The organism is Agrobacterium sp. MCAB5 (assembly GCF_052114365.1).
Lineage (GTDB): Bacteria > Pseudomonadota > Alphaproteobacteria > Rhizobiales > Rhizobiaceae > Agrobacterium > Agrobacterium tumefaciens.
Genome location: NZ_JBFREP010000004.1, coordinates 394,685 through 489,581 on the forward strand (window position 1 = coordinate 394,685; position 94,897 = coordinate 489,581).

Annotated in this window: 91 protein-coding genes and 2 tRNA genes (1 of these 93 only partly in view); 55 read left to right on the top strand and 38 right to left on the bottom strand. The window is 58.3% G+C overall.

The features are described 5' to 3' along the window. A protein-coding gene (cysE, locus tag AB4Z23_RS12705; protein ID WP_441360240.1) for a serine O-acetyltransferase crosses the window boundary here: on the top strand, positions 1–163 show its 3' end. 662 nt of this gene lie to the left of the window's left edge; 163 of the gene's 825 nt are visible here — the last part of the coding sequence; the start codon falls outside the window, past its left edge; its stop codon occupies positions 161–163. 151 nt (positions 164–314) lie between these two features. Next, positions 315–518: a DUF3126 family protein gene (locus AB4Z23_RS12710; RefSeq protein WP_003515356.1), complete on the top strand. Its 204-nt coding sequence runs from the start codon at positions 315–317 to the stop codon at positions 516–518. A gap of 54 nt (positions 519–572) precedes the next feature. Here AB4Z23_RS12710 and AB4Z23_RS12715 read toward each other — a convergent pair whose 3' ends face one another. Next, entirely contained in the window at positions 573–1,967 is a 1,395-nt protein-coding gene (locus AB4Z23_RS12715) for a cytochrome P450 (RefSeq protein ID WP_441360241.1), read from the bottom strand. A gap of 111 nt (positions 1,968–2,078) precedes the next feature. On the opposite strand from AB4Z23_RS12715, the gene AB4Z23_RS12720 reads away from it, so the two are divergent. Further along, a complete protein-coding gene (locus AB4Z23_RS12720; protein WP_075807472.1) occupies positions 2,079–2,744 on the top strand; it encodes a TetR/AcrR family transcriptional regulator in 666 nt (221 codons plus the stop codon). A 93-nt stretch (positions 2,745–2,837) separates the two neighbouring features. Here the strand turns inward: AB4Z23_RS12720 and fdhA are convergent, their stop codons facing one another. Both fdhA and AB4Z23_RS12730 read right to left on the bottom strand, forming a co-directional pair. Next, a complete protein-coding gene (gene fdhA / locus AB4Z23_RS12725; protein WP_025593503.1) occupies positions 2,838–4,028 on the bottom strand; it encodes a formaldehyde dehydrogenase, glutathione-independent in 1,191 nt (396 codons plus the stop codon). Positions 4,029–4,332: 304 nt separating this feature from the next. After that, on the bottom strand, positions 4,333–5,205 hold the full coding sequence (locus AB4Z23_RS12730; RefSeq protein WP_013636188.1) for an ATP-binding protein: 873 nt from the start codon (positions 5,203–5,205) through the stop codon (positions 4,333–4,335). Between the two features lie 207 nt (positions 5,206–5,412). On the opposite strand from AB4Z23_RS12730, the gene yajC reads away from it, so the two are divergent. The 5 genes from yajC to AB4Z23_RS12755 all read left to right on the top strand — a co-directional run bounded on the left by yajC (position 5,413) and on the right by AB4Z23_RS12755 (position 10,284). After that, positions 5,413–5,760 carry a preprotein translocase subunit YajC gene (gene yajC / locus AB4Z23_RS12735; RefSeq protein ID WP_003515350.1) on the top strand — a complete coding sequence of 116 codons (348 nt, stop codon included), beginning with the start codon at positions 5,413–5,415 and terminating at the stop codon, positions 5,758–5,760. Positions 5,761–5,839: 79 nt separating this feature from the next. Then, a complete protein-coding gene (secDF, locus tag AB4Z23_RS12740; RefSeq protein ID WP_003515348.1) occupies positions 5,840–8,404 on the top strand; it encodes a protein translocase subunit SecDF in 2,565 nt (854 codons plus the stop codon). Then, positions 8,404–8,796, top strand: coding sequence for an Mth938-like domain-containing protein (locus AB4Z23_RS12745; RefSeq protein ID WP_441360242.1), 393 nt, complete (start codon positions 8,404–8,406; stop codon positions 8,794–8,796). Before secDF ends, AB4Z23_RS12745 begins: the two co-directional genes overlap by 1 nt. Positions 8,797–8,819: 23 nt before the next feature. Beyond that, the gene (locus AB4Z23_RS12750; RefSeq protein WP_421476695.1) at positions 8,820–9,665 is read left to right on the top strand and encodes a phytoene/squalene synthase family protein; all 846 of its coding nucleotides are present in this window, start codon (positions 8,820–8,822) and stop codon (positions 9,663–9,665) included. Positions 9,666–9,825: 160 nt separating this feature from the next. Beyond that, positions 9,826–10,284, top strand: coding sequence for a hypothetical protein (locus AB4Z23_RS12755; protein WP_003515343.1), 459 nt, complete (start codon positions 9,826–9,828; stop codon positions 10,282–10,284). Positions 10,285–10,298: 14 nt separating this feature from the next. On the opposite strand, the gene AB4Z23_RS12760 is transcribed toward AB4Z23_RS12755, so the two are convergent. The 3 genes from AB4Z23_RS12760 to lipB form a co-directional block, all read right to left on the bottom strand. Next, positions 10,299–11,234, bottom strand: a complete 936-nt coding sequence (locus AB4Z23_RS12760) for a DMT family transporter (RefSeq protein WP_038491061.1) — start codon at positions 11,232–11,234, stop codon at positions 10,299–10,301. A 75-nt stretch (positions 11,235–11,309) separates the two neighbouring features. After that, the gene (locus tag AB4Z23_RS12765) at positions 11,310–12,377 is read right to left on the bottom strand and encodes an NAD(P)-dependent alcohol dehydrogenase (protein WP_003515339.1); all 1,068 of its coding nucleotides are present in this window, start codon (positions 12,375–12,377) and stop codon (positions 11,310–11,312) included. Positions 12,378–12,446: 69 nt separating this feature from the next. Then, a complete protein-coding gene (gene lipB / locus AB4Z23_RS12770) occupies positions 12,447–13,178 on the bottom strand; it encodes a lipoyl(octanoyl) transferase LipB (protein WP_003515336.1) in 732 nt (243 codons plus the stop codon). A 189-nt stretch (positions 13,179–13,367) separates the two neighbouring features. Between lipB and AB4Z23_RS12775 the strand changes: the two genes are divergently transcribed. Together AB4Z23_RS12775 and AB4Z23_RS12780 are read left to right on the top strand one after the other, a co-directional pair. Continuing rightward, a tRNA-Leu gene (locus AB4Z23_RS12775) sits at positions 13,368–13,452 on the top strand. 559 nt (positions 13,453–14,011) lie between these two features. Then, positions 14,012–14,437 carry a PAS domain-containing protein gene (locus AB4Z23_RS12780; protein ID WP_003515332.1) on the top strand — a complete coding sequence of 142 codons (426 nt, stop codon included), beginning with the start codon at positions 14,012–14,014 and terminating at the stop codon, positions 14,435–14,437. Between the two features lie 78 nt (positions 14,438–14,515). Here the strand turns inward: AB4Z23_RS12780 and AB4Z23_RS12785 are convergent, their stop codons facing one another. Continuing rightward, positions 14,516–14,683, bottom strand: coding sequence for a Thivi_2564 family membrane protein (locus AB4Z23_RS12785; protein WP_003502827.1), 168 nt, complete (start codon positions 14,681–14,683; stop codon positions 14,516–14,518). A gap of 121 nt (positions 14,684–14,804) precedes the next feature. On the opposite strand from AB4Z23_RS12785, the gene AB4Z23_RS12790 reads away from it, so the two are divergent. Further along, entirely contained in the window at positions 14,805–15,233 is a 429-nt protein-coding gene (locus tag AB4Z23_RS12790) for an OsmC family protein (RefSeq protein WP_441360243.1), read from the top strand. A gap of 3 nt (positions 15,234–15,236) precedes the next feature. Here the strand turns inward: AB4Z23_RS12790 and AB4Z23_RS12795 are convergent, their stop codons facing one another. The 3 genes from AB4Z23_RS12795 to AB4Z23_RS12805 are packed head-to-tail and all read right to left on the bottom strand — an operon-like array spanning position 15,237 to position 18,368. Next, complete coding sequence (locus tag AB4Z23_RS12795; protein ID WP_111790250.1) at positions 15,237–15,731, bottom strand: peptide deformylase; 495 nt, start codon at positions 15,729–15,731, stop codon at positions 15,237–15,239. 17 nt (positions 15,732–15,748) lie between these two features. Then, on the bottom strand, positions 15,749–16,051 hold the full coding sequence (locus tag AB4Z23_RS12800; protein WP_441360244.1) for a hypothetical protein: 303 nt from the start codon (positions 16,049–16,051) through the stop codon (positions 15,749–15,751). 13 nt (positions 16,052–16,064) lie between these two features. After that, on the bottom strand, positions 16,065–18,368 hold the full coding sequence (locus tag AB4Z23_RS12805) for an FdhF/YdeP family oxidoreductase (protein ID WP_065661550.1): 2,304 nt from the start codon (positions 18,366–18,368) through the stop codon (positions 16,065–16,067). Positions 18,369–18,738: 370 nt separating this feature from the next. Between AB4Z23_RS12805 and mgtE the strand changes: the two genes are divergently transcribed. Together mgtE and AB4Z23_RS12815 are read left to right on the top strand one after the other, a co-directional pair. Next, a complete protein-coding gene (gene mgtE, locus AB4Z23_RS12810) occupies positions 18,739–20,166 on the top strand; it encodes a magnesium transporter (RefSeq protein WP_013636179.1) in 1,428 nt (475 codons plus the stop codon). Positions 20,167–20,250: 84 nt separating this feature from the next. Continuing rightward, complete coding sequence (locus AB4Z23_RS12815) at positions 20,251–20,637, top strand: MerR family transcriptional regulator (protein WP_003515319.1); 387 nt, start codon at positions 20,251–20,253, stop codon at positions 20,635–20,637. A gap of 158 nt (positions 20,638–20,795) precedes the next feature. Here AB4Z23_RS12815 and AB4Z23_RS12820 read toward each other — a convergent pair whose 3' ends face one another. Together AB4Z23_RS12820 and AB4Z23_RS12825 are read right to left on the bottom strand one after the other, a co-directional pair. Continuing rightward, positions 20,796–21,761: a heparan-alpha-glucosaminide N-acetyltransferase gene (locus AB4Z23_RS12820; RefSeq protein ID WP_421476700.1), complete on the bottom strand. Its 966-nt coding sequence runs from the start codon at positions 21,759–21,761 to the stop codon at positions 20,796–20,798. Positions 21,762–21,830: 69 nt separating this feature from the next. Beyond that, positions 21,831–22,523, bottom strand: a complete 693-nt coding sequence (locus AB4Z23_RS12825) for a DUF599 domain-containing protein (protein ID WP_013636176.1) — start codon at positions 22,521–22,523, stop codon at positions 21,831–21,833. Positions 22,524–23,028: 505 nt separating this feature from the next. Here AB4Z23_RS12825 and cobU point away from each other — a divergent pair. The 5 genes from cobU (at position 23,029) to ccoP (ending at position 27,190) form a co-directional block, all read left to right on the top strand. Then, a complete protein-coding gene (gene cobU / locus AB4Z23_RS12830; RefSeq protein WP_421476702.1) occupies positions 23,029–23,550 on the top strand; it encodes a bifunctional adenosylcobinamide kinase/adenosylcobinamide-phosphate guanylyltransferase in 522 nt (173 codons plus the stop codon). Positions 23,551–23,793: 243 nt separating this feature from the next. Beyond that, entirely contained in the window at positions 23,794–25,416 is a 1,623-nt protein-coding gene (ccoN, locus tag AB4Z23_RS12835) for a cytochrome-c oxidase, cbb3-type subunit I (RefSeq protein ID WP_441360245.1), read from the top strand. 10 nt (positions 25,417–25,426) lie between these two features. Beyond that, the gene (ccoO, locus tag AB4Z23_RS12840) at positions 25,427–26,158 is read left to right on the top strand and encodes a cytochrome-c oxidase, cbb3-type subunit II (RefSeq protein WP_441360246.1); all 732 of its coding nucleotides are present in this window, start codon (positions 25,427–25,429) and stop codon (positions 26,156–26,158) included. A 12-nt stretch (positions 26,159–26,170) separates the two neighbouring features. Then, positions 26,171–26,323, top strand: a complete 153-nt coding sequence (locus tag AB4Z23_RS12845) for a CcoQ/FixQ family Cbb3-type cytochrome c oxidase assembly chaperone (protein WP_003502810.1) — start codon at positions 26,171–26,173, stop codon at positions 26,321–26,323. Positions 26,324–26,326: 3 nt separating this feature from the next. Continuing rightward, complete coding sequence (gene ccoP, locus AB4Z23_RS12850; protein ID WP_003515305.1) at positions 26,327–27,190, top strand: cytochrome-c oxidase, cbb3-type subunit III; 864 nt, start codon at positions 26,327–26,329, stop codon at positions 27,188–27,190. Positions 27,191–27,238: 48 nt separating this feature from the next. On the opposite strand, the gene AB4Z23_RS12855 is transcribed toward ccoP, so the two are convergent. Both AB4Z23_RS12855 and AB4Z23_RS12860 read right to left on the bottom strand, forming a co-directional pair. Next, the gene (locus AB4Z23_RS12855) at positions 27,239–27,595 is read right to left on the bottom strand and encodes a VOC family protein (RefSeq protein ID WP_441360247.1); all 357 of its coding nucleotides are present in this window, start codon (positions 27,593–27,595) and stop codon (positions 27,239–27,241) included. An 11-nt stretch (positions 27,596–27,606) separates the two neighbouring features. Beyond that, entirely contained in the window at positions 27,607–28,011 is a 405-nt protein-coding gene (locus AB4Z23_RS12860; RefSeq protein ID WP_441360248.1) for an SRPBCC family protein, read from the bottom strand. A 120-nt stretch (positions 28,012–28,131) separates the two neighbouring features. On the opposite strand from AB4Z23_RS12860, the gene ccoG reads away from it, so the two are divergent. From ccoG to gndA, 5 genes are all read left to right on the top strand, one after another. Continuing rightward, the gene (gene ccoG, locus AB4Z23_RS12865) at positions 28,132–29,715 is read left to right on the top strand and encodes a cytochrome c oxidase accessory protein CcoG (RefSeq protein WP_065660932.1); all 1,584 of its coding nucleotides are present in this window, start codon (positions 28,132–28,134) and stop codon (positions 29,713–29,715) included. Continuing rightward, complete coding sequence (locus AB4Z23_RS12870; RefSeq protein WP_019566252.1) at positions 29,712–30,212, top strand: FixH family protein; 501 nt, start codon at positions 29,712–29,714, stop codon at positions 30,210–30,212. Before ccoG ends, AB4Z23_RS12870 begins: the two co-directional genes overlap by 4 nt. Next, positions 30,209–32,500, top strand: a complete 2,292-nt coding sequence (locus AB4Z23_RS12875; RefSeq protein WP_441360249.1) for a cation-translocating P-type ATPase — start codon at positions 30,209–30,211, stop codon at positions 32,498–32,500. The genes AB4Z23_RS12870 and AB4Z23_RS12875 overlap by 4 nt, the downstream gene beginning before the upstream one ends. Then, complete coding sequence (ccoS, locus tag AB4Z23_RS12880; protein WP_003515291.1) at positions 32,497–32,655, top strand: cbb3-type cytochrome oxidase assembly protein CcoS; 159 nt, start codon at positions 32,497–32,499, stop codon at positions 32,653–32,655. The genes AB4Z23_RS12875 and ccoS overlap by 4 nt, the downstream gene beginning before the upstream one ends. 158 nt (positions 32,656–32,813) lie before the next feature. After that, a complete protein-coding gene (gene gndA, locus AB4Z23_RS12885) occupies positions 32,814–34,244 on the top strand; it encodes an NADP-dependent phosphogluconate dehydrogenase (protein WP_003515289.1) in 1,431 nt (476 codons plus the stop codon). Between the two features lie 68 nt (positions 34,245–34,312). Here gndA and AB4Z23_RS12890 read toward each other — a convergent pair whose 3' ends face one another. From AB4Z23_RS12890 to AB4Z23_RS12900, 3 genes are all read right to left on the bottom strand, one after another. Continuing rightward, positions 34,313–34,639, bottom strand: coding sequence for an RcnB family protein (locus tag AB4Z23_RS12890; protein ID WP_003515287.1), 327 nt, complete (start codon positions 34,637–34,639; stop codon positions 34,313–34,315). 192 nt (positions 34,640–34,831) lie between these two features. Beyond that, positions 34,832–35,863 carry an L-glyceraldehyde 3-phosphate reductase gene (mgrA, locus tag AB4Z23_RS12895; protein WP_441360250.1) on the bottom strand — a complete coding sequence of 344 codons (1,032 nt, stop codon included), beginning with the start codon at positions 35,861–35,863 and terminating at the stop codon, positions 34,832–34,834. A gap of 123 nt (positions 35,864–35,986) precedes the next feature. After that, complete coding sequence (locus tag AB4Z23_RS12900; RefSeq protein WP_441360251.1) at positions 35,987–38,452, bottom strand: beta-mannosidase; 2,466 nt, start codon at positions 38,450–38,452, stop codon at positions 35,987–35,989. A 499-nt stretch (positions 38,453–38,951) separates the two neighbouring features. Between AB4Z23_RS12900 and AB4Z23_RS12905 the strand changes: the two genes are divergently transcribed. Next, positions 38,952–40,004, top strand: a complete 1,053-nt coding sequence (locus tag AB4Z23_RS12905) for a LacI family transcriptional regulator (RefSeq protein ID WP_421476710.1) — start codon at positions 38,952–38,954, stop codon at positions 40,002–40,004. A gap of 21 nt (positions 40,005–40,025) precedes the next feature. Here AB4Z23_RS12905 and znuA read toward each other — a convergent pair whose 3' ends face one another. Next, positions 40,026–41,012 carry a zinc ABC transporter substrate-binding protein ZnuA gene (gene znuA, locus AB4Z23_RS12910; RefSeq protein ID WP_013636163.1) on the bottom strand — a complete coding sequence of 329 codons (987 nt, stop codon included), beginning with the start codon at positions 41,010–41,012 and terminating at the stop codon, positions 40,026–40,028. A 104-nt stretch (positions 41,013–41,116) separates the two neighbouring features. On the opposite strand from znuA, the gene znuC reads away from it, so the two are divergent. From znuC to zur, 3 genes are read left to right on the top strand one after another with little or no spacing between them, the layout of a single operon-like run. Further along, entirely contained in the window at positions 41,117–42,034 is a 918-nt protein-coding gene (gene znuC, locus AB4Z23_RS12915) for a zinc ABC transporter ATP-binding protein ZnuC (protein WP_065687360.1), read from the top strand. After that, positions 42,027–42,845: a zinc ABC transporter permease subunit ZnuB gene (znuB, locus tag AB4Z23_RS12920; protein ID WP_441360253.1), complete on the top strand. Its 819-nt coding sequence runs from the start codon at positions 42,027–42,029 to the stop codon at positions 42,843–42,845. The genes znuC and znuB overlap by 8 nt, the downstream gene beginning before the upstream one ends. After that, positions 42,842–43,246, top strand: coding sequence for a zinc uptake transcriptional repressor Zur (gene zur, locus AB4Z23_RS12925; RefSeq protein ID WP_441360254.1), 405 nt, complete (start codon positions 42,842–42,844; stop codon positions 43,244–43,246). The genes znuB and zur overlap by 4 nt, the downstream gene beginning before the upstream one ends. Positions 43,247–43,285: 39 nt before the next feature. Here the strand turns inward: zur and AB4Z23_RS12930 are convergent, their stop codons facing one another. Further along, a complete protein-coding gene (locus AB4Z23_RS12930) occupies positions 43,286–43,819 on the bottom strand; it encodes a gamma carbonic anhydrase family protein (protein ID WP_421476711.1) in 534 nt (177 codons plus the stop codon). Positions 43,820–43,856: 37 nt separating this feature from the next. Beyond that, positions 43,857–44,546, bottom strand: a complete 690-nt coding sequence (locus AB4Z23_RS12935; protein ID WP_441360255.1) for a fumarylacetoacetate hydrolase family protein — start codon at positions 44,544–44,546, stop codon at positions 43,857–43,859. Positions 44,547–44,684: 138 nt separating this feature from the next. Here AB4Z23_RS12935 and dusA point away from each other — a divergent pair, with 138 nt between their 5' ends. Continuing rightward, positions 44,685–45,695 (top strand): tRNA dihydrouridine(20/20a) synthase DusA, encoded by a 1,011-nt coding sequence (dusA, locus tag AB4Z23_RS12940; protein WP_145166289.1) that lies wholly within the window; start codon positions 44,685–44,687, stop codon positions 45,693–45,695. A 5-nt stretch (positions 45,696–45,700) separates the two neighbouring features. On the opposite strand, the gene AB4Z23_RS12945 is transcribed toward dusA, so the two are convergent. Beyond that, positions 45,701–46,501 (bottom strand): DUF72 domain-containing protein, encoded by an 801-nt coding sequence (locus tag AB4Z23_RS12945; protein ID WP_080798523.1) that lies wholly within the window; start codon positions 46,499–46,501, stop codon positions 45,701–45,703. Between the two features lie 56 nt (positions 46,502–46,557). After that, positions 46,558–49,479: an excinuclease ABC subunit UvrA gene (gene uvrA, locus AB4Z23_RS12950; protein ID WP_441360256.1), complete on the bottom strand. Its 2,922-nt coding sequence runs from the start codon at positions 49,477–49,479 to the stop codon at positions 46,558–46,560. 265 nt (positions 49,480–49,744) lie between these two features. On the opposite strand from uvrA, the gene AB4Z23_RS12955 reads away from it, so the two are divergent. Beyond that, positions 49,745–50,320 carry a single-stranded DNA-binding protein gene (locus AB4Z23_RS12955; protein WP_441360257.1) on the top strand — a complete coding sequence of 192 codons (576 nt, stop codon included), beginning with the start codon at positions 49,745–49,747 and terminating at the stop codon, positions 50,318–50,320. Between the two features lie 66 nt (positions 50,321–50,386). Here AB4Z23_RS12955 and AB4Z23_RS12960 read toward each other — a convergent pair whose 3' ends face one another. After that, positions 50,387–51,535, bottom strand: coding sequence for an HPP family protein (locus tag AB4Z23_RS12960; RefSeq protein WP_112682344.1), 1,149 nt, complete (start codon positions 51,533–51,535; stop codon positions 50,387–50,389). Positions 51,536–51,658: 123 nt separating this feature from the next. Further along, entirely contained in the window at positions 51,659–52,288 is a 630-nt protein-coding gene (locus AB4Z23_RS12965; RefSeq protein WP_003515260.1) for a MarC family protein, read from the bottom strand. A 217-nt stretch (positions 52,289–52,505) separates the two neighbouring features. Between AB4Z23_RS12965 and gyrA the strand changes: the two genes are divergently transcribed. Further along, positions 52,506–55,298: a DNA gyrase subunit A gene (gyrA, locus tag AB4Z23_RS12970; RefSeq protein WP_441360258.1), complete on the top strand. Its 2,793-nt coding sequence runs from the start codon at positions 52,506–52,508 to the stop codon at positions 55,296–55,298. A gap of 94 nt (positions 55,299–55,392) precedes the next feature. On the opposite strand, the gene AB4Z23_RS12975 is transcribed toward gyrA, so the two are convergent. The 3 genes from AB4Z23_RS12975 to AB4Z23_RS12985 all read right to left on the bottom strand — a co-directional run bounded on the left by AB4Z23_RS12975 (position 55,393) and on the right by AB4Z23_RS12985 (position 58,111). After that, the gene (locus AB4Z23_RS12975) at positions 55,393–55,653 is read right to left on the bottom strand and encodes a hypothetical protein (protein WP_003515258.1); all 261 of its coding nucleotides are present in this window, start codon (positions 55,651–55,653) and stop codon (positions 55,393–55,395) included. An 84-nt stretch (positions 55,654–55,737) separates the two neighbouring features. Next, on the bottom strand, positions 55,738–57,252 hold the full coding sequence (locus AB4Z23_RS12980) for an SPOR domain-containing protein (RefSeq protein WP_441360259.1): 1,515 nt from the start codon (positions 57,250–57,252) through the stop codon (positions 55,738–55,740). Positions 57,253–57,400: 148 nt separating this feature from the next. Beyond that, a complete protein-coding gene (locus AB4Z23_RS12985; RefSeq protein ID WP_065658526.1) occupies positions 57,401–58,111 on the bottom strand; it encodes a hypothetical protein in 711 nt (236 codons plus the stop codon). A 137-nt stretch (positions 58,112–58,248) separates the two neighbouring features. Between AB4Z23_RS12985 and AB4Z23_RS12990 the strand changes: the two genes are divergently transcribed. The 3 genes from AB4Z23_RS12990 (at position 58,249) to AB4Z23_RS13000 (ending at position 59,429) form a co-directional block, all read left to right on the top strand. Beyond that, positions 58,249–58,512, top strand: coding sequence for a hypothetical protein (locus tag AB4Z23_RS12990; RefSeq protein ID WP_065658525.1), 264 nt, complete (start codon positions 58,249–58,251; stop codon positions 58,510–58,512). Between the two features lie 15 nt (positions 58,513–58,527). After that, positions 58,528–58,755, top strand: a complete 228-nt coding sequence (locus AB4Z23_RS12995) for a hypothetical protein (protein WP_441360260.1) — start codon at positions 58,528–58,530, stop codon at positions 58,753–58,755. A gap of 584 nt (positions 58,756–59,339) precedes the next feature. Beyond that, positions 59,340–59,429 (top strand) — tRNA-Ser (locus AB4Z23_RS13000). A 133-nt stretch (positions 59,430–59,562) separates the two neighbouring features. On the opposite strand, the gene AB4Z23_RS13005 is transcribed toward AB4Z23_RS13000, so the two are convergent. Continuing rightward, entirely contained in the window at positions 59,563–59,901 is a 339-nt protein-coding gene (locus AB4Z23_RS13005) for a hypothetical protein (RefSeq protein ID WP_065658523.1), read from the bottom strand. Between the two features lie 319 nt (positions 59,902–60,220). Here AB4Z23_RS13005 and AB4Z23_RS13010 point away from each other — a divergent pair, with 319 nt between their 5' ends. From AB4Z23_RS13010 to AB4Z23_RS13050, 9 genes are all read left to right on the top strand, one after another. Then, positions 60,221–61,309 carry a septal ring lytic transglycosylase RlpA family protein gene (locus tag AB4Z23_RS13010; RefSeq protein ID WP_025593441.1) on the top strand — a complete coding sequence of 363 codons (1,089 nt, stop codon included), beginning with the start codon at positions 60,221–60,223 and terminating at the stop codon, positions 61,307–61,309. A gap of 76 nt (positions 61,310–61,385) precedes the next feature. Then, on the top strand, positions 61,386–62,558 hold the full coding sequence (locus AB4Z23_RS13015; RefSeq protein ID WP_441360261.1) for a D-alanyl-D-alanine carboxypeptidase family protein: 1,173 nt from the start codon (positions 61,386–61,388) through the stop codon (positions 62,556–62,558). Between the two features lie 137 nt (positions 62,559–62,695). After that, entirely contained in the window at positions 62,696–63,370 is a 675-nt protein-coding gene (gene tmk, locus AB4Z23_RS13020) for a dTMP kinase (RefSeq protein WP_441360262.1), read from the top strand. Beyond that, complete coding sequence (locus AB4Z23_RS13025) at positions 63,363–64,388, top strand: DNA polymerase III subunit delta' (protein ID WP_441360263.1); 1,026 nt, start codon at positions 63,363–63,365, stop codon at positions 64,386–64,388. The genes tmk and AB4Z23_RS13025 overlap by 8 nt, the downstream gene beginning before the upstream one ends. Before the next feature lie 104 nt (positions 64,389–64,492). Continuing rightward, complete coding sequence (metG, locus tag AB4Z23_RS13030) at positions 64,493–66,043, top strand: methionine--tRNA ligase (RefSeq protein ID WP_441360264.1); 1,551 nt, start codon at positions 64,493–64,495, stop codon at positions 66,041–66,043. 11 nt (positions 66,044–66,054) lie between these two features. Next, positions 66,055–66,837: a TatD family hydrolase gene (locus AB4Z23_RS13035; RefSeq protein WP_113157770.1), complete on the top strand. Its 783-nt coding sequence runs from the start codon at positions 66,055–66,057 to the stop codon at positions 66,835–66,837. A gap of 2 nt (positions 66,838–66,839) precedes the next feature. Then, the gene (locus AB4Z23_RS13040) at positions 66,840–67,670 is read left to right on the top strand and encodes an MBL fold metallo-hydrolase (protein ID WP_065658521.1); all 831 of its coding nucleotides are present in this window, start codon (positions 66,840–66,842) and stop codon (positions 67,668–67,670) included. Between the two features lie 21 nt (positions 67,671–67,691). Then, positions 67,692–69,473 carry a chloride channel protein gene (locus AB4Z23_RS13045; protein WP_113473201.1) on the top strand — a complete coding sequence of 594 codons (1,782 nt, stop codon included), beginning with the start codon at positions 67,692–67,694 and terminating at the stop codon, positions 69,471–69,473. 178 nt (positions 69,474–69,651) lie between these two features. Further along, on the top strand, positions 69,652–70,425 hold the full coding sequence (locus tag AB4Z23_RS13050; RefSeq protein ID WP_441360265.1) for a class I SAM-dependent methyltransferase: 774 nt from the start codon (positions 69,652–69,654) through the stop codon (positions 70,423–70,425). Positions 70,426–70,490: 65 nt separating this feature from the next. Here AB4Z23_RS13050 and AB4Z23_RS13055 read toward each other — a convergent pair whose 3' ends face one another. Then, entirely contained in the window at positions 70,491–70,871 is a 381-nt protein-coding gene (locus AB4Z23_RS13055) for an RDD family protein (protein WP_013636091.1), read from the bottom strand. A 118-nt stretch (positions 70,872–70,989) separates the two neighbouring features. Here AB4Z23_RS13055 and AB4Z23_RS13060 point away from each other — a divergent pair, with 118 nt between their 5' ends. The 12 genes from AB4Z23_RS13060 (at position 70,990) to AB4Z23_RS13115 (ending at position 83,422) form a co-directional block, all read left to right on the top strand. Beyond that, a complete protein-coding gene (locus tag AB4Z23_RS13060) occupies positions 70,990–71,463 on the top strand; it encodes a ribonuclease H family protein (protein WP_421476791.1) in 474 nt (157 codons plus the stop codon). Positions 71,464–71,739: 276 nt separating this feature from the next. Continuing rightward, positions 71,740–72,762, top strand: a complete 1,023-nt coding sequence (locus tag AB4Z23_RS13065) for a substrate-binding domain-containing protein (protein ID WP_003515239.1) — start codon at positions 71,740–71,742, stop codon at positions 72,760–72,762. A 119-nt stretch (positions 72,763–72,881) separates the two neighbouring features. Further along, on the top strand, positions 72,882–74,375 hold the full coding sequence (locus AB4Z23_RS13070) for a sugar ABC transporter ATP-binding protein (RefSeq protein ID WP_013636088.1): 1,494 nt from the start codon (positions 72,882–72,884) through the stop codon (positions 74,373–74,375). Continuing rightward, a complete protein-coding gene (locus tag AB4Z23_RS13075; protein WP_013636087.1) occupies positions 74,372–75,316 on the top strand; it encodes an ABC transporter permease in 945 nt (314 codons plus the stop codon). The genes AB4Z23_RS13070 and AB4Z23_RS13075 overlap by 4 nt, the downstream gene beginning before the upstream one ends. Position 75,317: 1 nt before the next feature. After that, complete coding sequence (locus AB4Z23_RS13080; RefSeq protein WP_441360266.1) at positions 75,318–76,286, top strand: ABC transporter permease; 969 nt, start codon at positions 75,318–75,320, stop codon at positions 76,284–76,286. Between the two features lie 3 nt (positions 76,287–76,289). Next, the gene (locus AB4Z23_RS13085) at positions 76,290–77,312 is read left to right on the top strand and encodes a LacI family DNA-binding transcriptional regulator (RefSeq protein WP_441360267.1); all 1,023 of its coding nucleotides are present in this window, start codon (positions 76,290–76,292) and stop codon (positions 77,310–77,312) included. A 33-nt stretch (positions 77,313–77,345) separates the two neighbouring features. Further along, positions 77,346–78,395 (top strand): sugar phosphate isomerase/epimerase family protein, encoded by a 1,050-nt coding sequence (locus AB4Z23_RS13090; protein ID WP_421476794.1) that lies wholly within the window; start codon positions 77,346–77,348, stop codon positions 78,393–78,395. Positions 78,396–78,406: 11 nt separating this feature from the next. Beyond that, positions 78,407–79,576 (top strand): Gfo/Idh/MocA family protein, encoded by a 1,170-nt coding sequence (locus AB4Z23_RS13095; protein WP_421476796.1) that lies wholly within the window; start codon positions 78,407–78,409, stop codon positions 79,574–79,576. A gap of 128 nt (positions 79,577–79,704) precedes the next feature. Next, entirely contained in the window at positions 79,705–80,559 is an 855-nt protein-coding gene (locus AB4Z23_RS13100) for a sugar phosphate isomerase/epimerase family protein (protein WP_025593424.1), read from the top strand. Between the two features lie 153 nt (positions 80,560–80,712). Then, on the top strand, positions 80,713–82,398 hold the full coding sequence (locus tag AB4Z23_RS13105; protein ID WP_003515231.1) for a GMC oxidoreductase: 1,686 nt from the start codon (positions 80,713–80,715) through the stop codon (positions 82,396–82,398). Next, on the top strand, positions 82,398–82,958 hold the full coding sequence (locus tag AB4Z23_RS13110; RefSeq protein WP_038490967.1) for a gluconate 2-dehydrogenase subunit 3 family protein: 561 nt from the start codon (positions 82,398–82,400) through the stop codon (positions 82,956–82,958). The genes AB4Z23_RS13105 and AB4Z23_RS13110 overlap by 1 nt, the downstream gene beginning before the upstream one ends. A gap of 68 nt (positions 82,959–83,026) precedes the next feature. Then, positions 83,027–83,422 (top strand): c-type cytochrome, encoded by a 396-nt coding sequence (locus AB4Z23_RS13115; protein WP_003515228.1) that lies wholly within the window; start codon positions 83,027–83,029, stop codon positions 83,420–83,422. Positions 83,423–83,582: 160 nt separating this feature from the next. On the opposite strand, the gene AB4Z23_RS13120 is transcribed toward AB4Z23_RS13115, so the two are convergent. The 9 genes from AB4Z23_RS13120 to AB4Z23_RS13160 form a co-directional block, all read right to left on the bottom strand. Then, entirely contained in the window at positions 83,583–84,743 is a 1,161-nt protein-coding gene (locus AB4Z23_RS13120) for a glucoamylase family protein (protein ID WP_421476492.1), read from the bottom strand. Between the two features lie 224 nt (positions 84,744–84,967). Next, a complete protein-coding gene (locus AB4Z23_RS13125) occupies positions 84,968–85,351 on the bottom strand; it encodes a response regulator (RefSeq protein WP_441360268.1) in 384 nt (127 codons plus the stop codon). Then, on the bottom strand, positions 85,348–87,660 hold the full coding sequence (locus AB4Z23_RS13130; protein WP_441360269.1) for a GAF domain-containing protein: 2,313 nt from the start codon (positions 87,658–87,660) through the stop codon (positions 85,348–85,350). Before AB4Z23_RS13130 ends, AB4Z23_RS13125 begins: the two co-directional genes overlap by 4 nt. Before the next feature lie 33 nt (positions 87,661–87,693). After that, entirely contained in the window at positions 87,694–88,119 is a 426-nt protein-coding gene (locus AB4Z23_RS13135) for a response regulator (protein ID WP_003515224.1), read from the bottom strand. Between the two features lie 11 nt (positions 88,120–88,130). Beyond that, entirely contained in the window at positions 88,131–89,240 is a 1,110-nt protein-coding gene (locus AB4Z23_RS13140) for a PAS domain-containing protein (protein WP_441360270.1), read from the bottom strand. A 232-nt stretch (positions 89,241–89,472) separates the two neighbouring features. After that, complete coding sequence (locus AB4Z23_RS13145) at positions 89,473–90,249, bottom strand: ABC transporter permease (RefSeq protein WP_421476322.1); 777 nt, start codon at positions 90,247–90,249, stop codon at positions 89,473–89,475. Beyond that, the gene (locus AB4Z23_RS13150) at positions 90,236–91,003 is read right to left on the bottom strand and encodes an ABC transporter ATP-binding protein (protein ID WP_034502326.1); all 768 of its coding nucleotides are present in this window, start codon (positions 91,001–91,003) and stop codon (positions 90,236–90,238) included. Before AB4Z23_RS13150 ends, AB4Z23_RS13145 begins: the two co-directional genes overlap by 14 nt. Positions 91,004–91,066: 63 nt before the next feature. Further along, the gene (locus AB4Z23_RS13155; RefSeq protein ID WP_003515219.1) at positions 91,067–92,068 is read right to left on the bottom strand and encodes an ABC transporter substrate-binding protein; all 1,002 of its coding nucleotides are present in this window, start codon (positions 92,066–92,068) and stop codon (positions 91,067–91,069) included. A 48-nt stretch (positions 92,069–92,116) separates the two neighbouring features. After that, complete coding sequence (locus tag AB4Z23_RS13160) at positions 92,117–93,199, bottom strand: 4-oxalomesaconate tautomerase (protein ID WP_441360271.1); 1,083 nt, start codon at positions 93,197–93,199, stop codon at positions 92,117–92,119. 105 nt (positions 93,200–93,304) lie between these two features. On the opposite strand from AB4Z23_RS13160, the gene AB4Z23_RS13165 reads away from it, so the two are divergent. Continuing rightward, positions 93,305–94,201 (top strand): LysR family transcriptional regulator, encoded by an 897-nt coding sequence (locus AB4Z23_RS13165; RefSeq protein ID WP_421476326.1) that lies wholly within the window; start codon positions 93,305–93,307, stop codon positions 94,199–94,201. Positions 94,202–94,897: the final 696 nt, after the last annotated feature.

Genomic DNA, 94,897 nt, shown 5'->3' on the forward strand with positions numbered 1-94,897 from the left:
TATCGAGATCGGCAGCTGCTCGCGCATCGCCGCCGGTTCTGTGGTGCTGAAGCCGGTCCCGCCGAAGACCACCGTTGCCGGTGTGCCGGCGCGGGTGGTGGGAGAGGCAGGGTGTTCCGAACCCTCGCGCCTGATGGATCAGGTCATCGGAGCCGATATCTGACGGGTCCGATATTTTCTCAATTGTCCGTGTGGAAGGCTCCGCGTGAAAGACATGGCCTGTGAAAGACATTGGCGATGTGCCGCTTTCACTTTACTTTCGCCTTTGTCCCATGCCAAAAGCGGCGCAACCCGAACCGCACAGGAGAATAGTGGTGAAAGCCGACGAAATCAAAAAACTCGACGCCTATTTCAAGCGCACCTTCAATGAAAAGATGGTTGTGAAGGCGCGTCCCCGTAAGGACGATTCCGCCGAAGTGTATCTTGGCGAAGAGTTCCTTGGCGTTGTCTACATCGATGACGAGGACGGCGACCGCTCGTACAACTTCTCCATGGCAATCCTCGACGTCGATCTTTGATCGTCACTGCCCGGTGACGGGTGTTTTCCCGGATTAATAGTCGCCCGCGGTGGTTCACGCCGCGGGCGATTTGTTTTTGCGGTCGGTGATACGCATCATCAGGCGGCTTTGCGGCCGCAACGTCACCCTCATCAGTGGCTCTGCCGGACTTGCCGATCTGTTTTCGAGATGGACGTTCTGCAACAGCACCGCCAGGATCGACACGGCCTCCATCATCGCAAATGCGTTGCCGATGCAGACACGCGGACCTGCACCGAAGGGCATATAGGCGTAACGGTGACGCGCCTTGGTCTTTTCCGGCTCGAAGCGGGAAGGGTCGAAACGTTCCGGTTCGTCCCACAGCGCCGTGTGCCGGTGGACAGCGTAGATCGGCACATAAAGAACGGTTCCGGCAGGAATATCATGGTCGCCGAGCTTGAAATCCTGCAACGCCGTGCGGGTRACSACCGGGGCAGGTGGGTAAAGCCGCATCGCCTCGGAAAATACCTGTCTGGTATAGGTCAGTTGGGCGATGTGCTCTGCGGCGACGGGATTTGCACCCGTGACGGCTGCGATTTCCTCAACGACTTTCCGCTCCACGTCGCTGTGTTGCGACAGCAGATTGAACGTCCATGCCAGACCGAGCGCAGTCGTTTCGTGACCGGCGGTGATGAAGGTGAGCAGATTGTCGATGATTTCCTTGTCGCTCATCGTGCGTCCCGTCTCCGGGTCCTTCGCCTGAAGTAGCATGGACACCAGATCGTGTCTCTCGACGGGGTTCCGCCGCCGGTCCGCAATCACAGTCGACAGGCTGGAGCGCAGATAACGGACAGCGGCCCGGGCCTTGCGCCGACCGGGGTGGGGGAGCCATTCCGGTGCGCCCAGCATGGCGAGCGCGAAGGTCCAGCCTGTCGGTTTCAGATAGTCGGTGATGCTTTGCTCCACGCGCCCGATATCGATCCCGTGGCCGCCGGACATCATGGTCTCAACGATGATGTCGAAGGTGGTCCGCATCATTTCATGGCCGATATCGATGTCACCGAAAGGAGATGCGCGCCAGCGCCTGCCGGTTCGCTCCGCCGCCTCGATCATGACGGGCAGCAGTTCCAGCAGCTTTTCGTGCCGAAAGGCGGCGGCAACCGATTGCCGTTGCCATTTCCAGTGATCGCCATCGGCGGTCAGAAGGCCCTGTCCGAGAGCGGGGCCAAGCGCGCGGCGCACGTCCTCACCCTTGCCGAGCAGATGGGCGTTCTTGACGAGGGCCTCATGAATAAGKRCAGGATCGGCAAGATGGACGCGCATCGTACCGCCGACACGGATAAACACCGCCGGTTCGTTGAAAATCTCCGGTGGCAATGCGTTCAGCGGATTGCGGATGAGTGAGAGGGCCAAACGTGCTGTGGCGAATTTCGATACGGGTGCCGCAGCGGATGTATCCGGGAGCGGGGTGCGAAGGTCGGTTCCGGGCATGGACAGGTCCTTTATTCGCGTTGAACACTCAAATTTATTTGTTAAGGTGTGTACCTTATTATATTCATTTAAGGTGTGCACCTTAGGTTTCAATAGCGGGGTCCGATATCAATGAAGAAAAGCGAGGGCGGACGATCGACGGGGCGTCCTTCCCCCACACGACAGAGAATAATCGCTGCCGCACTCCAACTATTTAACGAGAGGGGGCCTGATCACGTAACCACAGCCGAGATCGCAAGGGCAGTGAATATCAACGAGGGTAATCTTTATTATCATTTCCGCACCAAGGAGGCATTGGTGCTGGCGCTGTTTGCCCTGTTCGAGACCGACGCACTGGCGGTTGTCGCAAAGATCGACGAAGAGGACGAAGTTGCCGCATCGACATATGCTGGCTTTCTGCGGCTCTGGTTTTCGCTGGTGTGGAACTACCGCTTCCTGTTTCGTGATTTTGTCGGCCTTCTTTCCTCCGCGCCTGCGCTGGTGGAGCCGGTTCGCGGCATAAGCGCGGCAATGCGACTTGCCGTTGATGATATCGTCAGCCGGATGGAGAGGGCAGGGCTTGCAGAGATTCCAGAAACCGAGCGGGCGGCCCTTCTTACCAATCTATGGATCGTCTCGACCTATTGGGCGGCTTATCTCAACCTTCAGGAAGGGGTCACCGAATTCGGGCCGCAGCAACTGGACTGGGGACTTCGGCAGGTGTCCAGCCTGTTTCGACCCTATCTCTCACCATTGGCCACCTCCGAGCTGGAGGCGATGCTTGAAGTTGATGCATGATTTCACCTGATGGTGACAATGTTGCAGGCAAAAACGCCCGCGACAATATCTGTCGCGGGCGTTTCCCATCTCGCGGGTCTTAAGCCGCCGTTATCAGGCCGACTTCAGCAGATCGCCGTGCGGATCGAGCACGAACTTGGTTGCGGCACCCTGGTCGAAGCTTTCATATCCCTGTACGGCGTCGTCGAGTGCGATGATCTTGGCGTTGACGATGTCGGCAATGGGCAGGCGGTCATGCAGGATCGACTGCATGAGCTGGCGATTGTATTTCAGCACCGGCGTCTGGCCGGTATGGAAAGATTGTGCCTTGGCCCAACCGAGGCCGAAGCGAAGCGACAGGCTGCCCTGTTTTGCTGCGGCATCGACCGCACCTGGATCTTCGGTGACGTAAAGGCCGGGAATGCCGATCGAGCCGGCGGCACGGGTAATTTCCATCATCTGGTTGAGAACGATGGCCGGCTGTTCGCCGCCCGAATGGCCACGCGCTTCGAAACCGACGGCATCGATGGCGCTGTCGACCTCGTTTGTGCCGACGATCTCGGCAATCATGTCGCCCAACCGGTCACCCTTGGAAAGATCGACGGGCTCGAAGCCGACCTTGGCGGCGTGCGCAAGGCGATCCTTGTTGAAGTCACCGATCATGACGACGGCGGCACCGAGAATACGGGCAGACGCGGCAGCCGCCAGACCGACCGGACCGGCGCCCGCGACATAGACCGTGGAGCCGACACCGACGCCGGCCTTGACCGCGCCATGAAAGCCGGTCGGCAGGATGTCCGAGAGCATGGTRAGGTCGCGGATCTTGGACATTGCCCTGTCGCGGTCGGGAAATTTCAGAAGGTTGAAGTCGGCATAGGGAATGGTCACGTATCTGGCCTGTCCGCCGATCCAGCCTCCCATATCGACATAACCGTAGGCGCCGCCGGCACGGGCGGGGTTCACCGTCAGGCACACACCGGTATCCTGCGACTTGCAGCAGCGGCAGCGACCGCAGGCGACGTTGAACGGCACCGAGACGATATCGCCGATATCAAGCATCTCGACGTCGACGCCTTTTTCAATGACTTCGCCGGTGATCTCATGGCCAAGGACGAGGCCGGGCATCGCCGAGGTGCGGCCGCGCACCATATGCTGGTCCGAACCGCAGATATTCGTGGAAATAACCTTGAGAATGACACCGTGCTCGATACGGCGGCCATCCGGCGCCTCCAGCTTCGGGTCATCGATGTCGCGGACCTCGACCTGGCCGGGGCGCAAATAGACGACGCCTCTGTTTTTGCTCATATCCATCTCCTCCTTGGGTTGAACACCAATACCGGCCCGCTCCTCCGCAGACAGGATATCGTCAAAACTCATGCGCGGACCCGTATGCGGCTCGCGTGGAATCTCAATCGGCGAAGGGATGGAAAGAAGAACAATCGGCGCGTCTGGACAAACGTCGCCTGCCTCTTGATCACCGCCCGCCGCAGATACCCGGCATTACGCCGAATATGTGCAGCAAACCATTTGGCGGGCGATGTGGCGGTCGGGAATACGACAACGCCTATAGCCGCAACGACACCGGCTCTCGCCAGATGTCACGGTGGCGTTATCTGTCGATCGATTTTCTCAGGCGCCCGGCGGCATCCTGAATATATTGCCAGGCGACGCGACCGGAGCGGCCGCCGCGCGTGGTCGCCCATTCCAGCGCCTCGTGATGCAGGGTTTCGCGATCAAGGCCGAGGTCGAAATGTTCGGCATAGCTGTCAATCATTGTCAGATAGTCTTCCTGGCCGCATTTGTGGAAGCCGAGCCACAGGCCGAAGCGGTCCGAGAGCGAGACCTTTTCCTCAACAGCTTCCGAAGGRTTGATGGCGGTCGATTGCTCGTTCTCCATCATGTGGCGCGGCAGAAGATGACGRCGGTTGGACGTGGCATAGAACAGCACATTGTCCGGACGCCCCTCTATGCCGCCATCGAGTGCTGCCTTCAGCGACTTGTAGGCCGTGTCGTCGTGATCGAAGGAGAGGTCGTCGCAGAAGACGATGACGCGTTCGCCGGAAGCTTTCAATATATCCAGCAAGGCGGGCAGGGTGTGGATATCTTCGCGATGCACCTCGACCAGCTTCAACGGAACGCCGCTTGCGGCGCGCACATCTTCGTGAACGGCCTTCACCAGCGAGGATTTGCCCATGCCGCGTGCGCCCCAGAGCAGCACGTTGTTGGCGGGAAAACCATCGGCAAAACGCAGCGTGTTCTCGTGCAGGATATCGCGCACATGATCGACGCCGCGAATGAGTTTCAGCGCAATGCGGTTCGGACGCGAGACCGGCTGCAGAAAGGAATTGACCGGCGTCCAGACAAAGCAATCCGCCGCATTCCAGTCGTTCACGGCAGGTGCCGGGCCTGCCAACCGTTCCATGGCGACGTTAAGCCGGCGCAGTTCGGCAAGAAGCAGGGTGGCCGTCTCTTCTCGAATCATGGTGTTTCTTCCGCTTATCCGATGTTCATAACGATGTTTTCAACCCGGCCTAGCATGGCGTTTCAGGCCCATAAAGGTTAAGAGGTCCGGAATCGGTACGGCGTGGCTTCTGCATCTGTTGCATTCCCGGCGTTCCCCACTATATTCCGGCGGCTTGAAAGCTGGGGCGGCATACGAGGTCGTGCTGTAATCGTTGAGGAGTTTTATATGTTCATTAGTCAAGCTTTTGCCCAGGACACGGCGGGCGGCGCGTCTGCATTCGGTTCCGGCCTTGAGATGCTTTTCCTGTTTGCACCGCTTATGGTGGTCTGGTACTTTTTCCTCATTCGCCCGCAGCGCGCGCAGATGAAGAAGCGTCAGGAAACGTTGACCAATATTCGCCGTGGCGATCAGGTCGTTCTTGGTGGCGGCATCGTTGGCAAGGTGACCAAGGTCATCGACGACAATGAACTCGAAGTCGAAATCGCCGAAGGCGTGAAAATCCGTGCCGCTCGTGCTTACATTGCCGAAGTGCGCGTGAAGGGCGAAGTGGTCAAGACGGAAGCCGCTTCCTGATCCTGCTGGATAATTGAACGTCCGCTTCCGAATTTGACGGGTTGCGCGTCGCGCAACCCCAACCCTGACCGAGATCGAAATGCTTCATTTTTCCCGTTGGAAAACAGTCTTTATCTGGTTGCTTGTGCTGGCAAGCGTCTTCATCGCATCTCCCAACCTGTTTTCGGACAAACAGCTGGAGGGCATGCCTGCCTGGTACAAGGACAACAAGGTAACGCTCGGTCTCGACCTTCAGGGCGGCTCCCACATCATGCTCAAGATCGAGCGTTCCGACATCGTCAAGGAACGGCTTGAAACGATCGTGGGTGACGTGCGCACGCAGCTTCGCGACGCCAACATCCGCTATTCGGGGCTTACGGGCAACGGCCAGCAGATCCAGGTTCGCATCAGCGATCCCGCTCAGTATGAAGCGGCGAAAACCGCGCTTCGCGACCTGACGCAGCCGGTGTCCGCCGGAACGCTGGTCGGCGGTTCCATCACAGAAGTGACGATGAACGACGGCGGCGACAATCTGCTGCGGCTCAACCTGACCGATGAAGGCGTGGATTATCGCCTGTCCTCGGCCGTGTCGCAGTCCATCGAAGTCGTGCGCCGCCGTGTTGACGAAGTCGGCACCACCGAACCTCTCATCCAGCGTCAGGGTTCCGACCGCATCATCGTACAGGTGCCGGGCCTCCAGGATCCGCAGCGCCTGAAATCGCTTCTCAACCAGACGGCAAAGCTGTCCTTCCGCATGGTCGATACCACCATGCCGGTGCAGGAAGCGATGAATGGCCGTCCGCCCGCGACCTCAGAGGTTCTTTATTCGCAGGACGATCCGCCTGTTCCCTATCTGGTGGAACGCCGCGCGCTCGTTTCCGGCGACAAYCTCGTCGATGCKCAGGCAAGCTTCAACCAGCAGACCAACGAACCCGTCGTCACCTTCCGTTTCGACAGCCGCGGTGCGCAGCGCTTTGCGCAGGCGACGCAGCAGAATGTCGGCAAGCCTTTCGCCATCGTGCTCGACAATCAGGTCATTTCYGCACCTGTCATCCGTGAGCCGATCATCGGCGGTTCGGGACAGATTTCCGGYAGTTTCTCGGTTCAGGGCGCCAACGACCTTGCAGTCCTGTTGCGTGCGGGCGCACTTCCGGCCACGCTGACCGTGGTTGAGGAACGCACCGTCGGTCCGAGCCTTGGTAACGACTCCATCACCGCCGGCCTCACGGCAAGCGCCATCGGCGCYGTCGGCGTCCTSATCTTCATGTTCGTCTTTTATGGCTTCTTCGGCCTGCTTGCGAACATCGCCCTCATYGTCAACGTGGTCATGCTGATCGCCGTCCTCAGTGTGATCGGATCTACGCTCACCTTGCCCGGTATTGCSGGTATCGTCTTGACGATCGGTATGGCGGTGGACTCCAACGTTCTGATCTACGAGCGAATACGCGAAGAGGTGAAGAGCGGAAAACCGCTGATCCAGTCACTGGATAATGGTTTCACACGCGCCTTTGCGACCATTATCGACGCCAACCTGACGACGCTGATCGTTGCAAGCGTGCTGTTCTACATGGGCACGGGTCCGGTCAAGGGCTTTGCCGTCACGCTTGCGGTCGGTATCATCACCACCGTCTTCACGGCCTATACGCTGACGGCCTGGATGTTTGGCTACTGGGTTCGCCGCAGCCGTCCGAAACATCTGCCGAAGGGTGTACGCACCGCCATGTTCGACGGTCGCGACATTCCGTTCATGCGTTATCGCCGTGTGGTTTTCATGATCACCGGTGTGATCATGCTCGCCTGCGTCGGCGGCTTCGTCGCCAAGGGCCTGAACCTCGGCATCGATTTCCAGGGCGGCTCGGTTATCGAAGTGCGCGCCAAGCAGGGTGAGGCCGATCTCGCAGATATTCGCGAGCGTCTGAACCAGCTGAACCTCGGTGAAATCCAGGCACAGAATTTCGGCACGCCGCAGGACGTTCTCATCCGCATACAGGCGCAGGACGGCGGCGAAAATGCCGAGCAGTCGGCAATCACCCTGGTGCGCGGCGAGTTGCAGGACAAGTATGATTTCCGTCGCGTGGAAGTCGTTGGTCCGGCCGTGTCCGGTGACCTGACCGTGACCTCCACGATCGGCGTTGTGCTCGCCATGGCGGCGATCATGATCTACATCTGGGTTCGCTTCGAGTGGCAGTTTGCACTGGGTGCGGTCATCTCGATGGTGCACGACGTGGTCTTCACCATCGGCCTGTTCGTCTTCCTGGGTATAGAGTTCAACCTGACCAGTATCGCGGCGATCCTGACGATCATCGGTTATTCGCTGAACGATACGGTGGTCATCTACGACCGTGTCCGTGAAAACCTCCGGCGATACAAGAAGATGCCACTTTCGATGATCATCGACGTATCGCTGAACCAGACCCTTTCGCGCACGATCCTTACCGGTCTGACCGTGCTTCTGGCACTGCTGGCACTGTATCTGTTCGGTGGCGAGGTCATYCGTTCCTTCACCTTCGCCATGTTGTTCGGCGTCGGTATCGGCGTGTTCTCCTCGGTCTATATCGCGGCTCCGGTGCTGATCGCCTTCAAGCTGCGTCCCGACAGCAAGGATGCGGAAGATGAGAAGGATGAGAAGTCCGGCAATGCCATCGGCGGCAAGCCTGCCGTCTGATGGCCGGCGGGATTGAAATACGCCCGGCCCATTTTCCCGGCCGGGCGCCCATCGATGCCTATGGCAATGGCGGTTTCCGTTTCGCCGACATGTCGCACCGCGGCTCTCTCCTGTTGTTGCCTTCCGGCATTCACGGCTGGAGCCCGGTTGATGYGAAAGAATTGACGCTTGAGCATTTCGACAAGGTTCTGGCTGATGCGCAGGATATCGAGGTGCTTTTGATCGGCACGGGTGATGGCATGCGGGTCTTGCCGAAGGAATTGCGCGAAGCCTTCAGGCAAGCGGGCATTTCGGTCGATCCGATGAGCACGGGTGCTGCCGTGCGCACCTATAATATCATGCTTTCGGAATCGCGCGCCGTGGCTGCGGCGCTGATTGCCGTCGAAGGCTGACAGGACGTTTCGCGCGGGGAAACATGGCACCCACAGAGAATCTAGACGTCTGCCTCGCGACGCTGCGCGACACCGATCGCGACCGCTATCTCGCGTGCCTTCTGTCTCCGGCCGACAAGCGCGCAGCGCTTGCCGCGCTTTACGCCTTCAATGCCGAAATYGCCCGAATCCGCGATTCCGTGCGCGAGGCGCTGCCTGGCGAAGTTCGYATGCAATGGTGGCGCGATCTCCTTGATGGCAATGCGCATGGGGACAGCCAGTCTCACCCCGTTGCTGCCGCTCTTTTGTTGGCGATCGAGCAATATCGCCTGCCGCGACCGGTTCTTGCCAATATGATCGAGGCGCGCATCTTCGATCTTTATGACGATCTGTTCGTGGATCGTAACGCGCTCGAAGGCTATGCGGGGGAGACCGCCTCGGCACTGATCCAGCTGGCTAGCCTTGTGCTTTCGCCGGAAGACACTCCAGCAAGTGCGGAAGCTGCGGGACATGCGGGCGTTGCGCAGGCCATGGCCGGCATTCTAATGCTGATGCCGCTGCACCGTCGTCGTGGGCAGGTCTATATTCCCGCGGATATGCTCGCGGCTGCCGGGCTTGATCGCGAGACGTTTCTGGAAGGCGACGACAAACAACGCATCAGCATCGCCATCGAGATTTTTGCAACGCACGCGCTTGATCACATCGAGAAGGCGAGACGCGCCAAGATGTCCCGGAATGTCTTTGCGGCCTATCTTCCCGTTGCCTTGTCCGGCCCGGTCATCGCCGCTGCCAGAAAGGCGGGAGCGGGCGTGTTTGAAGGCGAAGTGCAACTGTCGCAGCTTCGCCGGCAATGGCTGCTGGCAAAGGCGTCTTTCCTCAAGCGTTTCTGATTGCTCGACCTGCACATCGCGCAGACAGATCGGAGCAATTTTCGCGTCGAGGCCGGAGAGCCACACTTCACGCAAGCCTCGGTGTTTAAGAGCTTGAGCCGGGTTCGCATCGTTTCGATTCGCGAATCGCGATGTTTCGGTGCTGAGGGAGCCTTCCCGCATGAATATGGCGGTCTGGATAATCGTTTTCGTGCTGCTTGCGGTCTTCGCTGTTTATGCCTGGCGCATGACACGGGCAACGGATGAGGACAATAACCACGATGTGGGGCAGGCGATCATGGATTTTGCCCGCGCGTTTCCCACCGAGGCGATCAGAAGCCTGCATATGACGGTGGATGGCGGCGCAGCCTTCGTGCGGCTGCACGACAACAAGGCCGGCTTCATGCGCAATATGGGATCCCATTATGTGTGCCTGATGATCGATCCCGAGCGGATAAGGGTCGAGAGTCTGGAAAGCGGTGACGGTTTCGTCGTCACGTTTTTCGATACGCCGAAATATAGCGGCTCATACCGCTTCAAATCCGCCGGAGAGGCCGCCGAGGTTTCGCTGTGGCTGCTCGGTAGCCTTGTGGAGGCGCAGGACCATCACGACGAAGGACCGCAGCCCTCGGGCGCCTGAAAGCGTTCTGGGCGTCATTGTCCGTCGAGCGGCGGGTTCGCTTCCGTCTGCACACGCTCGCGCCAGATGATGAAAAGGCCGGATGCAACGATGATGAGGATGCCGAGCCATTTCGATGGCGTCGGAAAATCCGAAAACAGCGCATAACCGAGAACCGTCGCCGAGATGATTTCGAAATACTGGAATGGTGCCAGAAGCGACAGCGGCGCCAGCCTGAAGGCCCTGACGATCAGGAGATGCATATAGCCGGATATCGACCCTAACACGATGAGCAGGGTGAGGGTGAAGCCGGATTGCGGAAGCGAGATCGCGAAATCCTTGTCACCGTAGGCGTCGCCGGCCAGAAGGGCTGCCGCCATGAACACCGTGCCGGCAATGCCGGACATGGTCTGCATGACAAGCGGACTGTCGGCATCGCCGATGGCGCGGTTAAGGAACAGGTAGAGCGTGTAGAGAAATGCGCAGGCGACGGGCAGGAGCGATGTCCAGCCGAAAATCTCAAAACTCGGCTGAATGACGATCAGAGCGCCGCCGAAACCCACCGCAATCGCTGTCCAGCGTTTCCAGCCGACCCTGTCGCCRAGGAAGAGGGCCGACATCATCGTCAGCATGAATGGCTCGACGAAATAGATGGCAAAGACATCGGCAAGTGGCATGTATTTGACGGCGGCGAAGAACATCAGGCTGGCACTGGCATGCAGCACGCCGCGCAGGCAGTTCATCCACGGTCGTCTGGCGCTGAACAGCGCTTTGGGTGAGACCAGCAGCAGCAGGGGCAGGGTGCACAGAAGCTGGAAAAAGAAGCGGTAGAAAGTGACCTGCGCCGGTGACATTCCGCCGCTCACCGCCATGTATTTGGCGATGGCATCCATGACGGGCAGCACGAACATGCAGCCCGCCATGATCATCATGCCCTTGGCGACATCGTTCAAACCGGTCTGGCTGGTCATGGGTAGGGCTGCGCTTTCAACCAAAAGGTCCGACGAGGAAACGGGAGCGCCAGAGGGCGCTCCCCCTCGACGAGGTCAGGCGGCCTTCTGGCGTGGCAGGCTCTTCATATCAATGACGAAGCGATAACGCACATCGCTTTTTATCATGCGTTCATAAGCCTCATTGATCTGATCGATATTGATCATCTCGATTTCGGCGGCGATGCCTTTTTCGGCGCAGAAATCCAGCATTTCCTGGGTTTCGGGAATGCCGCCAATCATCGAGCCGGCGAAGGTCTTGCGGCCGGGGATGAGGCTGAATGCGTGCACCGATAGCGGCTTCTCAGGCGCTCCGACCTGCACCAGTGCGCCATCCCGCTTCAGCAACGCAAGATAGGCGTTGATGTCGTGGTCGGCGGCAACCGCGTCGATGATAAGATCGAGGCTGGAAGCCGCTTTCTTCATCTGGTCGGCATCGCGTGAAACGATCACCTCATGGGCACCGAGCTTTTTCGCGTCTTCTGCCTTGCCGGGGGAGGTGGTGATCATCACGACCGTAGCGCCCATGGCATTGGCGATCTTGACTGCCATATGGCCGAGGCCACCGAGACCGACGACGCCGATACGCTTGCCGGGACCTGCATTCCAGTGCCGCAGCGGCGAATAGGTGGTTATGCCGGCGCAGAGCAGGGGTGCTGCGGCTGCTGGATCGAGCCCTTCGGGGATCCGCAGCACATAGCGATCATCGACGACCACATGGGCAGAATAACCACCAAGCGTATGTGCGCCGCCGCCCATGGCCTTGTCAGGCGAGTTATAGGTGCCGGTCATGCCGTTTTCGCAATATTGCTCCAGCCCTTCGGCGCAGCTTGCGCATTCACGGCAGCTGTCGACGATACAGCCGACGCCGACGCGGTCACCCGCCTTGAATTTCGTGACCTGCGCGCCCACCCGACCGACGCGGCCGATGATTTCGTGGCCGGGGACGCAGGGGTAGAGAGAACCCGGCCATTCGCTGCGGGCCGTATGGATATCGGAGTGGCAGACGCCACAGAACTCGATTTCGATTTCGACATCGCGCGGGCCGGGATCGCGACGCTTGATGGTCGCGAGCTTCATCGGCGAAGAACCGTCATCGCAGGCATAGGCTGACGTTGTGAACATTGTCGTTCCTCCTCTTGTGGTGATCGATATTGCATGCACTGGCAGGCGATAAAAAAGTTGCGGCGGGTTTCAGCCGCCGGAGCCGGCTTCGGGCACTGCCGGGCCAAAGACCTCCTCAAAGGCTTCTCGCAGCAGAACATCGACATCGCCGATCATAACCGGCAATCCAAGATCGACAAGGCTGGTCACGCCATAGGCGCTGATGCCGCAGGGAACGATGCCGGAAAAATGCGCGAGGTCGGGATCGACATTGATCGACAGCCCGTGAAAGCTCACCCATTTGCGCAACCGGATGCCGAGCGCGGCGATCTTGTCCTCGGCCATGCTACCATCGGGAAGCAGGGGTTTTTCCGGACGCCTGACCCAGACGCCAACCCGGTCTTCGCGCCGTTCGCCACGGACATTCATCTTGTCGAGCGTGCGGATGATGACATTCTCCAGCGCGGCAACATAGGCGCGGACATCCTGGCGCCGGCGTTTCAGGTCGAGCATGACGTAAACGACGCGCTGTCCCGGCCCGTGATAGGTATATTCGCCACCGCGACCGGTGGCGAAGACCGGAAAACGCTCCGGCTCGATCAGGTCGGCAACATCGGCACTGGTGCCTGCCGTGTAGAGTGGCGGGTGCTCCAGAAGCCACACGAGTTCGTCGGCCTCGCCATTGGCTATGGCGGCAACTTCGCGTTCCATCTCTTCTATAGCCAGTTCGTAAGGCACGAGACCTTCCGAGATTCGCCAGCGAACAGGCGGCGAGCCGGGAACGGGCAGCATATTTGTCTCGATATCCGTGCGTGTAAGCATGAAAAAGTCCTTTCCACAGCCTTCTCGCAAAATGAAGAGAAGGCTGCAACCCCAGCATTTCCGGGCTTCCTGCATATAGGGTGGGCCGGGCCGATTTTTAATTTCAAAAAACTGTCACGACGCTCTTGTGCACCCAAAATCCTTTTGCTACATGCACCCCCGTCGGCGCAAGTCGACGCCTACCACGATGCGGTCGTGGCGGAATTGGTAGACGCGCAGCGTTGAGGTCGCTGTGGGGCAACCCGTGGAAGTTCGAGTCTTCTCGACCGCACCAAAGAAACCCGCTTCGGCGGGTTTTTTCTTTTTYTGCCAATTGTTTGGCTTTGCYCCTCCCMAAAAAAGAAGAAGYAGTTACGTCGATTAGATACGCCTCGGGCGACTTCGACTTGTTTCGTCTCGGCAGCCCGGGCTGTAAAATTTCAGGGCGTCAGATTATCGATCTTGCCGCCATTCGGATGAGATTTTTGCGGCTTAGCGTCTCCCCGCGCGATTGCCGTCACCGACCCGGTAGGGGTCGCCATCCATGACCTGGTCCATCCGCCATTCGTTTCCGCGATAGGGGCTTTGCCACGTCTGGCAGCCAGCTAGAAAGACAGTTGCCGACAGCAACCCAAAAGTAAGAGCGGTTCGCAGCATATGAGCATCCTTCGACATTTCATCTTGCAGTCATGTAGGTGCAAGCGGTTGGCTTTGCGACGCTTTTTTTGGAAATTATCGTGCTTTCGAAACCGGCATCCGGATCAGGCGCCATTAAATTTCGGTGGATATCGATACACGTTGTAGTAGCCGGTTAAATACCCCCTCAAAACAAGGGGTGGAATATTAGAGGTCTGATGTTAGCGTTTGTCAGAAAAAAAGGTCTGGAGGTTTTCGTGCAGGGGGACAAGGCGGATTCAGACAATGCGCTCGGCTATTATATGTGGAGCATTTCCGACAAYAGGTTGATCATGGACACCGTCACCGCGGAGTGTCATGGCTTTTCCGAAGCGGTGGCATCGCGAGGTGTGTCGATTGAGGATATTCTCGAAAGAATAGATGTGGAAATGCGCGATCAGGTGGCGCGGGCAATTTTCGAAAGCATCACTACCGGCGTGTTTTTCGACCAGCGCTACAAGGTGCATCTGCCCGATGGTTCCATCCGCTGGATCGTGGCGAAGGGCAGGGCGATTTTCGATGCTGAAAATACGCCGTTTCTTGGTCTCGGCAGCGTTCGTGATATCACTCTCAAAAAAACCTACCAGTTCGAGCCACGCCAATAGCTATCGAGTGTCATGAAAAATGGCGCAAAAAAAGAGGCGGCTTTCGCCGCCTTTTTCTGTTCGCACGCTACCGTGATATCAGAAGACGGCGAGATATTTCAGCAGCGAAATAATGCCGATGATGATGACGATGACTTGCGCGATCTGTTTCGCGCCGCCGCCGACGGGCAGTCGTGCGATGAGCCACAAGACGAGCACGATCACCAGGAAGGTGATCAGAATGCTGACGAGCGTAGATGTAACCATAGGTCCCAGCTCCCTGTATAATAAAGGTTCAACGGTCGTTCACCGTTGTGTGAGTAAAAAGCGCCAGACAGGTTTTGGTTCCATGCGATTGGTTGCACGCGATTAAATTAGGAATATTTGAATGATAGAAGGTGGAAAGGTGAAGTTGAGGCCGGTTGGCGCCACCGCCAAGGTCGGGCGGCTTGGTCGCCCAMTGATTTCGACAGTGACCGGCGGCGCCCTGGAAATTGTKACGGGTGTCTCTGAACCGGGCTTCAATCCRATCGACCTCCTTTATTCRTCGCTTGCGGCATGCCTGGCGCTCAGCGCCCGGATTGCGGCGAGCCGCATGGGGTTGCTGGACGGCTTCGAGAGCGTGCTCGTTGACGTTTCCGGTGAGAAATCCGCGCAGGAGCCCTATCGCATCATYCGTTTCGATATCAGGATGGAGATTGCCGGGAGTTTCGATGAGGCGACGCGCGCCGCAATTGCCCATGCGGCCGAAGATATCTGCACCGTCAGCAACACTTTGAAGGGCGACGCGGACTTTGCTCTTTCGATCGCTAGCTGATCGTCAYGGCTTTCGGGATTTTTCCCATTTCTTCACMAGCCGGTCGCGTTTCAGCTTCGACAGRCGCTTCAGCCAGAACACACCATCCAGCTGGTCGATCTCRTGCTGGATGCAGATGGCGTGAAATCCCTTGGCGCTTTCTCGATGTTCCACGCCCGTTACGTCCTGAAACCTCACCTCGACCTCAGATGGACGTTCCACCTCTTCGGTGAAGCCCGGCATTGAGACGCTGCCTTCCACATGCCGCATGGTCTGCGCGGAGTGACTGACGATTTCGGGATTGATGTATGTCAACACGGTTCCCGGYGTCAGCTCAAGCACGAAGACGCGCTGTTTTACACCGATGTGAGCCGCGGTGATGCCGACGCCGGGGGCGGCGCGCATGGTGTCGATCAGGTCCGTGACCAGATTTTGCAGGTGGTCGTCAAAAACAGTGACCGGCGCGCAAATCTCKGAAAGACCGGCATGGGGGTAGGGCAGGATCGGCCTGATTGCCAAGGAATGCTCCGTTCGTTTCAGGTTTGAGAGGATAGCGCGGCGAGCGCCTGTCCCTCCGCTGTGACCTCCAGCCAACTGCGCTGGGTGCGGGCGTCGCGTTTCGTCACCCGCACAAAGCGCGGTGACAGGGCGGAGATTTCGCGCAGGACGAGGGCATGCGCAAGCCCCAGCCGATTGGCGATGCTGCGGCTGTCGGTGGCGATATCCATATTGATGGCCAGAAGRATYGCCGCGCCCGTGGCCGAAAGCGCCTGYGACGATCCTTGCACGATCTGCTCCACCGCTGCCATGAAAGCCGCTGCAGATTGTTYCTCACCCATCAAGCCATCCTGTTCAAGAGGCGGAACCGGGAAGCAGGCGGAAGGAGACGAGTACCGATTTCGACGTTGGCGTAAAGCTGCCTTCGCCATAGCTTGACAGCGGCACCAGCACGTTCAGTTCGGGATAATATCCGCCGACACTGCCGCGCGGAATATTGTAGGGGACCAACCGGAAATTTTGGGCGATCCGCTCCACGCCATCGCCATATTCGCCGATGACATCGACCCGCTGGCGGGAGTGGGCGCCCAGCGCTTCCATATCCGCAGGATTCATGAAGATGACCTGGCGTTCGCCATAAACACCGCGATAACGGTCGTCCATGCCGTAAATCGTGGTGTTGTATTGGTCGTGGCTGCGGAATGTCTGCAGCACGAAAAGATTGTCGCCCGTGAGCGCCTGCTGATGCTCGGTCTGTTCGGGAAGCGGGCCGCTATAAAAGACGGCCTTTTTTGCCGGCGTGTTCCATTCCCGTTCGGAGGCCGTGTTGCGCAGGCGAAAACCGCGCGGCACGCGGACGCGTTCGTTGAAATTGTCGAAACCGGGGATGACCCGCTCAATCATGTCTCGGATGAGATCGTAATCCTCGGCAAGCGCTTTCCAGTCGACCTGCGCATTGCCAAGGGTCGCTTGCGCAATGCCGGCAACGATGGCAACTTCGGAGCGTAGTTCCTCCGAGGCAGGCGGATTGATGCCGCCGGAACCATGCACCATGCTCATGGAATCCTCGACCGTGACGATCTGCGGCTTGCCGGCAGAATTACGGTCGATTTCCGTTCGGCCAAGGCAGGGCAGCACGAAGGAGATTTCGCCCGGCACCAGATGCGAATGGTTGAGCTTGGTGGCGATGTTGACCGTCAGTTTCTGATTTTCAAAAGCCTTGACGATCAGCGGACTGTCGGGCGTTGCCCGCATGAAGTTGCCGCCGAGCGCGATGAAGGTTTGCGCCTCGCCAGCCAGCATGGCGGCTACGGCCTCCACGGTGTTGTGGCCGGGTTTGCGCGGCATGGCGACGCCGAGTTCTTTTTCCAGTGCGTCTAGCAGCGCCGGCGGCGCTTTYTCATCGATACCGACSGTGCGRTCACCCTGAACGTTGGAATGGCCGCGTACCGGGCAAAGACCGGCACCGGGGCGGCCGATATTGCCGCGCAGCAACATGAAATTGGTGATTTCGCGAACCATGATGACGGAGTGGCGATGCTGGGTGACGCCCATGGCCCAGGTGGCGATGACGGAGCCGGCATTCATGTAGATGCAGGCGGCATCTTCGATTTCTGCGCGGGTGAGGCCGGACTGGTCGAGAATGCTTTCCCAGCTGGTCGCCTCGACGGCATCACGATAAGCCTCGAACTCGACCGCATGTTCCGCGATGAAGTCGTAATCGATGATGGCAGATTCTCCGGCAGTCCTTGCGGCATCGTCGGCTGCAAAGATCGCCTTGCTCATGCCGCGCACCACCGCCATGTCGCCGCCTTGCCGGGGCTGGTAATAGTTGGTGGCGATCTTGGTGTTGCCGCCGGTGATCATCTCGATCTTGTCCTGCGGATCGGCGAAGCGCTCCAGCCCCTTTTCCTTGATTGGATTGAGGACGACGATTTTCGCGCCGCGAAGCGCTGCCCGGCGCAGGTCGCCCAGCATGCGCGGGTGGTTCGTGCCGGGATTTTGGCCGATTACGAAGATCGCGTCTGCCTGCTCGAAGTCTTCCAGGAGCACCGTGCCCTTGCCGACGCCGATCGAGGCTTTCAGGCCGACACCGCTTGCCTCATGGCACATGTTGGAGCAGTCGGGAAAATTGTTCGTGCCGTAAAGCCGAACCATCAATTGATAGATGAAGGCTGCCTCGTTGGAGGCGCGGCCGGATGTGTAGAATTCCGCCCTGTCCGGGCTGTCGAGGCTATTGAGAACGCCGCCGATTTCGGCAAAGGCGTCGTCCCAGGAGACCGGCAGATATTTGTCGCTCGCCCGGTCGTAACGCATCGGGTGGGTGAGGCGGCCCTGTTTTTCCAGATCGTAGTCAGACCAGCCGCGCAGTTCGGAGACGGTGCGGGTGGCGAAAAAATCCGGCGGCACCCGGGCTTCCGTCGCTTCCCATGCGACCGCCTTGACGCCGTTTTCGCAGAATTCGAAGGAGGAGCCATGCTCCGGATCGCCCCATGCGCAGCCCGGGCAATCGAATCCATCCGGCTGGTTTGCCTTCAGCAGCGTGCGTGCGCCGGAAATCGGCGCGCCGGATTCCATCAGCCGTTTGCCAACGCTTTTAAGCGCGCCCCAGCCACCTGCGGCGGCGGAAGCCTTGCCGATGAAATCTGTCTTGCTCATTGTCGTGATTTTCCTGAAATTTTCCTRGCCGCCCAGGGATACTTACCGTTTGGCAACGGCCAATCATATATAAAAAAAGCTCTTTCAGAATCGTCTATGGGCGACATATGTCAATCTCTATCTTACCGGTTCCGACGGAACGGCAAGGGCTTTCCGGACGTTGTGCGGATTGAGGTGCACTGCCTGCCGCTGCATCATCATGGAGTGCTGCGCTCTTCAATCATGGTCTTGCGAAAGGGCAGTCCATGACATTTTCGTCGCAGTTCCGAAGCCCGTTGTTTTTCACCTATCCGGTTGTTGACAATATACTTTTTAACGCCATTCTGCCTGCAAATTCGTGCACTGCGGCATTTAAAGAAGGGGACGCCAGATGACAGACCGTGACGACGATCTTCTCGCGCCCGAAGAGTTGAAACCGACAGAGGCACCCTCCGATATCTACGCCGAGGACGGCTCTGTCCGCTCCGACTTTCTGGCGATGGTGGGGGCGGCGATTGCCGACCGCGATCTGCTTTTCCTGCGCAAGAATGTGGCGCGACTGCATGAGTCTGAACTCGGCGACGTGCTGGAGTCCATCATGCCGGAGCAGCGCCACGCGCTCGTGCGGTTGYTGGGTTCCGATTTTGACATGACGGCGCTGACCGAGGTGGATGAAGGCATCCGTCTCGATATCGTCGACCAGATGTCGAACGAGCAGATCGCTGCCGGTATTGGCGAGCTGGATTCGGACGACGCTGTCTACATTCTCGAGGATCTCGACGACGAGGACCGCGAGGACATCCTCTCGCAACTTCCGTTCACCGAACGGGTGCGGCTGATGCGGGCGCTGGATTATCCGGAAAGCTCTGCCGGCCGTCGCATGCAGACGGAATTCGTTGCCGTACCGCCGTTCTGGACCGTGGGGCAGACCATTGATTATCTGCGTGAGGAGGAGGAGCTACCGGATTCCTTCACGCAGATCTTCGTCATCGACCCCACGTTCAAGCTTGTCGGCGCTCTCGATCTCGACAAGGTGCTGCGCGCCAAGCGTCAGGTGAAGATCGAAACGATCATGCACGAGACCAACCACTCCATTCCGGCCGAAATGGACCAGGAAGAAGCGGCGCAACTTTTCGAACAATACGACCTTCTATCCGCCGCCGTGGTGGACAACAACGGCCGTCTGGTTGGCGTGCTCACCATCGATGACGTGGTCGACGTCATTCAGGAAGAAGCCGAAGAGGATTTGCTGCGCCTTGGCGGTGTGGGCGACGAAGAACTGTCTGACAGCATCACCAGCACCTCGCGCTCACGTGTGCCGTGGCTTGCGGTCAACCTCCTTACCGCCTTTCTGTCTGCCTCCGTCATCAGCCTTTTCGATGCGACGATCCAGCAGATCATTGCGCTGGCGATTTTGATGCCGACGGTTGCCGGCATGGGCGGCAATGCCGGATCGCAGACCATGACCGTGTCCGTGCGGGCGCTGGCTACCAAAAGCCTAGATATTCACAACGCTGCCCGCATTATCAGGCGTGAAGCGGGCGTTGGCATCCTGAACGGGTTGTTGTTCGGCTGTGCCATCGGCATCGTTGCAGGCGTTTGGTTCCAGGATGTCCATATCGGCGGCATCATTGCTGCCGCCATGTGTCTCAACATGCTGGCGGCGGCGCTGGCAGGCATTCTCATTCCGCTGGTTCTCGACAGGTTCGGGGCAGACCCCGCCGTTTCCTCTGCTGTCTTCGTGACAGCGGTAACGGACATTGTCGGCTTTTTTTCGTTTCTGGGCATCGCTACGTGGTGGTACGGTATTTCGGGATAGGCCCAAACAGGCGAAAGCGGCAGGAAAATTGACTTTTACGTGAAGGTCAAATAATAATTGTCCGGTTATGAATCGGATAGGCCCTTGGACAAGTATTATAGCATAACCGAACTGACGCGCGAATTCGGTGTTTCCACCCGCACCTTGCGATTCTACGAGGATGAGGGCCTCATTCACCCTGAGCGACGCGGGCGTACGAGGCTTTTCAGGTCTGCGGATCGGCGTCTCATTCAGGAAATCCTGCGCGGCCGCCGTATCGGTTTCACGATCGCAGAAATTCGTGAGATCATTCACGTCTACAAGGAGCCGCCGGGCGAATCAGGCCAGCTTGTGCTTCTGATGAAGAAGGTCGATGAGAAGCGCGCCGATCTCAGGCAAAAGCGCAAGGACATCGAAGAGACGCTGGCTGAACTCGACAATGTCGAAGAGGCCTGCCTCACGCGCCTTGCCGAAATCGGCGTAGGGACYTGATGCAGGTTTCCCGCCGTCGCGCTTGACGTGATGGCCCTGGATTTCCCGCGGAGAGGAAAACCTCTCACTCCGTCATCCTTTTGATTTTACGCGACGTGGATAGATCCTCGGGTCAAGCCTGAGAATGACGCCGAGCGTGGATTGACGTGTGTCGTCCTTTACTGCGCCTCAACCGTGCACTGTTGCGCCACGTCGCTGACYTTCGTCTGCTGCTCSGCACTGAGCTTGCCTTCCATCATGATGTCAAACAGGCTTTCCGCTTGCAGCTTTTCAAGCGTGCAGCCGCAGAAACGTTGGCACAATTCCTGGCCGTTAGCCTGCTGGACGCAGCTTTTTTCACAGCTCGATTTGTAAAGCTCCACCTGGTCGACAGGAGGAGGCGGTGCCACAAGTGATACCGCGTAGACGAGGCCAATCAGCGCCGGCTGGTGGATTAGGTAAAACGCAAGGCTGTGACGGCCCGCTGTTGCTATCAGATTGCGGGGGGAGCTTGGGTTGCGAAAGCGGTCCAGCCAGCTGCGCGGTGTGACGAATTGCGAAACCGCAAGTCCGGCAAGAAAGGGCGCAAGCCACGGCAAAAGCGGCACATAATCGTTCGAGCGCGGCGGCATGGTGGAGAAACCGACCCATGCCAGCCATTTGCTGTTGAAAAAATCCGACTGGACGTATTGCGGCAGCGCAAAGGCAAGAGTCGCGAAAAGCAGCGTCACCAGCGGGGGTGCCCGCAGGAACAGCAGCCCGACAAGGCTTGCAGCGGCTATGTTGTGCAGGATTCCGAAAAAGATGAAGCTATCCGGAAAGGCGACATAGGTGGCGATGGTGATGAGCAGCGCCGAGCCCGCCACCATTGCAAAACGCTTGCCGAAGGACGGCCAGTTTATGGCTTTGCCATGGGCGAGAAACAGGCTGAAACCGGCGAGGAACAGGAACGAGCTGGCAATGGCGCGCGCATAAAGCTTCCACAGGCCGGTGGTTGCCGTACCCGGCTCCAGATAGCCGAAATACTCCAGATTCCATGTGAAGTGGTAAGACGCCATGGCGATGAGCGCCAGCCCGCGCAGTGTATCGAGACCGCCCATGCGGCCTTTGCGGCGGGTGTCGATTGCAGCTGTTTCTGTTTCCATAATTCCTGCTGTTTCAGCTGTCTGAAGCCGTTGTCTACTCAAGGGCTTGGCCCGTGAAGTAAGGCTATTTCAAGGCCCGGGCCTGTCCATGATGGCGCGGCGTGCCTCGGAGAAGAACTGGCGGCGCAACAGCGCCACTATGATGATGACCGTGCTTGCGATGAAGACATAGGGGCTGATGAACCAGCCGAGATAACCGATCGACAGGAAGATCGTCCGCAGCCCATCATTGAAGTTCTTAGCAGCGATGATGTTCATCTTTATGACGTTTTCAGCGGCACGCTCGGCAGCGTCGCGATCCGCGTTGACATCATGGACCATTGGTATGGCACCGAACAGGATCGTGCAATAATTGAACAGGCGGTAGGACCAGCCGAACTTGAAAAACGAGTAGCCGAAAAGGCAGGTTAGCCCCATGACCTTCAGTTCGAAGGCCGTGCGCCCGGCATATTGCACGAAGGGCAGGTCGCGAAACACGGTTTCGACCCGATCTGTCGCCCCCAGAAGAGCAAAGCAGCCGCCGATGGCAAAGATCGAGGTAGACGCGAAAAAAGCGGTACCATTCTGCAAACCCGCCATGATCTGCGTGTCGATCATCTTCAAGTCGCGTTTGAGAGAATTGTAAATCCAGTCGCGTCGACGCTCCGCCATGGCCTGATTGAGGCTGGTTCGCGAAAACAGCGTCGTTCCCGTCGTGAGGTGGGTATAGGTGGCCCATAACACGATAAAAACGACGATCGAGATATAGTCCATGACGGTCATCACGGGCAGGTCACCTTGCTGTTTGCGAATCTTCACGGCCATATTGATTTGAAGGCCATGGCAAGGCAATGGCAGCGGCCTCCATGGGCGAACATTCTCCCGCCGCGTTGCAGCTTCGTCATTTCGTTTTCTGCTAACGTTCCGGTAACCAAGTGGCTTTATCAATCCCGTCGCGGACGGAAAGGTCTGCCGGTTCCGGGTCAAGGTTTTGCGTACCGGTTCCGCTTGATTTATCGCCGACACCGCTCGCCGATTGACAGAATGACCGTTCGCACCTAGCTTTTTGTCAGGACCGGTGTTTCCGGCATCCGGAGTTGCCAAGGCTGTCAATGTCCCGCATCGTGCGGACAGGTTTTGTCGTCTCCGACCCGGTATCATCGGCAGTCCGGCATGAGTAACCGGGGGACGCCTTTTTCTACGAATCGTTCCCTTCATGTACGGCTGTCTCTGGCTTGCGACACCGCAATGATGCCGGTCCGTCTTATTCTTTTCTTCCAGGTTCTTCATGACAGATAAAAACCGCTCCGTTTTCATTCTAGGCGGCGCGCGCTCCGGCAAGTCCCGTTTTGCCGAGGACCTTGCGGGCAAAGCCGACGGGCACCTGCATTATCTGGCCACCGGCCGGGCATGGGATGACGAGATGCGCGATCGCATCGGCCATCATCAGGCCCGGCGCGGCGAGGAGTGGACGACACACGAGGCGCCCGTTGATATCGCTGCCGTGCTCGCGCGGCTGGATGCGCCGGACAATGTCATCCTTATCGACTGCCTGACATTGTGGCTCACCAATCTGATGATGGAGAACGCCGATATCGAGACGGCGTTCGCCACGCTGGCAGCGGCAATCGCGTCCACCAAGGCGAAACTGATTCTCGTCTCTAACGAGGTCGGCCTTGGCATCGTGCCGGAAAACCGCATGGCGCGCGAATTCCGCGATCACGCCGGAAGGTTACACCAGCGCGTCGCGGCCATCGTCGATGAAGTCTATTTCGTCGCAGCCGGGCTGCCGCTGAAAATGAAGGGCTGACGCAAGCCCTATAAAGCCGGTGTCGCGCGTCGGCGTCCGTTCTTTCAGTTTCTATGTACTTTTTATCGCCAAATCCCGGCTCGGTTTTGCCGGTGCTGCGACAGCTTCTCTTTCTTGATCTGGATCAAGGTGGCTTCCCCACGCCGGTGGCAATGCTCCAACCGACGCAAAGGCCCGTTTCCGCTTCGTAAAGCGCGCGCCAAGCCTTTCGTCGGTCTGCTTGCACGTTGGGGGAAACCAACAATGAATTACACGTTAGAAACCGCGATCGTGGCCCTTGGGGCTTTTCTCGCGCTGCTCGGGGCTGCTTTCGCTCACGACAGTCTTTTCGCCGCCCATATGTGGGTGCTGTTCTTTACGCTTCTGGTCAGCACGGTGCTTCTGCTGCGCCGTGTTTCTTTCGCGCCTGTCGATCAGGCCGGGCGCGCCCGGCTGAAATCCGAATATTTCGATGAGGTCGTGAAATACGGCGTCGTCGCTACCGTGTTCTGGGGCGTGGTCGGGTTTCTGGTCGGGGTCGTGGTGGCGCTTCAGCTTGCCTTTCCCGATCTCAACATCGCGCCCTATTTCAATTTCGGCCGGATGCGGCCGCTGCACACCTCCGCGGTGATCTTCGCTTTCGGGGGAAATGCGCTGATTGCCACGTCATTTTACGTGGTGCAGAGAACCTGTCGCGCGCGCCTGTTCGGCGGCAATCTCGGCTGGTTCGTGTTCTGGGGCTACAACCTCTTCATCGTCATGGCTGCCACTGGCTATCTGCTTGGTATCACGCAGGGCCGCGAATATGCCGAGCCGGAATGGTATGTCGATATCTGGCTGACGATCGTCTGGGTCGCCTATCTCCTTGCATTTCTCGGCACGATCCTCACGCGCAAGGAGCCGCATATCTATGTGGCAAACTGGTTCTATCTGAGCTTCATCGTGACGATCGCCATGCTTCATATCGTCAACAACCTCGCCATTCCGGTGTCGTTCCTCGGCGTCAAGAGCTACTCMGCTTTCTCGGGCGTGCAGGATGCGCTGACGCAATGGTGGTACGGCCATAACGCCGTCGGCTTTTTCCTYACCGCCGGCTTYCTCGGCATGATGTATTATTTCATTCCCAAGCAGGTGAACCGCCCGGTCTATTCCTACCGTCTGTCGATCATCCACTTCTGGGCTTTGATCTTCATGTATATCTGGGCCGGTCCGCACCATCTGCACTATACGGCGYTGCCGGACTGGGCGCAGACGCTCGGCATGGTGTTCTCGATCATGCTGTGGATGCCSTCSTGGGGYGGCATGATCAACGGCCTGATGACGCTTTCGGGCGCATGGGACAAAATCCGCACCGATCCCATCGTTCGTATGATGGTAATGGCGGTGGCCTTCTACGGCATGGCGACCTTCGAAGGTCCGATGATGTCGATCAAGGCTGTCAACTCGCTCAGCCACTATACCGACTGGACCATCGGCCACGTGCATTCCGGCGCTCTCGGCTGGAACGGCATGATCACCTTCGGTGCCATCTATTATCTGACGCCGAAACTGTGGGGCAGGGATCGTCTCTACAGCCTGCAACTGGTCAAGTGGCACTTCTGGCTCGCCACGATCGGCATCGTCATCTACGCCGCCGTGATGTGGGTGGCCGGCATCCAGCAGGCCTTGATGTGGCGCGAATACGATACTCAGGGTTTCCTCGTCTATTCCTTCGCGGAATCGGTCGCAGCGCTGTTCCCCTATTACGTGATGCGTGCGCTGGGTGGCCTGATGTTCCTCAGTGGCGCGCTGATCATGGCCTACAACGTCACCATGACCATCCTCGGTCGTCAACGCGAGGAGGGCGTCCGCAATGACGCCGCACCTTCGCTGCAGCCCGCTGAATAAGGAGAGGCCGATGTCCATACTCGACAAACACGGCGTCATCGAACGCAACGCCACWCTGCTTTTGGTCGGCTCGCTGCTCGTCGTCTCAATCGGCGGTATCGTGGAAATCGCGCCGCTTTTCTATCTCGAAAACACCATCGAGAAGGTGGAGGGCATGCGGCCCTACTCGCCGCTGGAACTGGCCGGGCGCAACATCTACATCCGCGAGGGATGTTATGTCTGCCACAGCCAGATGATCCGGCCGTTCCGCGACGAGGTGGAGCGTTACGGGCAYTAYAGCCTGGCGGCGGAATCCATGTACGACCACCCGTTCCAGTGGGGTTCCAAGCGCACGGGGCCGGACCTCGCACGCGTRGGCGACCGCTATTCGAATGRATGGCACGTGCAGCATCTGGCCGATCCGCGCTCCGTCGTGCCGGAATCGATCATGCCGTCCTACGCGTTCCTTAAAACCACGCCGTTGAAGATTACGGATATCTCGATGGAGCTGAAGGCYAACCGCRCCGTTGGCGTGCCCTATAGCGACGAGATGATCGAGAAATCMGCGGCTGATCTTCACGCGCAGGCCGATCCGAACGCCGATACGACCGAGCTTCTGGCGCGCTATCCGAAGGCGAAAGTCGGCGATTTCGATGGCGATCCAGCCAAGCTTACCGAAATGGATGCGCTGGTTGCCTATCTGCAGATGCTCGGCACGCTGGTCGATTTCTCGACCTATGACGATGCCGCCGGATATCGGTGAGGAGGCGACACGATGGAAACCTACACGGCCATGCGCCACTTCGCCGATAGCTGGGGCCTGCTTGCCATGACCCTGTTCTTCGCCGGCGTCGTCGTTTTCACCCTTCGTCCCGGATCGAAAAAAGCTGCGGACGACGCCGCCAGCATTCCGCTTAAGGAGGACTAGGATATGTCCGAAAAACACATTGATGACATCAGCGGCGTCGAAACCACCGGCCATGAATGGGACGGTATTCGCGAGCTTAACAATCCGATGCCGCGCTGGTGGGTCTGGACCTTCTACTTCACGATCCTCTGGGCCATCGGCTATACCATCGCCTATCCGGCATGGCCGCTGATCAATGGCGCAACGCAAGGGTTGCTCGGCTGGAGCAGCCGTTCCGAGATCGCCGCCGATATGGCGGACGCCAAACAGGCGCAGAGCGTCTATTCCGACAGAATCGCCAGTTCCTCGCTCGCCGAGATTGAGGCCGATCCGACGCTAAGGCAATTTGCCCTTTCCGGCGGTGCCGCCGCCTTCAAGGTCAATTGCATCCAGTGTCACGGTTCGGGTGCGGAAGGCGGGCAGGGATACCCCAACCTCAACGACGATGACTGGATGTGGGGAGGCAGCGTCGAGGATATCTATACGACGGTAAAGCACGGCATTCGTTTTGCCGACGATCCCGATACGCGCCTGTCGGAAATGCCGGCCTTCGGCGATATCCTCAAGTCCGAGGAAATCCGCGAGGTCGCCGCCTATGTCGTCAGCCTGACAGGAACGCCTTCCAACCCGGCACTCGTAGAACCCGGTAAACAGATTTTCGCCGACAATTGCGCCTCGTGCCACGGTGAGAACGCCAAGGGCAACCGCGAGTTCGGCGCGCCCAACCTGGCCGACGCGATCTGGCTGAAGGCCAGTGGCGAGCAGGGGATCGTTGCGCAGATACGGTCGCCAAAACACGGGGTCATGCCCGCCTGGGGTGAACGGCTTGGTGATACYACGGTCAAGCAGCTTGCGATCTTCGTGCACTCGCTGGGCGGTGGCGAGTGAACGTCACAGYCAACAAATGGAAAGGGCCGCTCGATGCGGCCCTTTTTCTTATCGATCAGACCAGACGGCCAGTTCGTATCCATCCGGATCGGTGAAATGAAAACGGYGTCCGCCGGGAAAGGCGAATATGGCGACGCTGATCTGCCCACCGGCTGCCTCGACACGCCGGTGCGCATTCTCGATATCGGCGGCGTAAAGAATGACAAGCGGTCCACCCTTGGCTGACACGGGTGCCGTGGTGGTGAAACCGCCGGTCAGCCGGCCATCGGAAAACTCGCAATATTGCGGGCCGTAATCCTTAAAGGACCAGCCGAAAGCGCCGCCGTAAAATTCCTTGCTGCGCTCTATATCGGCGACGTTGAATTCGACATAGTCGATGCGCCGGTCATTCGTATTCGTGGTCATCGTTTTATCCTTCAATCCGTTTCGAGCAGCGACTTCAGTTTCTCCAGATCGACCCGGACCATCTCCGCATCCCGTTCGAAATCCTCGTCCGTCATGTCCGGCAGGCGAAGCAGGGTAAAGCTCACTTCGGCACCGCTGCCATTCGGTGTTACCCGCAGCGCGTTATACACCTTCATTCCATCCGGCAATGTCACGACGTGGTCTATCACGCCGAATTCGTTTAAGGGCGCGAAATTGACGCGGACCTCACCCAGCGGGCCGCCATCGGCGATCCAGTCCTCGCCGTCTGGTTTAAGACCGCCTGCTAGACCGGCGGCCCAGTGCGGCATGTTTTGCGGGTCGGAGGTGAAATCAAAGACATGGCTCCATGGTYTTTCCACCGACAGATGAATGATTTTTGACTGCATGACTGGCATCTCATCCTCCCTGTTTAATGCAGGCCGCAGGCTGCGCCACTTTGTCCGCGCTTGATGTAAGTCAAGGATGTTTCGCCGGTGAGATGGGAGAAAGYAAGGAGATAAAAACGGACTGCAATCATGAACATCTATCCCGTCGGACAGGACCGCCCGCAACAGCCCGTCGAAAGGCTGGAAGCGGAGGCTGTCAATTCCGCAAAAACGCGTAAACCCCTTTATGAAGCGCGCAAGAAAATTTTCCCGAAGCGCGCGGAGGGCCGGTTCCGGCGGTTCAAGTGGCTGGTCATGCTGGTCACGCTCGGCATTTATTATCTGACGCCGTTTCTGCGCTGGGATCGCGGTCCCTATGCGCCCGACCAGGCGGTGCTGATCGATATTGCCAACCGGCGCTTTTATTTCTTCTTCATCGAAATCTGGCCGCAGGAGTTCTTTTTCGTCGCGGGATTGCTGGTCATGGCGGGTCTGGGGTTGTTTCTCATCACCTCCGCCGTGGGACGCGCGTGGTGTGGTTATACCTGTCCGCAGACCGTCTGGGTGGACCTGTTTCTGGTCGTCGAGCGGGCGATCGAGGGCGACAGGAATGCCCGCATGAAGCTCGATGCAGCACCTTTTACGTTCGGCAAGCTGCGCAAGCGGGTGATGAAACACGCAATCTGGCTGGTGATCGGCGTTCTGACCGGCGGGGCATGGATCTTCTATTTTGCCGATGCGCCGACGCTGGCGAGAGAGTTCATGACGGGGCAGGCACCGATGATCGCCTATACGACCGTCGCGATACTCACCGCCACGACCTATGTTTTCGGCGGGCTGATGCGGGAGCAGGTCTGTACCTATATGTGTCCCTGGCCGCGCATTCAGGCGGCKATGCTGGATGAGAACTCGCTGGTCGTGACCTATAATGACTGGCGCGGTGAACCTCGCACGAGGCACGCCAAAAAGGCTGCGGCCACAGGGGAGAGCGTCGGCGATTGCGTCGATTGCAATGCTTGTGTCGCAGTCTGTCCCATGGGCATCGACATCAGGGACGGGCAGCAGCTGGAATGTATCACCTGCGCGCTCTGTATCGATGCCTGCGATGGGGTGATGGACAAGATTGGTAAGCCACGCGGGCTGATCGCCTATGCGACGCTGTCCGAATACCAGTCCAACATGGCGCTTGCGACCGGCAACGGCCAGCACGCAATCCGGCCTGCGAATGTGCGCAACGAGGACGGCGCGTTCAAAAACAGCATTCGCCATTTCGACTGGCGCATCGTCTTTCGCCCGCGCACGCTTCTTTACACGGCAATATGGGGTGCAGTCGGCATCGGCTTGCTGTTTGCTCTGGTGACGCGCGAGCGGCTGGCTCTAAACGTGCTGCACGACCGCAACCCGCAATATGTGCTGGAATCGAACGGCTCCATCCGCAACGGCTATACCGTTCGCATCCTCAACATGGTGCCGCAACCGCGCCTAATGAGCCTGACGATAGAGGGCATTCCAAGTGCGGTGATGAAGATAAACGGCATGCCGGATGCAGCCTCTCGCAGCTTCGAGGTGATGGTGGAACCGGACGAGGCGACAACGCTGAAGGTGTTCGTCACCCTGCCGGGCAGTCACGTCGCGCGGGCTGCTGAAAATTTCGAATTCATCGTCAGCGATACGGGCGGCCATGAGACGGCCCGTTACGACGCCGTCTTCAACGCTCCGGGAGTGAAAAAATGACAACGACCAATCGCCAGACGTCCGGTTTCATTTTCACCGGCTGGCATATGCTGGGTGTTATGGTGATGTTTTTTGGCATCGTCATCACAGTCAACATGGTGATGGCCTGGAACGCTGTCACCAGCTGGAGCGGGCTGGTGGTGCCCAATACCTATGTTGCCAGCCAGCAGTTCAACGCCAAGGCCGAGGCCGCCAAGGCAAGGGCCGCGACCGGTATCAAGGGCAGGCTGGTGGTGAATGAAAAGACCGTGCGCTACGAGGTGTTTCATCCAGATACCGGCCCTGTGGATACGGATACCGTAACGGCGCGTTTTCGCCGGCCGGTCGGCGAGCACCAGAATTTCGACATGGAGCTGATCCCGGTGTCTACCGGGGTCTTCACCGGCCCGCATGACATGCTGCCCGGCCAATGGATCGTCGAGGTCACTGCCGTAAAAGACGGCAGGATCATCGTGCATGAAGGCACGCGGATCGCGGTGATCAGGGGGCGTCAATGAGCTGCTGTGCACCGGGAACGGAAGGATCGCTTCAACTCGGAGAACCGGTCAACCCACCATCATCAGAGGAGCTGATGCTGGCAAGCCGCGATCTGGGGCAGGGGCTGCGCCAGACAGATCTCAGCGTGCCCGGCGTTTATTGCGGCGCCTGCATCACCACCATCGAAACGGCGCTGCGCCGTCTCCGCCAGGTGGAGCAGGCGCGCGTGAACCTGTCCTCAAAACGGGTGGCGATTGTCTGGAAAGAGTATGTCGATGGCATCAGGACAGATCCCGCCGAACTTGCCCGCGCAATCCTTGCAACCGGATACCGGACGCATCTTTTCGCGAGCGGACAGGATGCTTCGGACGTGTTGCGCTCGCAACTGATCAGGGCGGTGGCGCTGTGCGGTTTTGCTTCCGCCAATATCATGCTGCTGTCCGTGTCCGTCTGGTCCGGGGCCGATGCCGCGACGCGTGACATGTTCCACTGGATTTCGGCGATGATTGCCGCGCCGGCACTGATCTATGGCGGCCGGTTCTTCTATCAGTCGGCCTGGAATGCGCTGAAGCACGGGCGCACCAATATGGATGTGCCGATCGCGCTCGCCATCACGCTATCCTACGCAATCTCGCTGTGGGAGACGATTCATCATGGCGAACATGCGTGGTTTGACGCGACCGTGTCGCTGTTGTTCTTCCTGCTGATCGGCCGCACGCTTGACCATATCATGCGTGACAGGGCGCGCTCGGCCATTGCGGGCCTGGCCCGGCTTTCACCACGCGGYGCAACCGTTATCGGTGAGGACGGAACGCGGGAATATCGCCCGCTTGGCGATGTGCTACCCGGCATGACGATTGCGATTGCTGCCGGTGACCGCGTGGCGGTRGATGCGATSGTCAYYAGCGGAAGCAGCGATCTCGACATGTCCATTGTCAACGGCGAAAGCGCGCCGCGTCGGGTGGAGGCGGGTGATCTGCTTCAGGCAGGCACGCTCAATCTCACCGGTTCGCTCGCCGCGCGGGTGACCGCATCGGCAAAGGATTCGTTTCTCGCGGAAGTGATCGGGCTGATGGAGGCGGCGGAAGGGGGGCGTGCGCGCTATCGGCGGATTGCCGACCGTGCCGCGAGCTATTATTCGCCCGTCGTACATCTTCTTGCTCTCATGACCTTTCTCGGTTGGGGCGTTTTGGGCGGTGACTGGAAGCAGGCGATGCTGATCGCGATTGCGGTTCTCATCATCACCTGCCCMTGTGCGCTTGGCCTTGCTGTTCCGGTGGTGCAGGTTGTGGCGGCAGGCCGGCTCTTTCGGCATGGCATCATGGTCAAGGAAGGCTCGGCGATGGAGCGACTGGCCGAAATCGACACCGTGYTGTTCGACAAGACAGGYACCCTGACGGTCGGGAAGCCGCGACTGGTGGAAACCGGCGATGTGAACCCCGCCACGATGGCGATTGCGGCTGGCCTTGCCGCCCATTCACGCCATCCGCTGTCCAAAGCCCTGCATGCAGCCTATGGCGGAATTTTATCGGTCTACGAAGCGGTGCGTGAAATTCCCGGCTCCGGTGTTGAGGCTCTCACGCCGGCGGGAACCTACCGGCTTGGCAACCGCCGTTTTGCCTGCCCGGATGAATCGCAAATGGAAAACGGCGACGCGCGATCGGAAGTGGTGCTTTCGCTTGACGGCGGGTATCTGGCGAGTTTCGGTTTCGAGGACAATCCGCGTCCTGGCGCCGTACAGGCACTGCGCAGCCTTTCTACGCGAGRACTGGTGCTGGAAATCGTGTCCGGTGACCGGGTCCCGGCCGTGAAGGCCATGGCGCAGCGTCTGGGCATTGCGAAATGGAACGCGGACCTGTCGCCGAAAGACAAGGCGGGGCGCTGTGGGGCRCTGGCAGGCGAGGGACGCAAGGTTCTGATGGTGGGCGACGGTATCAATGATGCGCCGGCGCTGGCTGCAGCACATGTTTCCATGGCACCGGCAACCGCTGCCGATATCGGCCGGCAGGCCGCCGACTTCGTGTTCATGCACGAGAATCTGGATGCCGTTCCTGTCGCCATCGAGACATCGCGGCGGGCCGGACGGCTTATCCGGCAGAACTTCGCGCTTGCCATCGGCTACAATGTCATTGCCGTGCCGATTGCGATTGCCGGTTATGCGACGCCGATGATCGCGGCCATCGCCATGTCGACATCGTCGCTCATCGTTGTTGCAAATGCGCTGCGTCTTGCCGGAACGCCTGAAGCCGCTTCTGCGCAACAGARCGTGCCGACCGGATTTGCGGGCGAGGGGGCGCAACCGGCATGAACATGTTGATCTATCTCATCCCCGTCGCCCTGTTTCTCGGAGCGCTCGGGCTTTTCGCCTTCCTCTGGTCGGTGCGATCAGGGCAATATGAGGATATGGACGGCGCTGCCTGGCGAGCGCTGGACGATGGCGACGACCGGCCACGACCTTCCTAGGGGAGGCGCATTGGTTACGACCTTCCCCCGACCTGTCGCAAATATGCAAAGCTGATTTGCGTCATCAAAATTTAATCGTTTCAGTCGCCCCTAGCCTTGCCGTTTGTTCATTACAGTGCCACAACACGACCACCTAAAAGCAAGATGGAGGCACATCCGTGGAACAGGCAGAAATCGGTTTGATCGGTCTCGGCGTCATGGGCTCGAACCTGGCGTTGAACATCGCGGAAAAGGGCAACAAGATTGCCGTATTCAACCGAACCCCTGAAGCGACGAAAAAATTCTACGCCGAGGCTGGGGACTTGCAGGGGCAGTTGATCCCTTGCGAAACCATCGAGGAATTCGTCGCCGCCATTCGTCCTCCGCGCCCGATCATCATCATGATCAAGGCCGGCGATCCGGTTGACCAGCAGATGGAAATCCTGAAGCCGCATCTCTCGAACGGCGACATCATGATCGACGCCGGCAATGCGAATTTCCGCGATACGATCCGCCGTTTCGACAATCTGAAGGATAGCGGTCTGACCTTTATCGGTATGGGCGTTTCCGGCGGTGAAGAAGGTGCGCGTCACGGACCGTCGATCATGGTCGGCGGTACCGAAGATAGCTGGAAGCGCGTCGAGAAGGTTCTGACCTCCATCTCCGCCAAATATAATGACGATCCGTGCGTGGCATGGCTCGGCAACGACGGTGCCGGTCATTTCGTCAAGACGATCCATAACGGCATCGAATATGCCGACATGCAGATGATCGCCGAAATCTACGGCATCCTGCGTGACGGCCTGAAGATGAGTGCGTCTGAAATCGCCGATGTATTCGGTGAATGGAACAAGGGCCGTCTCAACTCCTACCTGATCGAAATCACCGAGAAGGTTCTGCGCGCTGCCGATCCGATCACCGGCAAGCCGATGGTCGATCTGATCCTCGACAAGGCCGGCCAGAAGGGYACAGGCAAGTGGTCGGTTATCGAGGCGCAGAACATGGGCGTCGCCGCAACTGCCATTGAGGCCGCCGTGGCTGCCCGTATCCTGTCGTCGCAGAAGGACGAGCGCGAAGCTGCCGAGAAGATCTTCGGCCTGCCGACCGTTGCAGCTGCACCGGCTGACAAAAAGGCCTTTATCGCCGATCTGGAAAGCGCGCTTCTGGCCGCCAAGGTCGGTGCTTACGCACAGGGCTTTGCCGTCATGTCGGCCGCATCGAAGGAGTTCAACTGGAACCTGCCGATGCCGACGATCGCCCGCATCTGGCGCGCCGGCTGCATCATCCGCTCGGAATTCCTCGATGAGATCACCTCGGCCTTCACCAAGGATCCGCATGTGGCCAACCTCATCGTGACGCCTGCCTTCTCCGGCATCGTCAAGGACACCGACGCCGCCCTGCGCCGTGTCGTTTCCTACGCGGTTCTCTCCGGTCTGCCGGTTTCGGCGCTCGCTTCTGCGCTTGGTTACTTCGACGCCTATCGTCGCGCCCGCGGCAGCGCGAACCTTATTCAGGCGCAGCGCGATTTCTTCGGGGCGCATGGCTTCGAACGCACCGACGGTGTCGACAAGCCGCATGGCCCGTGGGGCAGCGGCGCCGACATTTTCTGATCGGCTATAACGATAAATGACAAAAGGCCCGCGCAAGCGGGCCTTTTTCATWTCATCCGTCGATTTACTTAGCGTGCCGCAGAAAGGCCAACGATCAGGCCGGTGACGGCGTTGATGAGCAGGAACTGGTTGTCGACGCGTACCCAGCGCTGGTCGCGACGCGGCTCTGCCAGGCGGTAACGGCGATAGTCGCGACGGTCGACGAAATGACGACGCTCTGCCGGCGAGAGGCGCTGACCGCGATCCCAACGGTGCTTCTTGACGATGACCTTTTTGGTTGTCGTGTGACGCTCGACGGTTACACCGCGATGACGATCGTCGTGGCGGCTTTGTGCCTGGGCCATTGGAGCAGCAAGAACAGTTGCAGCCAGAAGAATGGTGACGAACTTTTTCATGAATGTTTCCTCTCGTGTTTCGATAAGGAGAACTTACGAATAAACGAATGAACGGAAACTGAATTTAAAATTACATTTATGTAATGGTTGTTAATGGTTAGACGGGGACGTTAATCTTTCTGTTGGAGATTTCAGTCCAGCTTTTGCGTCGATCAGGCTGCCCGGTGGAAACCGGGCAGCCTGTTTCAAGTATTAAACGCGTTCAGCGGATTTTGCCCAGAGGTTGATATCCGCGTCCTTTGCGTAACCGTCGATTTCCGCAAGCTCCTCTGTGGAGAARTCGGCATTGTCGAGTGCCTTCACGCAATCCTCGACCTGTTCGACACGGCTCGCACCGATGAGCGCCGACGTGATGCGACCACCGCGCAGCACCCAGGCGATAGCCATCTGCGCGAGCGTTTGGCCACGCCGCTCGGCAATGCGATTGAGCGCGCGGATGTTTTCGACATTGCGCTCGTTGAGGAAGGCGGGGTTGAGTGACTTGCTCTGCGATGCACGGCTGCCATCAGGCACGCCACCCAGATATTTCGTCGTCAGCATGCCCTGCGCCAGCGGCGAAAAGACGATGGAGCCAATGCCAAGATCTTCCAGCGTATCGACCAGACCGTCTTCCTCGATCCAGCGATTGATCATGGAGTAGCTCGGCTGGTGGATGATACAGGGCGTGCCGAGATCTTTCAGGATCGCGGCGGCCTCACGGGTGCGTTTCGAGTTGTATGACGAGATGCCGACATAGAGCGCCTTGCCCGAGCGCACGATCTGGTCCAGTGCGCCGCAGGTTTCCTCAAGCGGCGTGTTGGGATCGAAACGGTGGGAGTAGAAGATATCGACGTAGTCCAGCCCCATGCGCTTCAGGCTCTGGTCGCAGGACGATATCAGATATTTGCGGCTGCCCCATTCACCGTAGGGACCGGGCCACATGTTGTAGCCCGCCTTGGACGAGATGACCAGTTCATCGCGGTAGCCTCTAAAATCCGTCTTCAGAATTTCGCCGAAGGCAGTTTCGGCGCTGCCGGGTGGTGGGCCGTAATTATTGGCSARATCGAAATGGGTAATGCCRAGGTCRAAGGCGCGGCGGCAAATGGCCTGTTTGGTYTGGTGCGGTGTGTCGTTGCCGAAATTGTGCCACAGCCCGAGCGAGATCGCCGGCAGCTTCAGGCCAGTCTTTCCGCAATGATTGTATTTCATGGATGTATATCGGTTTTCGGCCGGTTGCCAAACCATGGGTCTTCCTCCACTTGCTGATGAATGGTTGCCGGAGAAGCCGGCAAACCTTTGAAAGATGAGGGCAGGCGCAACGTTGCCTGCCGTTCCGCTAAGGATGGTTAAGCCTTTCGCCGCGTGGTTTCAATGCGAGGATTGGCAGGTATAAAGATCGAAGATACGGAACTGCGGCTGCCCGCTGCCCGCCTTCGGGGTGAAGATGATCCGGCGTGTTTCGCCCGCTGCGAGATCGAACAGATTGTCGGAATAACGCCCGGGCTGATCGGCCTCCAGCATGACGAAGAGGGCAAGACCTGCTGCGGTGACATCGATTTCGAGCTGGCCGTTTTTCAATGTGGCGGTGGAGAACGTCAGTCCAGCGGGCTGGAGCTCCAGAGACTTGTAGGTGTCGCGCACATGATGGCCTTCGCCTGTCATGCCGTTGGATGCTATGAAGTTCCAGGCAAGGATGGAACCATCAGGCACGCTGTCCATGTCGATTTCTGTCAGCGTCGCCGCCTTGTCCGTTGCGCACGTGCCGTTGGCGGATTTCAGCGGCACGCGGTTACCCTCCATCGTGAGGGCGACAATATTCATGTCGATCTCGACATCTTCCGCSGTGTCGTTGACCATGGAGAARCTYAMYCGRCGTCCRTCYTCSGAGGGAATGGCSGARACSGWSACCGGYTGGAAGAAMCGGCGGGCAGCATAATGCAGCGCCTTCCAGCCGCCGCCGTAATCCAGGCTCGACCATGAGGCAACCGGCCAGGTATCGTTGAGTTGCCAGTAGAGCGTTCCCATGCAATGGGGTTTCAGCGAGCGCCAGTAGTCGACCGCGGTTCGGATGGCCAGCGCCTGCTGCACCTGGCTCAGATACACGAAATTTTCGAAATCCTTCGGAAAGCGGAAATAGCGGAACATGGTGCCAGCGATGCGCTCATTGCCGCCGACATTCTTCTGGTGCAGTTCGATCACCGGGGAGGCGATGTTCATGTCTTTCTCTTCCGCATAGGTGCGGATGACAGGCATGGAGGTGTAGGACTGAAAACCGAATTCAGAGCAGAAGCGCGGCTTGACCGAGCGGTAATTGTCGAACGATTTGTTTTCGTGCCAGACGGACCAGTAATGCATGTCGCCGGAACCATCCGCATGCCAGGCATCACCATAATCGAGGTAGCCTGAAGCCGGGCTGGAGGGCCACCAGAGTGCTTCGGGGGCGGCTTTTTTCAGCGCCTTTTCGATGGTGCGGTTGAGGCGGTCGTAAGCCACGAGATAACGGTCGCGGTTGTTGCGGGGCTCCTCGAACCAGGTGAGGGCACCCACCAATTCGTTGTCGCCGCACCAGAGCGCGATGGACGGATGGGAGGAAAGGCGTTTTACCTGATAGTCGACCTCGTGTTCGACATTGTCGAGAAAGTCTTCGCTGCAGGGGTAAAGATTGCAGGCGAACATGAAATCCTGCCAGACCAGGAGACCGAGACGGTCACAGAGATCGTAGAACCAGTCTTCCTCGTAAAACCCGCCGCCCCAGACGCGGATCATGTTCATATTGGCCTCGACGGCCGAACACAGAAGGTCTTCGGTTTTTTCGCGGCTGGTCAGCGAATAAAGCGCATCGGATGGAATCCAGTTCGCGCCACGGCAGAAGATTTCCCGACCGTTGATGCGGAAGGCAAATCGGCTACCTGCCTCATCCTTGTCCGTCAGAAGTTCAATGGTCCTGAAGCCGATGCTGCGGGTGACGGTTTCATCCGGCAACTCCACCGCCAACGTGTAGAGCGTCTGTTCGCCGCTGCCCGCCGGCCACCAGAGCGCGGGGTCTTCCACGAAGAAAACGTGGCGCACCACCGTCTCACCCGCACCCACGCCGCAATCAAGCCGCAGCCTTTCATCGTTGAGGGAAAGGTAGAGCGGAAGGCTCGCCGGACCTTCGGCAAACAGCGTGATTGCCAGATGCAGCTCGACGCCGCCCTCGACATGATGTTGTGAGGTGACGACGTGTTCGACCCGTGCCGTATCGAGGCGCTTCAGCAGGATTTTGCCGTAAAGGCCGAGCGGAGCAATCGCGATATTCCAGTCCCAGCCGAAATGGCACTGTGGCTTGCGCAACATGTTGCCGTTGGCAATCGGCGAGTTGCCCTCATGATAGGGAATGTAAAAAGGTTGCCGCGCCTGCCGTTCCGCCCCGGCTGCGATGTTGGAGTGGAAATGGATACGAATGGTGTTTTCACCGGGCCGCACGGCGCGAGACACATCGGGACGGTAACGTCGGAAGCAGTTGTCCGAACTCAAGACCGGGACATCGTTGACGAAGACGATCGCGACGGTATCGAGATAATCGATATCGAGATACCAGCTGGCATCGGCGTCATCGAGGATGAAGGTCCGCTCTATGATCCAGTCCCGATGCGCGACCCATTGCACCGCATTTTCATTGGCACCGTGATAGGGGTCTGGAATGATCCCCGCGTTTTTGAGTGCGCTGTGAACGTCTCCCGGCACGGTAAGGTCGGTCGTATGGTCTCCTTCCAGCGAGGTCAGGCGCCAGAGCCCGGCCAGATCGATGACGGTTTCGGGCGTGGAGGAAGAAATCATGATGGGACCCTGCATGGACGAATTCAAATAGGATAAGCTGGCCATTATGACGCAGGCTTGTGTCGGAATCTGGGGAAGATGCATGCCCGCCAGCCAGCCGTTATCCAGCTCGCTCAGCTCGGCAATCTCCTCCCTCCGGCAACGTTACCGTAAAGCAATCGTTCCGTCATGTCTTCGGAGTGAAACTTCATGCGCGAAAAATGCCCGTTGGTACTATTGGAAAACCACGGATACGGATGGCTTGATATCTATTGACTTTTATTTATAAATATCAATTAATTATTGATACTAATTAATCTATTTTCTTGGCATTGTTTCTCTCTCGAGCAGAATTTTCGAGAGCGCGTAAGGTCGGTAATCCGGGATAAGTCTGTTCGATATTTTTCACGACCTACATCGTTATAGCCAAAGGCCCGAAGACCGGATCGGGTGTGACGGCGACCGGCGACGTTTGCCTTTGCAAGAAACAAAAAGCTATCTATGATTATTGTTCTGCAAAGCGTGGCGAAATGACATGAACGATACTGGTAATTCCGGCAGGGACGAAGCGAAGGCGACAACGGGCGAGCGCCCGACCTTGAAGACCATCGCCTACATGACGGGTCTTGGCATCACCACCGTGTCGCGCGCGCTGAAGGATGCACCTGACATCGGCGCGGAAACCAAGGAGCGCGTGCGGCTGATTGCCCAGCAGATCGGTTACCAGCCGAACCGAGCTGGTGTGCGCCTTCGCACCGGCAAGACCAATGTGATCGCGCTGGTGCTGAGCGTCGACGAGGAATTGATGGGCTTCACCAGCCAGATGGTATTCGGCATCACCGAGGTTCTTGCGACGACGCAATATCACCTCGTCGTTACCCCTCACACCCACGCCAAGGATTCCATGGTGCCGATCCGCTACATTCTCGAGACCGGTTCCGCGGACGGGGTGATCATCTCCAAAATCGAGCCGAACGATCCGCGCGTCCGTTTCATGACGGAGCGCAAAATGCCCTTCGTTACCCATGGGCGGTCCGACATGGGCATTGAGCACGCCTATCACGATTTCGATAACGAGGCTTATGCCTATGAGGCCGTGGAGCGGCTGGCGCAATGTGGGCGAAAGAGGGTCGCCATCATCGTGCCGCCATCGCGGTTTGCGTTCCACGACCACGCCCGCAAGGGGTTCACCCGCGGTATCAGGGATTTCGGCGTTTCCGAATTCCCGTTGGATGCCATCACCATCGAGACGCCGCTCGACAAGATCCGCGATTTCGGCAAGCGCCTGATGCAATCAGACGATCGCCCTGACGGCATTGTCTCCATCAGCGGCAGCAGCACGATTGCGCTTGTGGCGGGGTTTGAGGCAGCCGGTGTCAGGATCGGCAAGGATATCGATATCGTGTCGAAACAGTCCGCMGAATTCCTGAACTGGATCCAGCCGCAAATCCACACAGTCAACGAGGACATCAAGCTTGCGGGCAGGGAGCTTGCCAAGGCTCTGCTGGCACGCATCAACGGTGCGCCGCCAGAAACGCTGCAAAGCATCAGCCGCCCGGTCTGGTCCTCAATGGCGCCKAAGCCTTGATAGAAGCAACGCCTGTCCGGATCAGGACAGGCAATCCTTCAGCGAGCCGGCGATGCCGCGCATCATCTTGAAGTAGAGATCGGGACCCGGTTCAAGCGTGGCCGCTTCGGGATCGAGCGTCGCAGACTTTGCCGCCGTGCCTTCGGTTATGACGGAGATCAGTTTCGGCTCGAATTGCGGTTCGGCAAAAACGCAGGTCGCGCCAAGTTGGCGAACCTTTTCCTGCATCTCCCTGACGCGATCGGCACCGGGCAGGGTTTCGGGGCTAACGGTGATCGATCCCGCCGTTTTTACGCCGTAGCGATGCTCGAAATATTGATAGGCATCGTGAAAGACGATGAAGGGCTTGTCCTTCACAGGCTTGACCGTTTCCGCAATTTCGCTGTCGAGCGCATCGAGATCGTCGATCAGTTTCTTTGTATTGGCCTGATAGGTTTCCGCATTGCCGGCATCGGCGGCAATCAGCGCGGTTTCTATCGTCTGGGCCATGGCCTTGGCATTGGCCGGATCGAGCCACAGATGAGTGTCGTACGCGCCGTGTTCATGGTCGCCGTCATCGTGCGCATGATCATGAGCATGAGCGTCTTCGCTGTCCGCATGGCCGGCATGTTCTCCATGGGCCTCTTCGCCATCGTCATGCGCCTCGAAAGGGCCGCCTTCGCGGAAGGGAAGCTTTTCCAGCCCCTTGGCRTCTTCTAGTTCGACCACTGTTGCCTTGCTGGTCAACGCCTCCAGCGGCTTCTGCAGAAATGCCTCCAGTCCAGGCCCGACCCAGAAGACCAGATCGGCCTTTTCCAGCGTGCGGGCATTGGAAGGCCGCAGATTATAGGTATGCGGTGAGGCTGCGCCGTCGACAATGAGTTGCGGTTCGCCCACGCCACGCATGATTGCCGCGACGAGGGAATGGACAGGCTTGATCGAGACCACGACATTTGGGGCGGCGGTGGCGCCGGAGGCGGCCGCCGCTATTGCTACCGATGCCATGAGCGGGATCACGAACGATCTCATGAAATGCACTCCACTTGAAGAAGTATAGTTATGTTATTACATTTATTGCGTAACTCTATAACGTATGCGATAGCGGTAAGCAACATCGCCGATCGGACAATCCCATGCTTCATTCCGCCCATGAGGGCAAAGAGATACTGGTGTCACTTTCCAATGCCGGCGTGCAGCGCAACGGTCGCTGGCTCGTGCGCGGCGTGGAGTTTTCCGTCAGCAAGGGTGAGATCGTCACGTTGATCGGGCCGAACGGTTCGGGCAAATCAACCAGCGCGAAAATGGCGATCGGTGTCTTGAAGCCGAGCGAGGGCGCGGTATCGCGCATTGCCGGTCTGAGGGTCGGGTATGTGCCGCAGAAACTTTCGGTCGACTGGACCATGCCGCTGTCTGTGCGCCGGTTGATGACGCTGACCGGGCCGCTTCCCGCGCGCGAAATCGACGCCGCGCTGAACGCCACGGGTATCGCGCATCTGGCAAACGCGGAGGTGCAGCATCTTTCTGGCGGAGAGTTCCAGCGGGCGCTTCTTGCCCGCGCCATTGCGCGCAAGCCCGATCTGCTGGTTCTCGAYGAGCCYGTGCAGGGCGTTGATTTCTCCGGGGAGATCGCGCTTTATGATTTGATAAAAAATATCAGGAATTCAAACAATTGCGGAATTCTGTTAATCTCGCATGACCTGCATGTGGTCATGGCGGAAACCGATACCGTRATATGCCTGAACGGTCATGTCTGCTGCCGGGGAACGCCGCAGGCGGTGAGCCAGAGCCCGGAATATATGCGACTTTTCGGTGGGTCGGCCGCCAAGGCGCTTGCCGTTTACAGCCACCATCACGACCACACCCATCTGCCCGATGGCCGGGTGCAGCACGCGGATGGTTCGGTGACCGAACATTGCCACCCCGATGATGGCCATCATCATGCGCATGAGCAGCATCACGACCATAATCATGACCACGGGGACTGCGGCTGCGGCCACGAGCATGACGGACACGCCACTTCAAGCCACCAGCARGGAGAGCGGCATGTTTGACGATTTCTTCGTTCGCGCCATGATCGCCGGCATCGGTGTTGCGCTCACCGCCGGKCCYCTTGGCTGCTTCGTTGTGTGGCGGCGYATGGCMTATTTCGGCGATACGATGGCCCATTCGGCACTGCTTGGCGTTGCGCTGTCGCTGCTGTTGCAGATCAACCTCATCGTCAGCGTCTTTCTTGTAGCCTCGGCGGTTTCGATCCTGCTGATTTTCCTGCAACGGCGGCAGGCGCTTTCCGCCGATGCGCTYCTCGGCATACTCTCTCATTCGGCGCTGGCGATCGGTCTCGTCATCGTTGCCTTCATGAGCTGGGTGCGCATCGATCTCGTCTCCTTCCTGTTCGGGGATATTCTGGCCGTTACCCGCAGCGATATCGCGCTGATCTGGGGCGGCGGGCTGGTGGTGGTGGTTTCCATGGTGTTCCTGTGGCGGTCTCTGCTGGCCTCCACAGTCAATACCGAGTTGGCCGAGGCCGAGGGGTTGAACCCGGAACGCGCCAAGCTCATCTTCACGCTGTTGATGGCGCTAGTGATTGCCATCGCCATGAAGGTGGTCGGCATCATGTTGATCACATCGCTGCTCATCATACCGGCGGCGACAGCCAGACGTTTTTCTTCCACGCCTGAGGTGATGGCYGTGGTCGCGTCTSTGATCGGAGCGGTTGCCGTCGTTGGCGGCCTGTTCGGATCGCTGAGTTACGACACGCCATCGGGACCGTCCATCGTGGTTGCCGCCGTGATCCTGTTCGTTATAAGCCTGTTGCCGGCACCGGGTTTTTCCCGCTCCGCAGATGAAGGAGGCAAGTCATGAATGCGCAGAACCTTACCAAAAACCAGTCGCTGGTCATGAATGCCCTGTCGAATGCGCATGCGCCGCTCAGCGCCTATGTGATCCTCGACAAGCTGCGCGACGATGGTTTTCGCGCGCCGCTGCAGGTCTACCGGGCGTTGGAAAAGCTGGTGGAATATGGTCTCGTGCACCGGCTTGAAAGYCTCAACGCCTTTGTTGCCTGCACCCATACGCARGCMGAATGCTGCTCGCATMATCATGGCACCGTCGCCTTTGCCATTTGCGAATCCTGCGGCCAGGTGAACGAGTTCCACGATCATGAGATCGACCATCGCCTCGAGCGCTGGGTCAAGGACAGCAAGTTCAAGGCGGAAAAGACCACTATCGAAATTCGTGGTCTGTGTGCCGCCTGCGCGGGGTAACACCGTTTGGCGACAGCGGGCGTTCTTGCCCGCCATCCGTCATTCTTCGATGACTTCCAGATCCTTCGAAAAACGCTTCCAGTTTTCGATGTAATTTTCCGCCGAGCGGCGGATGCTGGCGATGGCCTCGTCATCCAGCGTTCGTACGGCACGCGCCGGCGATCCGACGATCAGGGAATTGTCGGGAAACTCCTTGCCCTCCGTTACCAGCGCATTGGCGCCGACCAGGCAGTTGCGGCCGATCTTTGCGCCGTTGAGGATCGTTGCGCCCATGCCGACGAGCGAATTGTCGCCGATGGTGCAGCCGTGGATGATGGCGTGGTGGCCGATRGTGCACATTTCGCCGATCGTGGCGGCAAAACCGAGATCGCTGTGAACCATCACGCCGTCCTGAATATTGGTGCCGCGACCGATGCTGATTGGATCATTATCGCCGCGCAGCGTCGCGCCGAACCAGATGCCGACATCCTCGGCAAGTATCACCGAGCCAATGACATTCGAATCGGGTGCGACCCAGTAGCGATCCGTGGCGGGGGTCTGAGGCACCCGATCTGCGAGGCGATAAAGCGGCATGTCGGTTCTCTCCCTTTGGATTATGCGCCGATAGCGATCAGGCGACCGTAACGGACAGAGTGCCGACACCGTCTACACCACACTCGATCCGATCGCCGCGCACGATAGGGCCGACGCCCGCGGGCGTGCCGGTCATGATGACATCGCCAGCGGCAAGCGTGAACAGCTTGGAAAGCTCGGCAATCACTTCCGGCACTTTCCAGATCATCTGCGCAAGATCGCCTGTCTGCTTGCGCTCACCATTGACATCGAGCCAGATCGCACCGGTCGACGGATGGCCGATCTTGTCTGCGGGAACGATGGCGGAGACCGGCGCGGAATATTCGAACGCTTTTGCGCCCTCCCACGAGCGTCCCATCTTCTTCAAACCATCCTGAAGGTCGCGGCGTGTCATATCGATGCCAACCGCGTAACCCCAGACGTGGCCCAGCGCATCGCTTGCCRGAATATCCGCACCGCCGCTTTTCAACACCACGACGCATTCGACTTCGTAATGCACGTTCGACGAAAGCGAAGGGTAGGGGAAATCCTGGCCCGCAGGCAGAAGGTTGTCCGGATTTTTCTGGAAATAAAACGGCGGTTCCCTTGAAGGATCGTGGCCCATCTCGATGGCGTGATCGGCATAGTTGCGGCCGACACAATAGACCCGCCGCACGGGGAACATCTCGTTTGTGCCCTCTACAGGCAGAAGAACGGGTTCTGGAACTGGAATGACGGTGGCGGCCATGGGATTTCCTGTCGTCTTTTTTAGAACTGCAAGTCTTGTCCCCCGATTCCTGGGCGATTTCCAGTTCAAAATGACCGCAGCCGCAAAACTGGCTTTTTGCGGTCCTTTGCTGTAGAAGCCGCCGCAAAGAGGTAATTCATGTACAGACAAGCGCTTGCAAACGGCGAAAAAATCTTTGCCGTGGCCCCGATGATCGATTGGACGGACACGAGGTGCAGATTTCTGCACCGGCAATTGTCGAAGCGTGCGCTGCTTTATACGGAAATGATCGTTGCCGACGCCATCATCCATGGCCAGCGCGACAGGTTGCTCAACTATCACACGCAGGAACATCCGGTTGCATTGCAACTCGGTGGGTCGGATCCGGTAAAGCTTTCGGAGGCGGTGCGGATCGCCGGCGATTATGGCTATGACGAGATCAACCTCAATGTCGGCTGTCCTTCGGACCGGGTGCAATCCGGCACTTTCGGCGCATGTCTGATGCGCGAACCCGAGATTGTCGCGCAATGCGTGACGGCGATGAAGGCCGTTGCGAAGGTGCCGGTCACGGTCAAATGCCGCATTGGCGTGGACGATCAGGAGCCGGAAGCCGTGCTGCCGGATTTTCTTTCGCGGGTTGTGGCGGCGGGCGCGGATGCGGTCTGGATCCATGCGCGCAAGGCTTGGCTGCAAGGGCTTTCGCCGAAGGAAAACCGTGAGGTGCCGCCGCTCGATTATGATCTCGTCTATCGCATGAAGCGGGAAAATCCTGACATCTTCATCGGYATCAACGGCGGTATCTCCGATCTCGATCAGGCAAGCCTCCATCTGCAGCATATGGACGGCGTGATGCTKGGCCGTGCGGCCTATCACAATACGTCCATCCTTGCCGATGTCGACCATCGCATTTATGGCGAAGAGGCCCGGCAAGCTGACTGGATGGGGCTGCGTGATGCGATGATGGCCTACGCCGCCGACTATATTGCCGCCGGCGGGCGCCTCAATCACGTCACCCGCCACATGGTCGGCCTGTTTCAGGGCATGCCCGGCGCGCGCCGTTTCCGGCAAATCCTTTCCAGCGACGCCACACGGCCGGGMGCTGGAACCGAGGTGATCGAGGCGGCGTTCGCGGCAGTCGATTTCAACCCGGCGAAAGAAATGGCTGGCTGAGCCAGTCAGACCAATTTCTGCAATACCTGTGCGCCGTTTGGTGCATTGACCTTGCCGCCGGTGATGAAGAAAGCGAAGACATCGCGAGGGGTCTTCTCTACTTTTCTATCGGGAGCGATCAGCGGCAGGTCATCCGGAACACCGCCCGCCGCATAGGTCTTGACCCGTTTTGCCCAATGGTCAATCTCGGCCTTCGGATAACAGGTCTCGATATCGTCTTCGCCCTTTTGCAGGCGGCAATAGACGAAATCGGCAGTTACGTCAGGCAGCATCGGATAATCGTGATGGTCGGCGCAGACGACCGCGACCTTGTGTTTGGCGAGAAGATCGATGAATTCCGGCACCTGAAATGTCGGGTTTCGCACTTCGACCACGTGGCGAAGGCTGACGCCGTCCTGTTTTTCGGGCAGCAATGCCAGAAACGCCCCGAAATCCTCGGCGTCGAATTTTTTAGTCGGCGCGAATTGCCAGAGAATCGGGCCGAGATGGTGGCCGAGCTCCGTCAGTCCCTGCGTCAGGAACTTCGTCATGGATTCACCCGCCTCGGCCAGGACCTTGCGGTTGGTGACGAARCGGCTTGCCTTCAGGGAGAAAACGAAATCCTCAGGAACGTCCGCCGCCCATTTGGCGAAGGTCTCGGGTTTCTGGCTGCTATAATAGGTGCCGTTCACCTCGATCGCCGTCAATTGCCGGCTGGCATGTTCCAGCTGGCGTTTCTTCGGCAGTTTTTCCGGATAAAACGTGCCTTCCCACGGCTCGAAAGTCCAGCCGCCGATACCGGTGCGAATCGTGCCTGATGTCGACATATACTATTCCTCCTCGGGCTATCGGCCTTACGTACCCTTGCTGCGAAAGGTGCGGATTACTCCGCAGCCTCGCGTTTTCCGGCTGGCCGGCGTTCCAGAAGTTCCTTCAGGAAATGACCGGTATAGGAGCGCTCGTTCTTGACGATGTCTTCYGGCGTKCCGGTTGCCACCACTTCGCCGCCGCCCGTGCCGCCTTCGGGGCCAATATCGATGATCCAGTCGGCCGTCTTGATGACTTCGAGATTGTGCTCGATTACCACGACGGAATTGCCCTGATCCACCAGCGCCTGCAGCATTTCCAGAAGCTTGTTGACGTCGTGGAAATGGAGACCCGTCGTCGGYTCATCGAGGATGTARAGCGTGCGGCCGGTGGAGCGTTTTGACAGTTCCTTGGCGAGCTTGACGCGCTGCGCCTCGCCGCCGGAGAGCGTATTGGCCTGCTGGCCGACCTTGATGTAACCGAGGCCGACATCGAACAGCGCTTGCAGCTTGTCACGCACGGCCGGAACGGCGGCGAAGAATTCAACGCCTTCTTCCACCGTCATATCAAGCACGTCKGCAATGGACTTGCCCTTGAAGGTCACRTCCAGCGTCTCGCGATTATAACGCTTGCCGTGGCAGACGTCGCAGGTGACATAGACATCCGGCAGGAARTGCATCTCGATCTTGATGACGCCGTCGCCCTGGCAGGCTTCGCAGCGGCCRCCCTTGACGTTGAAGGAGAAACGGCCAGGTGCATAACCTCGCGCCTTTGCCTCCGGCAGACCGGCGAACCAGTCACGGATAGGCGTGAATGCGCCGGTGTAGGTGGCGGGGTTTGATCGTGGCGTGCGGCCGATTGGCGACTGGTCGATATCGATCACCTTGTCGATGAATTCGAAACCATCGATGCGGTCATGCTCGGCCGGAATTTCGCGCGCGCCCATCACCCGGCGTGCTGCCGACTTATAGAGCGTCTCGATCAGGAAGGTGGATTTGCCACCACCCGACACGCCGGTAACGGCGGTGAAAACGCCAAGGGGAACGGCCGCAGTCACATTCTTCAGGTTGTTGCCGCGTGCGCCAAAAACCTTGATTTCGCGGCCCTTCTTGGGCTTGCGGCGTTCTGCCGGCACGGCGACGCCAAGTTCGCCGGATAGATATTTGCCGGTCAGCGATTTCGGATTGGCCATGACCTCCTGCGGCGTGCCTTCGGCGATCACCTGACCGCCGTGGATGCCGGCGGCCGGGCCGATATCAACGACATAATCCGCCGTCAGGATGGCATCCTCGTCGTGTTCGACCACGATCACTGTATTGCCGATATCACGCAGATGTTTCAGCGTATCGAGCAGACGGGCATTGTCACGCTGATGCAGGCCGATGGACGGCTCATCCAGAACATAGAGAACGCCGGTGAGGCCGGAACCGATCTGCGAAGCAAGCCGGATGCGCTGGCTTTCTCCGCCGGAAAGCGTGCCGGAGTTGCGTGACAGGCTGAGATAATCCAGCCCGACATCGTTGAGGAATCGCAGACGTTCGCGGATTTCCTTGAGGATGCGAACCGCGATCTCGTTCTGTTTGGCGTTCAGATTTTCCGGCAGCGTCTCGAACCAGTCGCGTGCCATACGGATCGACATCTGGGTGACTTCGCCGATGTGCATCCTGTTGATCTTGACGGCGAGCGCTTCCGGCTTCAGGCGATAGCCKGCGCAGGCCGGGCAGGGGGCYGCCGACATATAACGCTCGATTTCCTCGCGCGCCCAGGCGCTGTCGGTCTCTTTCCAGCGACGCTCCAGATTGGGAACGATGCCTTCGAAATTCTTCACCGTCTTGTAGGAGCGCGCGCCGTCCTGATAGTTGAACTCGATCTTGTCGTCAGTGCCCTGGAGAATGGCGTGCTGCGCCTCTTTCGAAAGGTCCGTCCATTTGCTCGACAGCTTRAAAMCGAAGGCCTTGCCCAGYGCCTCSAGCGTCTGGTTGTAATAGGGGGAAGACGACTTGGCCCAGGGGGCGATCGCGCCATCCCGCAGGGTGCGTGCAGGTTCGGGCACGATYAGGTTTTCGTCSACCTTCTGCTGCGAGCCGAGACCGTCACAGGTGGGGCAGGCGCCGAAGGGATTGTTGAAGGAGAAAAGCCGGGGCTCGATTTCCGGGATGGTGAAGCCGGAGACCGGGCAGGCGAATTTTTCCGAAAACAGCATACGCTCGTGGGTCTCATTGAGCGATTTGTTTGCGGAGCCGCCAGCCGAGGTTTCTTCCGGCGGCAGGGGCTTGTCGGCAAATTCGGCCACTGCCAACCCGTCGGCGAGCTTGAGGCAGGTCTCGAGACTGTCGGCAAGGCGTGCTGCCATATCCGGGCGCACGACGGCGCGGTCCACCACCACATCGATATCGTGTTTGTATTTCTTGTCGAGGACGGGAACGTCAGCGATCTCGTAGAACTGGCCATCCACCTTGACGCGCTGGAAGCCCTTCTTCATCAGYTCGGCGAGTTCCTTTTTATATTCGCCTTTGCGGCCGCGCACGATCGGCGCGAGAATATAAAGGCGCGTGCCTTCCTCGAAGGCAAGGATACGGTCGACCATCTGGCTGACCGTCTGGCTCTCGATCGGCAGGCCCGTCGCCGGCGAGTAGGGCACGCCGACACGCGCAAATAGCAGGCGCATATAGTCGTAGATTTCCGTGACCGTGCCGACCGTGGAGCGCGGGTTCTTCGAGGTGGTTTTCTGCTCGATGGAAATCGCYGGAGARAGMCCCTCGATGCGGTCTACATCCGGCTTCTGCATCATTTCGAGGAACTGGCGMGCATAGGCCGAGAGRCTCTCGACATAACGGCGCTGGCCCTCGGCATAGATTGTGTCGAAGGCGAGCGACGACTTGCCCGAGCCGGAGAGCCCGGTCATGACGATCAGCTTRTTGCGCGGTAGATCCAGATCGATACCCTTGAGGTTATGCTCACGGGCACCACGGATGGAAATCGTCTTCAGTTCACTCATGATAAAGCTCGGACAAAATTAACAGGCCTGATGGCGGCGCGTCCTTATGTAGTGACGCAACCGGACGTGTCGAGGTTTATTCCCTATCGATCGATGGCTTTTCGGCTCACTTGACTCGAATTTCGTGATTTAATAGAACAAAAAAGGAACAAATTGCAAGTGCGAATATACTCTCTGAGAAAGTCGGGATTATTCGCTGTGGATTGTTCCCCGTTGCGGTGCCCTTTGCGGGCGGCGATGGTTATTGTGTGCGGGATTTTTTGAAATGCAATTGCCGGTCAYGATGRCTGGCGGACAGGATGACGAGATGGCTGGTAGCGTAAACAAGGTAATTCTGATTGGGAACGTTGGCGCCGATCCCGAAATTCGCCGGACGCAGGACGGCCGTCCGATCGCCAATCTGCGTATCGCCACCTCGGAGACGTGGCGGGACCGCAACAGCGGCGAGCGCAAGGAAAAGACAGAATGGCACACGGTCGTCGTTTTCAACGAAGGCCTGTGCAAGGTTGTCGAACAATATGTGAAAAAGGGCGCCAAGCTCTATATTGAAGGCCAGCTGCAGACGCGCAAGTGGCAGGACCAGACCGGTAACGACCGTTACTCCACCGAAGTGGTACTGCAGGGCTTCAACTCCACGCTGACGATGCTCGACGGTCGCGGCGAAGGTGGCGGCGGCAGCCGCAGCGGTGGCGACATCGGCGGTGGAGATTATGGCAGCGGCGGCGGTAACTACGGTGGCGGTTACGACCAGCAGCCGGCGGCCCGCGGCGGTGCCTCGCGTGGCGGCAGCCAGCCTTCCGGCGGCTTCTCCAGTGACATGGACGACGATATCCCGTTCTGATCGGRACCGTGATTGACGGGGCGGGRGCCGGTCGAAACCGGTTGCCCGCTTCAAGGTCGCGACGACCTATGCCGCGGCTTTGTCCGCCAGCATCGCAACCATGACATCGGACTGCGAAAGAATACCCACCATCTTGCCGTTGGCGTCGATCACCGGCAGGTAATGCAGCCCTTCCTCCGCAAAGCGGATGATTGCTTCCTCGATCGCCGTTTCCGGCTGCACGGTTCTAACAGGCGATGTCATGATATCCTTGACGGTATCGTTGGGTGCGCTTGTGCCTGAGAGAATAAGGCGCAGGCGCTGCAGGAAACCGATGGAAGGGCGGCCGTTTCTCCAGCTAGCCTTTTCAAGAAAATCCGTCTGAGTGACGATGCCAAGGATTTCGGCCCTGTCGTTGGTCACGGGCAGCGCCTTGAAATGGTGGTTGTGCATCAGTGAATGAGCGTGGCGCAGGCTATCATCCGGGGCGACGCCGACCACATCGCGTGACATGACGCTGGCGCAATCGAGGTGGAGGGCGCGGCGGCGCCAGGAGCGCAATTCCGTCTTGCGCAAAATCATCTCCAGCACATCGCGATCAATATCGAGAACCTCGTCATATTCCTTCAGCACCTCGTCCAGATCGGCTGAGGAAAAGCCGATTTTCTGTATTGGCGTCGGGTCTGCCGTGCCGTGGCTGGCCTTTCCCAACCTCAGGCCGTGCGGATAGGCGCGGCCGGTGGCATTGTTATAAACGAGCGCGAGGATGAGAAGGATGAGCGAGTTTCCGGCGACCGGCCAGAGAATAAAGCCATAGCCGAGACTATGCACGGCGGGACCGCCGAGAACGGCCGTCAGCGCCACCGCGCCGCTTGGCGGGTGCAGGCAGCGCAGCGCCATCATGGCAGCAATGGCAAGGCTTATGGCAAGCGCGCTGGCAAGGAAAATATCCGGAACGAGTAGAGCCACCGTCACGCCCACGAAAGCCGACACGATGTTGCCGCAGAGGATCGACCAGGGCTGCGCAAGGGGGCTGGATGGCACGGCGAATAAAAGCACCGCCGAGGCGCCCATCGGCGCGATCATGGCGGGCAGGGTAGGGTCTAAGCGGAAAGCAAGGCTGCCCAGAAGTCCGGTCAGCGAAATGCCGACGAAGGCGCCCGCCGCAGCGCGCAGCCTTTCCCGGTTACTGACGGGAGCGGCATCCGGGATGAGGCGGCGCAGCGTGGATCGCATGGAGAGAGCTTTCTGGTGCGGAAAAAAGATGCGCGTCTTTTAACCGAGGCAGGAGCCGGATTCAAAGGGCGGATTTTTCGCAAATCCGGCCGGTTGCGGCATTTTGTTGCGAACCGATGGTCGTCAGAATGCGAAGGCCGATTTTATGCCGTCCACTACGAACTGCACGGAAAGCGCGGCAAGAAGGACGCCGAGCAGCCTTGTCAGGATCGCGCGGCCGGTATTGCCGAGAAAACGGTCCATGCGTTCCGAGACGATCAGGGTGGCGTAGACGAGGGCCATGGCGAAGGCGAGGATGAGAATAAGCACGACCATTTCGAGCGTCGTCTTCATCGTTCCCGCCAGGAGCACGGTCGCGGAAATGGCGCCAGGCCCGGCGATCAACGGCAAGGCGAGCGGAAAGACCGCCAGATTGTGCAGATGGTCCTTGGTGATGGCAATCTCCGAGGTCTTTTCCTTGCGCTCCTGGCGTTTCTCGAAAATCATCTCGAAGGAAATCCAGAACAGCAGCAGRCCACCGGCGATGCGGAAGGCACCCAGCGAAATGCCGAGAAGGTTGAGGATGGTGAGACCGAACAGGGCGAAGATGGCGAGAATGCCGAAGGCGATGATCGAACCACGCAGGGCCACCTGGGCGCGCTGGTCGCGCGTCATTCCAACCGTGAGTGCGAGAAATACGGGCGCGAGACCGGGCGGATCGAGCGTGACCAGAAGTGTTGTAAGCGCGTTGATGAGCGTTTCGCTGCTGGCCATTCTTTCCCCRCCTGTTCTGTTTTTAGGCCGGAGCCTACGCAAGTCGTACACGCTTTAAAAGGGAGCGGCGTCGCTTTTGCCAACCTAAATGGCGAAAAGCGGGGTATGTCTTGCAAATGACGCAAAAGACTGTTCAAAACTCGCCTGGAAATTGGCTTAACGTGGCTGTTTCCGCTATAAAAATCCATCCGATTCTTAACAGAGAATGTGATCCGTTTTGACTGACCAGAGCCCCCCCGGCGGCGGAAAACTTCCGCCAGGCATTGAACCGATTTCCATCATTGAGGAAATGCAGCGGTCCTATCTCGATTACGCCATGAGCGTTATCGTTTCCCGCGCGCTTCCCGATGTCCGTGACGGTCTGAAGCCGGTTCATCGCCGTATTCTTTACGGCATGTCCGAACTCGGCATCGACTGGAACAAGAAATACGTCAAATGCGCCCGCGTCACCGGTGACGTGATGGGTAAATTCCATCCGCACGGCAATGCGGCGATTTACGATGCGCTTGCGCGTATGGCGCAGGACTGGTCTCTGCGCCTGCCGCTGATCGACGGACAGGGCAACTTCGGCTCCATCGACGGCGATCCGCCGGCGGCCGAACGTTACACGGAGTGCCGTCTCGAAAAGGCAGCGCATTCGCTTCTCGACGATCTCGACAAGGAAACGGTGGATTTCCGCGACAACTATGACGGCACSTTRCATGAGCCGGTCGTCATTCCCGCGAAATTCCCGAACCTTCTGGTCAACGGGGCGGGCGGCATCGCCGTCGGCATGGCGACGAACATTCCGCCGCACAATCTTTCCGAAGTCATCGACGGCTGTATCGCCCTCATCGACAATCCCGCGATCGAGCTGCTTGAACTGATGCAGATCATTCCCGGCCCGGACTTCCCGACCGGCGCGCTCATCATGGGCCGTTCCGGCATTCGCTCTGCCTATGAGACGGGTCGCGGATCGGTCATCATGCGCGGCCGTGCGACCATCGAGCCGATGCGCGGCGACCGCGAGCAGATCATCATCACCGAGGTTCCCTATCAGGTGAACAAGGCGACGATGATCGAGAAGATGGCCGAACTGGTCAAGGAAAAGCGCATCGAGGGTATTTCCGATCTGCGCGACGAGTCCGACCGCCAGGGTTATCGCGTCGTCGTCGAGTTGAAGCGCGACGCCAATGCCGAAGTCATCCTGAACCAGATCTATCGCTACACGCCGCTGCAGACCTCCTTCGGCTGCAACATGGTGGCGCTGAACGGCGGCAAGCCTGAACAGATGACGTTGCTGGACATGCTGCGCGCCTTCGTGTCCTTCCGTGAGGATGTCGTCAGCCGCCGCACCAAGTATCTGCTGCGCAAAGCGCGCGACCGCGCGCATGTGTTGGTCGGTCTGGCGATCTCGGTTGCCAATATCGACGAAGTCATCCGCGTCATTCGTCATGCTCCCGATCCGGCTTCGGCCCGTGAGGAGCTGATGACGCGGCGCTGGCCGGCGCAGGATGTGGAAAGCCTGATCCGTCTCATCGACGATCCGCGCCACCGCATCAATGAAGACGGCACCTACAATCTCTCCGAAGAGCAGGCACGCGCCATTCTCGAATTGCGCCTTGCCCGCCTGACGGCGCTTGGCCGCGACGAAATCGGCGACGAGCTGAACAARATCGGTGCGGAAATCAGCGAATATCTCGAAATCCTGTCTTCACGGCTGCGCATCATGCAGATCGTCAAGGATGAGCTTATTGCCATCCGCGACGAGTTCGGCACGCCACGCCGGTCCGAGATCGTCGAAGGCGGTCCTGACATGGATGATGAAGACCTCATCTCCCGCGAAGATATGGTCGTCACCGTTTCGCATCTCGGCTACATCAAGCGCGTGCCGCTGACCACCTACCGGGCACAGCGTCGCGGCGGCAAGGGCCGTTCCGGCATGGCGACGCGCGACGAAGATTTCGTCAACCGTCTCTTTGTCGCCAATACCCATACGCCGGTGCTGTTCTTCTCCTCGCGCGGCATCGTGTACAAGGAAAARGTCTGGCGCCTTCCGATCGGTACGCCGCAGTCGAAGGGCAAGGCCCTCATCAACATGCTGCCGCTGGAACCAGGCGAGCGCATCACCACCATCATGCCGTTGCCCGAGGACGAAACGACCTGGGAAACGCTCGATGTGATGTTCTCGACGACGCGCGGCACGGTTCGCCGCAACAAGCTCGGCGATTTCGTGCAGGTCAACCGCAACGGCAAGATCGCCATGAAGCTGGACGAGGAGGGCGATGAAATCCTCTCCGTCGAAACCTGTACCGACCAGGATGACGTATTGCTGACGACGGCACTCGGCCAGTGCATCCGCTTCCCCGTCGACGATGTCCGCGTCTTCGCCGGCCGCAACTCGGTTGGCGTGCGCGGTATCAACATGGCGGATGGCGACCGCATTATCTCCATGACCATTGTGGGCCATGTGGAAGCTGAACCGTGGGAGCGTGCGGCCTACCTCAAGCGTTCGGCCACCGAGCGGCGTGCCGCCGGGGTCGATGAGGAAGATATCGCACTGGTTGGCGAGGAAGTCGCGGAAGAAGGCGAACTCAGCGAAGAGCGTTATCAGGAACTGAAGGCACGCGAAGAATTCGTGCTGACCGTCTCTGAAAAAGGCTACGGCAAGCGTTCTTCGTCTTACGACTTCCGCACATCGGGTCGTGGCGGCAAGGGCATCCGCGCCACCGATACCTCGAAGACGACGGAAATCGGCGAACTCGTTGCGGCCTTCCCGGTGGACGAAGGCGACCAGATCATGCTGGTTTCCGATGGGGGCCAGCTGATCCGTGTGCCRGTAAACGGCATCCGTATCGCAAGCCGCGCCACCAAGGGCGTGACGATCTTCTCCACCGCCAAGGATGAGAAGGTGGTTTCCGTGGAACGYATCAACGAGCCKGAAGGCGACGAAGAGGCGGAAAACGGCAATGGCGAAGAKGTGGCAGACACTCTGCCGGATACGCCAGAGGCACCGGAGAGCGAGGCGTAAGYCGCCTCGTTTCTTCATTGTCAATCAACAAAAACCCCGCGGYGCACAGGCTCCGCGGGGTTTTTCTTTGTCTCGTCCGRTTATGTTCGGTTTGTCAGCGGATCCGGATATGGACCGGTGCACGCCCGGAGCGGCGGCCGACATGAAGGTGGATATTTGCTTCCGGCTGATTGGCACGCCAGGCGCGGGCGCCGTGCGACAGAAGCAGGCTGACGAGATCACGCGTCTTTGCCTTGGAGCGGTTAAGACCGAGATCGGCAATGCGCATTGCCGCCTCGTGAATGGGATGCAGAACCGACAGACTGCCTTGCCCGTTGCCAGACGCAATGTCCGAATAGTTCTCGTTAACTGCCATCTTGGAAAGCCTCGCTACACATTACACAATTCGAGGAGACAGGCGATGTTTCAACAAATAAGCCACCGCCTGCGCGAACGTCGATTACTGGAGTGACGCCCAGCAGCTGACGCCTTTCTTTTTCAATGCATTGCATGCATTTACCGCGGCGGCCTGGCCGTCGAAGCCGCCGAAGCGGGCGCGGTATACCTGGGAGCCTTCTCTGCTGAAGGCCACCGTGAAGGGTTTTGCGGACCGAAGGGCGGCGCCGCCTTTTTCCTGCGCATTCTGCAACAGGCCACGTGCCGAGTTTTCATCCGGCGATGCGCCAATCTGGATCACCCARCCGCCCTGCGGAGCTTCAGCCTTTRCCGAAACGGAAGGGGTGGAGGGTACAGATGCCGGTGTGGACGCGGTGACGATATTGTCCACCTTGGTCGAGTTGGTAATCAACTTGCGGTCAGGCGCGACGGCTACCTGAGAAATAGGATCCTTGCCCTTCTGCCAGGTGGCGGCTTCCATGGCCTTTACGGCCGCATTGGACGAGGAGCCTGCAAAGGCAGCAACCGGCGCGTCCTCGTAACGGGTCTGCGGTACGGGGCCGGCATGSGGCAGGCCGGAATCTGTCGCAGCGACAGCTGCGGACGGAGCCGCGACTGCCACAGGTGGAGCAGCAACMGCCACAGCGACTGGCTCTTCGACAGGTGCCGATCTCGTCTGCGCAATCAGGTTGCTGTTGCCGCTGCGGGAGGCCTGCGGCAGGTAGGTCGCAACAAGCTTGCGCATGGTGGCGTCACGGGCAGCGCTCGAGCGGCCGCCAAGAACGACGGCGACGATGGAGCGACCGTCTAGCTGTGCCGATGTTGCAAGATTGCTTCCGGCAGCACGGGTATAACCGGTCTTGATGCCATCTACGCCGCGCACGGTTCCCACGAGACGATTGTGGTTACCGATGACCTGCTTGCCGAAATTGAAGGTGCGCGTGGAGAAGTAGCCGTAATATTGCGGGAAATGCTGGCGAAGGGCGATGCCGAGGCGGGCCTGGTCACGCGCCGTCGTCATCTGCGCCGTGTTAGGCAGGCCGTTGGCGTTACGATACGTCGTGCGCGTCATGCCGAGCGCACGGGCCTTGGCGGTCATCATTCTGGCAAAACGGTCTTCGGAGCCGCCGATATATTCACCGAGTGCGGTGGCCATGTCGTTGGCGGAACGGGTGACGAGCGCAAGAATTGCCTGCTCGACCGTGATGCTGCCACCGGCGCGCACGCCTAGCTTGGAAGGAGGCTCCTTGGCGGCGTTGGCCGAAACCGGCACCTTGGAATCGAGCGAAATGCGCCCGGAATTAAGCGCCTCGAACGTAAGATAAAGCGTCATCATCTTCGTCAGCGAGGCTGGATAGCGCAGGCCATCCGGATCCTCGCCATAGAGAACCTTGCCGGTCTTGGCATCAATGACGATGCCCGCATATTTCGGGTCCGCCTGTGCGGTGCCAACGGATGTTGCGGTTATGAACGCCGCAGCAAGGGTCAACGCAACGAACCTTACCAAAGACGTCGCACCCGCTTTGCGCGAATCTGCCCCAAATAGACTTTTCAACACTGCTGAACTCTTCAATCGCATATTTCTGTTCCGCTCGGACGCGCCCCGCCCGAGTGCTCCGGGAAGAAACTTTATCGGGATGGCGTTACCAAGTGGTTTATGAAAGGTATCCACGCTCCATAAAATGCGACTTTTCGGGCGCAATCTGTCTCACGCCTTTTCACGGATTTCAGTCTTTTACGAGGCGCTGCTCGATGTAGCGTTTCACGCCTGCGTCGAGTTCTTTCCATTGTGGCAGCAAGGTTGCGGAGAATCGGTAGAACAGGCTGAGGTCCTGGCCGGCGTGGATATCCCTCTGGCAGTCGCTGCCCGTCGACGCCTGCTGGGTTTGCGGCAGAAGGCAGCGCACGACATAGTCGCTTTCGCCCTCTCGCTGCCCGGTCAATATGACTTCCTTGCCGTAACCTGCGTCGGCACGCAGGCGGTGCAGTGTGAGGCCGTGTTTCAGCGGCACAGGCTCTCCTTCCGTCAACCGGGCATAGATCGGCCCGAAACGGCCGGACATGTCCTCAGACATCGTGCTTTGCGATAGCTGGATGAAAATAAGCCCTGCTGCCTGCGCCGGATCATCGAAAACAGCGCGATTGGAGTCTTCATATCCCTTGAGATCCGGCCAGGTGAGATAAAGATCGGCCCGCTCTCGCTCTCCATCATGGCGGTCGGAAGGTACACGCAGCGTGTTTTTCGCAAGTTTCAGCCGGTCATTGCCGATTGTGATCTCCACCGCATCGGTTGCTGTTGTATGGCCCGCCTGAAGGATCCGCTCGCCGTACCATTTAACGCCGATATTAAGGGCAGCAACAAAGCATATAATAATGACGGCAATGATGACGGCGCGCCGTATCAGGGAGGATGAAAGCAGGGGGGCTTCGTTGTGCATGAGCTTCCGACTTGTTCTTGCCACTGGACGCGTTTTCCACACTGAAAACAGACGGGCAAAGCTTTAACCTGCGGCGATCGCCATTGAAATGCTGTTTTGCCGCTGCTACCTGATAGGGTGCAAGCAAAGGACGGCATATGGCAGCGCGCGACAGATATTCCCGGAAACTCGAATGTTCCAAATGCGGTCATCAGGGTTTTGCCGAGGTGTCGGAATCGGATGAGAAAGGCCGCCGTAACCTCGATTTTCGCGTTGATGAAATGCCGCGTGGCTTCCGCACCGAGCGTGCCTCGGTCGATCCAACGGAATTCATGATCCGCTGCGGTCAGTGCGGCAACATATTCCGTTTCCTGCAAAAAACCGCCTATGCGCCGGGAGGCGAACCGCGCGTCAAGGCCTGAACGGAAGGTGCCGGGATGACTGTACCGCAACAACCCAATGGGGCGCCGCCTAAGCGCAAGCCAATCTGGCCGTGGATCGTGCTGCTGGTGCTGACGCTTTGCACCATCTATTCCTACAATCGCGCCAACGAGATCATTATGGAGTTTTCCGACACGTTACCGCCGGCGCTGCTGAACCTTTTCGAGGATATTTTCCGGGGCGGTTTTCGGCACGTCGACGGCGGACCGAGCATCAGTGTCTGAACCATAAAGCAGGTAACGCACACCCAGCCTTTATCCGCCGGTCGCAGTTTTTCGGTAGTATAAAAGAAAAAAGCCCCGCAAACGGGCGGGGCAGGTTGATCGCTCGGGGAAAGTTGGGCAATGCCCGGGAGCGATGCGGCTATATAAATGACAATATTACTGACGCGATAGGCCACTTCCGTCCCAAACAGTACGCCGACGCATAAAATTTGCTCAAGCAGGAAGAATTTAGGAATATCAACTGGCCAAATCTGTCAGGCAACTTGACAGGAGATCGTTTTATTCTTCGATTGCCTCGAATTGCACATATTCGCGCCTAACATAACGGCACATGAGCAGACGCATGGATAAATCCGGAATCTTCTTCGTGGCGCTTTTATTGGTGCTTGTGGCAATCGTGCTGAGTCTGGCGCTATTCCACTCGCCTCAGCAAAGTCCGGCACTTCCTTCGGGCGAGGGGTCTCTGCTGCCGCCTGCAACGACACAAGGACAATGAGGTGCTGACGGATACGAAGAGGCTGTGCGCGCGTGCGCCATCGGGATTGACGGCCTTTTTCAAAACGCTATAAAGCCTCACCACCGATGGATGGGTGTCCGAGTGGTTTAAGGAACCGGTCTTGAAAACCGGCGTGCGTGAGAGCGTACCGTGGGTTCGAATCCCACCCCATCTGCCATAAAATTCCAAACAGACAGTTTGAAATCAACAGRACCGGCAGCGTTAGCGAYGCGGTGTACTTTAGCTTGGAAATTTCTTGTATCACCGAAATGAAGAAACCCGCCTGTCGGCGGGTTCCGTTTATTAATGTATTAGAGTTCTGGACAGCCGCGTTCGTTCGCGAATGTGATGCGCTCCGGTCCTCGGCGGGTGAAGCCCTGGACAACGACGCGACCGGGGGTGACGCGCACGATTTCGGGGTCGCGCAGGCCTGCCTCGCGGGCGGCGGCGCGGGCTTCGCGTTCGCCGCAGCCACGCATGCGCGGAGGTCCTCGTCGGTCCATGTCGCGGTCGCGATCACGTATAACCGGGCGAACGCCGTCTGGGCCGATCCGCAGCTCCATGTCCTGCGCACTTGCGTGAATAGGGGCGGCAATGGACATCAGCGCGATGCCGAGTGCCAGGCCGGCGGTTTTTATTGACTTGATCATGTTCCCTCACTCAGCCGAAAACCGGCGGAAGCTCGTGTGTTTGCGAGGAGAAAACGCGGTCGGGCTTCGTTTGTTCCTTGAGCAGGAGACATCTCAAGACGGCGCGTTTAMAGGCSCRTCRGGCTTCMCGCKCTGCGGAAAAGACATAAATCGTTAACCACGTTCATTACAATTTTATCGAATTTGCAGAAGTCGTTCGCATTTTTGCCACGTTATACACAAGATTAAGCGACTGTTAGGTGCTTCGATGGCAGGGGCATGCATCGAGGCAAATGAGGGTGCGGTTCTTCGAGCCTGCAAGCAGCGTGGGGCAGACGATTTGAAATCTACGGTCAAGAAACTCGGCATCAACGCCAGATCGGGCGTGAAGTGGCTTGCAATTTCCGTGCTTTGCGCCGCGACAGCCTCGTGTTCCACCACCTCTGAGACCAAACCGAAGCAGAAGCGCAGCAAGGAATATTTCTCCGAATCGGAATATGGCGTCAAAGCCAGCCCGCGCGTGGCCGACGGCCAGAATATTCCCAAGGGCGGCGGGCGCGAGCTTCTCGGCAATGCCTATACCGTCAAGGGCCGACGTTATTTTCCGAAGGAAGAGCCGGGTTACAACAAGACCGGTCTTGCCTCCTGGTATGGTTCCGCCTTCCACGGCCGCCTGACGGCAAATGGCGAGGTCTATGACAAGGAACATCTTTCCGCTGCGCATCCGACATTTCCCCTGCCGAGCTATGCGCGCATCACCAATATGGAAAACGGTGCATCGGTTCTGGTGCGCGTCAACGATCGCGGACCCTTCCATGAAGGTCGCCTGATCGACGTTTCCAGCAAGACCGCAGATCTTCTCGACATGAAGGGCACTGGAACGGCGAATGTGCGGGTGCAATATGCAGGCCGCGCGCCGCTTGATGGGCACGACATGCCTTATCTGATGGCGTCCTATGTTCCGAAGGGCTCTCGTTCTCCGGGTGTTGCGCCGGAAGGGCAGATCGCGACTGGTGTCATGGTGGCTTCGGCTTCGCCGAATTTCGTGCCGGCCCCGACATCCAACCCGAATTACGGTGCTTCGACGCAGACGGCGCTGGTTGGTACCAAAAAGAATGCAGCGCTCCAGGCCATGCCGCTTGTCAACGGCCCCGCACCGGCCTTCGAACAATTTGCAATTCTGCCGGAAATCGGTCCGTTCCTGGCGGAACGCCCGGAAGGCAATTTCACGCGTGAGCCGGCAGCACCTGGCGGCAACTATCTGCGCGTGCCAACGCCGTCGTCCAAATATGCAGCGGCTTATTCCGAGGAATCCTCTGCTGTTTCGAGAACCTCACGTGCGTTCGACAGCGTGCTCGTCGATCGCGGAGCGCTCAATGAGGATTCCATACTTGCCCATGTGAAGCGTCAGCAGGCGAAGACGCGCTGACGGGTTGAAGAATTTATGGCTGACTTGCGTTTTCGTCGCGAGCGGCGGGTTGCGGCAGGGAAAGCTGGGCGGTTTCATGCACAAGGCCATTCATCGTTCTTTTCTCCCGGTCGCGGCAGCGCTCGCATTTGCGTTTTTCGGTAACGGTCCGGCGCAAGCGCAAACGCAAACAGCACCTTTCATCGCCAAGGCCGAACAGGCCTATATGATYGATGCCGAAACCGGCACGGTGCTGCTTTCCCAGAATGAAAATCAATCCTTTCCGCCCGCTTCGCTTGCCAAGCTGATGACTGTGGAGGTGATGCTGGATGCGCTGGCCAAAGGGCAGGTAACGCCCGAGACAGCTTATCCGGTTTCTGAATATGCCTGGCGCACGGGTGGCGCGCCGTCGCGGACCTCGACCATGTTTGCAGCGCTGAAATCTTCCGTCAGCGTCAACGATCTTCTGACGGGAATTATCGTGCAGAACGCCAATGATGGCTGCATCATTGTCGCCGAAGGCATGGCAGGGTCCGACTCCGCTTTCGCCAAGCGCATGACGGTKAGAGCCGGCGAACTCGGCATGAACCGCAGTGTCTTTGCCAATTCGACGGGTCTTCCCGATCCGGGCAACCAGACGACCGCGAAGGATATGGTGCTTCTCGCCCAGCATCTGCGCGATACCTATCCCGATCGCTATGGGCTTTTCACCAAGCCGGATTTCGAATGGAACCGGATTTTCCAGCGCAACAAGAACTCGCTGCTGGGTAACGGCATAGACGGTCTCGGGCTTGGTTTTGCGGAAGGCAGCGGTTTCGCAGCAGTCGTTTCGGCAGAGCGGGAAGGGCGCCGGGTCTATCTGGCGCTTGGCGGCATYGCGGACGACAAGACGCGGCAGGACGAAGCCCGCCGGGTGGTTGACTGGGGGCTGACGGCCTTCGAAAAACGCCATCTTTTTGCAAAGGACGAAGCCGTCGGTTCGGTCAGCGTCTACGGTGGCGAYGTCTCGSATATAGACCTGTCGCCCCGGGAAGATGTCAGCGTGCTGGTACCGGTCAATAATCCCGAGCGTATTTCCGGGCGGATCGTCTATCGCTGGCCGCTCAATGCGCCGCTCGACACTGGTGCGAATGTCGGCACACTCAAGGTTTTTTCGGGCGAAAGGCTGTTGCGGGAAGTGCCGCTTTACACGAGAACGGCAGTCGGCAAGGGCACGTTGACCCAGAATGCAGCCGGGGCGCTCAAGGAATTGCTGCTGTTCTGGCTCTGATGCCTATCCCGCAAGCCGCAACTTTCCCTATGCTTTTGTTCAGACACCGGATTTTCTGAAAAGCGCTTCACACTTTTCGGTTCGATGCTGTAAACAGGCATTTCGATATTTCTGAGAATTCCTCACAGGACGTGACATTGGCCGAAAAGACCGGATTGTTCATCAGCTTCGAGGGYGGCGAAGGCGCTGGCAAGTCGACGCAGATTCGCACGCTTGCCGAGGCGCTTCGCGRCCGTGGYTTCGATGTGATCGTAACCCGTGAGCCGGGCGGTTCGCCGGGGGCRGAGGCTGTTCGCCATGTTCTGCTGTCGGGTGCTGCCGAATCCTTCGGCGTGCGCATGGAGGCAATCCTGTTTGCGGCAGCGCGCAACGACCAYGTCGAGGAGGTCATTCGCCCGGCACTGGAACGTGGCGCAATCGTGCTTTGTGACCGGTTTCTTGATTCCTCCCGTGTCTATCAGGGTACGACCGGCAATCTGGAGCCGGATTTCATCGAGACGCTGCAACGCGTTGCTATTGATGGCGTCGTACCGGAACTGACGTTGATCTTCGATATCGCCGCCGAAAAGGGCCTTGCCCGGRCCAGAAAGCGTGCGGATGAGGGTGCCGCACCGGACCGTTTCGAAAAAGAGGAAATCGAGACCCACGAGAAGCGGCGTGAAGCCTATCTGGATATTGCGCTTGCCGAGCCGCGTCGTTGTCGGATCGTCAATGCCGATCAGCCGGAAGAAAAGGTGACGGAAGACGTCATGTCATTTGTCGAGCCTTTGCTCGAGCGGCTGGAGACTGCGGCGGGCACGGCGCATGAGTGAGGTTCAGGGCGTTCTCGACGGCGCAATTGCGCCGCAGCAGAACACGAAGCTTTTCGGCCATGGCGAAGCGGAAGCGTTTCTTGCGCAGTCCTATCGCTCCGGCAAGGGCCACCATGCGATCCTGATCGAAGGCCCTGAAGGCATTGGTAAGGCAACACTCGCTTTCCGTTTCGCCAACCACGTACTTACCCATCCCGATCCAGCCACCGCACCGGATTTCCTGGCCGATCCCGATATAGAATCGCTTGTCAGCCGGCAGATCACCTCCGGTGCGTCGCATAATCTGCTGCATCTGACCCGCCCGGCGGATGAAAAGACCGGCCGCGTGAAATCCGCCATCACGGTGGATGAGGTGCGGCGGGCAGGGCACTTCTTCTCGCAGACCTCGGGCACCGGCAATTGGCGTATCGTCATCATCGATCCGGCTGACGATCTAAACCGCAATGCCGCAAACGCCATTCTGAAAATACTCGAAGAGCCGCCAAAGCGGGCGATGTTCCTCGTTTTGTCGCATGCGCCGGGCAAATTGCTGCCGACCATCCGCTCGCGCTGCATGCCGCTCCGGCTGCTGCCGCTTTCGGATGCGGATATGGTGCAGTCGCTCGATCATCTCGGTATCAGCCCGGCTGGCGAAAAGCGGGATGCGCTGCTTTCCGCCTCCAAGGGCAGCGTCGCGCAGGCGTTAAAACTGATGAATTACGGCGGCTCCGACATTGTGGAGGCGCTCGCCTCCGTCATGACGGCCGAAGGGCCCGGTGCACGCAAGCAGATGCACAAGCTTGCCGAAGTTCTGGCACAGAAGGACGGCGATATTGTTCTCGGCTTCTTCATGGAGCACGTGACGGAGGAGTTGATGGCGCGWGCGAGAGCGGCGGCGATGGCCGGTGATATCKCGGCGGCAGAGAAACATGCGCGCCTTTCGTCGACGCTTTCGGAACGCATTACCGTGGCGCAGGCCTATAATCTCGACAAGAAGCAGATGGTGCTTTCCATTCTGGAAGATGTTCGCGGCGTGTGAGACCCAAGAGATCGTACGGAACGTACGCTTTTGCTTTCGCTGTTGCGAACAATCGTTTAAGAGCGGTCTATCCAAAAAACAGCCTGTAAAGTCGATAGACCGTCATGACAGACAAGACACCCTTCTACATCACCACCGCAATCTCCTATCCTAACGGCAAGCCGCATATCGGCCATGCCTACGARCTGATTGCGACGGATGCCATGGCACGCTTTCAGCGCCTGGAYGGAATGGATGTTTTCTTYCTGACCGGCACCGACGAACACGGCCAGAAGATGCAGCAGACAGCGCGGGCGGAAGGCATTTCGCCGGAAGAGCTGGCGCAGCGCAATTCCGACCAGTTCCGCGAGATGGGCAAGCTGCTCAACGCCTCGAACGACGATTTCATCCGCACCACGGAAGAACGTCACCACGAGACCTCGCGCAATATCTGGAACCTGATGGCCGAYAGCRGCGATATCTACAAGGACAGYTATGCCGGCTGGTATTCAGTGCGCGACGAGGCCTAYTACGGCGAGGAYGAGACGGAAGTGCGCGCSGACGGCGTTCGCTATGGGCCGCAGGGCACGCCCGTCGAATGGGTCGAGGAGGAGAGCTATTTCTTCAAGCTYTCCGAATATCAGGACAAGCTGCTGAAGCTCTACGAGGARAACCCGGATTTCATCGGTCCCGCTGAGCGTCGMAACGAGATCATCTCCTTCGTCAAATCCGGCCTCAARGACCTGTCKATTTCCCGYACGACRTTCGACTGGGGCATCAAGGTTCCTGATGAYCCGAAGCAYGTCATGTATGTCTGGGTCGATGCGCTGACCAACTACATTACCGCTACGGGTTACATYGAAGACAAGAACGGTCCGCGCGCAAAATATTGGCCGGCCGACGTGCATATCATCGGCAAGGACATCATTCGCTTCCACGCGGTCTATTGGCCGGCTTTCCTGATGAGCGCCAAGCTGCCGCTGCCCAAGCGGGTTTATGCGCACGGCTTCCTGCTCAACAAGGGCGAGAAGATGTCTAAGTCGCTCGGYAACGTCGTCGATCCGGTCAATCTGGTCAACCATTTCGGTCTCGATCAGGTCCGCTATTTCTTCATGCGCGAAGTCTCATTCGGCCAGGACGGCAGCTATAGCGAAGAGGGCATCGCCACCCGCATCAACGCAGATCTTGCCAATGGCATCGGYAATCTGGCCAGCCGCTCGCTGTCGATGATCGTCAAGAATTGTGACGGACAGATCCCGACGCCCGGGCCGTTGACCGATGAAGACAAGGCGATGCTCGCCTCCGCCGACGGGCTTCTGGCACTCTGCCGTGAGGAAATGGGCAAACAGCTCATCCATCGSGCGCTTGCRGCCATCATCGCCGTCGTTTCRGAAACCGACCGCTATTTCGCGTCGCAGGAGCCGTGGGCTCTGAAGAAGACCGATCCAGAGCGCATGGGCACCGTGCTTTACGTGACGGCGGAAGTCGTCCGCCAGATCGGCATTCTGTTGCAGCCCTTCATGCCGGGATCCTGCGAGAAGCTGCTCGATCTCGTAGCCGCCCCTGCCGACAAACGGGATTTTGCCGCACTCGGCGAAGCCGGACGTCTGGTTCCGGGAACGCCGCTTGAGGCACCGAAGCCGGTCTTCCCGCGTTACGTCGCGCCGGAAGCGTGAAGGCGACGACCATGCTGATCGATACGCATTGCCATCTGGATTTTCCCGATTTCGAGGCTGAGCGCGACGATATCATCGCCCGCGCCCATGCTTCCGGCGTTGCCCAGATGGTGACGATCTCGACCCGGGTGCGCCGTCTGCCCGAGCTTCTGAAGATTGCGGAAAAATATCCGTCGGTTTTCTGCTCGGTCGGCACGCATCCAAACAATGCCGACGAAGAACTCGACATTTCGGCCGACGAGCTTGTGCGGCTTGCCGAGAGCCATGACAAGATCGTGGCGATCGGCGAGGCGGGGCTGGATTACTTCTACGACACGCAAAAGCCGGAAGACCAGAAGACCGGCCTCGTTCGCCACATCGAGGCGGCGCGGAGAACCAAGCTTCCGCTCGTCATACACAGCCGCAGCGCTGATGAGGACATGGCTGCGATTCTGCGTGAAGAAAGCGACAAGGGTGCTTTTCCCTTTATCCTGCACTGCTTTTCCGCAGGTCCCGATCTCGCTAACACCGGCGTCGAACTTGGCGGTTACGTATCCTTTTCCGGCATTCTGACGTTCCCGAAATCGCAGGATATCCGCGATATTGCAGCCACCGTGCCGCTCAACCGTCTGCTGGTGGAAACGGATGCGCCTTATCTCGCGCCCAAGCGTTGGCGCGGCAAGCGCAATGAGCCTTCTTATGTGGTGAACACAGCGGAAGTGCTGGCCGAGGTACATGGCATCTCGTTCGAGCGCATGGCCGAAATCACCACCGAGAATGCTTTCCGCTGCTTTTCGAAGATGACAAGGGTGTAGGCGTGGCAATCTACCGTCGCCGCTTTACGGTTCTYGGATGTGCGTCGTCTCCCGGCGTRCCGCGCATCAACGGCGACTGGGGCGCCTGCGATCCTGAAAACCCCAGAAATCGGCGTACTCGTGCGGCCTTCATGGTGGAGCAGATCGGACCTGATGGCGGTAAGACCACCGTCGTCATCGACACTGGGCCTGATTTTCGCGAGCAGATGATTGCCGCCAAAGTGGAGGCCGTTGATGCGGTTCTATACACTCATGCCCACGCCGACCATTTGCACGGTATTGACGATCTGCGCATCTATTTCGCCATTCAGCAGAGCCGCATTCCGATCTATGCCGATCCTGTCACCATGGCGCGCATCTGGGATGGTTTTGCCTATTGCCTGGAAACGCCTCCGGGCAGCAATTATCCGCCGATCGTCGAGCCGAGGATCATCGCCGATATCGACGCGACCCTGATCATCGACGGGGCAGGCGGGGCGATACCTTTCAACGTGCACATGCAGCAGCATGGTGACGTGCACTCGCTCGGCTTTCGGATTGGCGATGTTGCCTATTGCACCGATGTCAGCGATTTTCCGACCGAAAGCGTGCCCAAGCTTGCCGGTCTCGACGTCCTCATCATCGATGCGCTGCAGCACCGTTATCACCCCAGCCATCTCTCGCTCGAACAGGCGCTCGGCTGGATCGATAGATTTGCACCCAAAAGGGCGATCTTGACCCATATGCACATTCCGCTCGATTATGACACGGTGATGCGCGAAACGCCTGATCATGTTGAACCGGCTTACGACCAGATGCGTTTCGAAGTCGAACTCGAGATTGAAGCGCCCTAATACCGCCTGAAAAGGAACAGCATGTCGACCCGGCCTTTCCGTGCACCCAGTATGGCGAGCTTCTTCGACAATCTGCGCTCCAGTCGCCTGCGGGCGATGTTCCGGCGCGGCGAGCTGGGGCTGGTGGCTCTCGCCGTCCTCATCGGCATTGCGGCCGGCCTTCTGGTGGCGCTGATCGGCGGATTGAGTACGGCCCTTCATGTGCTGGTCTTCGGTGTCGAGCGGCTGAGYAGCAGTGARCTCTCCGGCTGGATCGTGCTTGCCGGGCCGGTCATTGGCGGCATCGTACTCGGCCTGATCCTCTTCATTCTTTCGAAAACCCGCAAAAAGCCGATGGTCGACCCTATCGAGGCGAATGCGCTGCATGGCGGCCGCCTTTCGCTGACGGACAGCATCATCGTCTGCGTGCAGAACATCGTTTCAAACGGTTTCGGCGCATCTGTCGGGCTTGAGGCAGGCTATACGCAGATCGCCAGCGGTGTCGCTTCCAAGATCGGCATCAAGCTAAAGCTGAGACGAGGAGACATGCGCATCCTCGTCGGCTGTGGTGCTGCTGGTGCCATTGCCGCTGCCTTCAACGCGCCTCTGACCGGGGCATTCTATGCCATAGAACTCATCATCGGCACCTACACCGTAGTGACACTCGCGCCGCTCATTGTCTCTGCGCTGGTTGCCAGCATCGTGGCAGGGCTTATCGGCGGACATGGCCTGTCCATCGATATCTATGATGCCAGCCGTGTGACGCCGCCGGATTATGTACCGGCCATCTTTCTCGGCATGGTATGTGCGTTTATCGGCATCGTGCTGATGCAGACGGTCTCCCTTATCGAGGAAACGGCCCGCAAAAGCGCCATTCCCGGATGGCTGCGTCCAACAATCGGTGGCGTGGCGGTGGGCGCACTTGCGCTGATTTCACCGCAGGTCCTGTCGAGCGGCCACGGTGCGCTCCATCTCAACATCGATGCCGATCTGACGATATACGGGCTGGCCGGGCTTTTCCTGCTGAAGGCTGCGGCGAGCGCGATTTCCATCGGCTCGAATTTCCGCGGTGGCCTGTTTTTTGCCTCGCTGTTCATGGGGTCGCTGGTCGGCAAGATTTTCGCACTCTGCGCGCCCTATATCGGCTATGGCTCGACAGCACCCGTGGTCTACGCCGTGGTCGGCATGAGTGCTTTTGCCGCCGCCATTATCGGCGGTCCTCTSACGATGACGTTTCTGGCGCTGGAACTGACCGGAGACTTCCAGATCACGGCTTTGGTGCTGGCGGCCGTCATCACGACATCGCTCGTGGTACGCACCACCTTCGGTTACTCCTTCGCCACCTGGCGTTTTCACCTACGGGGCGAAAGCATTCGCAGCGCCCACGATATCGGCTGGATCCGCGACCTGACGGTGGGCAAGATGATGCGCGCCGATATTCGCAAGGCCAATGTCAGCATGGGTCTTCCCGCSTTCAAGGAGAAGTTTCCGCTAGGCTCGACGCAGCGGGTTATCATGACACATGAYGACGGGCGTTATGCCGGCATGGTCCTSGTGCCGGAAATCTACGCCGATCCGATGGATCGCGATCCCTCCAAGATCAGCCTCGAGACCTACCTCAATTACAAGAACGACGTGCTGCTGCCGGCGATGAACGCACGTCAGGCGGCGGCAGCCTTCGATGCTACCGAAAGCGAAGCTCTGGTTGTCGTCAACGACAAGATCGAAAACCGACCCGTGGGCCTGCTGACGGAAAGCCATACGCTGAGGCGGTATAGCGAAGAGCTCGAGCAAAGGCGTCGGGAGGCGTCAGGAGAGTTATAAATCACATCAGGAAACTGAACTTATATCTTGAAATATATAGGTTTATTATGATCTATATCTCGGGGCCACAGACTTCTGATTTTCCAGCGATGTCGCATGGGCTAACTTGGCATCACATTGTGAAGCAAGCTGTCATTCGCCGCAGCGGATGCGATTTGAGTACTCAAAGGAATAGACCATGGATGGCGGCAACTTCGATCTCAAGGAGGAAATCCGCGATTATTGGTCGAAAAGATCAGAGACTTTCGATCTGGCCTTTGGACACAAGATAGCAGCTGGCGCCGAGGCCAATGCATGGCAGAAGCCGATCCGCGACCTGATGGGACCTGAGCCGAAACATATCCTTGAACTGGCCTGTGGCACCGGCGAGGTGACGCGGCTTATTCATGATCTCGGCCACGAGGTCACGGCACTCGACTTTTCAGAAGCGATGTTATCCGTAGCGCGCGCCAAACATGCGGGAAAACCAAGGCTACGTTTCGTGATGGCGGATGCCGAAAACACCATGGAGCCGGATGCGTCCTATGATGCGATCATTTGCAGGCATCTGGTCTGGACACTGACGCAGCCTGAGGAGACCTTCCGCGAGTGGTTCAGGCTGCTTCGTCCGGGCGGTCGGCTCTTGTTTTTCGATGGTGACTGGGCAACGCCAAAACCGGCAGGGCGTCTCGCCAGCCTTTTGATCCGGCTCATCGATCTTTTGGTGGGGGCCGACAAGAATTACGATGGTGCCCAAAGCAGCCATCATGCCGCAATCATGAAGGCGCTTCCGTTCGGGCAGGGGTTGCGCCCGCAGATGCTGACACCGCTCCTGATCGCCGCCGGCTTTACCGGCATCGAACTGCACTCACATGCCCCGATTGCGAGAGCGCAGCGGAAAAACACCAACCTGCGCAACAGGCTGCGAACTTTCGTCTACCGTCGTTTCATCCTGACCTGCCGCCGTCCTTGAAACGGGAATGGTAATGGGAAACGGGAAAGGTGAGGGGCTGAGTGTGAAATCACACAACCACGAACTCAGCGGTCTTTTACAATTGCACCACCGGAGAAATGGTCGCGGTACCAGGGCAGAAACCATATTGCGAGCGGGCCGAAGACCATGCGATAGAGCGCTTGCGTAAAAGTCAGTCTTTCGCCGGTGCGCCGGACGACCTTTAATCGCATTAGCAGTTTTCCGGGAGTTGCCATGAAGGCGCTGCTTTCGAAGGCCGGGAAATAGCAAAACAACACGGATGCCAGCCATAAAAGCGTTACGCCCATCAGAGGTGTCGGCGGTTGCCCCGCTGGAGCGTCCATATATTGCGGTAGCCACTCTGCGGCGATGAATGTCGGTGCAAACGCCACACTGATGAGCAAGATGAGATCGACTATTCCTGCGACGATGCGTTTGAAGATCATGTTTCATCCCTAGACGTGAATCTGACTCGAATAAGATGATTGTACAAGCTATCTACAGAAAACACCCGAAAGCGCTGTCATTCTTTCCAAGCGCCTCTGACGCAAGGAAACGAGCTCCATGACTGCTCCACTCGTCATCTACGCGGATGGTTCGTACGACCCTGTTGCATTATCGGGAAGCTGGGCATTCATCGTGTTTGAAACCGAGCGGCAGATCCATGCTGCGCGAGGAACGGAAATCGGACTTACAAACAATTCGTTTGAAGTCATGGCGGTCATGAATGCACTTTTATGGCTCGATGCACAGGCTCCAGGCCGGCCAGCCAAGCTCTGGACAGACTCCGCTCACGTGATGGAAGGTTGCCATCGCTGGCGCGAAATYTGGCGKAGCAACGGGTGGAAACGCATCAATCCAGATTCGCGAAAACGCAAACGACAGATACCAGATGGCGGTCTGTGGCAGAATGTGGATCGTTTGCTCCTTTGTAATCCGAACGCCGAGATAGCGTGGTGCAAGGGACACTCCGGTATAGCCGGGAACGATCTCGCGGATACTTTGGCCCGTACCAAGATGGTGGATGGGGGCAATTAGTCTCACGCCAACCGGTCTATAGACGCACGCCAGCAGCTTGTTCTTGTTGAGATAGCGGAGCTTCAAGCTGTCCGCCGGCCCTGAAATCCACGCCAATATGGTGCCGCTGTTCCTCCTTAAATTGCCGCCCCATCTCTCCGCCAAGGGTCGGCAATTTGCTGTGGCAATGGGTGCATAAAAAATCCCAGCTGGGTTGACTCATTTATGAAACCGGTTACATTCCCTYATGTAAACGGTTTCATCGGTTAAAAACCGTGCTTGGAGGAGCAAATTTTCATGTTTAAACATTTGATGGCTGCTGCCGCTATGGTGCTGGCGGCGGGCACGTCCGTGCATGCTCAGGAACAGAGCTTCAAGATCGGTCTTTCCAATTCTTTCGTCGGCAGCGAGTGGCGCACGCAGATGATCGAGGAAGCCCAGGCTGCCGCAAAGGCGTGGGGCGAAAAGGGTGTGAAGGTCGAAGTCGTCGTTCAGAGCGGTAATGTCGATGTGCAGGGGCAGATCGGCCATATCCGCAATTTCATGAACCAGGGCGTCGATGCGATCCTCATCAATCCCGGCAGCCCGACTGCTTTTGATCCGATCTTCGCTCAGGCGAAGGCACGCAACATTCTCGTCATCGCAACCGACGCGGAAGTTTCTTCTAAGGACGCGATCTATGTCGGCATCGACCAGAAGGCCTGGGCGGCACAGTCCGCACAGTGGCTTGCGGATTCGCTGAAGGGCAAGGGAAGCGTCGTCGCGATCAACGGTATTGCCGGCAATCCCGCCAACGAAGCCCGCGTCGCCGGTTACCGCGAAGTGTTCAAGAAATATCCTGATATCAAGGTGCTGAACGAAGCCAATGCGAGCTGGGATCAGGCGCAGGGCCAGCAGGCGATGCAGAACCTTCTCGCCACCTATCCCGATATCAGCGGTGTGTGGGTGCAGGACGGCATGGCCGATGGCGCATGGCGCGCAATCGAAGCCGCCGGCAAGACCAAGGACATCGCCGCGACAGGTGAAATCCGCAAGGACTTCATGACGCGCTGGGAGAAGGAAAAGTTCAACTCCGGCGCCTCCGTCAATCCTCCGGGTGTCATGGCCAGCGCGCTCAACGTTGCGGTTCTGAAGCTGCAGGGCAAGGAATTCAAGGACGGCATTTTCGGCGGTACCTACGGCAACGCCATCTATATTCCGATCCCCTTCGTCAGCAACGACAACCTCGCGGACAACATCAAGTCCGCCGAAGGTAAGCCGGGCTATTGGTCTGTCACGGCAACCGTGACGCCGGAACAGGCTGGCGAGTTCTTCAAGTAAGATCAGTCTCGGGCTGGCCGCAAACGCCAGCCCGAAACCTGAAATTCGAATGTGGACCGCTTATTGCGCGCGTCCGCCAGTGACGAAGCACAATGACAAGTAAAATTCGGGGACATCCGATGGCGAACGCTCTGGAAGCGGCCGGCATACAGAAGAATTTTGGCGCCGTGCGTGCGCTTTCCGACGGCAGGCTGACCGTTGGTCGCGGTGAAATTCACGCGCTGCTCGGTGCGAATGGTTGCGGCAAGAGCACGCTCTGCAAGATCGTTGCAGGTGCGGTCGCGCCGACCAGCGGCACCATCCGGTTCAACGGCGAAAACGTGCGCTTCAAAAGCCCGCGTGAYGCCGAAAATGCCGGCATTGCGCTGTTTTATCAGGAGCTAAGCCTCATTCCGCAGCTTTCCGTCGCTGACAATATTTTTCTCGGTCGCGAACCGAAGCGCGGCGTTTTTGTCGACAGCAAGGCCCTGAAAGCCGAGGCGCGCAGGCTGATCGCGCTGTTTGACGGTGTTGCCGGCACCGGTCTGGAGCCGGATGCGATCGTCGGCAATCTGCCGCCCGATCAGCGCCAGCTCGTCGAAATCCTGAAAGTTTTCGCCCAGAATGCCAGCCTCATGATCATGGATGAGGCAACGGCGGCACTTGATGGCCGCCAGTCCGAGCGTTTTTTTGAGATACTCAGAGCCAAGAAGGCGGACGGTATCTCCACCATCATGATTTCCCACCGGCTCGATGAGGTTTTTGCTGTCTGCGACCGCATCACCGTCATGCGTAACGGTGCGACCATTTCGGAACTCGACACCGCCGCTACCACCCGCGAGGCCGTGGTGCATGACATGGTCGGCGATGTCCGCGCCGCGCCTGCCCGCCAGCAGGGACGCGCAGGTTCAGCGCCCAGCCTGAAGGTGACGGACGTTGCGGGCGAGGGTGTTCGCGGTGTCAGTCTTGAAGCCTATCCGGGTGAAATCGTCGGTTTGGCGGGATTGCAGGGGCAGGGCCAGTCGGCCTTGCTGAAGGGCCTGTTCGGCGCAAGCCCCTTTGCCGCCGGGCAAATCCAGTTCGAGGGCCGTGATGTCGCCATCGGCAAGCCTTCGCAGGCGGTTCATAACGGTTTTGCCTATGTGTCGGGCGACCGCGGGCGTGATGCCTCGCTTCAGGGCCGGTCGATCTTCGAAAATCTTGTTGCAGCTCTGATGGTGCGCGAAAAGATGAGACTGGTCCGGCCCGCGACGCTGAAGCCGCGAGTGCAGAAGGTCGCGGACGACATGAAGACGAAGTTTGCTGGCATGGATATGCCGATAGGCACGCTCTCAGGCGGCAACCAGCAGAAAATCTTCATTTCCCGCTGGCTTGCCACCGCACCGAAACTGCTGCTGCTCGATGATCCGACCAAGGGTATCGATCTTGGCGCCAAGGCCGATCTCTTCGCGCTTATGCGCCAGCAGGCTGACGCGGGCGCGACCATTCTTCTCTATTCCTCGGAAGATGCGGAAATCCTCGAATATGCCGACCGCATTCTCGTGTTCAACGGCGGACGCATTTCTGCGGAGCTGACCGGAGCCGACATGACATCCGTCAACATGACCCGCGCCGCCTATGGAGACGCCGCATGAATTCCCTCGGTTTTATGCGCAAGCAACCCTGGATCATAACTCTTGTGGTTCTGGCCGTTCTCATCGGCGTCAACACGTTTCTGCAGCCGTCTTTCGTGCAGCCGGCCGTATTGCAGTCGAATCTGACGACATTTCTTCCCCTGATCCTGGTCGCCATCGGTCAGACCTATGTCATTCTGGCGGGGGATATAGATCTGTCGGTCGGAAGCATCGTAGCGCTCGCCAATGTCGTTACCGTCAGCGTCATCGCTGCACTTGGCGGAACGGCAGGTGCCGTCGTTGCAGGTATGGGAGCGGGAGTTGCGGTCGGACTGATCTGTGGGCTGGTCAACGGCCTGTTCATATCCGGCCTGCGTTTCCAGCCCATCGTCACCACCTTCGCGACGGGCATCATCTTTGCCGGTCTGGCGATCTGGGTTCTGCCGCAGGCCGGTCTTCCCGTGCCCGAAGCCTATTGGCAGACCTATTCCGGCAGCTTCATCGGTTTGCCTTTCGTGCTGTGGATGCTGTTGGCTGGYATTGCCTTTACGCTCGTTGTGTCGCGCATTCCGTTTCACGTGCATTTGTTGGCCGTGGGCGGCAATCGCACGGGCGCTTTCCAGACGGGCCTGCGCCTCTCCGGCATTCGCATTGGCGCCTACATGATTTCCGGTCTGTTTTCGGCGCTCGCAGCGCTGTGCCTGACGGGCGAGACCGCCTCCGGCGACCCCTTGCTCGGTGCAAGCCTGGCGCTCTCCTCCATTTCGGCGGTCGTTCTTGGCGGCACAGCACTGTCCGGCGGGTTCGGCAGCTCGACAGGATCGATCGCCGGCGCGCTGGTGCTGGGCATGATTGGCAATGTGATTTTCTTTGCGGGCTTGCCCTTCGAGTACCAGACATTGGTGCAGGGGTTGATCGTGCTGACGGCACTTGCCGGCGGCGTTCTGGTGACGAGGCGTTGAGATGACAAATTCCGGTTTGAAAATCAAATCCATCATCACCGATCCGCTTACCATTGCGATTGGCGCGTCAGTCTTCCTGCTGCTGGTCGGCGAACTGTTGTCGCCCGGCTTCGCACAGGGGTCGCAGATCGTGCGGCTGCTGACGATCGCSGCYATTCTCGGTATCGTCGCGGCGGGCCAAAATCTTGTGATCMTTGGCGGACGCGAAGGCATCGATCTGTCCGTCGGCGCGATGATCTCGCTCGGCGCGGTCCTTGCCGGCAACATGATGAACGGACAGAATGTCGGAATACCGCTCGCCATAYTGGTCGCAGGTGGCATTCCCTTCCTGATCGGCCTCATCAATGGCCTCGGCATCACCTTCGTGCGCATTCCGCCGCTGGTCATGACACTSGGCATGACAGCGGTGATCCAGGGCGGGCTKGTGGTCTATTCGCAGGGCGTTCCATCAGGTGCGGCGGCGCCSCTYCTGGCGGGTTTCATCAACCGGCCTCTCGTTTTCGGTATTCCCGGCGTCCTCTTCGTCTGGCTTGGCATTGCCGCGATCATGCTGTTCGTGCTGCGCCGCACGGCCTTCGGCTTCTCCATTTACGCCATCGGCTCCAATGAGCGGGCGGCGACGTTGGTCGGATTGCCCGTGTCTTTGATCCGCACGCTGCTTTACGGCCTGTCCGGCCTGTTTGCCGGTCTGACCGGGGTCTGCGTGATCGGTTATACCGGCACCTCCTTCATTTCTGTCGGCGACCAATATGTCCTTCCATCGATCATCGCTGTTGTCATCGGCGGCACTTCGCTTGCCGGTGGTGCGGGCGGATATATCGGAACCATGGCCGGGGCAGTTGCGCTCACCATTCTGCAAAGCGTACTGATAACGCTCAACCTCGATGTATGGGCCCGGCAGATCATATTCGGTGTCACGTTACTTGCGCTGATGCTGCTTTATGGCCGCCAAAAGCAGTTGCGTGTGTGACAGATGAGCAAAGACCAAGGTTCGAATATCAGGGAAGTTGCAGCTCTCGCGGGCGTTTCRATYGCGACCGTGTCACGGGCGCTGCAACAACCCGACAAAGTCCGCCCGGAAACGAGGAAGAAGGTTTTCGATGCCGTCAGGCAGGCRAACTTTGTTCCCAACGCCCAGGCCGCAAGCTTCAGGCGTCAATCCAACAATACCGTCATTCTTCTCGTTCGCGATATCGGCAACCCGTTTTATCTCGAGATCTACAAGGGCGTGGAGGAAGCGGCGGGGGAGGCGGGATTCAAGGTGCTCATGGGCGACGCCCGTAACGACGAAAACCGCGTGGCGACACATATCGACATGGTCAGGCAGAAACATGCTGACGGCCTCATCCTGATGACCGGCCAGTTTCCTTCAGAGCTTCTCGGTCAGGGTGACGCGCTGCCGCCGATCGTCATCGCTTCGGAAACCGTGCCAGGCATTGCGCTGCCCACCGTCAAGGTCGATAACCGCGCCGCGTCCAAAAACGCCGTGCATCATCTGATCGAATCAGGGCACACGAAGATCGCACATCTCGCCGGACCTTTTCCGGAAAGTCTGGCACAGGAGCGTTTCGAGGGCTACCGCGACGCGCTTGAGGAAGCGGGTATCGGTTACGCGGATGAACTCGTCGTGACAGGCGATTACAGCATCGAAGCCGGTAGACAGGCGATTGCCGGACTTCTCGAAAACGGCATTTCCTTCACCGCCATCTTCGCCTCGAGCGACCAGATGGCGATTGGCGCAATCAGCGAGCTGCGCGGGCGCGGGCTGTCCGTGCCGACCGATGTCTCGGTYATTGGCTTCGACGATATAATTTTCGCCAATGCYTTCGAACCACCGCTAACKACAGTGCGCCAGCCCCGGCAGGAAATGGGCCGCAAAGCCATGGCGCTGATGGTCGACCGGCTAAATGGCAAACGCACGGCCGAAACCATCGTGCTGGATACGGAACTGGTGGTGCGCGGCTCGGTCGCGCCCTGCCGTTCGCCGCACCGGTAGCGGCCAGACTGTGAATGCAAGGAGTGTAAGGACATGAAGACGATCAAAGGCCCGGCGATTTTCCTCGCGCAATTTGTCGGGGACAAGGCACCCTTCGACACGCTCGACAATCTTGGCCAATGGGCGGCTTCCCTTGGTTACAAGGGCATTCAGGTGCCGACCGATCCCAAGCTCTTCGATCTCGAGAAAGCTGCCGCTTCCAAGGCTTATTGCGATGATATCAAGGGACGTCTGGCCGAGACAGGCGTCGAGATCACCGAGCTTTCAACCCATATTCAGGGCCAGCTCGTCGCTGTTCATGCTGCCTATGACGAGATGTTCGACGGTTTTGCGCCCGCCCAACTGCGCGGCAAACCGCAGGCGCGTCAGGAATGGGCGGTCAACCAGCTGAAGTGCGCGGCGAAAGCCTCGCAGCATCTGGGCCTTAAGAGCCATGCGAGTTTTTCCGGCGCGCTGGCGTGGCCTTTCGTTTATCCGTGGCCGCAGCGCCCCGCAGGTCTTGTCGAAATGGCCTTTGCTGAACTCGGCAAGCGCTGGACGCCCATTCTCGATACATTCGAGGAGAATGGCGTCGATCTCTGCTACGAGCTGCATCCCGGCGAAGACCTGCATGACGGCATTACCTTCGAGCGTTTTCTGGAGGCGACCGGCAATCATTCCCGCGCCAACATCCTTTATGATCCCTCGCACTTCGTGCTTCAGGCGATGGATTATCTTGATTTCATCGATATCTACCACGAGCGCATMCGRGCCTTTCACGTCAAGGATGCCGAGTTCAATCCGACCGGCCGGTCCGGCGTCTATGGCGGTTATCAAGGCTGGGTCGACCGGCCGGGGCGCTTTCGCTCACTCGGCGACGGGCATGTCGATTTCGGCGCGGTGTTTTCCAAGCTCACCCAATACGACTTCGAAGGATGGGCCGTGCTGGAATGGGAATGCGCGCTGAAACACCCGGAGGACGGGGCGCGTGAAGGTGCCGGCTTCATTGAAAATCAAATCATCCGCGTGACCGAACGGGCTTTCGACGATTTCGCCAAAAGCGGCGCCGATGATGCCGCCAACCGTCGCCTTCTCGGGCTTTGAAAGGGATAGACATGTCCTCCGCAACAGCAAGATTTAATAGCCGCCGCATTCGTCTCGGCATGGTGGGTGGCGGTCAGGGTGCCTTTATCGGCGCGGTGCATCGTATCGCCGCGCGGCTCGACGACCGTTACGAATTGGTCGCCGGTGCACTTTCCTCCGACCCGGCACGCGCCAGCGCTTCGGCAACCCTGCTCGGCATTGCGCCCGAGCGGTCCTACGCTTCTTTTGAGGAGATGGCGTCGGCCGAGGCCGGTCGTGAAGACGGTATCGAGGCGGTCGCCATCGTCACCCCCAATCACCTGCATTTCGCCCCGTCCAGGGTCTTTCTCGAATCTGGCATCCACGTCATCTGCGACAAGCCCGTCACAGCGACGCTGGAGGAGGCCAAGGAGCTGGCGAAGAGCGTGAGGGCATCCGACAGGCTGTTCATCCTCACGCATAATTACACCGGCTATGCCATGTTGCGGCAGATGCGGGAGATGGTKGCCAACGGTGCCATAGGCAAGCTGCGCCATGTCCAGGCCGAATATGCGCAGGACTGGCTGACCGAAGCGGTTGAAAAGACCGGCGCAAAGGGAGCGGAATGGCGCACCGATCCGAGCCGCTCTGGCGCGGGCGGGGCAATCGGCGACATCGGCACCCACGCTTTCAACGCCGCCGCCTTCGTGACCGGTGAAATTCCCGCGAGCCTCTACGCAGATCTCACTTCCTTCGTTCCGGGCAGGCAGCTGGATGACAGCGCCAATATTCTGCTGCGTTACGAAAGCGGCGCGAAGGGCATGCTGTGGGCAAGCCAGATCGCYGTCGGCAATGAAAACGCCCTGTCGCTCAGGGTCTATGGCGATAAGGGCGGCCTTGAATGGCATCACCGCGTGCCGGACGAGCTGTGGTTCACACCTTACGGCGAGCCCAAGCGGCTGATTACGCGCAATGGCGCGGGTGCAGGCGCTGCCGCCAACCGCGTCAGCCGTGTGCCATCAGGGCATCCGGAGGGATATCTCGAGGGTTTTGCGACGATCTACCGTGAAGCCGCAGACGCAATCATCGCAAAAAGGGAGGGAAAAGCAGCCGCCGGGGATGTGATTTATCCCGGCATAGAGGACGGCCTTGCGGGTCTCGCATTCATCGATGCGGCCGTGCGGTCCAGCCTGACCTCGTCCTGGGTAGAGATCGACATATAGATCACTGGATATCGGGGACTGACGACGCAGGGCATCGGAGGTTGTGCCCAGCATTACCCGACTRATTGTTCGGAAGAKCACGGGCAGGCGTGTCGTCATATTGATCAAACGGAAASGGAGTCACGCGTTTGAAAACGTTCAAGTCAAAATTCGCAAAGATGGCATTCGTCGTCGGACTGGCGGCCGGTTTCGCAAATCCGGTTTTTGCCGATGACAGCAAGACGCTGCCGATTGCCGCGCAGATGTACACACTGCGCAACGCCGGAACGCTTGAGGAGCAGCTTGCCATCCTCAACCGCGCGGGCGTTTCCGCCGTGGAAACGGTGGATATGCAGAAGGTCAGCGCCAGCGAGCTGAACGCGCTTCTGGAAAAGCACAAGATCAAGGTCATTTCCTCGCATGTGCCGATCGACAAGCTTCGCGGCAATCTCGACGAGGTCATCACCGAGCAGAAGGCTGTCGGCAATCCGGTCGTGACCGTGCCGTTCCTCAAGCCCGAAGACCGCCCCAAGGACGCCGCTGGCTGGACAGCCTTCGGCAAGGAACTTGGCGGATATGCCGACAAGCTTTCCGCGGCTGGCCTCTCCATGGCCTATCACAACCATGATTTTGAAATGGTCAAGTTCGACGGCAAGACGGCGCTTGAACTGCTGCTCGATGCCGCAGGCCCGAAACTGCAGAGCGAACTCGACGTCGCCTGGGTGGCGCGCAGCGGCAATGATCCGGCTGAGTTCCTCGGCACTCTGAACGGTCGGGTTTTTGCAATCCACGCCAAGGACAATGCACCGGCCGGCACGGCCGAAAACGAGCGCGGCTTTGCAACGATTGGCACCGGCGTTCTCGACTGGAAGACGATCCTGCCGGCGGCCAAACATGCCGGCGCACAATGGTTCATTCTTGAACACGACCTTCCGCTCGATGCCGAAGCGGTCGTGACCAAGGGCAACGCGTTCCTGAGCGAGCGCCTGCCGACCATTCAGTAAACACTGGCAGTAAAACCAGAACCGCACCTCGGCGGCCGGTTTCGCCGGGGCGCATAAGGTTCGACAGACGCATGATGAAGTTTCCGCCGCGTTGCGACGGGGAGCGCATTGTCTCGTCGACTTTTTACCCAAGTACCAATCGGAGGAGTTATCATGGCGGACAATCATTATGATGCGATTGTTGTCGGTTCAGGCATAAGTGGAGGCTGGGCTGCAAAGGAACTCACGGAAAAAGGCCTGAAGGTTCTGCTGCTGGAGCGCGGCAGAAACATCGAGCACATTACCGACTATCAGAATGCCGACAAGGAAGCCTGGGACTATCCCCATCGCAACCGCGCCACGCAGGAGATGAAGGCGAAGTATCCGGTGCTCAGCCGCGACTATCTGCTGGAAGAGGCCACGCTCGGCATGTGGGCCGACGAGCAGGAAACGCCCTATGTCGAAGAAAAGCGTTTCGACTGGTTCCGTGGTTATCACGTCGGCGGACGTTCGCTGCTGTGGGGACGCCAGACCTACCGCTGGTCGCAGACCGATTTCGAGGCCAATGCCAAAGAAGGGATCGCCGTTGACTGGCCGATCCGTTATCAGGACATTGCTCCCTGGTATGATTACGTCGAGCGTTTCGCCGGCATTTCCGGCAGCCGCGAGGGGCTGGACATTCTTCCTGATGGTGAATTCCTGCCGCCTATTCCGCTGAATTGCGTTGAAGAGGATGTGGCACGCCGGTTGAAAACCGCCTTTAAAGGCACACGCCACCTCATCAATTCGCGCTGCGCCAACATCACCCAGGAACTTCCCGATCAGGAGCGCACGCGCTGCCAGTTCCGCAACAAGTGCCGGTTGGGCTGTCCTTTCGGCGGCTATTTCAGCACGCAGTCATCGACCCTGCCGGCGGCAGTCGCCACCGGAAATCTTACGCTCCGGCCTTTCTCCATCGTCAAGGAAATCCTTTACGACAAGGACAAGAAGAAAGCTCGCGGTGTCGAGATCATCGATGCCGAAACGAACCTGACCTATGAATACACCGCCGATGTGATCTTCCTCAACGCTTCGACGCTCAACTCGACCTGGGTTCTGATGAACTCGGCCACCGACGTGTGGGAGGGAGGGCTCGGCAGCAGCTCGGGCGAACTCGGCCACAATGTGATGGACCACCATTTCCGCATGGGCGCCACCGGCGAGGTGGAAGGTTTTGAAGAGTTTTATTTCAAGGGCCGCCGCCCGGCGGGATTCTATATTCCCCGTTTCCGYAACACCGGCGACGACAAGCGGAACTATCTGCGYGGTTTCGGTTATCAGGGATCCGCCAGCCGTTCGCGCTGGGAGCGGGAAATCGCCGAACTCAACATCGGAGCCGACTACAAGGAAGCGCTGACCCAGCCGGGCGCCTGGACTATCGGCATGACTGCCTTCGGTGAAATGCTGCCTTATCACGAGAACCGCGTGAAGCTGGACCACGACAAGAAGGACAAATGGGGCCTGCCGGTCCTGTCGATGAATGTCGAGATGAAGCAGAACGAACTCGATATGCGCGAAGACATGGTCAATGACGCAGTCGAGATGTTCGAAGCGGTCGGCATCAAGAACGTCAAACCGTCGAGGGGCAGCTATGCGCCGGGCATGGGCATCCATGAAATGGGTACGGCTCGCATGGGACGCGACCCCAAAACTTCCGTGCTCAATGGCAACAACCAGGTCTGGGATGCGCCGAACGTCTTTGTCACTGACGGTGCCTGCATGACTTCGGCCTCCTGCGTCAACCCGTCGCTCACCTACATGGCGCTGACGGCGCGTGCCGCSGAATTTGCCGTTTCCGAACGCAAGAAGGGGAATCTGTGATGAACAGACGTGAACTGCTGAAACTGATAGCCATTGCCTCCGGTCTTCCGYTGATCGGCGCTGACGTGGTCACTGCGGCGGAAAACGCCGCCAAGCCCGCCGGCGACGTCCACGTGTTCAGCCCGGAGGAGATCCGGCTTCTGGACGAGGTGGCTGAAACGATCATCCCTCGCACATCCACCCCGGGTGCGAAGGACGCCGCCGTTGGCGCATTCATGGCAGTCTATGCGGCCGATTGCTACACGGGCGAACAGCGGAAACTCTTCCTCTCCGCGATGGCTGACATCGAAAACCGCAGCCGGACGGAATACAAGAAGGCGTTTCTGGAGCTGACGGCGCAGGAGCGGCAGACGCTGATTTCTGCGCTGGACAAACAGGCCCGGGCGGAACAGACACCGACCGCACCGCATCCCTTCACACTCGTCAAGCAGCTGACGCTGCTCGGTTTCTTCACCTCGAAGATCGGCGCCACCGAGGTTCTCGTTTACGACGAAATCCCCGGCGGCTTTGAGACCTGCGTTCCCTACAAGAAGGGTACGCCCGCCTGGGGCACGACCTGAATTGAGAACAAGCCGCCCGCCTGCATTCGCAGGCGGGCGCGTTCATACGGCAGAACAAGGATGACACGATGCGAAAGAGAATGATCATCACGGCGGCGATGCTGGCAGCAAGCGCCATTCCCGCTTTTTCAGAGGGCGATGTTGCCAAGGGGGAGGCGGCCTTCAAGCGCTGTTCCGCCTGTCACGCCATCGGCGAGGGCGCGAAAAACAAGGTCGGCCCGCAGCTTAACGGGATCATCGGTCGCACTGCGGGCGGCGATCCGGACTATAATTACTCGAATGCGATGAAAAAAGCAGGCGGGGAAGGGCTGGTGTGGACACCGGAGGAACTGCGAGACTTTCTCAGCGCTCCCAAGAAGAAAATCCCCGGAAACAAGATGGCCTTGGCGGGCATCAGCAAACCGGAAGAACTGGATAATCTTATCGCCTACATCGAAAGCGCGTCTTCGAAACCAGCCGAATGACAGCACACCGTTTATCGAACATCAAAACTCCCGCAGTTTTGAGACGATGACCACGACTTTACCCCAGCATATCCTGCGCGCCGAAGGCCTTGCCAAGGAATTGCCAAGGCCTTCCGGCGTTGTCTTCAAGGATGCATTTGCGCTACTCAAACACCGGTTCTCAGGGGTCGGTCCGTCCTTCCTGCAGGCTCGACTTTTCGAACGACTTGTCCTGATGGAAGCCCAGTTTGGCCAAGCCGTTTTTCACCTCCGGCGCGTTCATGAATAAATCCCAGATCAGGCCGCTGCGATAGTTTTCCATCATCGCAACAACAGGCCCTTGATTGATCGCAAGATGCGTTCCGGACACCCAGCCGGTTGAGGGCTGGAATGAATCCATGAGGCCAAAGCGGCCGATGAGTGCACCATTGTTCCATCGCAGAAAACGCAAAGCCGCCTCGCGTGAGCGATGAGAAAAGAAGGGCATGCTAGAGAGGGCTGCCGTTGTCGCAATGATACCGTCATCGTCGGTCGGAGAGTTTACGACATAGCCCTTTGGCCCATCACACGCAGACAGACCCCACCCGGCCTCACTTGGGTAGCGCGTGCGGCAGTAGCGGTAATTGATCATGCAATGCGCGTGAACCTGCTCCAGATAGTCATGACAATAAACATCGCCGAGACCGCGCGGATCGAGTGTGCAGAAGGAATAGTGSGACAGGAAAAGCGGTCCTCCATACGGCTGGCCAAGCGGCAGCCGAACACCGAGATACATCGATCCGTTCCGGATTTCGCCATCGCTTGCCCATCCGGAATGATAAGACTCGGCGCTGATTGCATGCGTCGTGGATCCTGCCGCGAGCACATAACAGACGAGGGCCTCGTTCCAGCCCACAATCGGCAAGTTTTTCGCCCAGGCATACCGACGGCTCCAATGCCAGAACAGCGGCCCGGGCTTTCCCCTGGTAAACCAGCCCCAYTCCACCGTCTCGACGATTTCATTTATGGACCGGCGTAAATCGATTTCGGAGGATGTCTGCGCGCCAAAAAACTGTCTGACGCAGATCAGCGCCTGAACCAGAAGAGCGGTTTCAACGAGATCTCCGCCGTCGTCGAATTTCGCGAAGGGTATCGTTCTTCCGCTGGACGCATCGATGAAGTGAGGGAAGGCGCCATGAAAACGCTTCACACTTGCCAGCGATCTCAACATCCGGCTCGCCCGGGCGATGGCTTCCTGTTCGGTTATCCAAGAACGGCGGACACCAACGATGAGCGAAAGAAAACCAAACCCGATCCCGGAGACCGACGCGATTTCATGGATCGAAAGACCATCGGATCGCATMCGATCCCGCGGTAGGCCACTCTCCGGGTGGCTCCCGGACCAGAAATATTCAAAGGTATTGCGATGCAAACCATCAAGTTCAGCAGGTAATTTATCCGTCAATTCCAACCTCAGGGACCAGCGGCAATCAGTCGGCAGATCGACTGCCAAGCCTTATCCGACTCTGTCACCATCTCCAAATTTCAAGCGGAGCGGTGAATCCCGGTAGCCGCAAAAATTCTCGGCTACCGCAGCATCTGTCTTATCGTCTCCACGATCTGCTCTTCGCAGTAGGGTTTCGTAAAGAAAGCCGTATCTGCCGCGATCATATGACCGGGATCTTCGAGATGGCCGGAAACCAGGATAACTTTGATAGGGGGCCACCTGTCACGAATAATGGCTGCCAGTTGCAGGCCGTCGACGCCGCGTGGCATATCGATATCAGTGAAAACAATTCGTATGTCTGCGCGTGCCTCAAGGATATTGACCGCCTCCGTAGCATCTGCCGCAGCAAGCGCTGTGTATCCTGCGGTTTCAACCAGATCCACGGCGGCAAGGCGTAGCAGCGGCTCATCCTCGACGACGAGTATKGTTGCCACATCGGCAGCATTCGAGGTCAMGGTCATCATGACTGTCTCAAATGGGAAACCAGTCCCTGCATCGTTACCCGCAGGCCGTCAGGATCAAAATTTACCTCGACACCGCCTGTACCCATCAGACCAAGCTGGATGAGCTTCGATCCGAAACCTTTACCCGATGGAGCGGTCACCGGCGGGCCGTCCTGCTCCTTCCATTCCAGAACAAGCGCGTTCTCGCCGCCTGCATCTTCTATCGTCCATGAAATAACGACGGTTCCGGCATCAGAAGACCAGGCTCCATATTTCAAAGCATTTGTGCCAAGCTCGTGCATCAGGAGAGCCAGCGACAGTGCAGTCCTGGGCCCGATTTCCATGTCGGTGCCCGATATGCGGTATCGCTCGGGAAGAGAAAGTTGGCGAAGCACGGAATCGATCACTGCCACCATGCGCGCCGACGACCAGTCCTGGTTCAGGAGAACCTCATGCGCATTGGAAAGCGCGCGCAATCTGCTCGTGAAGGCTTCGACAGGGGCTCTGTCGGTAACAGGGCGAAGCGTCTGTGTCGCAATCGCCTGAACCATGGCCATCGTGTTTTTGAGCCGGTGGCTGATCTCGTGATTGAGAACCTGCTGTTCCTGCTCGGCCCGAATCCTGGAGATCGCCTCACGCGTCCGGTCCGCTATCGCACGCACAAAATCACGCTCCTCGGAMGAGAATTCATGCGGCTTGTCGTAGTGTACGAACATGACCCCCGCGAATGCACCTCTTTCGATGATTGGCACATTCACGAGGACGGAGATGCCTAATGAGTGTAGAAGCTCGGCTGAAGCGGAGGTTCTCGGATCTGTCGCCACATCGGGTATGATGACCGTCTCGCCGCGCTTCAAATCCTGGATGTAGGATCCGTAATTCCTGAAATGATGGAGCCCCGCGACGGTGAACATTCCCTCCGCACACCAGTCGGGAAGCATCTGCACCGTCTCGGCGATAGGGTCAACGATGCCGTAGCCTGCCCGCGTCGCGCCTCTCAGACTCCGTGCCAAAATCTCGGCGGCGGCAAATGCCACTTCCGCAACAGTATCCAGCTCGCGGATCTTTTCGCCGAGTTCCAGGAATGCAAGCTGCCTGTCCTCCGACAGTTTTTGAGCGGTGGCGTTGCGTGCGACCTTGATATATCCCGGGACCTTGGGCGACGAATGGTTGGACATCGGCCGGATCGTGCCGTCCAGAAAGATGCTGGAGCCATCAGCAGCGAGGTGCCACCGGCGGTCGGGTGCAACCCCTTCGGACGTGGCTCTGCTCACTTCAGCCGCAGGAACGCCGGCTGCCCGGTCCTCCTCAGTAAAAATCGACTCAAACGGCCGTCCGAGCATCTCGGCTTCCGACCAGCCAAATGTCTCCTGCGCTCCACCGAACCAGCTTGTAATGCGCTGGTCTTCATTGATCGTCATGATGATATAGTCTTTGGCGCCTTCGACGATCAGGCGAAGCTTCGTTTCGCTGTCGCGTAAAGCCTCCTGGGCTTGCATGCGGTCAGTGACTTCAACGAACATGATGACGAACGCGTCTTCACCAGTGGCTTGAACATAGCCGTCAAACCACCGGTCCATCGATCCGATCTTGCGGGTGAAACGCTTGCTTTGTTGCGTCTCGACGGCCTCCACCACATCGGAAACCCACTCATTCTCGAATTCTGGAAAGAGTTCGCGCATGGTTCGACCAGGCACATTATCGCCTGGCAATCCAAGAAGAGTGCTCCATGCRGGATTGACCGTCTCGTACCGCCAATCGACAATCGTTCCGTCGACGTCACGGATCACCGAGCCTACGACGATGCCTTCCTCCAATTGCTGGAAAAGCGCACCCCAGCGTCGCTCGGAAAGGAAGGTCGCAATCTGGTTCGAGGCGACCCTTCCGATCTGGTTCAGTAACTGCAGCTCGCTTTCCGTCCATGTGCGTGGTTCTCCATCGATTGCTGCGAGCGCGCCGATCACCATGCCATCAGGGAGGGTTACAGGCACTCCCATGTAGGAGATCACACCCAGATCGGTTATGGCCAGATTATTTCTAACGAGATCATGAACCGTCGCATCCCCGATGATCAAAGGCTGTCTGTCACGAACCACATGCTGACAGAATGAATGCGTGAGTGGCGTTTCCGCTGCTTCAGCCCATTTGGGTGGCAACCCGACATGAGCGATGAAAACCTGCCGGTGCTCGTCCAGAATGGAGATCAAAGCCACTGGGCATTTCAGGCCGGTTTTGACGACCTCGATAATATCCTGGAATTCGGGTGGGCTCTGGACATCAAGCAGCCCAGAGTTTCGAACTGCGTCAATGCGTTCCGACGGTGAATTCAAGGTCAATCCTTATCCGCACAGGGGCGGCGTTGGTCAAGCCGACAAGGCGGCAAGCAGTTTGGGCGAAACAACAAGGCTGGGAGGAGGGGTAGCGGAGCGCTCTGCGCCAATAACGATGCCTTCAATGAACTGCAAGGCATTTTGCAAACCGTTCATCGTGTAGGGTTTCTCGATCGCTCCAAGTGCGCCCGCAAAGTCCTCAGGTATTCTCTTCAGGTTACCCGAAACAAAAACATAGGGGATGGAGCTCGAGGAAAGATATCGGCCGACTTCTATGCCCGTTGGACCATCCAGCAATTGAATGTCTACAAATGCGAATTGCGGCAGTGCCTTATTGGCAAGCTCGATAGCTTCCTTGCTGTCGGCAGCGATCCCCACAATCTCGTGTCCGGCATCTTCCACTTCGCTTTCAAGTTCCATCGCCAGCAGAGCTTCGTCCTCTACGATCAAGATTTTCACAGGAGATCCTTTCAGTCTTTTACAGAAAGCGTGACACGAACATCCGAGAGGCAACCTTCAACCGTCCGAACTATCGTAGCACGCAATTGTTTTACGCACGCTTCCAGCATCTTTTTGCTAAAGGCTGCTTCTTCCTTGTCCACTTCGCCCGGCGTGACGGTATCGGCAACCCTSACAAGGAAGTGGCCGTTKAGGCGCTTGACCTCCAGGTGCARTTGCCCGCCACGGTCCTTCAATCCTCTGCGAATGGCRTCGCCGATGAGTTCGTTGATGATCAASGCAAGGGGWGAGGCCTTGGTCGCCGGAACCACAACCTCGTGAAGATCGGTGGTGAGGATGATGTCGGTTCGCTTCAAGGCGCCGATCTTGTCGAGCATCAATGTATTGGCAAAATCCGCGACATCGAAATGCCCTACATCTTCATCGTTCAGAAGCTTGCGCTGAACGGTGCTGAGTGCTTCGACCCTGTTCAGCACAGACATCAATGTCCGCTCCACAACATCGTTATCAGTCATCCGCGCCTGAAGCTTCACGATYGAGGCGATTGTCAGGAGGTTGTTTTTTACGCGATGATCAACTTCGTGGACGAGGGTTGTTTTTGCCCGCAATGCCTCWGTCAAATCCGCCGTTCGCAGCGCCACCTCTCCCTCCGCGATGTGGCGGGCGCGAGCGAGTTCGGCTTCCTTGCTCTTGATATCGGTGAAGTCGAGTTGCGAGGCGAAAAAATAGATGACGGTTCCGGMAGCATCGCGAACAGGACTTACGAAGAGAGCATTCCAAAACTCTGATCCGTCYTTGCGATAATTAAGGATGTCGATCGCCAAATCCTGCTCGGCTGCGATTGCCTCACGCAGCTTCGTAACTGAGCCAGGATCCGTGTCTGGACCCTGGAGCAGACGACAATTTTGACCAACCAGCTCTTCGGCGGAATAGCCCGTCAATCTGCTGAAAGCAGCATTGCAGAAGATGATTGGATTGTCGTTGAGGAGTGGATTTGTGATGATCATGGGCATGCGGGTGGCCTTGAAGGCTGCCGCAAACGGATCTTCAGAAGCGTGGCCAGATACTAGACGCTCTCCAGCGTCTTGAGCATCCTGCCGGAGGAGATCATTATCTTTCATGCARGGTCCTGAAGGTAACGGTYCCCTAAAATGTTTGAATGGGAATTTGGTTCCAACGACAAAGTGAATTATTCCTGTTTTACAGGGTAGGGGATCCACCATCTTTTTGCATATTGTCCGTGAGCAGGTCTGCCGGCGTCCGATAGCCGAGAGATCGGCSTGATGACGTCAGTAGAACAAAAACGGGGCGACCAACTGGCCGCCCCGCTTGATATGAGACTGGGTCGAAACCTCAAGCAGGCCGTTCTTCGCCCGCGTTCGGCCTCCAGGTGATCAGCTTTCTCTCGGCGACATCGAGAATGAGATCGATGACGAGAACAAAAATGGCGAGAATGATGATACCCGCGAAAACGCCGACCGCGTCGAAGTTACCTTCCGAACGGGCGATCAGGTAACCGAGGCCTGCGGAAGACCCGAGATATTCGCCGATGATCGCGCCAACCACCGCAAATCCGACGGACGTGCGCAGCGACGACAGAATCCAGCTGGCTGCCGCCGGAAAATAAACATGACGCAAGAGATCAGAGCGCTTTGCACCGAGAATGCGCGTGTTGGAAAGCACGACGGGGTTTACTTCGCGMACACCTTGCATGGCGTTGAAGAACGTCACGAAGAAGACGAGRGTGACCGCAAGAGCGACCTTTGACCAGAGGCCAAGCCCCAGCCAAAGGACGAAAATTGGCGCGAGGACCACACGCGGGATGGCGTTCACTGCCTTGATGAACGGATCCAACACACGGGCCACAAAGGGACTGAGTCCCAGCCAGACACCGGCGCCGACGCCGAGACCTGTACCGATGAGGTAACCGAGAACCGTTTCACTCAAGGTGATACCGACATGTTTGTAAAAGCCGGCATCGGCAACCCAGGTGATGACCTGCTTGACGATGTCGATGGGTGCCGGGAAGAAGAAGCGGTCGATCGCCCCGGAGCTTACCCCGAGTTGCCACCCACCCAGGAGCACGACCAGAAGCACGATCTGGATGATGCGAACATTAGCGGCTTGCATAGCTTTTCTCCACTTCGCCGCGCAAAGACGCCCATATATCGCGATATAGGGTCATGAATTTCGGATCGAGCTTGATTTCGGCCACGTTGCGGGGCCGTTCCAGATCAACCGGGAAGCTCTCGATAACCCGGCTCTTGGGGCCGGCGGCAAGGACGACAACCCGGTCCCCGAGTGCAATCGCCTCTTCGAGATCGTGCGTGATCATGACCACTGCACGGCGATCCTCTTGCCACAATCTCAGGAGTTCATTCTGCATGAGGTGGCGCGTGTGAATGTCGAGTGCGGAGAAGGGCTCGTCCATCAGGATGACCTTCGGCTCGGTKATAAGCGCCTGCGCCATCTGGACACGYTTGCGCTGTCCGCCTGAAAGTTGATGCGGAAAGCGCTCTTCAAACCCCTTCAGGCCAACTTTTTCCAGCCAGGCCAGAACTTTGGTACGGCGCTCATGTTCGGATACGCCGCGGAACAGCAGGCCAAGCTCGACATTCTGATAGGCCGTTTTCCAGGGAAGCAGCGCATCCTGCTGGAAGAGATATCCAATGTTGTTCTGCACGCCCTGCACGGCCGAACCATCGATGGAGACCTTTCCCTGCGCCGGTTTCAGCAAACCCGCGATGGCATTGAGAATGGTGGACTTGCCGCATCCGGTTGGGCCGACAATCGAGAGAAACTCACCATCTCCAACTTTCAGGTTCACATCCTGGACCGCAACGAACGCGCCAAAGGCCATTGTTACGTTCTCGATTGCCACCATTGGCTGAAGATTGAGTTTCGCCACGGGTTCTAACTTTCTAATTGGCAAAGACATTGAAGACCCTCAGTTTACGCCCTTCGAAGCCGCAGCCTCGACGAACTTGTTGGTGTAGGTCGTGTTGAGATCGATCGTGGCCTTCGCGACTGCGTCGTTGAAGCTTTTCAAAACCGCCAACGGGGTTTCCAGATCGGCCTGGTTGAAGGTTCCATCTTCGGAGAAGATCGCCTTGGCGGCCTCGACGGCCTTGATGTAGGTCTGCTTGTCGCCGGACACGAAATCATCGGGCAGCTTTGCAACGATTTCCTCGGCCGAATGCTCCTTCATCCAATGCAGCGCCTTTACCGTGGCATTGGTAACCTTCTGGATCACCTCGGGATGTGCATCGATGTATTCCTGCGTCGCATACAASACGGASGTGGGGTATATCCCGCCATAGACATCCTTGGCGCCCTGATCGCTRCGGGCATCGATCAARATCTTGCCAAGACCACGCTCAACCACGATCGTCGCAGCCGGATCGTAATTGACCAACAGGTCAATCTTGCCCTGCTGCAGAGCGGCTACAGCAGCAGCGCCGGAGCCAACGCCGATGATGGCGATGTCGTTGTCGCTCAGATTGTGCTGCTTCATGTAATAACGAATGAAGAAATCGGACGAAGACCCGGGCGAGGTGATCCCGACCTTTTTGCCCTTGATGGTTTCAGGTTTTGCCGGATCGAAGTCTGTATCGTTCTTTCCTGCGAGAACCAGCCCGGAATTGCGGGCAAGCTGAACGAAGCCAACCACGTGCTTGTTCTGGGACTGCATCTGGATCGTGTGATCGTAGAAACCGACGGCTACATCCGTGGACCCTGCGACGAGCGCCTGCAGGACTTTCGAACCGCCTTGGGCAAAGTTCTCGGTCGTCACCTCAAGGCCCTCGTCCTTGTAGAAGCCGAGGCTGGCCGCCACCGGAAAAGGCAGGTTGTTGAGGTTGTACGAACCAACACTCATTCTGACGGATTCTGCATTTGCCGATGCTGCCAGCGCACAGAGCGCCGCTGTTGCAAGCAAGTATTTACGCATGAGGGTCTCCTCCCAGTTTTGCTATGTTTTGAGCCAGTATGGCTTTGTCTAGGCTGCGTCTTCAATCGCAGCGTTTGGCTTGGCGAAGGCAAAGCCTTCGAAAAGTCTGCGGGCCGTTCTCACAAGCCCGGCTGTTATTGCTCCGTTTCGCATCTCAAGTTGCACGTCCAGCCGACCGGCGGGATGCTCGATGCAGATCTGGGTCGGAACAGAYCGATTTCCCGCTTGTTCAAATGCCACGGAGCCTTCCGTGATCGCTGCGGTTGCTATGCCAACGGCGCCGGTCGTTGCCAGGGCAGGGTGGCACTCATTGGGCATGAAGTACCGGACAGACAGAGTGCCTCCCTTGCGGGCCGGCGCTACGATCACGGGTTTTGGTATGACCATATCCGTTACATCCCCCATCCCCATCAATTTGCCTGCCTGAATGCGTATGCGGGTCAATCGTTCGATGAGATCGCTATTGGAAGTCAGGGTCTGCGGATCTTCATATCCCGTGACGCCGAGGTCTCCCGCACGCATGAGRACCATCGGRATTGCGCAGTCTATCGCCGTCACAYCTATTCCCTCAACCGTGTCGACAGGGTTTCCGGTGGGCAACAGTTTTCCGGTTTTCGCACCCGCCGCATCCACGAACGTCAGGGCGATCGGTGCAGCCAGACCCGGAACGCCGTCGATGGATGCGTCTCCGAGATAAATTACTTCGCGACCACGCGTCGGCACCTTTGCCTCGATCAATTTTCCGGTGTTCACGTTGTGGATGCGAACCACGGTATCGCTTCCCCGAGCCTCGACAAGTCCAGCTTCGATCGCAAAGGGACCGACMGCGGCCAGCATATTTCCGCAATTGGGYGAATAGTCGACATACTGCCTGTCGGTACGAACCTGKGCGAAGAGATAGTCGATGTCTGCGCCTTCGACGGTGGAAGGACCTATGATCGCCACTTTCGAGGTGACCGGATTGCCGCCTCCTATCCCGTCTATCTGCAGCGGATGACCGGAACCCATGATGGACAAAAGTGCCGCATCCCGTTCCGCTCGATTACGCGGAAGGTCAGACGCCAGGAAGAACGGTCCACGAGATGTTCCGCCGCGCATCAGCACACAGGGTATCTTAAGCAGGTCGTTCATTTATCGCCTCAATCTTGCATTTGGTGGATCAATCCGCCTTGTTGTTGCAATATGAGCAAAAGAATCTAATCTGTTAAATGCAATGTTCGGAGGTATTATTGCGATATGAGCATCAATTGCGAAATTCTGGATCTAAGAGCATTTCAAGCAGTAGTTGAGCTTGAAAGTTTTCATAGGGCTGCCGACGCGTTGCATATTTCGCAACCAGCGCTTACCCGGCGCATCCAGAAACTGGAACAGGCCATTGGCGCGCCACTCCTCGAAAGGACCACACGCCACGTTGCCCCGACAGCGATGGGTCAGGAGGTAATGCCGCTTGTCCGGCGCATGCTGGAAGAGTTCGACGGATCGCTTTTTGCGATGAAAGATGGTGCACATCGGCGCGGCCTCATCACGATGGCCTGCGTTCCAACCGCAGCGTTTTATTTTCTACCCACCGTGATCAAAACATTTAGCAAGCAATATCCGCATATTAGGCTGCGTATCAGAGACCTTACGGCAAACGAAGGGCTGCAGGCGGTTGCGCGGGGAGAGGTGGAGTTCGGGATAAACCTCATGGGTAATTCTGATCCAGACCTGGCATTCGAACCTCTTATCGATGACCCATTTGTGCTGGCGATGCGGAAAGACCACCCTCTGGCGGATTTCGAAACGATCCAATGGAATCAACTGGAGCCTTACCCGCTGGTTGTCGTCGATCGCTCCAGCGGCAATAGAACGCTTCTGGATGGCGCACTCGCGCGGCACAATCTAAAGCTGAACTGGTTCTACGAGGTGACCCATCTCAATACGTCGCTTGGCCTGGTGGAGGCTGGGTTGGGGATTTCCGTCTTGCCGCGACTGGCTACCCCACAGGATGACCATCCTTTCCTCGTCACGCGGCCGATCGTTAATCCCGTGGTCTCCCGAACCATCGGTATCGTGCAAAGAAGAAGCAGTGCCTTATCTCCCGCCGCGGAGAAATTCGTGGAAATGCTGTTGAAGACCTGGAAAACGCCTTAGGGTTTGCAGCCGTGCATATCACCGTAAAGGGTTGGGTCTGACGCCACGCGGTGTAAGGTCGAGAAACGGGCGAGGGTGACGCCGTCTTCTCAGCGATGGTTGCGTAGTCACGCCGCCTTACCGGCTCTTCTAATAGCGGACCGCCTTGGCGTTCTGGGTCATAGATATGGGTTTTGCTGTTGCCATTTTCGCTGTTGAAGGAACCGGCGACGTGCGCCGCGCCGATTGACGTCAGCAAGCTCAATACTGATCAACCGTACAATGTAGATGTGGTTGAAGATCATAGCCTGCTTATCGACTGACAAGGCATACTCGCAGCAAGAGCGACCTCCATCAGTATCGCTTGAGGAAATAATGTGAGGCGGAAATTGAGTGGTGTTTTGTTTAGAGCGAAAGGATGCGTTACGCTTCGACTCAGCGTGATAACGCGGCAACCAGATAAGGTTCAAAACGAGTTCTGAAGGTTGCCTAAAGGGTCATTTGGACTGAGAACGAAAGACATTTAAACCAGAAAAAGTTCCATAATCTATCTTATGCGATCATCGTATGTAGCCGCAAAGTTAAAGTGTCCTGTTTCTGCAAAGTTGGAATGTCACACTCCCCGGGTCTGATTGACGTCTGGGAGATTGCAGATGGGATTGATTACGATGAGCGAGCGCGATCTGCAGCGGATCGAGGTTTTGTCGAAAGTCATGG

Bases quoted from the DNA above. Each gene is read 5' to 3' on its own strand.
- AB4Z23_RS12975 (WP_003515258.1), bottom strand. From the start codon at position 55,653: ATGGCAGTTAACGAGAACTATTCGGACATTGCGTCTGGCAACGGGCAA.
- AB4Z23_RS12785 (WP_003502827.1), bottom strand. From the start codon at position 14,683: ATGGTTACATCTACGCTCGTCAGCATTCTGATCACCTTCCTGGTGATC.
- AB4Z23_RS12720 (WP_075807472.1), top strand. From the start codon at position 2,079: ATGAAGAAAAGCGAGGGCGGACGATCGACGGGGCGTCCTTCCCCCACA.
- AB4Z23_RS12765 (WP_003515339.1), bottom strand. From the start codon at position 12,377: ATGTTCACAACGTCAGCCTATGCCTGCGATGACGGTTCTTCGCCGATG.
- AB4Z23_RS13165 (WP_421476326.1), top strand. From the start codon at position 93,305: ATGAGCATCAATTGCGAAATTCTGGATCTAAGAGCATTTCAAGCAGTA.
- ccoS (WP_003515291.1), top strand. From the start codon at position 32,497: ATGAACATGTTGATCTATCTCATCCCCGTCGCCCTGTTTCTCGGAGCG.
- AB4Z23_RS13115 (WP_003515228.1), top strand. From the start codon at position 83,027: ATGCGAAAGAGAATGATCATCACGGCGGCGATGCTGGCAGCAAGCGCC.
- AB4Z23_RS12870 (WP_019566252.1), top strand. From the start codon at position 29,712: ATGACAACGACCAATCGCCAGACGTCCGGTTTCATTTTCACCGGCTGG.
- AB4Z23_RS12990 (WP_065658525.1), top strand. From the start codon at position 58,249: ATGGCAGCGCGCGACAGATATTCCCGGAAACTCGAATGTTCCAAATGC.
- AB4Z23_RS12995 (WP_441360260.1), top strand. From the start codon at position 58,528: ATGACTGTACCGCAACAACCCAATGGGGCGCCGCCTAAGCGCAAGCCA.
- AB4Z23_RS13050 (WP_441360265.1), top strand. From the start codon at position 69,652: ATGGATGGCGGCAACTTCGATCTCAAGGAGGAAATCCGCGATTATTGG.
- yajC (WP_003515350.1), top strand. From the start codon at position 5,413: ATGTTCATTAGTCAAGCTTTTGCCCAGGACACGGCGGGCGGCGCGTCT.
- AB4Z23_RS12845 (WP_003502810.1), top strand. From the start codon at position 26,171: ATGGAAACCTACACGGCCATGCGCCACTTCGCCGATAGCTGGGGCCTG.
- AB4Z23_RS13035 (WP_113157770.1), top strand. From the start codon at position 66,055: ATGCTGATCGATACGCATTGCCATCTGGATTTTCCCGATTTCGAGGCT.
- cobU (WP_421476702.1), top strand. From the start codon at position 23,029: ATGACAGATAAAAACCGCTCCGTTTTCATTCTAGGCGGCGCGCGCTCC.
- AB4Z23_RS12985 (WP_065658526.1), bottom strand. From the start codon at position 58,111: ATGCACAACGAAGCCCCCCTGCTTTCATCCTCCCTGATACGGCGCGCC.
- AB4Z23_RS12825 (WP_013636176.1), bottom strand. From the start codon at position 22,523: ATGACCGTCATGGACTATATCTCGATCGTCGTTTTTATCGTGTTATGG.
- AB4Z23_RS12890 (WP_003515287.1), bottom strand. From the start codon at position 34,639: ATGAAAAAGTTCGTCACCATTCTTCTGGCTGCAACTGTTCTTGCTGCT.
- AB4Z23_RS13055 (WP_013636091.1), bottom strand. From the start codon at position 70,871: ATGATCTTCAAACGCATCGTCGCAGGAATAGTCGATCTCATCTTGCTC.
- lipB (WP_003515336.1), bottom strand. From the start codon at position 13,178: ATGCTTACACGCACGGATATCGAGACAAATATGCTGCCCGTTCCCGGC.
- AB4Z23_RS13005 (WP_065658523.1), bottom strand. From the start codon at position 59,901: ATGATCAAGTCAATAAAAACCGCCGGCCTGGCACTCGGCATCGCGCTG.
- AB4Z23_RS12960 (WP_112682344.1), bottom strand. From the start codon at position 51,535: ATGCGATCCACGCTGCGCCGCCTCATCCCGGATGCCGCTCCCGTCAGT.
- AB4Z23_RS13065 (WP_003515239.1), top strand. From the start codon at position 71,740: ATGTTTAAACATTTGATGGCTGCTGCCGCTATGGTGCTGGCGGCGGGC.
- AB4Z23_RS12755 (WP_003515343.1), top strand. From the start codon at position 9,826: ATGAATATGGCGGTCTGGATAATCGTTTTCGTGCTGCTTGCGGTCTTC.